Below are 113,708 nucleotides of genomic sequence, written 5' to 3'. Positions count from 1 at the left end.
GCCGGTTCGGCGGGCGCGTCGCCCCGGATCGGGGTGACCACCCCGCCGGCTGCCACGTAGTCCTCGCCGGGTTGGGCCGGCTCCACCGTCACCCCCTCATACGAGGAGACGAACGGCGTCGCCGGGGCGGCCTGGTTGACGCTGACCACCCGGGTGACCGGGCCGGTCAGACCGTCGGCGCGGAAGACCGCGAGCACGGCGCCCACCCCGTCGTCGGTGCAGTACGGGCGTCGGCCGTCGACGCCGTTCAGCTCGCCGATCTCCCTGCTGCGCCCGCAGACCTGGGTGAGCAGGCTCTCGCTGGACTCCTCCGGGTCGGTGGCGAGGGTGTCGACGACGCTCTCCGGGCCGAGGTTGCTGGCCGAGGTGGACGTCGGGTCGTAGCCGTCGCCGGCGGCGGAGGGGCGGGACTGGAAGTAGCGGGCGATCGGGTTGCCGTCCGCGTCGGTGAAGGACTGGCCGATCAGCGCGCTGCCGACGGTCGTTCCGCCCGAGGTGATCAGCGAGCCGTCGGCCCGGTGGTGGAGGCCGGGTAGCTGACCGATGGCGACCAGTGCCAGTGGGTAGACCAGGCCGAGCAGCACCGTGAAGACGAGTACGGCGCGCAGCGCGGCGAGGTGTTGGGCGATCCAGGTGGGTAGGCGCATCACGAAATCCCCGGGATGAACTGGATGAGCAGGTCGATGAGCTTGATCCCGATGAACGGCACGATGATGCCGCCCAGCCCGTAGACCAGCAGGTTGCGGCTGAGCAGCTTCGACGCGGCGGCCGGCCGGTACCGCACGCCGCGCAGGGCGAGCGGGATCAGCGCGATGATCACCAGGGCGTTGAAGATGACCGCGGACAGGATCGCCGACTCCGGGCTGGACAGCCGCATGATGTTCAGCGCGTCCAGGCTCGGGTAGAGGCCGGCGAACATGGCCGGGATGATCGCGAAGTACTTCGCGATGTCGTTGGCGATGCTGAACGTGGTCAGCGCGCCACGGGTGATCAGCAACTGCTTGCCGATCTCCACGATCTCGATCAGCTTGGTCGGGTCGGAGTCGAGGTCGACCATGTTGCCGGCCTCCTTGGCGGCCGACGTACCGGTGTTCATGGCCACCCCGACGTCCGCCTGGGCGAGGGCCGGCGCGTCGTTGGTGCCGTCGCCGGTCATCGCGACCAGCCGGCCACCCTCCTGCTCCCGCCTGATCAGCGCGAGCTTGTCCTCAGGTGTCGCCTCGGCCAGGAAGTCGTCCACCCCGGCCTCGTCGGCGATGGCCTTCGCGGTACGCGGGTTGTCGCCGGTGATCATCACGGTCCGGATGCCCATCCGGCGCATCTCGTCGAACCGCTCGCGCATGCCGGACTTGACCACGTCCTTGAGGTGGATGACGCCCAGGGCGCGGGCGGGTTCACCGTCGACGTGCTCGGCGACGACGAGCGGGGTGCCGCCGGTGCCACTGATCGCGTCCACGATCTCGCCGACCTGCTCGGTCGGGTGGCCGCCGTTCTCGCGTACCCACTTCATCACCGCGGCGGCGGCGCCCTTGCGGACCCGGCGGGCCGTGCCCACCGCGCCAGCGTCCACGCTGGCGTCCGGGGTCAGGTCGACGCCGCTCATCCGGGTCTGGGCGGTGAACGGTACGAAGGTGGCGTGTGGCATCACGCCGGGCTCGCGCTCGCGCAGCCCGAACTCGTTCTTCGCCAGGACGACCACCGAGCGCCCCTCCGGGGTCTCGTCGGCCAGGCTGGACAGCTGCGCGGCGTCGGCCAGTGTCGCGGCGTCGACCCCCTCGACCGGGACGAACTCGGCGGCCTGCCGGTTGCCCAGCGTGATGGTGCCGGTCTTGTCCAGCAGCAGGGTGTTGACGTCACCGGCCGCCTCGACGGCCCGGCCGCTCATGGCCAGGACGTTGCGCTGCACCAGCCGGTCCATGCCGGCGATGCCGATGGCGGAGAGCAGCGCGCCGATGGTGGTGGGGATCAGGCAGACCAGCAGCGAGACCAGCACCACCCCGGTGACGCCGGAGCCGGTGATCGCCCCGCTGTCCGGGGCGGCCGCCTGGTACGCCTTGCTGAAGATCGCCAGCGGCTGGAGGGTGACCACGGCCAGCAGGAAGATGACCGTGAGCGCGGCGAGCAGGATGTTCAGCGCGATCTCGTTCGGTGTCTTCTGCCGGTTGGCCCCCTCGACCAGGGCGATCATCCGGTCGATGAAGCTCTCCCCCGGCTTCTGCGTGATCTTGACGATGATCCGGTCGGAGAGCACCTTCGTGCCCCCGGTCACCGCGCTGCGGTCACCTCCGGACTCCCGGATCACCGGGGCCGACTCGCCGGTGATGGCCGACTCGTCGACGCTGGCGATGCCCTCGACGATGTCGCCGTCACCGGGGATGATGCCGCCGGCCTCGACCAGCACGACGTCGCCCTGGCGCAGCTCCGGCGCGGGCACCGCCTCGTCGCGGTAGGTGTTGGCCCGCGCGCCCGGCTTCCAGTCGACCAGCCGGGTGGCGATGGTGTCCTTCTTCGCCTGGCGCAGCGTGGCGGCCTGGGCCTTGCCCCGGCCCTCGGCGACCGCCTCGGCCAGGTTGGCGAAGACCACTGTCAGCCAGAGCCAGATGGTGATCGCCCAGGCGAACACCGACGGGTCGAGCACCGCCAGGACGGTGGTGAAGGCCGCGCCGACCTCCACGATCAGCATCACCGGGTTGCGCCACAACGTGCTGGGGTTGAGCTTGCGGACCGCGTCGGGCAGGGACCGGATCAGCTGCTGGGGGTCGAGCAGGCCCCCGCCGATCCGGTTGCCCTGGGTGGCCGGCGTGCCGGGGAGTTGCTCTGTTGGAGCGGAGGTGACGGACATTGCTTCGTTCCTCATGGTGGTCAGAGCCCCTCTGCCAGCGGGCCGAGCGCGAGCGCGGGCAGGAAGGTCAGCGCGACGAGGACCACCGTGACGCCGACGATCATGCCGATGAACAGCGGTCGGTGGGTCGGCAGGGTTCCCTCGGACGCGGGGGTGGGTGCCTGGCGGGCCAGCGAACCGGCCAACGCGAGCACGAAGATGAGCGGCAGGAACCGGCCCAGCAGCATGCACAACCCGAGCGCGGTGTCCCACCAGGTGGTGTTGACCGTGATCCCGCCGAAGGCGGAGCCGTTGTTGTTGCTGGCCGAGGTGAACGCGTACAGCACCTCGGAGAGGCCGTGCGGGCCGACGTTGAGCGCCGTGGAGTTGTTGCCGGTGGCGAACGCCGCAGCCGTGCCGACCAACACCAGGATCGGCGTGATCAGGAAGTAGAGCGAGGCGAACTTGATCTCCCGTGAGCCGATCTTCTTGCCCAGGTACTCGGGGGTGCGGCCCACCATCAACCCGGCCACGAACACCGTGATCACCGCGAGGATCAGCAGGCCGTAGAGACCCGAACCGGTGCCGCCCGGCGCAACCTCGCCGAGCATCATGTTGACCATCGTCATCATGCCGCCGAGCGAGGTGAACGAGTCGTGGAACGAGTTCACCGCACCGGTCGAGGTGAGCGTGGTGGCGGCGGCGAAGGTGGCCGAGTTCGACACGTCGAACCGCACCTCCTTGCCCTCCATCGCCGCCCCGACCGCCTGCGGCACCGTGCCGTGGCCGGCCAGCTCGAAGATGTTGGTGATGGCGACGCTGAGGAACGCGAGGATGCCCATCACCGCGGCGATGGCGTAGCCCTGCCGGTTCTGCCCGACCATCCGGCCGAAGACCCGGGGCAGGCTGAACGGGATCAGGAAGATCAGGAAGATCTGTAGCCAGTTGGTCCAGGTGGTGGGGTTCTCGAACGGGTGCGCGCTGTTGACGTTGTAGAAGCCGCCGCCGTTGGTGCCCAGCTCCTTGATCACTTCCTGGCTGGCGACCGGGCCACCGGTGATGGTCTGGGTGCCGCCGGTCAGCGTGCTCACGTCGGTGCCACCGGAGAGGTTCTGCACCACGCCGCCGATCATCAGCGCGATGGCGCCGAGCACGGCGATCGGCAGCAGGATCCGCAGCACGATCCGGGTCAGGTCGACCCAGAAGTTGCCGAGCTGCCCGGTGCGGCTGCGGGCGAAGCCGCGTACCAGGGCCACCGCCACCGCGATGCCGACCGCCGCCGAGACGAAGTTCTGCACGGCCAGGCCGGCCATCTGCACCAGGTGGCCCATCGTCGACTCACCCGAGTACGACTGCCAGTTGGTGTTCGTCACGAACGACACGGCCGTGTTCCAGGCACCGTGCGGCACCACCGGGTCGAAGCCCAGCGACAGCCACAGGTGGTTCTGCACCCGCTGGAACAGGTACAGGAACAGGATCGAGACCGCGGAGAACGCGAGCACGCTGCGGGCGTACACGCCCCAGGTCTGCTCGGCGGCCGGGTTGACCCCGACCAGCCGGAAGATGCCCCGCTCGACCCGCGACTGCTTCGTGCCGGCGACGGCCCGGAACATGTAGTCGCCGAACGGCTTGTAGACGGCGACAAGGGCCGCCACCAGCGTCACGATGAAGATGACGCCCGCTGTTGTCATGGTCATCAGAAGCGCTCCGGAAACAACAGGGCGAACACCAGGAACGCGCCCAGAACGATCGCGAGCACCAGACCGACGGCGTTAACCGCGTTCACAGCTTCTCCACCGCCCGGACCACCAGGGCGAGCACTGCGAACAGCGCCACCGTCAGGACCACGAACACCACGTCAGACACGCTGACTCCTCAGCCGGAAAGGTTCGTCGCGACCGCCTTCCGGTCGCGCCGGGCAAGCAAAGCCCCACCACCCGCCGCACGGCAGGGGTCATAACGCGACCATGACGGCGGCGAACCTTTTCTTGACGTGGTTTTCACACCTGCCCACTGAACAGGTGAAATGCGGCACAGACCCCTCGGTGGTCCGCGAGGTTCAGGACCAGTTACCCGCCCCCTTTGCTCTGCACCCGCGGAGGCGACGCTCACGGTCGGTAGCTGGCGCCTCCGCGGGTGCAGAGCAAAGGTGACCGGCGGTGCAGAACGCTGGCGCCTCCGCGGGTGCAGAGCAAAGGGAACGCACGAGGGCCATGCGACCCGGATGGGGTGGCGCATGGCACGGTGGGGCGGAGGTGCGCGGCCGTTCAGGCCGGGCGGCGGGCCACCAGCACGTCGCGCATGATCGACTGGTCGACCCGGTGCCGCAGCGCGCGGTAGGGCTCCTCGTCGACCACGGTGAGGCCGGCGTCGGCAAGCGCCGCCGCCGCGTCCTCGCGGCTGGCGACGTGGGTGTTCCACGAGATCCCGAGCGCCCCGCCAGGGCGCAACAACCGGGCCCAGACCGGCGCGGCGTCCGCGAGCAACGCCAGCGGGTCGCGAGTCAGGCCATGGTCTGCGGTACGGCTGCCGTGCTGCACGCCGTACGGGGCGTCGGCGACGATCAGGTCCACGGTCTCCGGGCGGAAGAACTCCCCCGAGCGGGCCGTGTCGGCGTTGACCACGTCCAGCAACTGCGTCTGGCCGGCCTTGTGCTCCTCGCGGGTCGGCGCCAGCTCGATCCGCACCCGTCGGCCGACCACCTTGCGTTCGCGCCGCACCGGCCCCGACTCCAGCACCCGGTGCTTGACCCGCTTCTGCTTCAGCCAGGTGGTGATGAACGTCCGGTACGCCTCGACGTCCTTCTGGTCGCGCTCGATGCCGGCGGCGTCGAACCCGTACATCAGGGCCTGGTTGAGAGTGGTGCCCCGACCGCAGAGCGGGTCGAGCACCCGGAACCGTCGGCTGGTCAGCTCGCCGGCCCAGTCCGAGGCGAGCAGGGTGACGTTGAGCAGCAGCTTGGTGAACTGCTCGTTGGTCTTGCCGGGGTACTTCTGGATGGTCAGCAGGTCGTCGTCGTAGCGGTCCAGTCGGCTCCACTCGATCGGCCGCAGCAGCTCACCGACGATCTCGAACAGCGCGTACCCCGCGGAGAGGTTGCCCAGGACGGCCAGGTCACGTTCGGTCAGCCCGTCGCCGGTGAACGTGACGTAGGACGCCCCTCCGACAACCTCGGTGTCCAGCTCACCGACCTGGCCGTCCAGGGCCGAACGGCCGAAGATCTCCAGCTCGGCCCGGGTGAGGTCGACGGCGGAGCGGGCGTACACCCGGTTGGTGGCGGGCAGGATCAGCAGGCCGTAACGCGTCATGATCCGGCGAGTATTCCACAACCCGCCACGGTCGCCGGGAACCGGAGCGGTCGCTGGAGCGACTACCGGTACATGGGGTGTGAGCAGTGGCGGGAGGTCCTGTCCGCGCAGTTGGACGGGGAGGAGACCGCCGCCGAACTGGCGGCGGTGCAGGGGCACCTCGACGGGTGTGCCGAGTGCCGGGCCTGGTTCACGGCCGCGGCCGCGGTGACGCGTCGGGTCCGTACCCGGTTGGTCGCCGATGTGCCCGACCGCACCGCGGCGATCCTGGCCGCCGTCGCGGCCGAGCCGACCCGCCGATCGCGGTGGCGGCGTCTGGCCGGCGCTGGTCGGCTGGTGGCCGGCCTGCGCGCGGCGCTCGGGCATGGTCGGTTGGTCACCGGGCTGCGCGCGGCGCTCGGGCTGCTCGGCGCGGTGCAGTTGGTGCTCGGTCTGGCCCAGGTGGGCCGGGGCGCGACAGCCGACCACCTGCACCCGACCGGCCAGCACCTGTGGCACGAGTCGGCCGCGTGGAACGTGGCGGTGGGCGCCGGCTTCCTCTTCGTCGCGGTACGCCGCAGCCCGCCGGCCGGGCTACTGCCGATGCTCAGCGCGTTCGTCGGCACGTTGCTGCTGCTCTCGGTCAACGACCTGGCCACCGGCTCGGTGGGCGGGGAGCGGTTGGTCAGTCACGGCTTCCTGGTGGTCGGCTACCTGATCACGGTGGTGCTGTCCCGGCCCGGTCTGCGCCCCGGTGGACCCGCGCCGCAGCGGCAACCGGCACCGTCACGCTGGCGGTTCGGGGCCGACGAGGTGGACCGGCCGCTGCGGGTGGTTCGCCCCGAGTCGTACCCGGCGCAGGCCGCCGACCGCTATGCCGCACCGGCGGCGCGTACCGACCAGGCCGCACCGGCGGCGCATGCCGGGCAGGCCGCACCGGCGGCGCGTACCGACCGCTCCGCTGGTGCCGGGCAGGCCGGCGGACGCCGCGCCGCCTGAGCGGGCTCCGTCAGCCCTCCGGTCGCGCCGGATCGCCGCCGGCGATGGCCTGCGGGATGACCTGTTCGACGATTGTCAGCAGGGTGGTGGCGAGCAGCAGGTGCACCTGGGCGCGGGTCAACGCGCCGCGCTGGAGCCACTCCCGGGCGGTCGACGTGGCCAGCCCGCCGTACGCGCGAGCCATGGCCCGCAACTCTTCCCGGTGCCCTGCCTCGCCGGCCAGGCCGACGGCGACGAGCATGCGGTCCGCGGCGACCTCCTCGGCTTCGGCGAGCACCCGCTCCACGTCGGCGTCGCCGCCCATCCCCCGGGCGGTGACCGCCGCCAACCAGGAGGTGCTGTGCCGCGACACCACGTCGAGAAACCAGGAGACGCTCGCGTCGACCCGGGTCCGCAGGTCATCCTTGGGCAACCGTTCGAGGGCGACCTCCGGGATTGTCACCATGACCCGGACGACCTCCAGATAGAGGTCCTTCTTCGCGCCGAAGTAGTGGTTGACCAGACCGCGAGCGACACCCGCCTCGCGGGCGACGTCGGTGGTCGACACGTCCGCGTACGGGCGTTCGCCGAACAGCCGGACCGCGCAGGCCAGGATCTGCCCACGCCGGGCGTCCGGCTCCAGACGGCGGCGGCGCGGAGCCGTCTCGACGTTCATCTGCCCGACCCTATCGAGCGGCCTGCGGTGATCCACCTTCTGCTCTACCCTTGCCACGCATCAGTGACAGTCCGACCAGTGCGGCCGAAACGTCCATGCCATCGGACCGGATCAACTGAGTAAGGGAGCGAAGTCTTGGTTTCTCGACGTCGATTGTTGTCTGGCGCGGCCGGTGCGGCCGTCGGCCTGTCGGCCGCCGGTGCGTTCGGCGGGTCGGCGACAGCGGCCCCGTCCACCTCCACGGTGACGGCGCCGCTCGCGGCCCGCCGTGGTCGACTGATGAGCCGAACGGTGGTGACCGCTCCGGCCATCCCGTTGACTCACCTGTCCGTCGCGCACAGCGGCCCGGCGGCGGCGGTACGCCTGCGTACCGGCAAGGGGTGGAGCGACTGGTTGGAGATCAGCGCGTGCCCGAACGGCCGGGACGGTCGGGCGGTGTCGGCCCGGTCGGACATCGTGGTGGCCAACGGCGCGACCGGATACGAGGTCCAGGTCGGCGACGGCTCGGCGGCCACGGTTGTCGAGCTGAACATGGTCGACGGGGCTCGGCAGACGGTCGCGAACGCGGAGACGAACAGCCTTCCGCTGCCGCCCGGCACCCGGCGGCCGCCGACGTACCTGCCCCGGTCCGGCTGGGGAGCTGACGAGTCGCTGCGGCTCGGCCCGAACGGCAGTGTGCTGTGGCCGGGCGAGTTCTATCCGGTGCAGACGCTGACGGTGCACCACAGTGGGGTGTACGAGCACAACGAGGACCCCGATCCGGCGGCCACGGTTCGCGCCATCTACTACGACCAGTGCGTACTGCAGGAGTTCGGCGACATCGGCTACCACCTGTTGATCGACGAGGGCGGACGGGTCTACGAGGGGCGCTACTCCGACCCGGGGCCGCAGCCGGTCTACGGCCCGGGGGCCGGCAGCGACGGTCGGCCGCTCATGGTCAACGCGGCGCACGTGGGCGGTTTCAACGCGGGCAACATCGGCGTCTGCCTGCTGGGCCGGTACACGTCCCGCCTGCCCAGCCCCGCCGCGCAACGGTCCCTGGCCCTGGTCCTGGCGGGGCTCAGCCTCACGAGTCGACTCAACCCCACCGGTCGGATCGGATACGTCAATCCGGTCAGCGGGGCGGGTGGCAACGTGGCCGTTATCTCGGGCCACCGGGACTGGGCGAGCATCGGAGCCGATCCGACGGAGTGCCCGGGCGACTACCTCTACCCGTACCTTGGCGAGCTGCGCCAGGACGTGGCGACTCTGGCCGCGACGCTCCCGACGCCGCCGCCCCGGCCGCCGAGGCGCTAGTTCACGGCCCTGCCACGCCGCCCTCCTCCAGCGCGCCCACCGCCCTGGTGGGGGGCGGCGCGCCATCCTGCCCGCCGAAGCCCGAGCCACGGCTGCGCCCACCTGGTCAGCGGCCGAACTTCTCGATCGCGTCGGGGGTCACCGGGGTGAAGAAGTTGACCAGGTTGCCGTCGGGGTCGCGGAAGAGCAGGGCTCGGTTACCCCAGGGCATGGTCGTCGGCTCGTTCACGAGGTCCTCCACCACATCCTTCAGCTTCTCGTAGAGCGCGTCCACGTCTGCCACGAGGAACTCGATGATCACGGTGTGGTTGTCGGCCGGGCGGGCCGACCCCGGCGCGAACAGTGCGACGGTGCGGGTACTGCCGATCGCCAGCGTGCCGTGGGCGGTGCGCAACTCGGCGAAGTCCTCGTTACCCCAGGCCGCCTGCACGCCGGTGATCTTCTCGTAGAAGCCGACCAGGCGGTCGATGTCGCCGGTGATGATGCGGATCGATACGAAATCCATGCCTTCTCCCTGCTCAGTACGGTTGGTACTGGTCTGTCGTCCGAACGCTAACTCGAATACTGGACAGATCTGGTCCAGTATTCGAGTTAGGTTCAGAACGTGGCACGACCGACAGCCCAGGTGCTCGCACTGCTGGGGCTCCTGCAGTCCGGCGGCGTCCGGACGATGGCCGAGCTTGCCGAGCGCCTCGGTGTCGAACCGCGCACAGTGCGGCGCTACGTGAGTCACCTGGTGGACCTCGACGTGCCAGTGGAGTCGGTGCGCGGTCGCTACGGCGGGTATCGGCTCGCCGCCGGCTATCGTCTGCCGCCGCTGATGTTCAGCGACGACGAAGCCGTGGCCGTCCTCCTCGGCCTGGTTGCCGGCCGCCGTGCCGGGCTGGCGACGGCCACCGGTACGGCGGGCGAGACCGCCGCCGCGAAGATCCGGCGCGTCCTGCCGTCGCGGATCGCGGACCGGCTGGACGCCGTACTCCAGTCCCTCGCCTTCACCACCGAACCTGGTGACTTCCCTGCGCCGCAGACAGACGTCCTACTCACGGTCGCCGAGGCGGTCCGCCAGCACCGGCCCATTTCACTCCAGTACACCTCGCGCGACGGCAGGCGTAGCGTCCGCGCGCTGCATCCGTTCGGGCTGGTCAACCATGCGGGCCGGTGGTATGTCACCGGGGTCGATCCGGATATCGGTGAGGATCGAACCCTTCGGCTCGACCGCATCGCGGACGCGAGAACGCTGTCCGGCTCGTTCGAGCCGCCGGTTGGGAACGATCCCGCAGGACACCTCCTCACCTCGATGGCACAGGCGCCGTACCAGCATGCGGTGTCGCTGCGGATACAGGGAACACGTGAGCAGATCCGCAGGCAGCTACCGGCCAGCATCGCCGAGGTGCGAGAGGGCGCGGACGAGGGCTGGCAGGACGTGGAGATCCGGGCAGAGAGTCTCGACTGGTTACCCGCTGTGCTCGCCGCGCTCGACCTGCCGTTCGTCATCGAACGCCCCGACGAACTCCGCGACCGTGTCGTCGCGCTCGCTGAGCGGTTGGCGGCCTCCGGACGACGTGGGTCGACCCGCAGCTAAGGCCTGTTTCATAAGAACTGGCCGGCCTGCCAGGACGTGTCGCTGGCGGACTGCTGTTCGAGACTTATTGACATGCTGCCAACAGCGCGCGAGGGTGGTGCACATGCCGACGCCCGACGGTCCCCCCTCGCCCTGGCGCGAACCGGAGCACGACGACCTCGCGGACCTGGCCCGCACCTTCTTCAGCAAGGAGGTGCTGCCGCACACCGACCGCCTGCTGGCGCAGGGCCATCCGGACCGCGAGCACTACCGGCGCGCCGGTGAGCTGGGGCTGCTGGGCCTGTCCGTCCCGGAGGAGTACGGCGGCGGGGGCGGCCGGTTCACCCACGAGGCAGTGCTGCTGCACGAGCAGACGTACACCGGGGAGAGCAGCCTCGGGCTGGCCGTCCACAGTGGCATCGTCACCGGCTATCTGGTGGCGTACGGCAGCGAGGAGCAGAAGCGGCGGTGGCTGCCCGGCCTGTGCAGCGGTGAACTGGTCGGCGCGATCGCGATGACCGAGCCGGACGGCGGCTCCGATCTCCAGGCGATGCGGACCCGGGCGGTCCGCGACGGCGACGACTACCTGGTCACCGGCGCGAAGACGTTCATCACCAACGGCGGCCTGGCCGACCTGATCATCGTGGCCGTGAAGACCGACCCCGAGCAGCGGGCGGCAGGTGTCTCGCTGCTGGTCTGCGAGGTGAGCGGCGACCCGGAGGGCTTCCGTCGGGGCCGCCTGCTGTCCAAGATCGGGCTGCACGCCAACGACACCGCCGAGTTGTTCTTCGACGAGTTCCGGGTGCCGGCGGCCAACCTGCTCGGCGACGCCGAAGGGCTGGGCTTCATCCAACTCATGCGGCAGCTCCCGCAGGAACGGCTGGTCATCGGCGTCGGCGCGGTCGCGGCCATGGAACGGGCCGTCGAGCTGACCGTCGCGTACGCCAAGGAGCGCACCGCCTTCGGCAAGACGCTGATGGGCCACCAGAACACCCGGATGGTGCTCGCCGAGTGCGCCACCCGCACCCGGGTCAGCCGGGTCTTCCTGGACGACTGCATCGTCCGGCACACGCGCGGCGACCTGGACGCGGCGACCGCGGCCATGGCGAAGTCCTGGCTCACCGACGGGCAGTGCGAGGTCATCGACAGGTGTCTGCAGCTGTTCGGCGGCTACGGCTACACGACGGAGTACCCGATCGCCCGGATGTACGCCGACGCCCGGGTCCAGAAGATCTACGGCGGCACCAACGAGATCATGAAGGAGTTGATCGCCCGTGCCCTCTGAGGCGTACGTCTATGACGCGGTCCGGACCCCGCGCGGACGCGGCCGGGACACCGGCGCGCTGCACGGGGTCAAGCCGATCTCGCTGGTGGTCGGCCTGATCGACGCGTTGCGCGAGCGCAACCCCGGCCTGGACGTGGGCCGTCTGGAGGATCTGCTGCTCGGCATCGTGACCCCGGTCGGCGAACAGGGCGGCGACCTGGCACGCGCCGCCGCGCTGCTGGCCGGGCTGCCCGACGAGGTGGGCGGGGTGCAGCTCAACCGGTTCTGCGCCTCCGGACTGGAGGCGGTCAACTCGGCCGCCGCGCGGGTCCGCTCCGGCTGGGAGCACCTGCTGCTCGCCGGCGGGGTCGAGTCGATGTCCCGGGTGCCGATGGGCTCCGACGGCGCGGCCTGGGCCACCGATCCGCAGACCGCGCTTGCCACCTCCTTCGTACCGCAGGGCGTCAGCGCCGACCTGATCGCCACCCTGGAGGGCTTCACCCGCGACGACGTGGACGGCTACGCGCTGCGGTCACAGGAGCGGGCCGCCAAGGCCTGGGCCGGTGGGCACTTCGCGCGCTCGGTGGTGCCGGTCCGTGACGGCAACGGGCTGGACATCCTCGCCGTGGACGAGCACCCGCGCCCGGAGAGCACCCGGGAAGGGCTGGCCCGGCTGACCCCGTCCTTCGCCACCATGGGCGAGGCCGCCGGCTTCGACGCGGTCGCCCTGCAGAAGTTCCACTGGTTGGAGGCCATCGACCACGTCCACCACGCGGGCAACTCGTCCGGCATCGTGGACGGCGCCGCGCTCGTACTGATCGGCTCGGAGCAGGTGGGCCGGGACCTCGGCCTGACCCCGCGGGCCCGGATCGTCAGCGCGGCGGTCACCGGTGCGGACCCGACGCTGATGCTGACCGGCCCGATCCCGGCCACGCACAAGGCGCTCGCCGTCGCCGGGCTGACAGTCGACGACATCGACCTGTTCGAGATCAACGAGGCGTTCGCCGCAGTGGTGCTCAAGTACGTCCGCGACCTGGGCCTCGACCCCGACGCGGTGAACGTCAACGGTGGCGCGATCGCGCTCGGCCACCCACTCGGCGCGACCGGGGCGATGCTGCTCGGCACGGCGTTGGACGAGTTGGAGCGCCGCGACCTGCGCCGCGCCGTGGTGACCCTCTGCATCGGCGGCGGCATGGGCGTCGCCACCGTTCTCGAACGCTGCTGACCCGGGGGACGACCATGACCAACACCATTCGGTACGACCGCGACGCCGACGGCATCGTCACGCTCACCCTGGACGACCCCGACCAGTCCGCCAACACCATGAACCGGGCGTACGCCGCGTCGATGAGAGCCGCACTGGACCGGCTGGAGGCCGAACGCGATCTCGTCGGCGTGATCGTGACAAGCGCCAAGTCCACCTTCTTCGCCGGTGGCGACCTGCCGGAGATGGTCCGGGCCACCCGCGCCGACGCGCCCGAACTGACCGAGCTGCTCCACACCATCAAACGGGACCTGCGTCGGCTGGAGACGCTCGGCCGACCGGTGGTCGCCGCGGTCAACGGCTCCGCGCTCGGCGGTGGCCTGGAGATCGCGCTCGCCTGCCACCACCGGATCGCGCTGGACGTGCCGGACAGCCGGCTCGGGCTGCCCGAGGTGACCCTGGGCCTGCTGCCCGGGGCCGGCGGCGTCACCCGGACGGTACGGATGCTCGGCCTGGCCACGGCGCTGACCACGGTCCTGCTCACCGGCCGACGGATGCGCCCGGCCGACGCGCTGGCCGCCGGGCTGGTCGACGAGGTGGTGGCCACCGAGGCGGAGCTGCTGGACCGGGCCCGCGACTGGATCGCCGCCAACCCGCAGGCCAGCCAGCCGTGGGATCGGCCGGGCTACCGGATGCCCGGCGGCACCCCGGCCAGCCCCTCGTTGGCCGCCCAACTGCCGGCCTTCCCGGCCACGCTGCGCAAGCAGCTCAAGGGTGCCCGGCTACCCGCACCGGAGGCGATCCTGGCGACCGCCGTCGAGGGCGCGCAGGTCGACCTGGAGACGGCGTTCACCGTGGAGACCCGGCACCTGATCGGCCTGCTCACCGGGCAGGTCGCCAAGAACATGATCGGCGCGTTCTTCTTCGACCTGAAGGCCGTCAACGGCGGCGCGGCCCGACCGACAGACGTGCACGCCCCGCCGGTACACCGGGTGGCGGTGCTCGGCGCCGGCATGATGGGCGCGGGCATCGCGTACGCCTGCGCCAGCGCCGGGTTGGACGTGGTGGTCAAGGACGTCACACCGGAGGCCGCCGGTCGGGCGCGGGCGCACGCCGAGCGGTTGCTGGCCCGCACGGTACGCAAGGGCCGCGCGACGGAGACGGACGCCCGAGCCGTGCTGGACCGCATCACCACCACCGCCCAGGTGGACGCGTTGGCCGGCTGCGACGTGGTGATCGAGGCGGTCTTCGAGGACCCGGCGCTGAAGAAGGCGGTCTTCGCCGAGGTGCTGCCGGTGGTGGCACCGGGCGCGCTGCTCGCCTCCAACACCTCCACCCTGCCGATCACCGGGCTGGCCGAGGGAGTGGACCGGCCGGCCGACTTCATCGGCATGCACTTCTTCTCCCCGGTGGACCGGATGCCGCTGCTGGAGATCGTGGTCGGCGCGCGAACCAGCGACGCCGCCCTGGCCAGGGCGTTCGACCTGGGCCGGCGGATCGGCAAGACCCCGATCGTGGTCAACGACGGTCGGGGCTTCTTCACCAGCCGGGTGATCGGTCGGTTCCTGGACGAGGCGGTCGGCATGGTCGCCGAGGGTGTCCCCGCCGCGTCGGTGGAGCAGGCCGCGTTGCAGGCCGGCTACCCGACCGGGCCCCTCGCGCTGGCCGACGAGGTCAGTCTCACCCTGATCCAGCGGATCCGCCGCCAGTTCGAGGCGGCCAGCGAGGAGTACCTGCCGCTGCCCGCGCACCGGCTCGTGGACGAGCTGGTCGACGCGTACGACCGGTCGGGGCGTACCGCCGGTCGGGGCTTCTACTCCTACGACGACGGCACCCGCGGCCGGTTGTGGCCCGGCCTCGCCGACCTGGTCACCGACGCCGGCCGGGCGGTGCCGTTCACCGACCTCCAGGAGCGGATGCTCTTCGCCGAGGCGCTGGACGCGCTGCGCTGCCTCGACGAGGGGGTGCTGCGCACCGAGACCGACGCCAACATCGGCTCGATCTTCGGCATCGGCTTCCCCGCCTGGACCGGCGGGGTCATCCGCTACGTCCGGCAGTACGCGGGCGGTCCCGCCGGTTTCGCGGCCCGCGCCGCCGAGCTGGCCGAACGGTACGGCGACCGGTTCACGCCCCCGGCCGACCTGGTCGACCGACTCGCGGCCCACCCCGTCGAACCGGTGGGCGTCGCGTGACGGCGGCGCGCGGTGGGCCGTTGGCCGGGGTGCGGGTGGTGGAGTTGGCCAGCCTCGCGCCGGCGCCGTTCGGCTGCATGGTGCTCGCCGACCTCGGCGCGGACGTGGTGCGGGTGGACCGGCCGGGAGGCCCGGGTGCGGGGCGGCTGGCCGCGCCGACCGGTGGGCCGTTGCAACGCGGCCGGCGGGTGACCGCACTGGACCTGAAGTCCCCGGCCGGCGTGGCGGACCTGCTGCGCCTCGCCGAGCGCGCGGATGTGCTGGTCGAGGCGTACCGGCCGGGGGTCGCCGAACGGCTCGGCTTCGGCCCGGAGGTCTGCCAGGCCCGCAACCCCCGACTGGTGTACGCGCGGATGACCGGCTGGGGTCAGGACGGCCCGCTGGCGGCCCGCGCCGGGCACGACATCGACTACATCGCGGTGGCGGGGGCGTTGGAGCCGCTGGGTCGGGTCGGCGAGCGCCCGTACCCGCCGATGAACCTCCTCGCCGACTTCGCCGGAGGGGGCATGCTGCTCGCCGTCGGCGTGTTGGCCGCGCTGCTGGAACGGGAACGCTCCGGCGTCGGCCAGGTGATCGACGCGGCCATGGTGGACGGGTCGGCGCTGCTCACGGCGTTCCTGCACGGGCTGCTCGGCAGTGGCCTGTGGTCTGCGCCGCGCGGGCGCAACCTGTTCGACGGCGGCGCGCCGTTCTACGACACGTACGCCACCGCCGACGGTGGATTCATGGCCGTCGGCGCGGTGGAACCGGTCTTCTACGCCGTACTCCTCAGTGGCCTCGACCTCGCCGACGACCCGGACCTGCCCGCCCAGTACGACCCGAGCGGCTGGGACGAGCTGCGCCGGCGCTTCACCGAACGGTTCGCCGAGCGGACCCGGGACGAGTGGACGGCGGTCTTCACCGACCTGGACGCCTGCGTCGCGCCGGTGCTCGCCCCCGGTGCGGCGCACCAACACCCGCACAACGCCGCGCGGGGCACCTTCGTCGAGGTCGGCGGCGAGATCCAACCGGCCCCGGCACCCCGCTTCGACCGTACGCCGGCCGACCGACCAACCCCGGCTCCGGACCCGGAGAGGGACGTCCAGCCGGCGGCGGCGATTCTCGACAGCTGGCCGCGACGGACCTGACGGCTCTACAGGTCCCGGAAAGTGATGGCAGGCTCGGCAGAGCCGGATCCCGGCCGGGACGGCAGCCACCTCTTCCAGGGAGTCGACGAGCATGGCCACGGACCTGTGGAAGGGCCACATCAACGGAATCCTCTACGGAATCCAGTTCGAGCAGGTGCTCGACGACTCGGTGGTGGCCTGGGTCGCCCGTGGCGTGATCGACGGGCGCTACCCGGGCGACCGGACCGCGACGCTGGACGCGCTGGACCAGGCGCTGCGCTCGGAGGTCCCGCTCAACGACGAGATCGAAACCCGGCACAGCGAGGAGAGCATCCGCACGTTCATCCAGCGCCTCTCCGCCGCCCTCCAATCGCGCATCTCCGACCCCCGGCCCCGTTGATCAAGAGCTTCCCGCAAACCTCTTGGCCAACGGACGGAGGCGGTGCGGGTGCTGGTGGTACCAGGTGGCGAAGAGGGCTACCGCCAGGAGCAGCTCAGCCAGGTCACCGCCGTAGTACATGAGCTGGGCGGCGGCCCGCAACGCCTCCGGATCCGGGTTGTCGAGGCCGGGCGGAAGGATGCCGGCCCGCGCGTACAGGTACTTGGCCAGCACGGCATGGCCGGCCGCCGCACCGAGTAACGCGCCGACCCGTACCGCCAGCCCCGGCCGGCGCGGCGCCGGATCCGGCCCGGCCAGGGACCAGGCGAAGAGGTAGCCGGCGGCCAGGTAGTGCAGGTGTACGGCGTGGTGCAGCACGGGCTGCCGCTCGGCCGCCGCGTACAGCGGGGTGAGCAGCACCAGCGCCAGCCCACCCGTGCTGAGCAGCGCTGCGGTCACCGGGTGCGCGATCAGGTGCAGCGGGCGAGCGCGCAGCGACCGGCCCACCGTCCGGCGTACCGGTGTGGGCGCGACCCGCAGCAGCAGGGTGACCGGGGCGCCGAGCACCAGCCCGAGCGGGGCCAGCATGCCGAGCAGCAGATGCTGCGTCACGTGCCCGCGCGGGTCGTCCGGGAGCTGCGCCAACGGCCCGACGGCGACCGCCAGCATTGTGCACCCGACCAGCCAGGCGGCGGTACGCCGGTGGTCCCAACCCCGGGGGTCACGCACGGCGGCCAGCAGGTAGCCGCCGGCCAGCAAGGCGACCGGGAACAGCGGGAGCCAGGCCGGCCCACCCGCCGCGTGCCCGCCGTGCGCGAGCGCGGGCGGCACGGCCACCGTCATCGGCGGCGCTCGCGCCTTCGGGCGCGCCGGACCAGCAGGGCGCCGGCCAGCAACAGCGCCGCGCCGGCCACGTTCCACACCACGTCGTACGGCACGAGGTGCACCCCGTAACGGATCTGGTGCAGCCGCAGGACCTTGTGGTCGATCAGCCCGTCGAAGAGCTGGAACCCGCCGGCGCCGAGCAGGAAGCCACCCCAGGCGAGCCGGGCCGACAGGGCGTGCCGCCGGCGCAGGTCGGCGAACCAGAAGAACCCACCGACCAGGGCGATCACCTCGGCGGCGTGCAGCAGCCCGTCCGAGAGCAGCGCCACCGCGGGGGTCGACCGGTCGTAGAAGTGGTGCCAGGCCAGCAACTGGTGGAAGACGATCTCGTCCACCGCCGCCATGGTCGCGATGCCGAGCAGGACGCCGGCGAGCGCCGAGGCACGTACGTCCGGCACGTCGGCGGTGCGCCCACTCGGCAGGCTCGAACCGACCACCACACACCTCACATCCGCCAGTCAAGGCCCAAAATACCCCAGATGCCACGAAACGTGACCGCCAGAGCCGGCGTGGCGACCCAGCGGCAACATCCCCGTTTCGTGTCTCCGGGGCCTCGCGCGGCATGATCATGGAGCTGGGGCGGGTCGGGCAGCCTCGCCGGCAGCGGAACCCGAGAAGGAGGTGCCCGTGCCGGACGCGGACGAACTCGTCGCCAACGCACTCGCGGCGGTGCGCGGCACCGACGTACGGCAGGCCGAACGGCAGCTGGACCAGCTGATGGTCGGCACCGGCGCGGCGGACGGCACCACGGCGGTGGACGCGGCGCTGGTGCGTCGCCTGGTCCGCGGCCTGGCGCGGCTCTGGCCGCGCGGCTGGCAGCCGGTCGACGTGGACCGGATCACCGCGCGGCGGCTCGACGCCCGCGCGGCGCGGCTGGTCCGCGACGCGATGGCCGTGCAGCGGCGCGCGCAGTCGGATCCGGTCCCGGCCTGGTTCGACGAGCAGTTGCGGGCGTTGGCCGCCGAGGTGCGGGCGGACGACGAAAAGGTGCTGTCCGGCTGGTCCGCCCGCGAGGCGCTGGACCGGGTCGACGCGCTCCGCGCGGCCGTGGACGTCCTCGCGCTCGTGGAGAGCCTGCCGCCGATCGCGGTGCTGCGCCCGCCACCCGGGTCGAGCGGGGCGGCGCTCCCCCGCACGGCCGGTACGGCGCGCAGCGGGTCGCCGATGCTGGACCGGGTACGGGCGCTGCTGGCCAAGGCCGAGTCGACGACCTTCCCGGCCGAGGCGGAGGCGCTGACCGGTAAGGCGCAGGAGCTGATCGCCCGGCACAGCATCGACGAGGCGCTGCTGGCCGCCGGGTCGGAGCGCGGCGACGTGCCCGGCGGGGTACGCCTGAGCACCGACACCCCGTACGCGGGCGCGAAGGCACTGCTGGTGCAGGAGGTGGCGGCGGCGAACAGGTGTGAGGCGGTCTGGTCCGACGATCTCGGCTTCGCCACCGTGCTGGGCTGGCCGGCCGATCTGGTGGCGGTGGAGTTGCTCTACACCTCGCTGCTGGTGCAGGCCACCGCGGCCATGTTGCGGGGTCGGGCCGAGCGGCGGGCGGGGTCGGGGCGGCGGACGAAGGTCTGGGACGAGTCGTTCCTCAACGCGTTCGCGCTGCGGATCGGCGAGCGGTTTCGCGCGGCAACCGAGGCGGCCACCGACGCGGCGGACCGGGCGGCGGCCGAGACGGCCGGGGCGGAGCGGCTGTTGCCGGTGCTCGCCGCCCGGGGCGAGGCGGTCCGGGAGCGGCTGGACACGCTCTTCCCGGGCGTCACCCGGCACCGACTCAGCGTGCGCGACGCCGAGGGCTGGTCGTCGGGCACCTCGGCCGCCGACCGGGCGTCGTTGGACGTCGGCGGCGGGCGCAAGCCCCGCCAGGTGCCCGGCCGACCCGATCGGCGCTGAGCCACCTCGCGCCGAACCGATCGGCGCCGAGCCACCCGGCGTGGGACCGCCACCGGCGGAGATATCTGCGATTTCCTTCGGTACGCCGTAGGGATCGGGTTGTCGGCTCCGACCCTCCGGTGAGTCCCGCCCCGACCGGGGTGCGACCAGAGCCTGAGGAGCGTCGCCGTGAAGTACATGCTGCTGATCTGGAACCGGCCCGGCTTCACCGAGGAGCTTTCCGAGCAGGACCGCACCGCCCTGTTCGGGGAGGTCGACGAGATCATGAAGGAGTTGACCGAGACCGGCGAGTTGATCGGCGGCCAGGCGCTGGCCAATCCGTCGCAGACGTTGACGGTCCGGGCCGTCGACGGCCGGGCCGAGGTCATCGACGGGCCGTTCATGGAGAGCAAGGAGCAGTTCGCCGGTTACCTGGCTGTCGACTGCGACAGCCCGCAGCGGGCCGCCGAGATCGCCGCCCGTTGGCCGGACGTGCGCTTCGGCGGCGCGATGGAGGTCCGCCCGATCATGGACGAGGCCGGAGCAGAGATGTGACAGACGACCGGACGGTCGAGGATCTGCTGCGCACTGTCGCGCCGCAGGTCCTCGGCCTGCTGGTCCGCCGGCACGGCCAGTTCGACAGGTGCGAGGACGCGGTCCAGGAGGCGCTGCTCGCCGCCGCGACACAGTGGCCCGCGCAGGGCGTACCGGACAGTCCGCGCGCGTGGCTGCTCACCGTGGCCACCCGCCGGCTCACCGACGAGTGGCGCAGCGAGAGCGCCCGCCGCGACCGCGAGCTGGCGGTGGCGCTGCGCGAGCCGGCGTACGCCGCGGTGGCGCCACCGGCCGACGCGGAGCCCGCGGCGGCGGACGCCGACGACACCCTCACCCTGCTGTTCCTCTGCTGCCACCCGGCGTTGACCGGGTCGGCGCAGGTGGCGCTCACCCTGCGGGCGGTCGGCGGTCTCAGCACCGCCCAGATCGCCCGGGCGCACCTGCTGCCGGAGGCGACGATGAGTCAACGGATCCGCCGGGCGAAGCAGCGGATCGAGGCCGCGGGGGCCCGGTTCACCATGCCGGGGCCGGCCGAGCGGGACGAGCGGCTGCGCACGGTGCTCCGGGTGCTCTACCTGATCTTCAATGAGGGCTACACCGCGTCCAGCGGCCCGGACCTGCACCGGGCCGAGCTGACCGGCGAGGCGATCCGGCTGACGCGCGTCCTGCACGGGCTGCTGCCCGACGACGGCGAGGTGGCCGGGTTGCTGGCGTTGATGCTGCTCACCGATGCGCACCGGGCGGCTCGGCTGGGCCCGGACGGTGAGTTGGTGCCGCTCGCCGAGCAGGACCGCAGCCGGTGGGACGCCGCCGCCAGCGCGGAGGGGATCGCGTTGATCACCGATGCGTTGACCTGGTCGCCGCCCGGCCCGTACCAACTCCAGGCCGCGATCGCCGCGGTGCACGCCGAGGCGCCGACGGCGGCGGAGACGGACTGGCGGCAGATCGTCGCCCTCTACCGGCTGTTGGCCCGGATCTCGCCGAACCCACTTGTCACCCTCAACCAGGCGGTGGCGGTTGCCATGGTGGACGGGCCCCGGGCCGGGTTGGCCCTGCTCACGTCCCTGGACGCCGACGACCGCACCGCCGGGCACCACCGGCTCGCCGCCGTCCGGGCGCACCTGCTGGAGCTGGCCGGGGAGGCTGGCGCGGCGCGGAACGCGTACCTGGCGGCGGCCCGGGGCACCACGAGTCGGCCCGAGCAGCGGTACCTGGAGCTGAAGGCCGCTCGACTGGCGGGAGTGCGACGGCCGCCGACCGCCGGGCAGCTCTGACCCCGGCGGCCGGCGGCGGCGCGGTCACTCGTCGGGGTCGACGGCCGGGCAGGTGGTGCCCCGGGCCGGCACCTTCTGGTCGATCAGGTAGGCGTCGACGGCCCGCTCGACACACGGGCTGGTGGTGTAGCTGCCGTGCCCCCACCCCTCGTAGGTGAGCAGCACGCCGTGCCGGCCCAACTGCCGCGCCACGTTCGTGGCCCAGTTGTACCCGCTGGCCGGGTCGTGCACGGTGGCGGCGATCAGCAGCGGCACGTCGGTGCGTACCCGCAGGCGGTGCTGCGGGTTGGCGACCGGCGTCGGGGTGCCCAGGCAGGTCGCGAGGGCGAACACCGCCGTCGGATACCGCAGGTCGGGCGCGAGCCGGGCCACCCGGCGCAGGTGTCCGTCGTACTCCCGGTAGTCCCGGACGGGCAGGCTCCAGTCCTGGCAGAAGACCGCGAAGGGGTACGCCGCCACGGCGTCGCCGGTCGACGGTCCGGCGCTTCGCCCGGTGGTTGGGGCTTCCAGGTCTTGCAACCACTCGGCGAGCCCCGGCCACCGCGAGGTGTCGTAGAACTCCCGGTGGGTGAGCCGGCTCAACTCGAACGGGGTCAGCACGACCCCGGACCGTTTCGGGTCGGTGAGCGTGCCTGCCTCGGCGCGGGCGCGCAGTCCCTCCCAGAGCGCCCGGAAGTCCCGGCCGTGCAGGGCGCAGGCGGTGGACCTGTCACACCAGGCGACGAACTCGTCGAACGCGTCCTGCGAGGTGACGGCCTGGGTGTCCAGGAACGCGCGGGTGCCGACGCTGTGGTCCACCGCGGCCTCCAGCACCATGGCCCGGACCCGGTGCGGGAACAGTTCGGCGTACTGCTCACCGAGCAGGGTGCCGTACGAGCTGCCATGGAAGGTCAACTGCCGCTCGCCGAGCGCGGCGCGGATCGCGTCCAGGTCGCGGGCGGCGCTGATGGTGTCCACGTGGTCGTAGAGCGGCCCGGTGCGGGCCCGGCAGTCGGCCCGCAGCAGCGCGTTGCCGGCCAGTGTGGCGTCGAACTGGGCCTGGTCGGCGATCAGTTGCGGCTGCTGGGCGAGCAGGGCCCGGGAGCAGACCACCGGGTTGCTGCCGCCGGTGCCGCGCGGGTCGAAGCCGACGATGTCGAACCGACGGCGCAGGTCGGCGCTGAACCGGGAGCTGCCGTTGACCACCCGGTCGACGCCACTGTCACCCGGGCCGCCGGGGCCGAAGACCAGCGCACCCTCCCGGGTGGCCGGCTTGGCGACCCGGCGGGCCAGCGCCAGGTCGAAGCGCTCTCCCCGGGGCCGGTCCCAGTCGACCGGCAGGGACAGGGTGCCGCACTCGGCGGAGTCGTCGGCGGCACAGGGATGCCAGTCGATCGTGGGGTGGGCGGCGGCCGGGCTCGCCGGGGTCAGCCCGGCGGCCGTGAGGGCCAGGGCGACCGCCCAGCCGACTGCGGATTTGCGTACACGCAGCATGGAGTGCTGTCCTCTCCTCGAAGGAGCGTTGCCGGTGAAACTCGCCCACCGGGCGAGGTGATGCTGCTTCCACCCGGGCCGTCGAGTAGCCGCTCGACGGCCCGGGGCCTTCGGCCGTGGTCAGTCGACCTCGACCAGGACGCGTTCGACACTTGTCATCCGGGTCTCCATCCCGGCGAGCCGGCCGTCCATCGCCGCGAGCAGTCGGGCGTTCTCCGCCTGCGCCTGGGCGGCCGTCTCGGCGAGCTGGCGGTAGTCGTCCGCGCGGGACGCCTCGTACCGGGCCCGCCGGGTCTTGGCTAGCTGCACGATGGTCACCGTGGCCACGCTGACCAGGAAGGCGAAGATGCCGATCGCGCCGACCACCTCGGTCCAGTCGTGCTCGCTCATCGGTCCGCTCCTGGTTGCTCGGCCGAGTCGGGCACGGTCAGCGTCTCGGCCGCCGCCGCGATGATCTCGGGGGTGAGGGTGAGCACGAACGGCTGCACCTCGTAGTAGTTCATGGCCTTCCCGTCCTCCGACAACTCCAGGCTCGCGGTGACCAGCCCGGCCGCCGCCAGCTTCCGTAGGTGGACCTGCAACAGCGCTCGGCTGATGCCCAGTTGCCGGGCCAGCCCGCTGACGTAGGCGCGCTCGCGGGCCAGCGCGGCGACGATTCGCAGCCGGTGCGGGTTGGCCAACGAGGCCAGCACCCGCACCAGGTCGTCGCCGATCGGCGATGGGGCACTGCTCACAACCGGCCCTCGCACATGCAAAGAGAAGCTAGCAGGTATGCCCGCGCGGCGGTACGGGCCGAGGGCGGAATCAGGGGGTTCTCAGGGTCACCGGAAAGGCCGGACACACAGACACGCCGGGCCGGTGAATGATCACCGGCCCGGCGTGCGGGTACGTCGTACGTCAGCTCTTGAAGGCGTCCTTGATCTTCTCGCCGGCCTGCTTGAGCTTGGCCGTGGACTGGTCAGTGCGACCCTCGGCCTCGAGCTGCTCGTTATCGGTGGCGCGACCAGCGCCTTCCTTCAGCTTGCCGGCCGCGTCCTCGGTGGCGTTGTTGATCTTGTCGTCGATACCCATTGCCAACCTCCATTGCAAGCGTCGCTACGACAGGACCAGTACCCCCACCGTCGGCGGTCCAACCATTACCGCCGTCACAGTCCGCCACCGCCCGCCGGGCGGAACCGGCGCAGCCGCAGACTGTTGGCCACCACGAAGACCGAGGACAACGCCATCGTGGCTCCGGCGATCATCGGGTTGAGCAGCCCGGCGGCGGCCAACGGCAGGGCCGCCACGTTGTAACCGAACGCCCAGAACAGGTTGCCGCGGATGATGCCGAGCGTGCGTCGGGACAACCGGATGGCGTCCACGGCGGCGGCCAGGTCGCCCCGGACGAGGGTGAGGTCGGACGCCTCGATCGCCACGTCGGTGCCGGTGCCCATGGCCAACCCCAGGTCGGCCTGGGCCAGCGCCGGGGCGTCGTTGACCCCGTCGCCGACCATCGCCACCGACCGCCCCTGCGCCTGGAGCCGCTTGACCACGTCGACCTTGCCGGCCGGCAGCACCTCGGCGATCACCTCGTCGATGCCCACCTCGGCGGCGATCGCCCGGGCCACCGTGGTGTTGTCTCCGGTCAGCAGGATCGGGGTGAGCCCCAGCGCCCGCAGTCGGGCCACCGCCGCCCGGCTGGTCGGCCGGACCACGTCGGCGACCGCGAGCACGCCCCGGGCCCGCCCGTCCCAGCCCGCGACGATCGCCGTACGGCCGGCGGCCTCCGCGGCAGCGACGGCCGACTCGACCTCCGGCGGCACCTCGATCTCGCGCTCGCGCAGCAGCCGGGCCCGACCGACGAGCACGGCCCGCCCGTCGACGGTGCCGGTCACGCCCAGCCCTTCGAGGTTGCGGAAGCCCGTCACCGGGGGCAGCGACCCCGTCTCGCTCGCACCCGCCGCGACCGCTCGGGCGATCGGGTGCTCGGAGGCGGCCTCCACCGCCCCGGCGAGCCGGAGCAGCTCGGCCCGCTCCGCACCACTCGACGGCACCACGTCCACCAGGGTCATCCGGCCGGTCGTCACGGTGCCGGTCTTGTCCAGCACCACGGTGTCCACCCGGCGGGTGGACTCCAGCGCTTCCGGCCCCTTGATCAGCACACCCAGTTGGGCACCTCGACCGGTGCCGACCAGCAGCGCGGTCGGGGTGGCCAGGCCGAGCGCGCAGGGGCAGGCGATGATCAGCACGGCGACGGCGGCGGTGAACGCGGCGGTCGGGCCGGCCCCGGTGCCGAGCCACCAGCCGAGCGTGCCGACGGCCAGGGTGATGACGATCGGCACGAAGACACCGGAGATCCGGTCCGCCAGCCGCTGCACGGCCGCCTTGCCGCTCTGCGCCTGCTCGACCAGGTCGGCCATCCGGGCGAGCTGGGTGTCCGCGCCGACCCGGGTGGCGCTGACGATGAGCCGTCCGCCCGCGTTGATGGTGGCGCCGACCACGCCGTCCCCCGGGCCGACCTCGACCGGCACCGACTCACCGGTGAGCATGCTGGCGTCGACGGCGGAGGTGCCCTCCTCGACCACCCCGTCGGTGGCGATCTTCTCACCGGGTCGGACCACGAACCGGTCGCCGACGACGAGCCGATCCACCGGGATCAGGGTCTCCACCCCGTCGCGCAGCACCGCCACCTCCCTGGCGCCGAGCGCGAGCAGGGCGCGCAGGGCCGCACCGGCGGTCCGCTTGGATCGGGCCTCGAAGTAGCGACCGGCCAGGATGAAGACCGTCACCCCGGCGGCCGCCTCCAGGTAGATGTTGCCGGCGCCGTCGGTGCGGGTGATGGCGAAGCGGAACGGGTGCGTCATCCCGGGCATGCCGGCGTCACCGAGGAAGAGCGCCCAGAGCGACCAGCCGAACGCGGCAAGCGTGCCGAGCGAGACCAGCGTGTCCATCGTCGCCGCACCGTGCCGCAGGTTGGTCCAGGCGGCCCGGTGGAACGGCAGCCCACCCCAGACCACCACCGGGGCGGCCAGGGTCAGCGACAGCCACTGCCAGTAGTCGAACTGCCAGGCCGGGACCATCGCCAGCAGGACCACCGGCACGCTGAGGGCCACCGAGACCCAGAGCCGGGTACGCGGACCGCGCAGCGGATCCGCCGGCTCCTCGGCCGTCGGCGCGGCCGGCAGCGCCGCCGTGTACCCGGTCTTGCGCACGGTCTCGATCAGGTCGTCCGGGGTGACGCCGTCGGCGTACCGGACGGACGCCTTCTCGGTGGCGTAGTTGACGGCGGCGCTCACCCCGTCCATCCGGTTGAGTTTCTTCTCGATCCGGGCGGCGCAGGCGGCGCAGGTCATCCCGCCGATCGCCAACTCGATCCGGTTGGGTGCCTCGGGCAGCGGTCTGCTGGTGGTGGTCATCGTCTTCGTCCCGTCAGTTGTGCCCGTGCCCGGGCGTGCCGTGGTCGGCACCGCCGCTCGGCGCGGGTCCGCTCGGGTTGCTCCCGGCCGGCGGGGCGTCGGCCGGCGGGGTGCCGGTCACGACTGTGAACTCGGCGGTGTGCACCGCCCCGCCGTGCCGGAAGTCGAGGTAGAGCCGGTAGCTCCCGGTCGAGGGCACGTCGGCGAGGAAGGTGACGGCCGGGCCGGGTTGGGTCCGCCCGTCGCCGGGCGTCCCGTCCGGGTGCACGTGCAGGTACGCGAGGTCACCCCGGCGCAGTGCCACCAGGTGCCCGTACGCGCCCAGGTAGGGCTCCAGGTCGGTGACCGGCCGCCCGTCCCGGCTGACGGTGAGGGTGAGCGGCGAGGTGCGGCCGGGCCGCGGCGCGCCGGTCAGGGTGACCGTGTAGCCGTCAACGGTGGTGCTTGTCGCCGGGGCGGGCAACTGTCGTTCGGTCAGCGCACCGGGCACTGTCACGTCCACGCCGAGCGTCAGCGGCTCACCCCCGGTCGGGGTGAAGTCGGCGAACGCCCGCCACTGCCCGGGGCCGGCCAGCGGTGTGCCGACCCGCCAGGTGCCGTCCGCACCCAGGTCGGGGTGCACGTGCCGGAAACCGGACAGGTCCCGGCGGGCCACGATCAGGTGCATCCGCCTGTCGTGTGCCACGTCGTACCGGGTCACCGGCTGGCCGTCCGGACCGGTGATCCGGAAGGCGAACTGGTCGGCCGGGGCGGCGACCGGGACGAGGGTGTAGCCGCGGTCGGAGACGAGCAGCCCACCGGGAATCCGGTCGGCCGGCTCGCCGCGTTCTTCAGTCGTGTGGACGGCGTCGCCGTCATGCCGGCCCTCGACGACCGGGGTGCGGTCGGCCACCCGGCCGACCGTGTAGGTGGCGCCGAAGATCGCCGCGAGGCCGGCAGCGAATCCGGCGAGTCTCGTCACGGTACGCATGCCGGCCCCCGCGCTCACGCGTCGACGAGGTCGTAGCCGGCCTCGTCGACGGCGGCCCGGACGACCTGCACGTCCAGCGGCTGCTCGCTGCTCACGTTGACCTGGCCGGTCGCGAGGTCGACCTGGACGTCTCGCACGCCCGCGATGGCGCCGACCTCGGCGCTCACCGCGCTGACGCAGTGCCCACAGGTCATGCCCTGCACCTGGAACGTGGTGTTGACCATCGGATCGTCTCCTTTGCCGTTACCGGTACCCGGTGGGGGTATCAGGTCCGGAAGCGACCGTACCATACCCCCCGGGGGTAGGCTATCCTGGTCGGCATGACCGCACCCACCCCGATCCGCGGGTACACCGCCAGCAAGGACCAGCTGCTCGCGCGGCTCCGCCGAGTCGAGGGCCAGGTCCGCGGCATCGAGAAGATGGTCGACGACGACCGCTACTGCATCGACGTGCTCACCCAGATCTCCGCGATCCAGGCCGCCCTCGACAAGGTGGCGCTGGGGCTGCTCGACGGACACGCCCGGCACTGCATGCACGAGGGGGCCGCCGAGGGGCGGGCCGACGAGATGGCCACCGAGATGATGGCGGCCGTCGGCCGGCTGATGAAGCGCGGCTGACCGCCCCGCACCCCGACGCCGGCACGCGGCGGTTCCCCGTCACGACCTGCGCCCCCGGGCCGGGCTGGTTAGCATTCCCCACGATGACCCCCCGCATGCCGCTGCGCGAACGGGCACCGGCGTCGCCACGCCGTGGCGTCGCCGCTGGCCACCCGGGCCGGGCACTGACCATCCGTGATCAGGTGGTCGCCGGTCAGCGATCCACCGCGTCTCCCGCCGCGATTCCACGGTGCGGATGAACCGACCGGCTCACTGACACGTACCCCGCACCGGATCGTTGGGAGTCTCGCCTTGGGTTCCGACCACACCCGCTCTGCTCCGTCCGCCCCGCCCCGGGTGCGGCGGCTCCTCGTCGTGACGGTGGTGCCCCTCTTCGTCGCCACCGTGCTCGCCGCGGCCCTGCTCTGGCCGCGCGGCGGGACACCGCAGACCGACGCCGGGGCGGACGTGCCGCGCTACGGCGGCACGGTGACCCGGGTGGTGACCGAGCCGTGCCCGCCGCTGCCGTCGAGCCCCGAGGGCACGCCCCGGGTCGGCGGCGGGCCGTGCGGCACTGTCGACGTCCGGGTGGACGACGGGCCGACCGCCGGTCAACAGGTCCGGACACCGATCCCCGACGGACCCGGCGCACCACGGGTCGAGGTCGGCGACGAGGTCATCCTCGTCGAGCTGACCGATCCCGTCGATCCCAGCACCAGCAACTGGAACATCGCCGAGCACCAGCGCGGCACCCCGATGCTGTGGCTGGCGGTGATCTTCGCCGCGGCGATCGTCGCGTTCGGTCGGTGGCGGGGTCTGGCCGCACTCGCCGGGTTGGCGGCCAGCTTCGCCATCCTGCTCACGTTCGTGCTGCCGGGCATCGGTGCCGGCAAGTCGCCCCTGCTGGTGGCGGTGGTCGGCGCGGCACTGATCATGTTCGTGGTGCTCTATCTGACGCACGGGGTCACCGCACAGACCTCGGTGGCGGTGCTCGGCACCCTGGGCAGCCTGGTGCTGACCGGGCTGCTCGCCACCATCGCCACGGCCGCGACCCACCTCACCGGCTTCGGCAGCGAGGACGCGACGACACTGTCGATGTTCCAGGCCGACGTGGACCTACACGGCCTGCTGCTCGCCGGGATCATCATCGGATCGCTCGGGGTGCTCGACGACGTGACGGTCACCCAGGCGGCCACCGTCACCGAGCTGGCGCACGCCAACCCCGGGCTGACCCGGTTGCAGCTCTACCGCGCCGCGACCCGGGTCGGCCGCGCGCACATCGCCTCCACTGTCAACACCATCGTGCTGGCGTACGCGGGCGCGTCGCTGCCCCTGCTGCTCCTGCTCACCGCCGACTCGCGGCCGATCGGGCAGATCCTCACCAGCGAGTTCCTCGCGCAGGAAATCGTCCGCAGCGCGGTCGCCACGCTCGGCCTGATCGCCGCCGTGCCACTGACCACCGGGCTGGCCGCGATCGTGACCGCCGCCGGACGCGCCGACGCCACACCGCCCGCCGACGCCGCCCGGCGGCCACCGGAGCCGGACCGGGCGGAGCCGCTGGCCGCCCTCAGCTCACCGCGAACCTCTCGACCCGACGAGCCGGAGCAGACCCGGACCCCACCCCCATCCACGGCCACCGACGGGTGGCCGGAGTCGAACAGGAGCACGGAAACGGCATGGTGACACTCCTCAGCGTGACCAGATCGGATCTCCACCCTGAGAACCGCGTCACTGATCACCCAGCGCTATGGCGAAATGACACTTTTGGTCGGCAGCCAGGCGTAGCTCACGCAGTCGACTCTCGGGTAACCTCGCTGCCGGTTACCGATGAAGGCGCGAAGCGGCGCCTGCGGTGCCACCGCCCAATCGCCAACCGGCGAGCCGGGGACCCAGGTATGTGGGGTGAATCCGCGTCAGCGGTAGGGGCCACTTCCGCCCCGAACCCGTCAGCTAACCCGGTCGGCGGTCGACGGAAGGGAACATTGTGACGGCACCCCTACGCCGCTGGTTGACACCCGTGGTGGCCGTGATCGCCGCACTGACCGTGCTCGCCGGGCCCCTGCCGGCCCACGCCGCCCCGACGACCCCGACACCGTCCGGGCACGAGGAGGACGGCGAGCCGAAGCTGCTCAACGACGTCATCGAGCAGGCCAACCGGGACTACTCCGCCGCCAAGTCCAAACTGGACAAGTCCAAGAAGCGTCAGCTGGAGCTGGCGCTGGAGGTGGACCGGGCCAAGGCCGACCTGGACGCGTTGGCACCACAGGTCGGGCAGATCGCCGCCCAGTCGTACCGGACCGGTCGGATCGGCGCGCTCGCGATGCTGCTCGAAAGCGACGCTCCCGACACCTTCGTGCAGCGCGCCGCGATGCTCGACGAGATCAACATGGTGAACGAGAACAAGCTCGCCGAGGTCAACGCGGTGAAGGCCCGCGCCGAGCAGGCCAAGTTCCTCCTCGACACCGAGGTTCGCGAGCAGCAGAAGCAGACCGCCGTGATGGCCAAGCGGAAGAACGAGGCCGACAAGGCGCTCTCGCTGGTCGGCGGCAAGGGCTTCACCGGCGGCCTGGTGGACGCCACCTCGCCGGTCGCCAAGATCGGGCCGGGCCGCACCGCCGACGGTGACTGGAAGGCGCAGTCGTGCAGCGAGGACGACCCGACCACGTCCGGCTGCATCACGCCTCGCACGCTGCACGCGTACAAGGAGGTCAAGCGGGCCGGCTTCAACCGGTTCGTCGGCTGCTACCGCCCCGGCGGGCCGTGGGAGCACCCGAAGGGCAAGGCCTGCGACTGGTCGCTACAGAAGAGCGGCTTCGCGCCCTGGCACAACGAGGACACCCGGACGTACGGCAACAACGTCGCCGCGTTCCTCATCCGTAACGCCGACCGGCTCGGCATCTACTACGTGATCTGGAACCGGCAGATCTGGTTCCCGGCAAGCGGTTGGAAGTCGTACAGCGGGCCGTCGAACCACACCGACCACGTCCACATGTCGCTGCTCTGACCCACCGGATCCTCCGTCGAGGGCCGCTCCGCCTCGGGCGGGGCGGCCCTCGACGTGTCAGGCGGCCGACCCGGTCGGCACGTCGAGCGTCGCGAAGCCGGCCGGCACCGCCGCCACCGGGCGCACGACGCCGGCGGCGAGCCGGTATGACACGCCCACCACCGCACACCGCCCCTGTGCCACCTCGTCGGCCAGCACGGGCGACTGCCCGAGCAGCGTCTCGACGGTCTGCGCGATGTGGATGTCGACGATGCCGTCGATGTCCTCCACACCCTCGGCACGGGCCCGGGCCAGACTGGGCAGCACGGCGTCGACCACCGCGCCCAGGTGCCCGGGAGGCTGCGTGCCGGTCGCGGCGGACTCCCGCGCCGCCTGCACCGCCCCGCACGAGTCGTGGCCGAGCACCACCACCAGCGGCGTGCCGAGGACTGTCACCGCGTACTCCACGCTGCCGAGCACCTCCGGACCGGCGGTGTGCCCGGCCGTGCGGACCACGAACAGGTCACCAAGCCCTCGGTCGAAGATGATCTCGGCGGCCAGGCGGGAGTCGGAGCAACCGACGATCACCGCGAACGGGTGCTGCCCGTCGGCCACGGCGGCCCGGCGCCCGGCGTCCTGGTTGGGGTGGCGCGGGGTGCCGCTGACGAAGCGCTGGTTTCCGGCGGTCAGCTCGGCGTACGCCTGGACCGGATCGCTGATCGCGGACGCCCGGTCGGTGGTCCGCTGCGGACCCGGCTGTCCGCCGGACGTTCCGGGACGACTCATCCCCGCACCTCGTATTCACGCGTTTTACCTGGTCAACCGGCTTGTCAGCCGGGCCGGCGGTGGGCGCTGGCTCGGGCTCCACCGTCACACGCACCGTAAGATGCGTCAAGGTATGCGTGATTTACATTTCATACGTTGACTCCGGGTCGACCCCTGAGCGACGCACCGCGGGCACGGCGGACGAGACTTCCGGGGGCAGGGCGGACATCCGAAGGAGGCGGTCACACCATGGCGAGCACTGCGACGGGCGAGACCGGCGGCGGGCGGAACTGGACGTTCCTCACCAACCACGGGCACGTTCTGCTGGCCATCGCCCGCGACCCCACCGCCCGGCTACGCGACGTCGCGGCCGAGGTCGGCGTGACCGAACGGGCCGCGCAGGCGATCGTCGCCGACCTGGAGGCGGGCGGATACCTGCACCGCACCCGCGTGGGCCGGCGCAACGAATACACCCTCAACCCGTCCGGCCGGTTCCGGCACCCCGCCGAGGCCGACCGGCAGGTCGGCGACCTGCTCGCGCTGTTCGCCGAGACGCCCACCACCGAGGTCGGCCCGCCGGCCTGACCCTCGGTCGCCGGGCCGCTGCCCGACGGGGCACAGCGGTAATCTCTGCGAGTGCGCGAATGCCCGCCGTTGAGCGCGACCAACCCGTTCCGCCGCAGTGGCCGTGCCGCTCGCGGTGTCCTCAGTGCAGCCCTGGCTGCCCTGCTCGGCACCACCGTTGTGGCACCCGTGCCGGCGCGGGCGGCACTGCCCGCCTGCGGGCCGGTCAGCGAGGAGGGCCTGACGGCGATGCCGTGGGCGCTGCGCCGGCTGGAGCCGTCCGCGGCGTGGCCGCTGTCCCGGGGCGCCGGCGTGACGGTGGCAGTCATCGATTCCGGGGTCTCCGCGGTCCACCCGCTCCTCGCCGGCCAGGTGCTCGAGGGCCGCGACTTCAGCGACCTGGCAGCCAACCAGGGCCAGTGCGACCTGGTCGGGCACGGCACGATGATCGCCGGCATCATCGCTGGCCGGGAGGGCACCGGCGCCCCGTTCAGCGGGGTCGCCCCGGCGGCCCGCATCCTGCCGATCCGGGTCCTGCCGGACCTCAAGGACACCAGGGACGCCCAGCTTCCGGTGCAGATCGCCGCGGCGATCGACTGGGCGGTCGAGCAGGGCGCCGACGTGATCAACCTGTCCCTCACGACAATTCCCGGCCCCGAGCTGACGGCCGCCGTCGACCGTGCGCTGGCCAGGCAGGTGGTGCTTGTCGCCGCCGCCGGCAACCGGGTGGAGAATCAGCAGGACCGGCCGGGATACCCGGCCGCGTACCCCGGGGTCATCGCCGTCGGCGGGGTGGACGAGCTGGGCGGTCACGTGGGCAGCTCGATCAGCGGCGACTACGTCGATATCGCCGCACCGGGGTTGAACATCATCGGGCCAGCACCCCAGGGCTCCGGCTACCGTGCCGAGCCGACCGGCGGCACCAGCTTCGCCGCCGCGTACGTCTCGGGGGTGGCCGCGCTGGTCCGGGCCGCCTACCCCACTCTCACCCCGCGGCAGGTCGCCGAACGACTGGAACGCACGGCGGACAACCCACCGGGGGGCCACAACGCCGACATCGGTTACGGCGTGGTCAACCCGTACCGGGCGGTGTCGAGCCTGCTGGGCACCCGGGAGAACCCGCCCGTCGGCGCGCTCCCGGCGCCCGTCGCGCACGACGACCCCCTGGCCTGGCAGCGCACCGCCGCGATCTGGGCGGCGGCGGTCGGCGGGCTGCTCACCGTGCTGCTGCTGATCGCACGACCGATCGTGGCCCGGGGCCGCAAACGCGACTGGCGCCCGGGCCGACGCCCTGACGCACCGGCGGCCAGCTGACCTGGTGGATGGTGGTGGCCGGCGATCGAGCCGGCCGCACGTCGCCCCGCTGCCGCCGCGCCACGGGCACCACAAACCAATGCGGCTCCGGCCCGGACGAACCGGACCGGAGCCGCACCGGTGAATGCGTCAGCTCCACACCTTGGAGTTGCTCATCTCCGTGGTGAGGTAGTTTTCCCGGGCGATGCCGACGGCACCGCCGATCTCGTTCAGGATCCGGTTGATGTCGCCAACCGCCGCATCCCACTTCGCCTGGTGCTGCTCGTAGGCAACCCGGTCCTCGCCGTCCCAGTGGAGCTTGGTCAGCATCGCCCGAAGCGTGTCGAGCTTTTCCTCGAGCGTCTTCGAGATGGCCTGCATCTGCTGATTGCTGCTCTCGAGGACCGCGTAGTCAACCTTGATCGTCACGATTTCCCCCTCTGCTGCCTGCGGATCACGGGTTGAGAGCAGAGTGGAACTTGTCCAGCATCTGCTGCTGCTCTTCGTCGTTGACCTGATGCGTCGTACCCGACTTGTCGAGCAGGTCAGCGATGTTGTCCATCGCCGTCAGCAGTTTGACGGTGTCCTCGTTCCAGCGCGTCATCAGCGACTGGAAGCCCGTGGACGCCTGACCCTTCCACGCCATGGCCAGGTCGTCGACAACGTTCCACAGCTTCTTGAGCTCGCCGTCGACCTCGCTGCGCGTGGACCGCACGTCACTCGCGGCGGTATGCAGAGTCGCAGCTTCGACCTCGAACGCCATGCTTCACACCCTTCCGTCATGTTGTGGTGGCGGCTTTGCCGCACCCCTCCCCCGCGGCAAGGCAGCAACACCCCACCGACGGACACTCCAGTGAAGACCGTAGCGGAATACGACCAGCCCTCGCAGCCCTGGCCGGCGCCGTCCGATGGATACCGGTGAATCGGCTCAGGCCGACCGGGAATACGAGCGGACATGCAGCACCGCGCCGATCACGAGGATGGCCACCAGCAGCGCCACGGCCAGCCAGAGCGCCGGCACGTCGAGCGCGCGGTGCAGCACCACCGGGACCAGCGCGGCGATGCCCGTGAGCAGCACCAACTCGCCTGCTCGTCGCGCCCGCACCGACCCGCGGACCTGCGCCACCAGCGCCAGGCCGAGGAAGACCGGGACGGTCAGCAGGAAGTACACGAACAGGTAGAACAATGCCTGCGGCATCGCCGCTCCCTCTCGACCATCGCTCAGCGGTAGAACGAGTCGTCCTTGACCCAGTCGATTTTGATGTCCCGAATGTTGGGGTCGGTGCCGGTGGCAGCCCATCCCGGCCGCGAATCCGACACGAAGGCGAACTGGTCGTTGCCTCGGAAGCCGTCGGCAATGGTGGTGAACAACCCACTGATGTCGGCGAAGACCACCGCGAGCACGGCAGCGGCGACGGTCATGCCGGCGACGCCGATCGCCTCCGCGATCGGCGCGGTCGCCGGGAACATCTGGAGCGCGATCGAGGCGATGACCGCCACCAGGATCGGGATCAGCGCGTCGACAAGCGCGTTGACGGCGTCGTTGAAGGCGTCCCGGGCCGCGGTCAGGGTGTCCCGGTTGGCGTTGAACGCCTCGGCCAGCGAATTGATCTCGGCCTTCAGCTTGCGCAGGAACACCTCGAAGGCGTCGCGGTCGTCGAAGTCCCACTCGTCACTGCCGGGGACCACCTCGTCCAGTGCCGCGCCGAACTGGTCACCACCGAGCAGCCGCGCGGCGTCGCCCCACTCCTTGATGGACTTGTTGACCTCTTCGTTGTCGAACGACTCGAGGTAGGCGATCGCGGCCACCAACACCCCGGCGAAGGCGATCCAGGCCCAGTTGCCCCGGGCCACGCCGGCCAGTGTCCGCACCGGCGCGGTGGCCGCGGCGACGCTGTGCGAGCCGACCACGGCACCCGCGGAGTTGGCGATCAGGATCTCCGACATTGCGGGCTCCCTCCGTCTGCGGCGGACCGTCTCACTTGACGACCCACGGTTGGTCGGACCGCTCCCAGTTCTTCGCTGACTGCTCCAGATTTGCCGCGGCCGTCTGCAGGTGGACGATCCCGGACCGGAGATTGGCCAGATGCCCGTCCACCGAGCCGTTGTGCGCCGCCACGGTGGAGCCACCGAACATGGTCAGCGCACCGCCGGGGAGCTTGACGCCCTCCAGCAACTGCTGCGCGTTACGCAGATACTGGATTGGACCGTCGGCCGCCTCCATTTTCCTGGCGGCACCGCGGATGGCGTCGACGTCGACCTTGTTGGCCATCGGGCCCCTTTCTCTCGTCAGCCACGCAGCCGGCGCAGCGGGTCGTTGAGGTCCACCCCGAACTGCTTGAACCACTCCTCCGGGGTGAGCGTGCCCGCCTCGGCACGCCGGACCAGGTCGGGCCCACCGAGCATGTCCGTCAGCAGCTCCCGCGCCCGCTCCGCGTGCAGGGCGTACGCCGCGTCGATCGCGGCCTGCACCGACTCGGCCAGGCTGAAGCTGTCCAGACGCATCGCCCGCGCGTTGACCTCGACCCCGGTGACCTTCTGCTCACCATCGACGGTGACCTGGACCAGCCCGTCGGGGCTCTCGCCGCGCACGCTCAACTCGGCGCGCTGGCGCTGGAACTCGGCGAGCTGGCGCTGCTGCTCCTGCGCCTGCCGCAGCAGCCCGTCGAGGCCAGCGCCCAACCCGGCACCCGGCGTCCACGATGTGCCCACAGGATCCTCCCAACGGATGTGGCGGTACGCCGCACGTTACCGGAGCAGCCCGGCCCTGACCGTCCCGTCAGGACGGCTCGGACCAGGCGGTCTGGATCAGCTGTTGGCCGTCGCGTCGGCGGACCAGGGTGCCCCGGCCCGGCGGTTGCGGGCTCGGACGCAGGGTGCCGAAGACGGCGCCCTCCTCCCGGTTGCCGGACATCAGCAGACCCGGCGAGTCCAGCTCGCGCAGCCGCTGGAGCACCGGCTCGTAGAGCGCCCTGGACACACCACCGACGCGACGCGTGACGATCAGGTGCAGACCGATGTCGCGCGCCTGCGGCAACAACTCCTGCAGGGCGCTCAGCGGGTTGCTGCCACCGGAGGCCACCAGGTCGTAGTCGTCCACCAGGATGTACAGGTCCGGGCCCTTCCACCAGCTACGATCGCGCAGCTGGGCGGTGGTCACGTCCGGGCCGGGCAACCGGTTGGACAACGCGCTGCGGATCGACGCGAGCCCCTGGGCGAACGCCTGGTTGGACGGGGCGTAGTCGAGCAGGTGATCGCCCTCCACCGCGCCCAGCAGGCCACGCCGGTAGTCGGCGATCACCAGCCGCGCCTGGGCGGGCGTGTACCGCTCGGTGATGCCCCGGGCGATCAGCCGCAGCAGGTTGGTCTTGCCGCACTCGGCGTCGCCGAAGACCGTCAGGTGCGGCTCGTTGGCCAGATCCAGGTAGACCGGCGCGAGCGCCGACTCGTTGACACCGATCGGCAGACCGGGCGCCGACCGGTCGATGATCCGGGCCATCTCGGCCACCGGCAGCCGGCGCGGCAGCAGCCGCACCTTCGGCGCCGGACGACCCGGCCAGTTGGCCGCCACGTGCCCGGCCAGGGCCACCGACGCCTCGCCCAGGTCGTCGATGTCCCGACGACCATCGAGCCGCGAGACGGCGGTGAGGAAGTGCAGCTTGTCCCGGGTCAGGCCACGGCCGGGCGCCTTCTCCGGCACGTTCATCGCCGCGCGGCGGTCGATCTCGGACTCGGACGCGTCGCCGAGACGCAGCTCCAACTTGGTGCCGAGCAGATCCCGCATGTTGATCCGGATCTCCGCCCACCGCACCGCGGTGAGCACCACGTGCACGCCGAAACCGAGGCCCCGGTTGGCCAGCGTGGTGATGGTCTGCTCCAGCTCCTCGTACTCCTGGCGCACCGTGTTCCAACCATCCACCACCAGGAACACGTCACCGAACGGGTCGTCGGCGAACTCGCCGGCCGCCCGGCGACGACGGTAGCTGGCCACCGAGTCGATGCCGTGCTGGGCGAAGCGGGTCTCCCGGTCGTCCAGGATCGCGACCACCTCGGCCACCGTCCGGCGGACCGCCTCGACGTCCCGGCGACCGGCCACCCCGGCCAGGTGCGGCAGGCGCTCCAGGCTGCGCAGTGCGCCTCCGCCGAAGTCCAGGCAGAAGAACTGCACCTCTCGCGGTGTGTGGGTGAGCGCCAGCGAGGCGAGCAGCGTACGCAGCATCGTGCTCTTGCCACTCAGCGACCGGCCGACGATGACCACGTTGCCACCGGCCCCGGCCAGCTCGACCATCATCGGGTCACGGCGCTGCTCGTACGGGCGGTCCACCACCCCGACCGGCACGGTCAGCCGCCCACGACCCGGCCAGGACGCGGTGCACAACCCGTAGGTGGGGTCGACGGCCAGCGGGCCGAGCAGCTCACCCAGGCTCGGCGGGTCGGCCAGCGGTGGGAGCCACACCTGGTGTGCCGGGCGGCCTCGACCCTTGAGCTGGTCGATCAGCACGTCGAGCATCGCCACGGCCTTACCGTCGGCCGGCTGTTCGGGCTCCGGCGCGGTGTCCACCGGCATCTGCGGGAGCTGTGCGGCGACGAAGTCCAGGCCGTACGGCACGATCCTGCGCTGCACCAGCGCCTGCGACGCGGCGGCCTGCTGCCCCGGCGGCCGGTACGCCCCGGACACGTACGCGGCCCGGAACCGCAGCATGGTGCTGGTGTCCGTCTTCAGGTAACCGTGCCCCGGCGCGTTCGGCAGCTCGTACGCGTCCGGCACGCCGAGCACGATCCGGCTCTCCACGGCCGAGAAGGTCCGCAGACCGATCCGGTACGACAGGTGGGTGTCCAGGCCACGCAGCTTGCCCTCTTCGAGTCGCTGACTGGCCAGCAGTAGGTGCACGCCCAGCGACCGACCCAACCGGCCGATCATCACGAACAGGTCGATGAAGTCGGGCTTGGCGGCGAGCAACTCGCTGAACTCGTCACAGATGATCAGCAGGCTGGGCATCGGGGCCAGCGGTTCGCCGGCCGCCCGCGCCTTCTCGTACTCGAAGCGGGAGACGTAGTTGCCCGCCGCCCGCAGCAGCTCCTGCCGGCGCACCATCTCGCCGGCGAGCGCGTCGCGCATGCGGTCGACAAGCGGCAGCTCGTCGGCCAGGTTGGTGATCACCGCGCTGGTGTGCGGCAGCGCCTCCAACGAGGCGAACGTCGCGCCACCCTTGAAGTCCACCAGGACGAAGTTGAGCTCCTCCGACGAGTGGGTCACCGCCAGGGCGGCCACCACCGTCCGGAGCAGCTCGCTCTTGCCGGAACCGGTGGCACCGATCACCAGGCCGTGCGGGCCCATGCCCTCGTGCGCCGACTCCTTGAAGTCGAGCTCGACCACGTTGCCGTCCGGGCCGACGCCGAGCGGGATGCGCAGCCGGTCCCGGTGACCGCGCGGGCGCCAGGTGTGCTGCACGTCCACCGTCGCGGCGTCGCCCACACCGAGCAGGTCCGGCAGCTCCGTGCTGCGGGCCAGCGGCTCGTCGCTGCTGGCCTGCTGCTGGGAGAGCCGGTAGGGGGCGATCTGCCGGGCCAGCCCCTCGGCCGCCTCGGCGCTGAGCTGGTCGGGGCGCCCCAGTGGCGACGACGAGCTGCCGCGCACCAGGTCGAGCGACCTGCCGTCGGCCACGTCGAGGCAGAGCAGCCAGCGACCGGCATCGCGGGGCACCGTCCCGGAGAGGTCGATCACCGTGGTGCCGAGCAGCCCCGGGCCCACCAGTTGGCAGGTCGGCGAGACCTCGCCACCGTCGATCACCACGACCAGGTGCGGGGCGGTGGTCAACGGCTTGGCCTCGGGCGCGAACCGGGGCCGTCCAGCCAACTCGGCGGCGAGCGACGCCTCGGCCTCGGCGAGACTGGCGAAGACCAGCCGGCGGGCACCGGCGGCGTCGGTGCGGGCACCGTGGTGCGCGTGCGGCAGCCACTTCACCCAGTTCCAGGAGGGTTGCCGGTCGGGCGCGGCGACCACCGCGACCACCAGGTCGTCCGGGGCGTGGAAGGTGGCCAACTGCCCGAGCGCCGCCCGGGTCAGGTCGAGCACGGGCGCGCGGTCGCCCCGCAGCACCACCCGGCTGAACGCGCGCACCGACAACGCGGTCGGCAACTCGGGAACTGTGGAGTGGGCGCGGACGAACCGGCGCAGCGCGATGGCGCTCATCGGCTCCAGGTCCTCCACCGGCTTTGTCTCCGGCGGGACGATCTCCACCGCCAGGCGCTGCGGGCCGAGCGCGATCCGGGTCTCGCCGAAGTCGTCCTCGGTGGTCCGCCGCTCCCAGAGCCGCCGGGACGCCGCGATCGACCAGAGTGCGTCGGGCTCCGGGTGCCGCCAGGTCATCGCCGCCCGCTGCTGCTCCGCGGCGCGCCGGGTGCGCTTGCGCATCTGGGCCAGGTAGCGCATGTAGTCGCGCCGGTCGGCGTTCAGCTCGGCCTTGTCCTTGCCGCCGTTGTTGGCCAGCGAACCGATCGCCATGCCGAGCATCGAGACGCCGAAGAGGCCACCGGCGACGTACGTCATCATGCCGCCGCCCTTGCCGGCGTAGAGGAACGCCATCGCGCCGACCCCGCAGAACATCGGCAGGATCATGAGCAGCTGCCCCATCCCGCGGGGCGTCGGTTCGGGCAGCTCGGGAGGGGACTCCAGCAGCACCTCACCGCGCGGTAGAGCCGGTCCCGGCTGACGCGGGAGCCGGCGGAACACCACAGTGCTCACGGCTGTCTCCTCCCCAGAAGCGGCCTGATGACGTGCCGCCGCGGGCCGGAGCCCGCGGGTGGGCATCGTACGTGCCCGCCATCGTAGGTAATCTGCCGTGGGCGCGGTGGTCCCGGAGCGCGGCATCGCGGCCTGCCGAGCACCGACGCACACCTGGAGGCCACTGTGGCGACGAAGACGGCGACCGGTGGGCTGAGCCGGATCACCATCGTGGCTCCGCGTACCCGGATGGACCTGGCTCTGCCGTCGGACGTGCCGATGGCCGACCTGCTCCCCACCCTGCTGCTCTACGCCGGCGAGGACATGGCCGACGAGGGCGCGCGGCACGGCGGTTGGGCACTGTCCAGGTTGGGTGGTGCGCCGCTGGACGGTGGTCGTACCGCCGCGCAGCTCAGTGTCCGCGACGGTGAGGTGCTCTACTTCAACCCCCGGTCCGCGGCGGCCCCGGAGATCGTCTTCGACGACGTGGTGGATGCCGTCGCCACCGCGACCAACCAACGCCCCGGTGCCTGGCAGGTCGGCGCGACCCGCTCCTTCGCGGTGGTGTTCGCGGCGTCGGCGCTCGGTGCCGGTGCGCTCGCCGCGCTCTTCGCCGGCCCGCCGCACCTGCCCGGCGCGCTGGCCGCCCTGCTGGTGGCGGTGGCGTTGCTGGTCGGCTCGGCGGTGCTGTCCCGGGCCGCCGGGGACAGCCGCACCGGCGCGGTGCTGGCCATGGTCGCCCTGGGGTACGCCGCCGTCGGCGGCCTGTTGCTGCTCGCCGGCGATCGGCCACTCACCGAGTTGGCCAGCCCGCACGTCCTGCTCGCGGCGACCGCGGCGGTGGTGGCCGGTGCGGTCGCCGTGCTGGCGGTCGGCGACCGTTATCCGCTCTTCTTCGCCGCGATCGGGGTGGGGGCCGCGACCGGCTTTGGCGCGTTGCTCTGCCTGGTCCTCGATCTCGACGCGCCGGCCTCCGCCGCGGTGGTGGCTGCTGTCGCGTTCGCGGTGGTGCCGGCACTGCCGATGGCTGCCTACCGGCTGGCGCGACTGCCGGTGCCCTCGATCCCGACGGGTCCGGAGGATCTGAAGACCGACAGCGAGTCGGTCGACGGTCGGCAGGTGCTCCAGCGCAGCGAACGCGCCGACCAGTTCATGACCGGTCTGTTGTGGACCGTCTCGGTGCTAGTGCTGGGCGCGCAGATCGTGCTCGCCCTGGACGGGCGGGTGTCGGCGGTGCTGCTGTGCCTGGTGCTGGCCCTGCTGTCGCTGCTGCGGGCCCGCCCGTTGCTGGGCCGCGCCCAGCGCACCCCCGTGCTGCTGGCCGGCACCGTGGGGCTGGGTCTGGCCGCCGCGGCCACCTTCGCCGGCGGGTCGCTGCCGGTCCGACTCGGCCTGATCCTCGGCGGGCTGGTGTTGGCCGCCGTGGTCAGCCTGATCTACGGCCTGACCGTCGCCGGCAAGCGCATCTCGCCGGTCTGGGGTCGGCTGCTCGACATCGCCGAGATCATGCTGATCATCTCGCTGGTCCCGCTCGCCTTCTGGGTCTGCGGCCTCTACGGCTGGATCGTCAACCTCCGGCCCTGACCGCCCCCGGTCAGCGCTGTTGCGGACGGGTGGTGGCGCCCAGCGCCGACGCGACCGGCGCGGTGGCGTAGACGCCCGGTCCGTGCTGACCGTCCATGGCCCGGGTGGACGTGCCGGTGCGTTGCGCGATGTCCCGGACGACCTTGACCAGCGCCTCCACGTGGTTGTCCATCGCCGCGACCCGCAGCAGCGGCGACGCCACCCGACCGTCCGCCGACACCGTCGTCGCCACCGTGTGCGACGGCGCCGAGGTCGCGGTGATCGCGTCCACCAGCGGGCCGAGCGGCACGTCCGTTCGGCCACGCAGCACCAGGCAACGGTGGGTCCAGCCGCCGCCGCGCAGCCCCTGCCAGGTCTCCGCCGGCACCTCCGGCCCCAGGTCCAGGCCGGCGGCCGAGACGATGGCCGCGCGCAGCTCGTCCCGGGTGAGCGGCCGATGGGTCAGGCCCGCCGAGGTCAGCGCCTTACCCAGCCGACCGATCCCGGCGGCCACCGTCCGGTGCACGCCGGCAAGTCCGCCGCCCCGGCTCACCGCCTCCGCCCGCGCGTCGGCAACGGTCAGCCGCAGCGCCACCCAGACGGTCCGGTGTGCCGCCGGCGGAGCACCGGGCGCCGGATACCAGACCAGGGTGTGTGCGACCACCTGGGTACGCGAGACCGGGGCACTGAAGTCCGTGAGCACGCGCACCACCTCGTCCACGGTGGACGCACCCACCGAACCGGCGGTCGCACCGCCGGTGGGCTGGAGCGCGACCGCCGCGAACCAGCCCTCGTCGTCGCGCCCGATGCCGAGCCGGGTGCCGCGGTCGGTCAACTCGATCACGCTCAGCTCGGGGGCGAGCGCGGCCAACCGCGGGTCGCCGGCCGTGCCGCCGCCCAGCGCGGCCGACGCGCGCTCGCCGCGCCGCCGCAACCGCCCGCGCAACAGCAGGTCCTCGAACCACCACAGGCCTCCTCGGCGGGCGAAGGTCGCGGCGAGGATCAGCACCGCCACACCGGTCGTCACGCCGAGCAGCCAGCTGGGCCCGGCCGACGCGGCCCACACGCCGACCACGCACAGCTCCAGTACGACGAGCTGCCCGACGAGCACCGGACCGACGCGTCCACGGCCGGGTCGGTCGATCGGCGGCGTCGGTCGCGTCGCCCCGTCGGACGGGGCCGTGGCCGCTCGGGCGGGTCGCGCCTGAACCTGCGTCATCGCTGACTGTCCCTCCTGCACGGTACGGCTGGGCGCCGGGTCGGTCCGGTGCCGGCCACGAGCGGTGGTCCCGACGAACCTCCGCCGGCCCCTTATCGTAGGGAAGCCCGCGACGGCACCCCGACCTGATCGTCGCGGATCCACCCCGCCGGAGGTAAGTCATGCGGACCCGCCGCGATCAGGTGCAGGCGTACCGCTTCGTCACCCGCCGGATCGTCTCCGCGCTGCTGTCGGGCGACCCGGAGACCACCAACCTGCCGATGCGACGGCTCGGCATGGCCGTCTTCGGCAGTGTCATCACCGCGGCCGTCGTGCTGGGTGGGGTTGGTGCCTACGGCCAGTTCACCGGTGGCACCGCGCCACTGAACGACCAGACCCTGGTCATCGAACGGGAGACCGGCGCGACGTACGTGTTCCTGAACGGGCGGCTGCATCCGACGCTCAACTACGCCTCGGCCCGCCTGGTGCTGAACAAGCCGGATACGGCGGCGCGGACGATGTCCCAGGCCGCACTGCGGGACCGGCCGCGCGGGCTCACCCTCGGCATCGTCGGGGCACCGGACGCCCTGCCGGACCGCAAGTCGCTGACCGGCCTGCCCTGGTCGGTCTGCGACGTGCCAGACCCGGTCGACCCCGCGCGCTCCAGCACCAAGGTGGTGATCGACCGTGCGCTGCCCGGCGGCGTGCCGCTGGGTGACCGTTCGGTGCTTGTCGAGGTGGACGGGCAGCGGTACCTGCTCGCCAAAAACACCCGACTCCAGGTGCTCGACGGGGACCCGACGATCACGGCGCTGAAGATGTCCCGCGCCACCCCGCTACGGGTCGGTCAGCAACTGCTCAACGCCGTGCCGGCCGGGCCACCGCTGCGCAAGCCGGCACTGCCCGGCGAGGGTGAGAGCAGCGTACGCAGGGTGGCCGGCCGACCGGCAGTCATCGGTCAGGTGTTCAGCGCCGCCGGGCAGCACTACGTGCTGACCCGGGAGGGTCTCGCCCCGGTCAGTGAGATCACCGCTCTGCTGATGGTCCGGGGCGGTGGCCAGATCACCGACATCACCCCGGACCAGGCCGGCGATCTCTACGTCGAGCAGCGGGTGGACGACGAGGGGCTGCCGACGACGCTGCCCGCGGTCTACCCGTCCAGGCCCGGTCAGACCGCGCTCTGCGCGACGTACCGGGCGGGCAGCGCGGGCGGCCCGCCGACCACGACCCTGGAAGTCTTCGACCGGGCGCCGGCCGAGCTGACCACGAGCGATTCGGGCCCGGTGCCGGTGCCCCAGACCAGGCGGGACGCCGTACGCACCGCCGAGGCGGTGCTGCTGCCCGGCGGCAAGGGCGTCATCGCGCAGGCCTCGCCCGGTGCCGGGACCAGCGGATCCGGTGCCGCCGGGTCGACGATCTACCTGATCAGCCCGCAGGGCATCCGGTACCCGCTCGGCTCGGCGGAGACCCTGGCCGTGCTCGGCTACGGCGGGGTCACCCCGCTCGCGGTGCCCGGCTCGCTGCTCGCACTGATCCCGACCGGGCCCACCCTGACCCAGGAGGACGCGATGGCCGTCTTCTCGCCCGACGCGCCGGCACCGGCCGCACCGCCGGCAGCCGCACCTCCGCCGCCCGCCCCACCGGCCGGCGGGGCGGGCGGTGGGATGCCCGTGGGATCGATCGGTGCCGACGGCTGAGCAGCCGCGACGGGTCGCACCGAATCGCGGCGGTGCACTAACCTGAACGTCGCTGACGGTTGTCAACCAGAACGACGGGGATGTTGCCATGACCGGGCGTACGGAAGTCGACCTGCTGTCCCTTGAGGACTTTCACCAGCACCTCGCGTCGCGGTTGAGTCAGGTCGAGACGGTGCTGCGCAAGCTCAACTCCGAGATGCAGTGCCGCCCGCCGGCATTGGGTGCTTTCTTCGACGCCACCGACAAGGCGCGTCGCTACACCGAGGTCCACCAGTCCTATGTCGACCAGGCCGAGCGGATCCGGCAGGCGGTGCTGGCCGCGCAGCAGGCGACGAGCACGATCCTGACCAACTACCGCACCGCCGAGGCGCGTAACGCCGCCAACGCCACCGACGTGACCGCCGCGCTGTCCGGGGTCGATCGGGCGTTGCAGCCGAAGGAGAACGGCCGTGTCTGAGTACACCCAGCGCTACCAGGGCAGCAGCCACCAGCAGCTGTACGACGGCGTGATGGCCGGCAAGCCGGAGCAGATCGAGGGCGTTGCCGCCCAGTGGGCCGAGCTCAAGGGGGTCCTCGACGGTCTCGGCCGGGAGTTGAGCGGCGACCTGGAGAAGCTCGGCAACACCTGGACGGGCTCGGCGGGCCGGGAGTTCCACCGGCGACTCGGCCTGATCGTCGCCCACTCCGACGCGTTGGGCGAGGGGATGGCGGGCATCAAGCAGGGGCTGACCATGATGGCCGAGCACCTGCGCAGCGCCCACAAGCAGGCCGAGAGCCCCGAGGAGACCGACGACAACGACAAGGCCATCTCCGGCACGGTCAAGGGCGCCGTCACCTTCGGTCTGCCCGGTGCGATGGTCATGGGCGTCCTGGGTCACCAGCAGGACAAGCAGGAGCAGGAGAAGGCTCACCAGCGGATGGTCAACCTGGTGGCCGAGTTGGCCAGCGGCTACGAGATCTCCGCGTACGACCGGGTGGTCGACCCACCGCTGCCCGACCCGGACACCCCGAACCGGATCAACACGGAGTCGACGACGCCGCAGAGCGTCTCGGCCATCGCCAAGGCGAGCGCCGGGCCCGGCAGCAGCAACGTCAGCGCGCACACCGGCGACGCGACAGTTTCGAGGCTTGAGCGCGCCGCCCCACCACCTGGCGTCGGTGACGGCTCGGGCACCGGTGGCAGGCCCGCCGTGGCCACCGGGCCGCTCGGCGCTGTCAGCGACTACGACTCCGGCGGCACTGTCCTCGCCGGTGCGGATCCGCTTGCCGGCGGCGCACTGCTCACCGGGGGTGCCGCCGCCGGGCTGGCCGGCCTGGCCGGGTCGGCCACGGTGCCGGCCAGCGCGAGCGTCGGCCCCGGGCTGCTCTACGGCACGCCGGGCGGGGCACCGGCCGGCGGTGTGCTGCGCACCGCCGCGCTCGCCGGTTCGAGCGGCACGCCCACCACCTCGGCTCGTCCGTCCGGTGGTGCGCCCCCGGCCGAAGCCCGCTCCGCCAACGGCATCGGGCGCAGCATGGACGGCCAACGTGGCGGCAGCGGCGGCCGGGCCGCGACGACCGGTGGCTCGGCCCGCAACGGCTCCGGGGTGCTCGGCGGGCGGGGCCGGTCGGAGGACGACGACTCCGATGAGCGGCTGACCTGGTTGACCGAGGACGAGATGGTGTGGGGCGACGGCGCGGACGCCGCGCCGCCGGTGCTCGGCTCCGGCGGCTGACCACGACCCGCCGCGGGGCGACCACTCGCCAGCGGCGGCACCACCCGAACGACGCGCGGTGCCCCCGACCGGACCCGATCCGGCCGGGGGCACCGCCGTTTCCGGTGTCGATCGTCGTCGTCCACAGTGTGCGGGGTGGTGGCTGTCACGCCGGATCGGGCCGTCGCCGTGCTGCGACACGTCGGGGCAGGCGATAGGTTGGTCGGGTGTCGTCCGCAGTGTTCGTCCGCCCGGCCCGATGGGCTGTGCTGCGGTCACTGCGTGAGCTGACCCGGCTGGCGATCACCGCGCTGGTGCTCGCGGTCGGCCTGGGCGGCGCCCTCGCCGCGACCCCACCGCCCGCCTCGACGCAGCTGCGGCCCAGTGCCGTGAGCAGCCGGGTGGCAAGTGTCCGACCCGATGCCACGCCGGTCACCGAGCGGTCGGCGGCGCAGCCCGCTGCCGCCCGACCGGCTGGCCCGGTCGACACCGCCGCACCGGCCGGGCCGATCGTCCAGGGCCCGGGTCACACGCCGGCCCTCGATCCCGGCCGTGGCGTTCCCGCACGACGCGGCCCACCCACCCGCTGATCCTGGCCCGGCACACTCCGGGGCCCGGTCCGGGTAATCCGTCGCGGCGGCTGAGTCGCCCCCGACGGGTCTGACCCCGTCACCCGGCCGACCGGTGTTCCTCGGGCTCCTCTGCCACCCGTCGATACCCGCCTTCGACCGCGAGGTGCTGATCATGCAATCCATCCTTTCCGCCGCCCTACCCGACCTCTCCCGGGCCGCCGCCATCTGGCTGAGCCTGCTCGGCGTGGTCGGCGTCGCTGTCTCCGCTCTGCTGCTACGGCCCGGCCGACTCCGCTTCGACCCGGGTGCCCGGATCCGCCGCGCGGCCATGCCGAGCCAACTTGAGCAGGCGCAGGAGGAGCGGGAGCAGAGCCGCTACGCGCAGGAGGTCGGGGTGGCCGCCGCCCGGGCGACCACCACCGCCCAGCGCCGTCGCAACGAGTGGGTGGCCGCGCAGGAGGCGGTCGAGGCAGCCTGGGAGGCGTACGAGGCGGCGGAGGCGGCCGTCCGGCGGCTCGGCGCGGCAGCCGCCATGCCACTGCCGCAGACCGCCCGCACCCCCGCCGAGTACGCGGACCGCGAGCGCTACCTACACCGTGCCGCGCTGGACGCGTACTGGCGGCGGGAGCTGTCGGTGGAGCAGCTCAGCGAGGTCTTCGCGCACCGCGACGGCTGGGATCCGCGGCTGCACCCGGTCGCGCAGGAACTGGTGCTCCGGCGGGCGATCCGCGACAATCTGGCGGCCCGGCACGCCGCGGCCCGGGAGCAGGAGCAGGCTGCCTGGCGGGCGGCGGAGTTGGCCGTCGCGGCGGCCCGCAGCCTGCGCGAGGAGGCCCACGCCGCCACCGGGCGCCGGGTGGCGGAGTCGGCGTCGGTGCTGCCGCTCAGCGAGGTTGCCAGGCCGTCGGTCGAGCAGACCCGGGAAAACAAGGTGACCGCCCGCGGCCGCGCTGCGGTCCCCGCCTTCTGAGCCGCGCTGCGGTCCCCGCCTTCTGAGCCGCGCTGCGGCGTGCTGAGCCGCGTGGCGGTGCCCGCGTTCTGAGCCGCCCGACTCCGGGTGGGTTAGCGTGACGGCATGTCCCGACAGGCGTGGGTCCTCGTGGTGATCGCCGGCATCCTCGCGATCGCCACACTTGTCGGCGCCGTGGTGCTGGCGGTGCGGGTGGTGCGTACGCGACGGATGCTGACCGGGCTCGGCGCGGGCGGCAAGGTCGCCTTCTACGGGGCACTGATCTACACGATCTTCCCGGTGGACGTGCTGCCGGACCCGATCTACCTGGACGACATGGGCGTTCTGGCCGCCGCGCTGATCTACCTCACCCGGCTGGTGCACCAGCGCCGGGCGGCCGGCCGCCAACTGCCCGGCCAGCCGGATTCCCCACCGGATCCCGATCGCGTCCGCCGCCGCGTGCCATGATCGGGGTCGCTTCGGTGAACAGGGGACGGGCATGGCGGGCGATCATCGGTTGGACGTGCACGACGAGCGCGTTGTCGCCTTCTGTGCGGAACGGCACCTCGCCACGCTGACCACGATTCGGGCGGACGGCACCCCGCACGTCGTACCGGTCGGGGTGACCCTCGACCCCGCGGCCGGGCTGGCCCGGGTCATCACCTCCGGCGACTCCCGCAAGGCCCGGCAGGTGGCCGCCGCCGGTGCGGCGGGCGCGGCGGTGGCGGTGTGCCACGTGGATGGCCGCCGCTGGCTGACCATCGAGGGCCGGGCGGTGCTGCGGTCGGATCGGGCCGCCGTGGCCGAGGCGGAGCGCCGCTACGCCGAGCGGTATCGGACCCCGCGTCCGAATCCGGACCGGGTCGTCATCGAGATCACCGTCACCGGGCTGCTCGGCAGCCTCTGACTCCGGCTCAGGAGCCGACAACTTCGGGATCTTGCCGGCGCCGGAATGCCGGCCACCGCCGACCCGTTACGCATCCGGTACGCCCGCGGCCGACACCGGCCGCCGGTCGTCGCCCACCGCTGAGCCGAGCGCCATTCCCGGTGCTGCTGCCCTCCGCCGGTCGGAGGCGCACCAACCCCCGAACGGAGACTCGATCATGAACCCGATCGTCCAGAAGAGCGGTTTGTCCGTCGTCGGCATGCTTGTCGCCGGCGGTTGCGCCCTCGGCCCGGCGGTAGCCGCGCAGGCCGCACCGCCGCAGACCGCCCCGACGTCGTCGAGCCAGACTGATCGGTCCGCCGAGCGGATCCTCAGCATCGACTACCAGGCCCAGCCGAACTTCTTCTACTGCGGCCCCGCCGCGACGCGGATCGCGCTGTCCGCCCAGGGCAAGGCGCTCTCCCAGGACGCGGTGGCCAAACTGCTGGGCACCACCGAGGCGGGCACCCCGTCGGCCCTGGACACCACGCGGGTCCTGAACGAACTGACCGGCGGCAAGTACCGGACCACCGAGATCCGTGACGCGGTGGCCCGTCCCGACCAGGTCGAGCAGCTCCGCCGGGACGTGGTGGCCGCCGTGGACGCCGGTCGACCGGTGGTGGCGAACATCATGGGCACCACCGTGGACACCGACGGCAACCCGCACTCGTACGAGGGCGGCCACTACCTGACCCTCGTCGGTTACCGCGACGGCGGCGACACCCTCCGGGTCGCCGACCCGGCCGACCCGGCGCTGGGCGAGTACTGGATGAGCCTGCCGAAGGTCGCCAACTGGATCGCCGAGCGCGGCTACTCCTCCTGACCCCGCCAGCTCACCGGGCCGGTCTCTCCCTCGCGGGGAGGCCGGCCCGGCCGTCGTTGCGCATCCGGGCGGCCAGGTGCGCACGCCGACGAAACCGGGCGGCGCGCGTCGGACGGATCCGCCGCAGTTGTCGATGGACCGGTGGGTGGACCTCGGCCTCGCCGGCACCGGCCGCCCGGCGCACGATCCGATTGGCGTCGTCGGGTTCACAGCCGGCCGCCCGGAGCAGGTCGCTGGCCGAGGTACGCAGCCCGGTGACGATTGCCTCGCCGAACGACTTGACCCCGCTCGCGGAGGCCCGCCCGGCCAACTCGGCGCACTGCTCGACCAACCGGCGGGTGTGTTGGGGGTACTCACCGGCCCGGCACTCCGTCCGCATCGCCGCCACCGCCTGACCCAGTCGGCCCATCGCGTCCGGCAACTCCGGTGGGATCGGCTCGTCGTACTGCAACGCGGTCGTCGACCAGCGGGCCAACCCGCGGCTGTCCAGCAGCAGCCGCTCCAGGTGATCCGCGGTACGGGCGTACTGGTGGTACTGCTGTCGGCGGTGCCAGCGGACCGGCGCGATCGTCACCACCTCCTCGGCGCCGCTGAGCGCGTCGTGCAGCCGGCTCAGGTCGTCGTCGGTGTCCCGCAGCCGCTCCAGGACACCCATCGTCCGCTTGCCGTCACGCGCCCGCATCGCCTGCGCCAGCTCGTCGAGATGCCCGCAGAGAGTCGCGTAGATCGGCGCCGCGGCCCGGTCCAGCACGCGCATCGGGTTGATCGGCAACAGCAGTGCGACCACCACCAGGCCGACACCCCCGCCGACCAGCGCGTCGAAGATCCGGGGCAGCTCCAGGCCTCGCTCCATCGGGGCCAGCGTGGCGATCAGCACCGCGGTACCACCGGCCTGACCGACGAGCGGACCGCCCTTCCCGGCCACCAGCAGCGCGGCGGCGATGGCCAGCGCGACCACCACGCCGGTCTGCCACGGGCCGGAGCCGAGGAGGTACCGCAGCGTGTCGCCGATGATGATGCCCAGGGCCACTCCGGCCAGCAGCGCGAAGGTCCGGCGGGCTCGCTGACCGATGGCGGTGGCGATCGTTCCGACGGCGGCGGCGGGAGCGAAGACGTGCGCGCCGGGGCCGAGCAGATTCTTGGCGAGCAGGGCGGCGATCGCCGCGGCCAACCCGGCCTGCAGCGAGATCACCAGGGTGACCTCCCACTGCCGGGCCCGGATCCGGCCGGCCTGCCCGCCGCGGTGCCGGGCCCGCCGGACCGCCCGGCCGCTCCGCTCGGCCGCGTCGTCGAGCCGCGACTGTTCGCGGTCGGCGGTTGGGCGGTCGTCGGCCATGGCGGCGGTTACCCCGACGACGACACGACAACCGTGCCGATCGGTCACCACCGGCACCAACAACCCCGTGCGACCCATCGTCATCGGTGGGTTTGTGCAGCCCCGTGGGGGTACCAGGGCCACACACCTCCCACCGATCCGCAACCGGTAAGGGGCCGTCAGATGAGTAACCGAGAGACCGCCGACGACCACGACGTCGTCGACATCCTGGTCGCCGACCATCGTGAGGTCGAGACACTCCTGGTCGAGTTGGAGACCCGGCAGGGCACCCCCGAGCACCGCCGCCGTCTCGCCGACGTGGTGATCGCCGAGCTCGTCCGCCACTCGGTGGCCGAGGAGGCATACGTCTATCCGATCGCGCGCAAGGCACTGCCCGACGGTGACGAGATCGCCGACCGGGAGATCTCCGAGCACGCCGACGCCGAGCGGACCATGAAGGAGTGGGAGTCCGTCGACCCGTCCGACCCCCGCTTCGACGAACTCCTCGCCCACCTGACCGACACGATCCGCCAGCACGTACGGGAGGAGGAGAACGAACTCTTCCCCCGACTGCGCGCCGCGACGGCCCGGGAGGAGCTGATCGACGCGGCCGCCAAGGTGCTGACGGTCAAGCGGATCGGCCCCACCCGGCCACATCCGAGCACACCGGACCATCCCCCGGCGAACAGGCTGCTCGCCCCCGGCATCGGGCTGGTCGACCGGATACGCGACGCGTTGAGCGGCCGGCCCAACTCGGTGGACGAGCTCCGCGAGAAGCAACAGCACTAGCGAACGCCCACCCGGGCGGCGGCGGCCGGCGTACGATCCGCGCGGGCAGCGGCAGCGCACCGGTACGGGTGTCAGCACGTCACCGGTTGGGTACCGACCTCGCCGAGATCGAGGAGGACCGACATGGCGACAGAGGGACCCGACGCGACAACCGGCGGCTCCGGGCCACGCCAGACCTGGGCGGCACTGCCCTGGCTGGTCCGGACCGCGGTGTCGTGGAGCGCCTGCCTGGTGGTGGTGATCGCCGGTCTCTATCTGCTGGGCCGGATCGCCGTCCTGCTGGCGCCGCTGGCCATCGCGCTGGCCGCCACCATCTTCCTCACCGCGCTGCTCGACCCGGTGCTGCTCCTGCTGCGTCGGCTGCGTCTGCCGGCGGCGCTGGCCGCGCTGTGCACCGTACTGCTGCTGCTCGGCATCCTGGTCGGTGTCGGCGCCCTGGTGTGGAACCTGACCGCCAGTCAGTTCGACCAGCTCAGCCAGGAGCTGACGCAGGGGGTGGAGCGCAGCCGCGACTTCGTGACGTCCACCCTGCCGGTCAGCGAGGCACAACTGGATCGTCTTGTCGACCAGGCCCGGCAGGGGCTCAGCGGCAGCTCTCCGGACCCGGTCGCCGGTGCCCGGACCGCCACCGAGGTGTTCGGCTCCGCGCTGCTCGCCCTGGTGCTGCTCTTCTTCCTGCTCAAGGACGGCCGGTCGATGTGGCACTGGGTGCTGTCGCGGGTGTCCGGCACGACCCAGCCGGTGCTGGCCGAGGCCGGCCGGGCCGGTTGGCAGACGTTGGGTGCGTACAGCCGGGGCACCATGTTCATCGCCGCCATCGACGCGCTGGGCATCGGGTTGGCTCTGGTGGTGCTGCGGGTGCCGCTCGCCCTGCCGCTGGCGCTGATCACTTTCCTCGGCGGTTTCGTGCCGATCATCGGAGCGACGGTGGCCGGCGCGGTCGCCGTGTTGGTGGCGCTGGCCGCGAAGGGCCCCACCACCGCACTGCTCACCCTGGCCGCCGTGATCGCCGTGCAGCAGATCGAGGGCAACCTGCTGGAGCCGCTGGTCATGAAGCGACAGGTCCGCCTGCACCCGGCGGTGATCCTGGTGGCGGTCACCGCCGGCACGCTGATCGCGGGGATAGCCGGCGCGTTCGTCAGCGTCCCGATCACCGCGGTCCTGTGGCGCGTCATCGACACCGTTCAACAGCGTCGCTCGGCCTCGGCCCTCACGTCCCCGGGGTGATCATCAGCGGAGCTGCGTGGTAAACCAGGCGCCGGCCTGGTCGGCGACCTGCTCCAGGGTGCCGGGCTCCTCGAAGAGGTGGGTGGCACCGGGGATCACCCGCAGCTCGCCGACCTCCCCCAACTCCGCCAGCGCCCGCTCGTTGAGCGTGATCACTTCCTCGTCCAGGCCGCCCACCAGCAGCAACGTCGGGGTACGCACCTGGGCCAGCGCGGCACCGGCCAGGTCCGGCCGGCCGCCCCGGCTGACCACGGCACCCACCCGATCCGCCCGGGACGACGCCGCGACCAGGGCGGCGGCGGCTCCCGTGCTGGCCCCGAACAGGCCGATTGGTACGGCACCGGCGGGACGCTCGCCGGCCAACCAGTCGACGATCCCGGCCAACCGGCTGGCCAGCAGCCCGATGTCGAACCGCAGCTCGGCGGTGCGGGCGTCCACCTCGTCCTCGCTCGGGCTGAGCAGGTCCACCAGCACCGTCGCGAGCCCGCGACCGTTCAGGGTGCGGGCCACCGCCACGTTGCGCGGGCTGTGCCGGGAGCTGCCGCTGCCGTGCGCGAAGAGCACCACACCGACCGGCTGAGCGGGCAGCATCAGGTCGGCGGGGAGTTGGGCGTCCCCGACCGGAATGGTCACCGTGCGGCGTTGCTCGTCCATGCCCACCTCCGGAGTGCTCGGCTGCCGCCGGGTTACCCGACCCACCGCACCGCACGCACCCGGATGACCCTCGCCGCCGGCCGCGTTTGCCGAAAAGACCGTCGGGTACGCGACGAGCGACCGCAGCCCGTGTCGGCGCAACCGCGCCCCGACGGATCGCGAGGATCGCCATGGCCAAGCAGCAGATTTCCCGGCAGCAGCAACTGACCGAGCGGACCCAGCGGGAACAGGACGCCGAGCGCACCCAGGACGTCGGGGATCAGGACTTCGGGGACCAGGCCGCCTCGGCGCGGCTGCCCGACGATCCGAAGGCGGCGGCGCCCCGGGACGCGATCGGACGGCCGTCCACCGGCGAGCCGGTCTGATTGTCGGGACCGGCGAGCCGGTCGTGACGTGACGTAGTCGTGGCGGTCGGGGCGGGACCACATCCCGCCCCGACCGTCACTGCGCGTTGACGCGTTCGGGCAACCGCAGCAGCGGCGACCTGCCCGGTGGCTGCTCGGGCGGAGGGCCGGCCGGTTCGGCCGGCGGCACCGGCACCGTGACCGGTTCGTCGCAGGTCACCCGCAGCACCTGGTCGTGGTGGCGCAGCTCCACCACGTCGTCCGGTCCGCCGTGACGCAGTGAGTACGTGGTCTGGTGCGGCCGGACATCCACCCGCAGCGACAGCCCGCGCCACTGCAGCGAGAACTCCAGCCGGTTGAGTCGACTGGAGAGCCGGGGCGCGAAGGACAGCTCGCCGTCGTGGTCCCGGAGCCCGCCGAGCCCACTGACCAGGGCCAGCCAGGCGCCGGCCAACGACGCCATGTGCACGCCGTCGCGGGTGTTCTCGTTGAGGTCGTGCAGGTCCATCAGCGCGGCCTCGCGCAGGTAGGTGTGGGCCAGCTCGGGGTGCCCCACCTCGGCGGCGAGCACCGCCTGGGTGCAGGCCGACAACGACGAGTCGCGGACGGTCCGGCGCTCGTAGTAGAGGAAGTTGCGGACCTTCTGCTCGGGGGTGAACGCGTCCCCGCGCCAGTGCATGGCGAGGACCAGGTCGGCCTGCTTGACCACCTGCTTGCGGTACAGCTCGAAGTACGGGTAGTGCAGCAGCAGCGGATACTTCTCCGCCGGCGTGTGCGTGAAGTCCCACTCCTGCAGGCGGGTGAAGCCCTCGACCTGCTGGTGGACGTCGAGCTCCTCGTCGTACGGGACGTGCATGGAGGTGGCGGCATCCCGCCAGCTCGCCGCCTCCTCGTCGGTGACCCCGAGGTGGAACGCCTCGTCCCGGTAACGCATCACCACGTCGGCGGCCGCGAGCAGGTTCCGTTGTGCCATCAGGTTGGTGTAGATGTTGTCGTTCTTCACGGCGGTGTACTCGTCCGGGCCGGTGACACCGTCGATGTGGAACTCGCCGTGCCGGTCGTGGTGGCCGATCGAGCGCCACAGCCGGGCGGTCTCCACCAACAGCTCCAGCCCGATCTCCTGCTCGAACTGCGTGTCCCCGGTGACCATCACGTAGCGGCGCGCGGCGTCGGCGATGTCGGCGGCGATGTGGAAGGCCGCCGTGCCCGCCGGCCAGTATCCGGAGGATTCCGGGCCCTCGATGGTCCGCCACGGGAACGCGGCACCCCGGAGGTTGAGCGTCTCGGCACGCTCCCGCGCCGAGTCCAGCGTGCTGTGCCGCCACTGCAACGCGCTGCGCACCGCGCTCGGCTGGGTGTACGTGAGCACCGGCAGGACGAACATCTCGGTGTCCCAGAACGCGTGCCCGTCGTAGCCGGGACCGGTCAGCCCTTTCGCCGAGATTGGCCGCTGCTCGGCCCGCGCACCGGCCTGGAGCACGTGGAAGAGACCGAACCGGACCGCCTGCTGCACCTCCGGGTCACCCTCGACCAGCACGTCGGAAGCGTCCCAGAACGCGTCGAGGTAGTTGCGCTGCTCCCGGTGCAGCCCGTCCCAGCCGTCCAGCCGGGCGCCGGCCAGTGCCGCGCCGACCTGGTCGCGCAGCGCCGGCAGCGACCGCCGACTCGACCAGCTGTACGTCAGATACTTGATCACCCGTAGCTTCTCGCCGGGCTTGAGCACGCAGGCGATCGTGGTGCGGACCCAGTCCTGGTAGCCCTCGGACTCGATGGTGGTGTGGTCCGGGCCGTGCACCTCGTGCTCCATCGCGGCGGCGACCCGCAGCCCGGAGACCTTGGTGCGGTGGATGAGTTGCCCCCCGTCCGGGGTGGTCAGCTCCTCCTCTGCCTGCAGGGGCGACTCCAGCACCGCCGCCACCCGGGGGTCCTTGCTCTGCGCCGGCAGCGACTCGTTGGCCACCAGCTCGGACTGCACGATCAGCCGGAGCGGGCCGTCGACGGCCTCCACCTCGTAGCTGATGGCGGCGACCGACCGCTGGGTGAACGAGACCAGGCGGGTGCTGCGGACCTTGACCTCCCGGCCGGCGGGCGAGCGCCAGTGCAGCTCCCGGTGCAGGGTGCCGGCCCGCATGTCGAGGATCCGTTCGTGGGCCAGCAGCTCCCCGTAGCGCACGTCGAGTGGTTCGTCGTCGACGAGCAGGCGGATCAGCTTGCCGTTCGTGACGTTGACGATCGTCTGCCCGGACTCGGGGAAGCCGTAGCCGGCCTCCGCGTACGGCAGTGGGCGCAACTCGTAGAACGAGTTGAGGTAGGTGCCGGGCAGGCCGTGCGGCTCACCCTCGTCGAGGTTGCCGCGCAGCCCGACGTGCCCGTTGGAGAGCGCGAAGACCGACTCGGACTGGGCCAGCACGTCCATGTCCAGCCGGGTCTCGCGGACGTGCCACGGCTCGACCGGATAGGCCCGCTCCCGGATCATGCGGGGCCCCCTTCGGTGCTCGGGTGCGGCGCGGCGGCGGTGCGTGCCGGTGCCGACGGATCGGCGGTGTCGAGCAGGTCGGCGAGGTCCCGCACCACGATGTCGGCACCGTGCGCGAGCAACTCGTCCGCCTGCCCGACCCGGTCCACGCCGACCACGTACCCGAAGCCGCCGGCACGGCCGGCGGCCACCCCGGAGAGCGCGTCCTCGAAGACGGCGGCCTGTGTCGGGTCTACGCCGAGCAACCGGGCACCGGCGAGGAAGGTGTCCGGCTGTGGCTTTCCGCGTAGCCCCTGCGCCCGGGCGACCAGCCCGTCGACCCGGGCCTCCAGGAGTGGTTCGAGCCCCGCCGCGGCGACCACCTCGCCGCCGTTGGCGCTGGCGGTCACCACCGCCCGGCGCAGACCGGCGATCGCTGCCGCCTTTAGGTACCGCACCGACCCCGGGTAGACCTCGACGCCGGAGTCGCGCAGGCGCTGGAGCAGCAGGACGTTCTTTCGGTTGCCCACGCCGTTGACGGTGTCGGCGTCCGGTGGGTCGTCCGGGGTGCCCTCGGGCAGCACGATGCCGCGGGAGGCGAGGAACGACCGGACGCCGTCGGCGCGGGGGCGGCCGTCGACGTAACGGTTGTAGTCCGGGCCGGGATCGAAGGGTTGGAACGGTTCGCCGGAAGCGGTGGCGCGCTGCCGGAGAAACTCGTCGAACGTCTGCGTCCAGGCGGCGTTGTGCACGCGGGCGGTCTGCGTCAGCACACCGTCCAGATCGAAGAGACAGGCGGTCACGTGAGCAGGTAGGCCCAGCACGGTACGAATCTATCCACCCCGCTGGGCCGGCAAACCCGTTTCGGCCGCCGCGACACGGTTCAGTTCGGCCGCAGTGTCCAGATCACCGTCATGGCCGAGGTCGGCGTGCCGTCTTCGGTCGCGATCTCCACCTCGACGCCGAATTCCGGCCGCCGGCCGGACTCCAGCTCCTCGATCACGTCGAGGGCCGGCCGGCCGAGCCGCGCGGTGGCCAGCACCGGGCCCATGGCGAGCTTGCGGTAGGCGATCTCGGCCCGGACGGCGAGCGGCACGGCCCGGTCGAGCAGTTGCCCGAAGGCCGCCAGCACGACCGCGCCGGAGGCCGTCTCGCCGAGGGTGAAGATGGCGCCCGCGTGCGGGCCGCCGACATGGTTGTGGGTGGCCGGCGAGTCGGGCATCCGGACGACTGCCCGGACCCCGCCCTCCGCCTCGGGCGCCACCTCGACGAATTCGAAGCCGAGCGTACGGGCGAAGGGCACCGCGTCGAGCATGCCGGCCGCCACCTGGCGGGAGTCGATGGTCATGAGCTGACGTTACTAGCCGGTAATCATGCCGGCAACCAGCGGTTTCTCAGGTTCTGGCCGAGGCTCAGAGGTTGCCGATCGTCCGCAGGATCTCCGCGTAGAAGTTGCCGTCGATGCTGCGGAAGAAGGCGAAATCCTGACCCGGGTCGCCGAAGAACGGGCGCAGCGTCCACGCCAGTTGGGTGCCGACGAAGCCGAAGAGCAGGATCCAGATGTAGAGCAGGGTCATGCTGGCCGGCCGCTGCGTCGGCTCGCCGGGTCGGACCGGGCGCTCGTTCCACGAGCGCGGATAGCCCGGCACCGCGCCGACGGGAGGCGCACCGGCCGGCTGGCCGCTCCACTGCGCCGGAACGTGCGCCGGCGCGACGCTGACCGCGCCGTTCGGAGCAGACCCGGCCGGAACGGCCACCGGCTCGGCACTCGTACCGGCGGCCGGCACGGCGGCCGGCGCCGAGCCGGCGGGCACCGCAACCGGCACGGCCGGGGCGGCGGCCGGCACGGCCGGGGAAGCAGCGTTCGCCTGGGCGGCGGCGACCGGCGGAGCAAGCAGGCCGTGGTCGTTGAGCACCTGCATGCCGCCGGTCAGGAAGCGCAGCCCGACAAGTGCCGACAGGGCCAGGATCGCCACGTTGAGCAGCTTGAAGAACCCGTAGTCGGGCGCGGTGATCAGGAAGAAGAGACTGATCGGCGCGAACGCCACCGCGAGCATCGAGGTGACCGTGATCGCCACCATCACCAGCGCCAACGACTGACGCACCGAGAGCCGGGCACCGAAGACCAGGTTGAACAGGTAGAGCGTGGGCAGGCAGATGGCCAACGTGACAAGGAACAGCAGGGGCAGTTTCAGCGCCGAGGTGAGCGCCATCAGTGGGCTGTGAAACGCACCGAGCACCGCCCCGTAGCAGGCCAGCGCGATGGCCGAGCTGGCCAGCATCCGCCCGGTCAGCTTGTTGAGGTCACCCTCGGCCACGATCTGCTGCCAGATGCCCTCGCGATCCCGCAGGATGCGCTCGATGACGAGCGGGCTGGGACGGTCACCCGACACGGGCGCACCTCTTTCGGTGGTCGGTCACATGTGGACTGGGTGGGCAGACGGTAGGGCATCGCGGAGCCGGACCGCCACCCCGCTCCGGTGCGTCGTCAGCGCCAACCCACGTCGATCCGGGCGCCCCGCTCGTCGAAGAAGTGCAGCGCGTCCATCCGAACCGACACGGCGAGCGGGTGACCGGCGCTGACCGCCGGGTACGGCGCCAGCCGCACCGCCAGCTCCGCCGGGCGGCGGTGGTGCCGGCCCGGATCGGGAAGCACGCTGGTCTGGGTGCCGTTACTCGGTGGCTCCTGCGGCTCCACCGGCTTACCGGTGAGTCGCTGCATCACCGAGCCGAACCGACGCAGGCCACGCTGGCCCACCGGCGGCGGGTCGAGCGGAGCGCCCATCTCGTCGACCATGATCGCGGTGGCGCCGATGTCGAGGAACGCCAGCGACTCGTGCCCGTGGTGCTCCAGGTAGCGAATCCGCCCGCGCAGCACGTCGCCCGGGCTGTCCGGTGCGACCGGGGTGAGCGCCTCGGCCCGCATGCCGACGACGATCCGCTCACCGTGGTAGTGCGCCACCGCCCGGCTGCGGATGTCGTTCCAGGGCAGGTAGAGCGACTGGTCACCGAGGTTGAGCGTGACGTACCGGTCGAGGTGGACGTAGACCGAGGCCTCCAGCAGGTTCATCCGCGGGCTGCCCAGGAAGGCGGCCACGTAGAGCGTCGCCGGCCGGCCGTACACCTGGGTGGGTGTGCCCACGTCCTGGAGGACGCCCCGGCGCATGATGGCCACCCGGTCGGCCATGGTGAGCGCCTCGGCCTGGTCGTGGGTGACGTAGACGGTGGTGACGCCCAGCTCCCGGGTCAGGCCCGAGATCTCCGCGCGCAGCTCGGCACGCAGGCCGCTGTCCAGATTCGACAGTGGCTCGTCCATGAGGAACAGGCCGGGCCGGCGGACGATCGCCCGGCCCATCGCCACCCGCTGCCGCTGCCCACCGGAGAGCTGACCAGGCTTGCGGGCCAGCACATCACCGATGCCCAGGGCGCTGGCCACGTCACCGACCCGCTCGCCGCGCGGCTCCGGCTCCACCCCGGCCAGCCGCAGCGGAAAGGCGATGTTGTCGCCGACGGTCATGTGCGGGTAGAGCGCGAAGTCCTGGAAGACCATGGCGATCTTGCGGTCCCGTGGTGGCAGGTCGTTCGCCAGCTCTCCGTCCAGCAGGACGGCGCCGTGAGTCGGATCCTCCAACCCGGCGATCATCCGCAGCACTGTGGACTTGCCGCAGCCGGACGGCCCGAGAAGCACCATGAACTCGCCGTCGTTCACATCAAGGTTGATGCTGTCGACGGCGACCGTGCCATCCCTGAAGACCTTGCTCACATCCTTGAGCGTGACGGTGCTCACCGTCTTCCCCCCCAGCTCGTCGGCCGAACCCCAGAAGACTGTGACCAGGATCATGAGTTTAGGACATCGGGTAAACGTCTTATGTTCGGTCGGTGACGGTGCCATTAAGCGACATAGGTCCGATCAGCAGTTCGCGGATCGCTCGCCCGGCTCACCGAGGAACACCTGGCGTACCACCCGCTCCGCCGCGCGCCCGTCGTCCAAAGTGCAGAACCGGCCCCGAAAATGCTCGCGGGCCTTGGTCGCGGCATCCGATCGCACCCCGTTGGTACGGAACAGGTCGAGCAGATCGTCGAAGGTGGTGGCAACCGCACCCGGCGGCTCGGCCGTCACGTCGAAGTAGACGCCCCGGGCCAGCCGGTACGCCTCCCAGTCGGGAGCGTAGAGCACGATCGGTCGATCCAACACCGCGTAGTCGAACATCGCCGACGAGTAGTCGGTGACCAGCACGTCCGCCACCAGGTAGAGATCCTCCACCCGCTGGTGGCCGCTGACGTCCCGCACCCGTTCCCAGGCCGTCGGGTGGCCCGGACGCCGATCGCGATCGTGGAAGTAGTGGCTGCGCATCAACAGTCGGCCCGAGTCACCAAGCGCCTGGACGAACCGGTCCGGGTCGAACGGCGGCCGATAGCCGGGCAGGTGCTCGCGGTGCGTCGGGGCGTACAGCACGACCTGCTCGTCCGGGCCGAGGCCGAACTCCGCACGGAGTCGGCGGACCTCGTCCGGGCCCGCGGTGACCAGCCGGTCGTTGCGCGGGTAGCCCACCTCCAGGGTCGTGTACGTGGCCGGGTACGCCCGGTCCCACATCTGGGTGGAGAAGCTGTTCGCGCTGACGCTGTAGTCCCAGCGGTCCACCCGACGCAGCAGCCCGGCGAAGTCCATCCGCCCCGCCCCGATCGGGTAACGCTGCTGGTCGAGCCCCATCACCTTGACCGGCGTGCCGTGGTGGGTCTGTAGGTGCACCTGCTCCGGCCGCTTGCGGACGAAGTCCGGGAAGTTGACGTTGTTGACCAACCACCGGGCGCGAGCGAGGACCCGGTAGTACGCCGGGGTGCCGGCCACCACGTACTCCACCCCGGCCGGCACGGTGTCCACCCGGTCCCGGCGCACGATCCACACCCCGCGCACCCCCGGCGCCAACCGGCGGGCGACCTCGTAGATCGCCGCCGGGTTGCAGGAGTAACCCCGGTACCAGTACGCGGCGTAGACGGCGAGCGTCGAGTCGACCGGCCGGCGCAGCTCCGCCCGGTAGTACTCGCGCAGCAACCCGTCGCGGGTCAACCGGGCGCCACGCCGAGCGACCGGGCCGACCCGCCGCCGGGCGGTGCGCGCCTTTCGCTGGGCGGCGTCCCGCGCCCGGCTCGCGGCCCGCAACGCGCTGAAGGTGTGCCAGCGGCCCGAGGCGACGAGCCGGTGCTTGATCCCCTCCACCCCGTCCGGCACCGGATAGCCACCGGGTGGCAGCCAGCGTTCGTAGTCGGCGGTGATCTGCGCGAAGAACGCCGGCCGCAGCTCCGGGGCGATCCGCTGGCCGTTGCCGAGCACGGTCAGGTAGTGCCAGATCATCCGCTCGAAGACCGCCGGTCGCAGGGCCTCCGTCGCCGACCCCCACGAATCCATCAGGTGGAAGACCCGGTGCCACTGCGGAAAGACCTCGAAGTGCCGGTCCCCGCGGGTCCGGGTGATCGCACCGGCGCGGCGTTGCCGGTAGTTGACGCAGACCCGGTCCAGTACGCCGATCCGCTGCGCCGCCATCAGCACCGGGTAGCTGAACGAGACGTCCTCGTACCAGCCGGGCGCGAAGCGCAGCCCCAGGTCGGCCAGGAACTCCCGGCGGACCAGCCGGTTCCACGCGGTGTGCAGCAGCCGCATCGCCTCCGGCCGGTCCCGCAGCCGGAAGGTGCCCGTGCCGGGCGACTCGGGAAACACCTCGGCCATCGCGCTGCGGGTGGCGGTGTCGTTCCAGTGGGTGCGGACGTGGTCGACGAGCAGCACGTCCGGGCGGGTGACCCGCAGCCGCTCGGCGACCTCCGGCAGGCACTCCGGCGTCAGCCAGTCGTCGCCGTCGAGGAACCACACGTACTCGCCGACGGCCCGGTCCAGCCCGATGTTGCGGGCTGGACCCAGGCCGACGTTCTGCGGCAACCGGACCGAGCGGACCCGCTGGTCGCGGGCCGCGTACTCGTCGATGATGTCGCCGCTGGCGTCCGGCGAGCAGTCGTCGACGGCGATCACCTCGATGTCCGTCTCCGGCTGGCCGAGGATCGAGTCCAGGCATTCGCGCAGGTATCCCTGCACCCGGAAGGCCGGCACCACGAAACTGATCAGGGTCACCCGGCCGTCCCTCCGTCAGCGTGGCGCGGCACCTCCGGCGCCCACCGGCGCGACGTGCGCCCGCGCGCTACGGGCCGGTCGGACGAACCAGGCCAGGACGACGCTCACCACGAAAACCACGAGAAGGTACGCACCGAGTGTAGCCAGCCCGATACCCGCCATGCCGGCAATCGCCGCGAGGGCCAGCAGCACCGAACGCCCGTCCCAGCCCAGCGTGGCCGCGTGCAGCGGTGGTGCCGCCTGTCGTTTCTCCAGCCGGGCGGTCAGGTCGTAGTGGTGCACGGTGAGCACGAAGACGTACCCGAAGATCAACCAACCCGGCACGTCGCCGACCACCCCTACCGCGATGGCGAACAGGTACTCGGCGGCCCGCAGCGCCGCCGGCACCAGCCAGTCCAGCGGGCCGTTGTGCGCGGCACCGGCACCCAGCCCGGCGACCAGCAGCACCAGCAGCGCCACCGGCACCGCCCAGCGCAACCCGTCCGGCGCGTCACCCAGCAGCGCCACGACCAGCAGCACCGCCGGGCCGAGCGCGGCGATCACCGCCAGGGTGAGCGGCCCCATCGGGCGCACCACCGGCAGCCGCCGGGCCAACGGCCCGTCGTCGCGGTGCAGGGTGGCGTCGACCGTGTCCAGCACCGGCACCCACATCCAGCGCGCCCGCAGCGTGCGCAGCGCCCCGGTGTACGCGAATGCCAGCACCCCCCAGACCAGCACCGCGACCAGGCTGACCAGCGGGTTGAACAGCGCCACGGTCAGCGCGATCAACGCCCAGCGCTCACCGATCGGAAAGACCACTGTGCGCTTGAGCCAGTACGACACCGAGCCGGTGTCCGCCTGCACCCGGGTCGACGCCGCGTTGAGCCGGTCGCCGATGCCGCCGCTGGCACCCGTCGCCGTACGCGGTCGGCGGGCCGCCTCGTCGTGCAGCACCCCGTACCAGGTGTCGGTCATGTGCCGAACGGTCTGCAACGTCATCGCGGCGATGGCGAGCGCCCAGCCGTTGCCCAACCCGGCGTGGCTCACCCCGAAGCCCAGGCCGGCGTAGACCAGGTACTCCTTGGCCCGGTCCGCCATCGTGTCCAGCCAGCCACCCCAGGCGCTGAAGTGCCGGGTGTAGCGGGCCAACTGGCCGTCCACGCAGTCCAGCACGAAGCCGAGGTAGAGCAGCACCGCGCCGCCGACCAGTGCCGGCCGCCCGCCGACGCCGAACAGCACCGCCGCCGCCAACGCGAACAGCACCGAGATCGCCGTCACCCCGGTCGGGGTGAGCCGGAGCCGGGCCGACAGCCGCACCACGTACGGCGACCAGGTGCTGACGAAGTAGGTGGAGAAGAAGTCGTCCTTCTCCTTGACCGACAGCCGCAGCTCGGCCCGGTCCTCGTCGACGGCGGTCACCGCCGTTTCGGCGGCCGCCAACGCGGGCGCGTCCGCGACCCGGTGCGCGACGAGCAGGCGTACCCGCTGGGCGAAGATCAGCGTGCCGAGCGCCGCGAGACCCGCGACGAGCCGGTCCACGGCGGCCCCCGGGGTGTCGGGCCCGGCTCCCCCGGCGACCGGCAGCGGCGACACGTCGCCGGGCGGGCCGAGCGGGGCGGTGACGGGCCGCGCGCCGACGGCGGCGGCCCGCGCGGCGGCGGCGAGGGCCGGCAGGTCGTCCACGCCGACCCGCAGCGCGCCACCGAACACGCCGGTGGCGTCGCCGTCCAGGGCGTCCAGTGGGCCGGCGTCGACCACCTGCCCGCGTTCCTCGCGCACGGCGGTCCGACCGGGCACCGGCGGGTCGGTCAGCACCAACGCCACAGTCGGCCCGACCGGGCTGGTGGCCAGGTGCCGCAGCACCGCCGTGTGGGCGACCAGGTCGGTGCCGGTGACCAGCAGCGGGCCGTCGGCGGCGTCGGCCAGCGCGGCCAACTCGTCGAGGTCGCCGGCGAAGCGCACCTCGGCGGCCCCGGCCCGGCGCAACTGGGCGGCCAGACGCTCGGCCAGCGGCTCGCCCGTCGACGTGGTCAGGCCCGCCGCGGACGTCCCGGCGGCGAGCACGATCGCGAGCGTCACCGCGGGACCGCGGCGTGGTACGCGTCGAGCGCCTCGGCGATGGTGCCGTCGAGCGTCAACCGGCCCGCGTCGAGGTACAACCCCCGACGGCAGAACCGGGTCAGGTCCTTTTCGTTGTGTGACACCAGCACCAGCGTGCGCCCCTCCCCGAGCAGACGATCAATCGTCGCGTAACACTTCTTGCGGAACTCCGCGTCGCCGACCGCGGTCACCTCGTCCATCAGCAGGATCGGGTGCGGCAGGTGCGAGATGATCGCGAAGCCGAGCCGCACCTTCATCCCCGACGAGTAGTGCCGCACCGACGTGTCGATGGCCCCCTGCACCTGCTCACCGGCGAACTCGACGATCTCGTCGAAGTGCCGCCTCAGATAGCCCGCCGACAACCCGTGCAGACCACCGACCAGGTGCAGGTTCTCCCGCCCGGTCAGGTCGTTGGAGAAACCGGCCGACAACTCCAGCAGCGGTGCCACCGCGCCGTGCACCCGGATGCTGCCCTCGTCCGGGATGAGCACCCCGGCGATCAGCCGCAGCAGGGTGCTCTTGCCGGTGCCGTTGCGGCCGATCACCCCGACGGTCTCGCCCGGCTCGACGGTGAACGACACGTCACGCAGTGGCCAGAACTGACCCGGCAGGGCACCGCGCCCGCCCCGGTGGATGAACAGCTCGCGCAGCCGCAACTGCCGGCGCCGGTTGCGGACGAACCGGATGCCCAGACCGTCAGCCTCGATGATCGGCGCGGCCACGTCACAGTTCCTTGAGCACTGCGGGTTCCAACCGGCGAAACGACCACCAGCCGGCGGCCAGCACCAGCACGCTGCCGACGACGGTGGTGGCGAGCAGCCGGGCGTCCGGGAACTCGTCCGGGTACCAGATCGCGTGGTGCAGCTGGAAGATCCCGACCAGCGGGTTCAGCTCGTAGACCAGCTTCAGCCAGCCGGGCAGGTCGGACTCCCGGACCAGGCTGAGCGGGTAGATGATCGGCGTGGCGTAGAAGAGCACCCGGATGATCAGGCGGAGGAACCGCTCCACGTCGCGCATCAGCACGTTCCACGCGGACAGCAACAGGGCCAGCCCGGTCAGCAGGACGGCCTGCACGGCCACCGCGAGCGGCAGGGCGAGCAGCGACCAGCCGGGGTGGATCCGACCGTGCACCGCGTAGATCACCGCGATGGCGATCAGGATCGGCAGGCCGGCAGCGTACTCGGCGAACCGGCCGGTGACCCGGCCGATCGGGAAGACCTGCCGCGGCACGTTCATCGTGGTGATCAACCGGGACTGGCCGGTCAGCGCGTTCGTCGCCTCGCTCAACGCCGAGCTGGTCCACATCCAGGCGAAGATCCCGGTGATCAGGAACAGCGGGTACGACCCGGCCGCCTCGCCCAGGTGCCGGCCGGTGTCGGAGGAGTAGAGCACCCCGAAGACGAACCAGTAGATGGCGCCCATGCCGAGCGGCTCGATTAACGACCAGAAGTAGCCCAGGACCGACTGCTGGTACTTGACCGCCAGATCCCGGCGGACCAGGATGCGCAGCGAGTTGCGGTGCGACCACAACGCCGCGACGCCAGAGGTCACCGCGAGCCTCCCGCCTCCTGAAACGGACGACAGGCTAGCAGTCGGTGAACGAATGCCCCGAATCGGCCGGACTCAGCACTCGATCACGTTGACGGCCAGACCGCCACGCGCCGTCTCCTTGTATTTGACCTTCATGTCGGCGCCCGTCTCCCGCATGGTCTTGATGACCTTGTCCAGCGACACCTTGTGCACACCGTCGCCGCGCAGCGCCAGCCGGGCGGCCGTGATCGCCTTGATGCTAGCCACCGCGTTGCGCTCGATGCAGGGGATCTGCACCAGGCCACCCACCGGGTCACAGGTCAACCCGAGGTTGTGCTCCATCCCGATCTCGGCCGCGTTCTCCACCTGCTCCGGGGTGCCACCCAGCACCTCGGCCAGGCCCGCCGCCGCCATCGAGCACGCCGAACCGACCTCACCCTGGCAGCCGACCTCCGCGCCGGAGATCGACGCGTTCTCCTTGAACAGCACACCGATCGCGCCCGCCGCCAGCAGGAACCGCACCACACCGTCGTCGTCGGCGTCCGGCACGAAGCGGCTGTAGTAGTGCAGCACCGCCGGGATGATCCCGGCCGCACCGTTCGTCGGCGCGGTGACCACCCGACCGCCGGCCGCGTTCTCCTCGTTGACCGCGAGCGCGAACAGCGTCACCCAGTCCATCGCGTGCAGCGGGTCGGGCGTCCCGGCGTCCGCCTCCAGGCCGCGCCGCAGCTCCGCCGCCCGCCGCCGAACCTTCAACCCCCCAGGGAGTACGCCGTCCCGCTCGCAGCCGCGCTGCACGCACTCCCGCATCACCCGCCAGATCTCCAGCAGACCGGCCCGGATGTCCGCCTCGCTGCGCCACGAGCGCTCGTTGGCCAGCATCACCTCGCTGATCGACAGGCCGGTGCGGCTGGTCACCTCCAACAACTGCGCCCCGGTCAGGAAGGGGTACCGCACCTGGGTGCTGTCCGGCTTGATCCGGTCCGCGCCGGCCGCCGCCTCGTCCACCACGAACCCGCCACCGACGGAGTAGTAGGTACGGCGGCGCAGCTCGGCGCCACTGTCGTCGTACGCCGCGAAGGTCATCCCGTTCGGGTGGTACGGCAGCGACCGGCGGCGGTGCAACGTCAGGTCCCGATCCGGGTCGAAGTCGATCTCGTGCGCGGCCAGGATGCTGATCCGCCGCTCCGCCCGGATCCGCTCGACCCGAGGACCGACGGTGTCCGTGTCGACAGTCTCCGGCGACTCGCCCGCCAACCCGAGCAGCACCGCCGGGCCGCTGCCGTGGCCGTGCCCGGTGGCCCCCAACGAGCCGAACAGCTCGGCCTGCACCCGTGCGACGTCGGTGAGCAGCCCGTCGGCCTTGAGCCCGGCGACGAACGTCCGCGCCGCCCGCATCGGCCCCACCGTGTGCGAGCTGGACGGCCCGATACCGACACTGAAGAGGTCGAAAACACTGATCATGGCTGCGCTTCCTCGCCGTCGTCCCGGCGTACGGGACCCGGCCGGGTCAGGACCGCCGAGCTGACGGCCCTGCTCATGATCGACCAGGGTAGGGGTCCGGCCGCCCGGGGTGTGGGTGGCCGATCTGCCAGCCTACCCGCCCAGCTCAACGCCCACCCGGCCACCGGGACGCGCACACCCACCCACCCCGCTCAGCCACCCACCCCGCCCACCCCGCCCGGCCCGACCGGCTCCGCCCGCCCCGCCCGCCCCGCCCGGCCCGCCCGGCCCCGCCGCAAGATCGCGCTCGATCCAGGATCTCAACACCGTTGCGTTAGAGCTGTAGCCGGCGGGTCATCCCGGGACGGGAAGTGCCCGATCGGGGAGCGGGTTGGGCCCGGCTTGGCGATCATGGAGTTGTGGTGCCAACTTTGGGGGTTTACGGGCGTTCTGTTACCCACCACAACTCCATGATCGGCGAGGCAGTGCTGGTCGACGAACAGCCGTTCCACCTAACGCAACGGCGTTGTCCAGGATCTAGTGGTCTCTCTCGTCCTCGATGCCACTACAGCCAGGATCGAGCACGATCTTCGTCCCGCCCTGACGGATGCCGTGTACGGCGGCTGCGGCGGGCCGCTCGGGGAGGCGTCAGCGAGGGGCTGCCCGGGTAAAGCACCTACGGGTCCACGGGTTGCCGCTCATCCTCAGGACCGAGGGCGAGGTGGCCACCCCCTTCTACCGTGGATTGCAGACGCGGCGCACCGCCGCAGAGTGGGAGTACGACGATGAGTCGCAAACTGGTCCGGCCCCGCGAGGGGCGCATGCTCGCCGGTGTCTGCGCCGGCCTCGGACGGCGGTTCGGCATGTCCGCCGGGATGGTCCGGCTGCTGTTCCTGCTGTCCCTGCTGCTGCCCGGCACCCAGGTGATCGTCTACCTGATCCTGTGGGTGCTCATGCCGAACGAGGACCGCTACCTGGCCTCCACCCAGCACTGACCCGCGCCCCACCAGCGCCCCCGTCGAGGCCAGAACCCCTGACCGTGAGGCAGCAACTTCACCGAAGTTGCTGCCTCACCGGCGTCAGAGGCAGCACCATCCCCGAAGTTGCACAGATCTTGCCCAGTGAGCACCAGGCGACGCCCGAGCGGCGGGGCGGCGCGCGGCGGGGCGCGGCGGGGCGGGGCGGGGCGGGGCATGCTCCTCTAGATCCACTCGGGTTTGCTGAAACCGGGGTGTCCGGAGGCTTGCGATACCCCGGTTTCAAGGAAGCCGAGTGGATCATGGCGTGCGCGTCGTGCCGAGGGATGCGCGAACCGGCGGCGCGGGGGCGTACCGGAGCGGGACTCAGCGGACGGGCGGCGGGAAGTACATAGCCGCGAGAGGGCGAGAAGGGCAGCGCCCGCTCCGACGGACGTCGGGGCGGGCGCTGCGGCGCTGCGGGCGTGACCGGCCTGACGGGTCAGGGGGCCGTGTAGGTGATGGTGATCTGCTGGTAGCCGAGGGAGCGCAGCAACCCTTCCAGCATCTTGCGGGTGTTCTCCTCGGCGCGGGCGGAGAGCCCACTGTCGCGGGCGGCGGCGGTGATCCGATCCTCGGCGAGCTGGTAGACCTGCTGCTGCCGGTTGGGGTCGTTGCCGACCAGGTCGCCGAGCCGGTTGAGCAGACCGCGCTGCTCGGCGAAGACGTAGCTCTTCTCCATGTTGAGGTTGGTCTCGCCGAGCTGCGGGGCGGGCAGCTTGATCTCGACGGACTTGCCGTCGGCGGAGGGGACGACGGCACCCTCACCGATCTTGGTGAAGTCGACGTACGCCTCGACACTGCCGGCCCCGACGAACAGGGTGCGCTCGTTGAGCAGGAAGTCCGGCACGTTGCGCCTGTCGTTCTGGGTGTCGACCACGACCTGGAAATTGCCCTCCGCGGCCACGTAGCGGCTGAGGTCCTGGATCGACTTCAGCAGCGGTGGCTGGCTGCGGTCGGTCTGCTCCTTGGCGAACGGGTTGCGGAACTCCGGCAGGAGGCCGGTCGCCTGGATGCCGAGCAGCACCACCACGGCCAGCGCGGCAGCGCCGAGCAGCAGGAGCAGGCCACGGGCCGCCCCACCACCACCGCCGAAGCCACCTGCGGTCGGGCCGCCGGGGGGCCCGACCGGAGGGTCACCGGGGCCGCCGGGGCCACCAGAACCGCCGAAGCCGCCCGGCGTATCCGTGGTCGGCTCGGGTGTAGCGGTCGACCGCTCCCGGAGGTCGTCGCCGGTCGGGTAACCGGGAAACTCCCTCGTGGGCTCGTTGCTGCCAGCGTCGCGGGCCATCACGCTCACCGTCCTCGTCAGACACGTCGTCTGTCAATGACGGTACGGCCCCACTACGACAGTCGCGCGTCGAGCGCCAGGACCGCACAAACGGGCAGGTCAGGCGAACGCGGAAAGCCCGGTGAGCCGTTGCCCGACGACCAGTTGGTGGATCTCGGAGGTGCCCTCGTACGTCAGCACGCTCTCCAGGTTGTTGGCGTGCCGCATCACCGGGTATTCGCCGGAGACGCCGTTGGCACCGAGGATGGTGCGGCACTGCCGGGCGATGGCCAGGGCCTCCCGGACGTTGTTCAGCTTGCCCACGCTGACCTGCTCGGGCCGGAGCCGGTGGGCGTCGGCGAGTCGACCCAGGTGCAGCGCGAGCAGTTGCCCCTTCACCAGCTCGACGGCCATGTCGGCGAGCTTCGCCTGGGTGAGCTGGAAGCCGGCGAGCGGGCGACCGAACTGGGTGCGGGTGGTGGCGTACGCCAATGTGGTTTCCAAACAATCGCGGGCGGCGCCGACCGCGCCCCAGACGATGCCGTACCGGGCTTCGGTGAGGCAGCTCAGCGGCGCCTTGAGCCCGACCGCCTCGGGCAGTTGGGCGTCCGCCGGAAGCCGGACGTCGTCGAGCGCGATCTCGCCGGTCACCGACGCGCGCAGCGACATCTTGCGGCGGATCTCCCAGGCCGTGACACCGGGTGTGTCCATGGGTACGGCGAAACCGCGCACGCCTTCGTCGGCGCGCGCCCAGATCACCGCGACGTCGGCGATCGGCGCGTTGGTGATCCACATCTTTGCGCCGGTGAGCAGCCAGTCGTCGCCGTCGCGGCGGGCCCGGGTGGTCATCGAGGCGGGGTCGGAGCCGTGGTCCGGTTCGGTCAGGCCGAAGCAGCCGATCGCCGCGCCGGTGGCCATCGACGGCAGCCAGCGTTGCTTCTGCTCCTCGCTGCCGTAGCGCCAGATGGCGTACATGGCGAGCGAACCCTGCACCGAGACCAGGGAACGGAGGCCGGAGTCCCCGGCTTCCAGCTCCTGGCAGGCCAGCCCGTACGCGACGGCGGAGGCGCCAGCGCAGCCGTAGCCGGTCAGGTGCATGCCGAGCAGCCCGAGCTTGCCGAACTCGAGGGCCAACTCCCGGGCCGGCACCCGGCCGTCCTCGTACCAGTCGGCGACGTGCGGTCGCACCCGGTCGTCGACGAGCTGGCGGACGACGTCGCGGATCTGCCGCTCCTCCTCGCCGAGCGACGAGTCCAGGTCGAGCAGATCGAGGGCACTCATGCCGTTACCTTAACGAAGCCTCAGCCGACACCGCAGCCTTCGACAACGAAGCCTCAGCCGACACCGCTCACTCGATCGGCCCGGAGAGCACCAGCACCCGCGCGTGGATCTGGTTGCGCTGTTGCAGGGCGGCGCGCAGGGCGCGATGCAGCCCGTCCTCCAGGTAGAGCCCGCCGTTCCACTGCACGACATGCGGGAAGAGGTCACCGTAGAAGGTGGAATCCTCGGCGAGGAGCTTGTCGAGCGCCAGCTCGCGCTTGGTGGTGATCATCTGATCGAGGCGCAGCGGGCGGGGCGGGATCTCCGCCCACTGCTTCAGGGTCAGGTTGTGCTCCGGGTAGGGACGCCCGTCCCGGACCGCTCTGAAGATCACGACGGCACGCTCCCCTCCCCGTGGCCGGGCCGACCGACAGCGCCGAGCCGGGCCGCGGCGGGCACCGCGCGGCGCGGCACCAATGACCGTGCCAGCCTAGCCGCCCAGCGCACGCTACGTTCTGCTCCCTGATGTCAGTTTCGCTACCGGTCGTCCGATCCGCATCCGGACGAACGGGACGTCGCGCTCAGCTCCACCGGCCGCGGCGGACAACCTCGTCCACTCCACGACGTCCACGGCGCAGCGACGGTGACCGATGGTCGGGTGCCCGGTAACCGATTGTGACGGCACCGATGGGCTGGTACTCCGCCGGCACCCCGAACGCGTCCCGGTAACTGGCCAGCCGCTGCGGGGCGATGCCGAAAAAACACGCCCCCAGCCCCTCGTCCACCGCGGTGAGCAACATCAGCAACGCCGCGAAGCCGGTGTCCACGTGCCAGTACGGCACCGGCCACCGCTCGGTGGACCGGTCCGTCCAGCCCTTGTCCGGCTCGGCGTAGCGCCGCAGGTACGCCGACTCGTTGGCGTGCGGCACCACGATCAGCGGCGCCCGGCGCATCCCCGCCAGCCAACGCTCCCGGCCACCGCCCTCCGGGGTGGTGGCCGCCCAGAACCGCTCCCGGTCGGCCGGCTCCTCCAGCACCAGGAAGCCCCAGCCCTGGGCGAAGCCGGCCGACGGGGCGCGGATCGCGTGGTCGAGCAGCCGATCCACCACGTCGGGCGGGACCGGACGGTCCGGGTCGTAGTTGCGCACCATCCGCCGACGTCGGACGACCTCGGCGAACTCCATCAGGCCCCGGGCCGGATGCCCCAGGCACCCCGCCAGGTCGTACCGGGCTTGAGCGTGAGCAGGTCCTTGCCCGACCGGAACGCGTCCGGCGGGCAGGTCATCGGCTCGATCGCCACCGAACGGCGGTGCCGGGCACCGGTGAGCGCGTCTCCGGTGAACACCTGCCACCAGCCGAACTCGGCATCGGCCCAGATGCTCACCCCGGTCGAGGAGTCCGGCGCGGCCAGGCTCACCGACGAGCCACCGTCGGCGTCGCGGATGACCTCACCGAAGCAGGAGTCCAGCACGGCCGCGCCGATCCGGCGGGGGCTGGTCCAGTCGTACTCGGTGCCGGCCACCGGGGTCACTCCGATCGGCAGCAGCCGACCGTCGACAAGCACCCGGCTCCGGGTGGGCAGCCGCAGGACCAGGTCGTCGACCGCGACGCCCGGCAGTTGCAGGTACGGGTGTACGGAGAAGCCGAACGGCACCGACTCGCCACCGATGTTCGTCACCTCGTGCTCGGCGCGCAGACCGTCCGCGCCGACGCTCCACAGGCTGAGCAGCCGCAACGGCCACGGGTAGCCGGGCTGCGGCGGCAGGTCGTAGCCCAGGGTCACCGCGTCCGCCGACTGCTCCAGCAACTGCCACGACACCCAGTTGACCAGCCCGTGGATCGCCACGTGCCGCTCCGGCTCGGTCAGCGGGAGCTGGTGCGTCCGCTCGCCGAACGAGTAGCGGCCATCGCTGATCCGGTTCGGCCAGGGTGCCAGCACCTGCCCGGCGCAGCCGGGGCAGACCTCGTCGGTCTGGTACCCGTCGACCAGGTCGACACCGTCGTGCCGGTACGTCCGGAGCCCACCACCCACCTCCACGATGACGGCCTCGTGGCCGGCGGCGGAGATGGTCCACTGGGCACCGGAGAACGCGCGCTGCTCGGGGCTTTCCATGTCGGCGACCCTAACCGGTCAGGTCCGGTCCCCGCTCGACGCCGCCGCCCGGTAGCGAAGCAGTGCCGGGAACGCGACCGCGAGCACCACGACGAGCACCGCCGAGGCGAGCCCGCCGGCCACCCAGGCCACCCCGCCACCGAACCCGGCGGCCATCGTGCCGGCCCGCAGGTCGCCCAGCCGCGGGCCACCGGCCACCACCACCGTGTTGACGCCCTGGAGCCGGCCGCGCATCCGGTCCGGTGCGTAGACCAGCAGCATCGACTGCCGCAGCACCGCGCTGACCAGGTCGGCGGCACCGGCCACGGCGAGCAGCAGGACCATCAGCCAGAGTTGGTGGGCCAGCCCGGCCGCGGCGATGGCGAGGCCCCAGGCGACCACCGCGACCACCAGGCCGAGGCCCTGCCGGCGGAGCCGGCCGATCCAGCCGGAGGTCAGCCCACCGATCATCGAGCCGATCGCGATGGCGCTGTAGAGCAGGCCGACCGCTCCGCCGCCACCGAACCTCTCGTGCGCGATCTCCGGAAAGAGCGCCCGTGGCATCGCCAGGATCATCGCGATCAGGTCCACCCCGAAGGAGAGCAGCAGCACCGGCGTGGTGGCCAGGTAGCGGAAACCGTCGACCACGCTGGCCAGGCCGGCGCGGCGGGGCTCACCGTCGGCGGTCGGCTCGGGCGGCAGCGCGGGCAGGCGCAGCGCCGCCCAGAGCATCGCGGTGAACAGCACCGCGTCCAACCCGTACGCGATCGGCAGGACCACCGTGGTGTCCGGCGACGCGGCGAGGATCAGGCCGGCGGCGAGCGGGCCGGCGACCGACGCGGCGGTGAAGGTCGTGTAGTTCAGGGTGGTGGCGGAGGCCACCAGGTCGTCGGGCACCAGCCGGGGCAGCATGGCGCTGCGGGCCGGCGAGCTGATCGCGAACGCCACCGACTGCACCGCCATCAACGCCAGCAGCAACACCGGGCTGCCCACGTTCAGCAACGCCTGGACCAGCAGACCGAGGGTGGATGCCCAGAGCAACAATGAGCCGCCGAGCAGCACCGCACGGCGGTCGCGGGCGTCGGCGACCGCACCACCCCAGAGCCCGAAGACCAGCAACGGTACGAAGGCAGCCACGCCCAGCAGGCCCACCCAGAACGAGTCCCGGGTCAGGGCGTACATCTCCACCGGCACCGCGACGGCGGTGAACTGGAAACCGAACATCGCCACGGTGTTGCCGAGCCAGAGCCGCCGGTACGCGGGCACCCGCAGCGGGCGGACGTCGATCGCCCAGCGGCGCGCTCCGCGCGACCGGGCCTCCCGCACACCCGTCACGGCGCCAGCCGCTCGACGGTCCAACCACCCTCGTCGAGGCGGCGGAAGCGGAGCCGGTCGTGCAGCCGGCCGGCCCGACCCTGCCAGAACTCCACCGACTCGGGTCGCACCCGCAACCCGCCCCAGTGCGGCGGGGTCGGGATCTCGGCCTGGTCGGCGAACCGCTCGGCCGCCTCCTGGTACCGCTCCTCCAACGCCGCCCGGCCGGACACCACCTGTGACTGTGGGCTGGCCCAGGCACCCAGTTGGGAGCCGCGCGGCCGGCTGGCGAAGTAGGCCGCACTCGTCGCGCGGTCGACGGGTGTGACAGGTCCGGCGACCACCACCTGCCGCTGCATGGGAAACCACGGAAAGACCAGGCTGGCGTACGGATTGGCGGACACCTCGACGCCCTTGCGCGACTGGTGGTTGGTGAAGAAGACGAAGCCCTCCGGGTCGTACCCCTTGAGCAGCACCGTCCGGCCGCTCGGCCGGCCGGCCGAGTCGGCGGTGCCCACCACCATGGCGTTCGGTTCGGGTAGCCCGAAGGCCACCGCGTCGGCGAACCAGCTGGCGAACTGGCTGTGCCAGTCAGCGGCCAGGTCAGCCTCGGTCAGGCCCAGGTCCGCGGCGTACTCGTTACGCATCGCGGCCGGGGTGGGTGTGTCGCCCGTCACGTCGCCACTCCTTTTCGGCAGGTCCGCCGGCGCCCTCCCGCGCTGGCCAGCCCGCACCGCCCAGTCTCACCGAGTCCGACGGAGAATGCGCGTCCGGGGATGTCGCGTGCAGCACAGTCGCCCTGGGTCGCGTATCCGGTTACCCAGCAGGCAAGATGTTGCGAACACATCCCTGATGGTCGCCTAGAGGGCGCTCGGCCGACCGGGCCGGATAAGCCGACCGGGCGCACCGACCAGATCCAGGAGAGCGACATGGCCGATTTCAAACCCGGGCTGGAGGGCGTCGTCGCCTTCGAGACCGAGATCGCCGAACCCGACCGCGAGGGTGGCGCGCTGCGCTACCGCGGGGTCGACATCGAGGATCTGATCGGTCAGGTCTCGTTCGGCAACGTGTGGGCGCTGCTGGTCGACGGTCGGTTCGGGCCGGGTCTGCCTCCGGCGGAGCCGTTCCCGGTGCCGGTGCACTCCGGTGACATCCGCGTCGACGTGCAGTCGGCGGTCGCCATGCTCGCCCCGTACTGGGGGCTCAGCCAACTGCTGGACATCTCCGACGAGCAGGCTCGCGAGGACCTCGCCCGGGTCTCGGTGACCGCGCTCTCCTTCGTCGCCCAGTCCGCCCGGGGCCTCGGCCTGCCGGCGGTGCCGCAGAAGGAGATCGACAAGGCGCAGACCATCGTCGAGCGGTTCATGAAGCGGTGGCGCGGCGAGCCCGACCCGCGGCACGTCAAGGCCGTCGACGCGTACTTCATCTCGGCCGCCGAGCACGGCCTGAACGCCTCCACCTTCACCGCTCGCATCGTCGCCTCCACCGGAGCGGACGCGGCGGCCTGCATCTCGTCGGGCATCGGTGCCCTCTCCGGCCCGCTGCACGGTGGCGCGCCCTCCCGGGTGCTCACCATGCTGGAGGCGGTGGAGCGCAGCGGCGACGCGGAGGGTTACGTCAAGGGCGTGCTCGATCGCGGCGAGCGGCTGATGGGCTTCGGCCACCGCGTCTACCGCGCCGAGGACCCGCGGGCCCGAGTGCTCCGGCGCACGGCCAAGGAATTGAGCGCACCGCGCTTCGAGATCGCCGAGGCGCTGGAGAAGGCGGCGCTCGCCGAGCTGCAGGCCCGCCGCCCGGACCGGGTGCTGGCCACCAACGTCGAGTTCTGGTCGGCCGTCGTACTGGACTTCGCCGAAGTGCCGGCGCACATGTTCACCTCGATGTTCACCTGCGCGCGGATGGGCGGCTGGAGCGCGCACATCCTGGAGCAGAAGCGCCTGCAGCGGCTGGTGCGTCCGTCCGCCCGCTACGTCGGCCCGGAGACCCGCAAGCCGTCCGACGTCGAAGGCTGGGTCGCCATCCCGCACGGCGTCTGACCTGTACGGAAGGGCCCCGCTTATCGCCTGGCGATGGGCAGGGCCCTTTTTTGCGTACACCGGGCGGTCCCCCGCCGAGGTGTGGCGAAGGACTCAGCCCAGTCCTCGGGGGCCCGGCTTCCACCGATGGGTCCGAGTGCGAGGATGAGGGCCGGCAGTGTCGCCGGGCCCGCCCTCGCCCTTGCGGAAGGATCTTCAAGACCGTGGCTGACGCACCGACCATCCGGATTCCCGATGACCTCAAGCCCGCCGACGGCCGTTTCGGCTGCGGGCCGTCCAAGGTCCGCCCAGCGGCGGTGTCCGCACTCGCCGAGGTCGCCACCAGCTACCTGGGCACCTCGCACCGGCAGAAGACGGTCCGCGACCAGGTGGCCCGGCTGCGCTCCGGCATCGCCGAGTTCTTCGCGCTGCCCGAGGGTTACGAGGTCGTGATCGGCAACGGCGGCACCACCGCGTTCTGGGAGGTCGCCACCTTCGGCCTGATCCGCGACCGGGCCCAGTTCGCCAGCTTCGGCGAGTTCGGCGCCAAGTTCGCCAAGTCGGTCAAGGACGCGCCGTTCCTCGGTGACCCGACCGTCCGCAAGGCCGACGCGGGCAGCGCCCCGACCCTGGTCGCCGAGTCCGGTGTGGACGCGTACGCGACCCCACAGAACGAGACCTCCACCGGCGTGGCCGTGCCGATCAGCCGGGTGGCCGGGGCGGACGAGGGCTCGTTGCTGCTTGTCGACGCGACCTCCGCGGCGGGTGGCCTGGACGTCAACGTCGGCGAGACCGACGTCTACTACTTCGCTCCGCAGAAGTGCTTCGGCTCCGACGGGGGCCTGTGGCTGGCCCTGATGTCACCGGCAGCGCTGGAGCGCGCCGCCGAGATCAAGGCGTCCGGGCGCTACATCCCCGCCTTCCTCGATCTGGTCACCGCGATCGACAACTCGCGCCTGGAGCAGACCTACAACACCCCGGCGCTGGCCACCATCTTCCTGGCCGCCGAGCAGACCGACTGGATGAACGCGCAGGGTGGCCTGTCCTGGGCGGCCAAGCGCACCGCCGAGAGCGCCGCCACGGTGTATGGCTGGGCGGAGCGGTCCAGCGTGGCCACCCCGTTCGTCACCGACCCGGCGCTGCGTTCCAACGTGGTCGCCACGATCGACTTCGCCGACGGGGTGGACGCCACCGCGATCGCGAAGGCGCTGCGCGCCAACGGCATCGTCGACACCGAGCCGTACCGCAAGCTCGGTCGCAACCAGCTGCGGGTGGCGCTCTTCCCGGCCGTCGAGCCGACGGACGTCGAGGCGCTCACCGCGTCCATCGACTACGTCATCGAACGACTCTGACGTTCGTCACGGTCGGTGTTCGTGGGGGCCTCCACGGACACCGACCGTGATCATCGTTGCAGCTCAGTCGCGACATGCCGGGTGTCGCTTCCCCCACCCCGAGACAGATGCGCGTACGGTGGTCCGAGACGCCTGGGTGGCCGACTCGTGGCGTGCGGCCAGCGAAGCGGGACGGAGGCAACGCTATGCGCCCAGTACGCTTCGTCGCCCTCTCCGAGGACGGCCATGCCCTGGTTCTCGCCGACGAGGTCGGGCGGTTGCTCGCCCTGCCGATCGACGACCGGATCTCGGGGGCGCTGCACGCCGAGCCCGGCGCGCCGCCGCTGCCGGCGGCACCGACCACCGTCGACCCGACTCCCTCACTGTCCCCTCGGGACATCCAGGCCCGCATCCGCTCCGGTGAGTCCGCCGAGGACGTCGCCCGGATCGCCGGGGTGCCGGTCGACCGGGTGCTGCGCTATGCCGGCCCGGTCCTCCAGGAGCGGGCGATGCTCGCCCAGCACGCCCGCCGCACCCGGCTCAAGGGCGCGGAGAAGCCCACCCCGCTCGCCGAGGTGGTCAACGGTCGGTTGAGCCAGCACGGCATCGACACCGAGAAGATCTCCTGGGACGCGTACCGGCGGGACGACGGCACCTGGCGGATCATCGCCACCTGGCCGTCCGGCAAGGCCACCGCGCAGGCCATCTGGGATCTCGACAAGACCCGGCAGTCGGTCGCCCCGCACGACGACATGGCGCAATACCTGTGCGCCGAGCGGCCCACGCCGATCCTCGGCCAGGAGCCGGCACCGGAGCGGGGCGGGCACGGCCTGCCCGGTCCCTCGCGCGGCGAGCCGAGCCGTGGTGGGCACGGGTTGCCGGCGGCGTCCGAGCATCCGCGCCCGGGCCGGGATCCGATCCGGGCCGGCCGGGACGCGCTGCTCGCCTCACTTGACCGCCCGCTGGGCGCCTCGTCGGGTCGTGGCCTTGAGCCGCGTACCCCTGCTGCTCTTGCTGGTTCGGACGCGCCTCGGCAGCGGCCGGTCGGCGGGGGTGCCGCCGCGCTGCTCGGCGGTGGCCAGGGGTCGGCCTTCGACGACGACTCGGACGCGCCCAAGGAGGTGCCGGCCGTGCCGTCGCTGGCGGTGCTGCGGCCCCGCCGCACGGGCGCGGCGGCGGCCGCCGGTGGCGAGTCCACAGATGCCAACGGCAAGCCCCGCAAGCGCCTGCCGAGCTGGGACGACGTGCTCTTCGGCAGCGGGCCGGCGGCACGCGAGTCTTCCTGACGCGTCGCGTCGGCGGGTGGTGAACGGCCACCCGCCGACGCGGAACGCGTGGCCTCACCGAGGGTCTTCAGCGCCCTCGACGGCGTGGCCGGCGACCTCGCGTACGGCCTGGGCGACGGCCGGAAAGTCCTTCTTGAGGATCGCACCGTGGTTGCTGGCGACCTTCGCGGCGATCTGGATGTGCGGGTTGCGGGCGGTCGCCGCGTCGAGGCTGGCACGGATCTTCTCCTGTTCGTCACCGCGGCTGCCGAGCGACGTGCCGGAGGCGACGACGTACCGCACCGGGACGGTGATGCCGTCCAGCACGGGGCCCAACTCGCGCTCACGGGAAAGTCTGCCCAGCTCGATGTTGCTGTCCGCCATCTGGGCGGCATTCATTCGCGGGGTCAGACCGGTGGGGCGCAGCAGCGGCATGAACACGTTCATCCGTCGGAACATCTTCCGGATCCGCTGCTCCATGGCCTCGTCGAGCCAGTCGTGCGGGAACGCGCCGTCGACCAGGACCGCGCCGAGAGCGCGCTCCGGGTTCCGGTTGACCCAGTGCGCCCCGACGACCGCCCCGTAGGACCAGCCGACCACCAGCGCGCGGTCCACACCCCGGGCGGCGAGGACGGCGTCGACGTCGCGGACGGCGGCCTCGAAGGAGTAGTCCGTCGAGCGCTTCGACTTCCTGCCGCGAGCCCGCTCGTCGTAGGTGATGTGCCGCCAACCGGTGCCCAGGTCGGCGATGACCCGACGCCAGTACCCCTGGGTGGCGAACTGACCGTTGAGGTAGACCACGGGGACACCGGGACCGCCGGTGTCGGTGACGGCCAGGGCCGTGTCGTCGACCGGCACCAGGCCGGTCCACGTCGAACTGGTCGCGGACATGCTGTTGTTCGTCATCGTGATCCGTCCTGTTCAGAGGCTGCGGGCGGCGATGTCGCCGCGGGAGGTGGTGGCGCGGATGTCCAGTGCGGTGGTGCCGTCGTTGCGGAGGGCGTTGTTGACCCGACCGTGGCCGGTGCCGGCGTCCAGCGCGGCCGAGACGCCGGCGGCGGCGGCGACCGAGATGTCGCCGGACTGGGTGGTCAGCACGACGGTGCCGTGCGTGGCTTCGGCGATCCGGATGTCGCCCCTGGTGGTGCTGATCTCCGCAGGGCCGGTGAGCCGACCGACCTCGACGTCGCCGTCGATCGCGGTGAGGCGGACGCTCGCCGCCTCGTCGATCTTGATCTGGCGGTACGCGCCGTCGAAGGTCACGTCGCCGAGGCGCCCGACACCCCGCAGCTCGGCGCTGGCGGCCTTGGCGTCGATGCGGGAGCCGGCGGGCAGTCGGACGGTCACCTGCAGGGATCCGGAGGGACCGACGAGCGGGCTGCCGGGGGGTGCGGCAGTGATCCGCAGGACGCCGTCGGCGTACGTGACGGTGGCCTGTTCGGCGGCCCTGGTGTCGCGGCTCCTGGTCGGGTCGGTGGGCAGGATCTCGACAGTGGTGTCGACGCGGTCCGCGGCGATGAGCTGGATGCGCCCGGCGGGGATGGTCAGGATGGCGGAGATCGGGGCGGGGGTGTCGAACGTCTTCATCATGCTCTCCGGTGCTCGTGCGTCGTTTCTCATATCGGAAACGCTACGTTGCTTTCCAATATCAGGCAACAAGCTCGTTGCGTTCCAGGAGGACTTTCCCAGCTCAGATCACGCCAATCATTGCAACAAGGGTGCCGCCTAATGCAACGACCGCAGCCGCGCCTGTTGCAATGGACCAGAAGTGAACGCTATGGTGAAGGGGCCACCAGGCCGCCACGAGGGATCACCAGGGAGATCAGATGCCGGGAGGCCGACTCACCCAGCAGGAACGCCAGCAGATCGCGCTGGGGCTGGTCGACAGCCTTCCCTACGCGGAGATCGCCCGGCGTCTCGACCGTCCCACCTCGACGATCACCCGCGAGGTGATGCGCAACGGCGGCCCCCTGGGCTACCGCGCCGACCTGGCGCACCGCGCCACCGAACGCCGCGCCCACCGGCGCAGACCAGCCGCCGCCCGCCCGACGGCAGCGGTCCTCCCGCAGCACGGGCGCGACGCCGAGGCCGTCGCGGACTACGAGGAGGCCTTCACCACCGTCCTCATGGCGTCGGGCCTGAACAAGATGGGGGCCCGCGTGTTGACCTGCCTGTTCACCACCGACGCGGGCGCCCTCACCGCGTCCGAGCTGGCCCAGCGCCTTCAGGTCAGCCCGGCGTCCATCTCCAAGGCGATCACCTTCCTGGAGGGCCAGAGTCTGGTCCGCCGGGAACGCGACGAACGCCGCCGCGACCGCTATGTCGTCGACAACGAGCTCTTCTACCAGGCCACGATCGCCAGCGCCCGCGCCAACGACCAGCTCGTCGCCACCGCGCGGCAGGGCGTCGCCCTCCTCGGTGCGCACACCCCGGCCGCCGCCCGCCTGGAAAACATCGCCCGTTTCCTCGACTTCATGAGCGAGAGCATCGTCCGCGCCGCCGAACAGGCCCGCGAAGTCCTCCGCAGCGGGCCCGAGACTGCCGCTGCCCCACCGATCTCGGCCCAGGGGCAGGTGCCCGTGCGGGTCGTCGTGCCGACCGCACCGGATCAGAGCGGCCAGGCGGCGAGCCGGTCGTAGCGCGAGCCTCGGGAGTCGAGCTGGCTGCGCATCAGCAGCAGCTCGGTCGCCGGCCACTCCGGGCCCTGGTAGTCGTCCAGTGCGGCCCGGTCGGCCTCGACGTCGGCCGGGTCCATCCGATCGCCGGGCCGGGCCACGGTCAGGTGTGGGCGAAACGGCCTGGCGTCGCACGGCAGCCGAGCCTGCCGCAACCGGGCCCGGACCAGCCCGGCCAGCACGTGCAGCGCCTCGACCTCGCCGCGCAGGCCCACCCAGAGCACCGTCGACCGGCCCTGACCGAACCGGCCACCGCCGCCGAGGCTGAGCCGGGCTAGGGCGTGCCGGCCGGCACCGAATCCCTCGGCGGCCAGCCCGAGCGCACTCCGCACCTCGACCAGCCGGGCCGCCTCGACGTCGCCGAGGTAACCCACTGTGACGTGCAGATGGGCCGGATCGGCGAGCCGGACGTCGACGCCGGCGGCGGACGCCGCGCCAACCCGTAGCCGCGCGACCTGCGCGCCGAGGTGGTCGACCGACTCGGCGGGCGGGTAGACCGCGACGAAGAGCCGCAACCGGGGCTCAGCGGTGCCGTTGCCAGTGCCCGGCTCGGGCCGCGGGCAGGGCCAGCCCGGCCGCGTGCAGCACACCCTCCACCCGGACCCGCTCGATCTCCTGGTCGACGCCCTCCAACTCGGCGAGGTGTTCGGTGATGCCGAGGGCCCGGCAGGCCAACCGGAGTCGATCGTCGTACGCCTGCAGGAGCGCGCCGTGCCAGACCATCGACCGGCCGGTGCCACCGAGTCGCTGACCACCGAGGCGGCGCAGGTCGGCGGCGAGCTGCTCCAGGGGCCGACGGTCGACACTGTCGAAACCGCTCAGGTCGATGTCCCGGGTCAGCGCGTCGGCCTCGACGGCCCGGTCGAGGCGGGCGATGGTGCGCTTCTCCCGGCTGCGCTCACGCCACTCGGACCAGCCGCAGACGACCCGGTCGAGGATCTCGTCGTAGCAGAAGAGCAGGGCGAACGCCGCCGGCAGACTGGCGACGGCAAGGAACGCCAGGGCCAGCATCAGCGCGCGTCCGACTCCCACGTATCGACGCTAAGCCCCATCGTGCCGCCCCGCCAGCGATTTGGCCGCATCCGCACAATCCGTACAACGAGACTGCCGCGGTTGCTTCGCCGAACCTCAGCAGTCGGTAGAGGTCACGTAGAAGCGGGGCATCGGGAGCACCCGGAAACGCAGCCGGGCACCGGAGCGGCGCAACTGCCAGGTGAGGGCGATCAGCGCGGCGGCCAATGAGATCAACGCGCCCATCCAGATGCTGGCCCCGGCACCGAAGTGCTCCGCGACCCAGCCGATCAGCGGCGCGCCGACCGGGTTGGTGCCCAGGAACACCAGCACCCACAGGGACATCACCCGACCCCGGAAGGCCGCGTCCACGCCCAACTGAACCCGCTGGTTGGCGGCCTGGGCGAAGAAGACCATGAAGAAGCCGGTCGGCACCAGCAGCACCACGACCAGCCAGTACGCCGAGGCGAGGCCGACCAGGGTGCCGAAGCTGGCGCAGGCGATCGCCGCACCGAGCACCAGCCAGACCGACGGGCGGCTGCGCCGGCCGGTGCCGCTGAGTGCTCCGCCGAGCGCACCGACGGCCAGCGCCGTGCTGAACAGGCCGAAGGAGGCGGCACCGGTGTGGAAGACCGTCTTCGCCAGCGCGGCCAGGGTGAGCTGGAAGTTGAAGAGCGACATGCCGATCACCGACATGACCGCCATCGGCAACAGCAGGTCGGGCCGACGCCACACGTACCGCAGCCCGTCGATGACCCGTGCGGACGCCCGCTCGTCGCGCGGCAGCAGGGCGTCGCGGTGCAGGTCGGCGGTGCGCATCCGGACGACGTTGACGAGGGGAGCGATCGAGCTGACGGCGGTGAAGAGGAACACCGGGCCGACGTCGAACGCGGCGATGGCCAGGCCGGCGACGGCCGGGCCGACGATCCGGGCCGAGTTGAACACGGCGGCGTTCAGCGACAGCGCGTTGGGCAGCAGGGGCGTGCCGACGAGTTCGGAGACGAACGCCTGCCGGACCGGGGTCTCCACGGCGTTGGCCGTGCCGAGCAGCGCGGCGAAGGCGAACACGTGCCAGAGCTGCACCAGGTCGGTGAGGACCAGCAGGGACATGCCGAGCGCCAGCAGGCTCCAGAAGGCGTTGGCGGCGAACAGCAGCACCCGCTTGTCGTACCGGTCGGCGAGCCGGCCGGAGAGCAGGGTGAGCAGCAGCACCGGGGTGAACTGGCAGGCCGTGACCACGCCCAGCGCGGTGGCCGAGTTGTTGGAGAGGTCGAGGACGAGCCAGTCCTGGGCGATGAACATCATCCAGACGCCGATCAACTTGATCAGCTGCCCGGATGCGAAGAGGCGGTAGTTGCGGACCTGTAGGGACTGGAACATCGTGCTCAGCTTGGCCTGCACTCTTGGTGCGCCTCCTTCAGGACGTACACGTCATCGACAGGTGACGGCACGGCCCGGTGGGGCTGAGTGCGGCTTAGGCGCGAGCGAGCTGCTGGAGAATCTCGGCGGCCCTCTGCAGGGTCTCCCGTTCGTCCTCGTCGAGCGCGGCCAGCCGGTGGGCCAGCCACTCGTCGCGGGCCCGCTCGAACTGGTCGAGCACGGCGTGCCCCCCTTCGGTCGCCGCGAGGATGACCTGCCGACCGTCGGTCGGATGGGGGGTCCGCCGCACGAGGCCGCGGTCCTCCAACTTCCCGACGATCTTGGTCATCGTCGGTGGCTGCACCCGTTCGACATCGGCCAGCTCCCGGGGGGTCATCGCACCCGCCAGCCGCAGGCTGGTGAGCGCGGAGACCTGGGTGACCGTGAGGTCGCCGACCGGTCGGGCCTGGCGGACCCGCCGGTTGAGTCGGGTGATCGCATCACGCAACTGGGGGGCCAGCTGCGCCGGTGGCACGCGTTTCGCCGTCACCGTCCGCTCCGTCACAGTAGTTAGCTTAACTAATGAGCATGGCTAACGACATCGGTTATGACCAGGCTCACGAGGAGGTTAGTGCTGCTCCGGGCGGGGAATCCTGTTCGGCTCCCCGCCCGGACGGGCGTCAGAGCACCAGCGATTCGATCGGCCCACGCAGGAAGTACAGCACGAACAGCGCGGCCACCCCGTACAGCAGCGGATGCACCTCCCGGGCCTTACCCCGGGCCAGCTTGAGCACCACGAAGGTGATCAGGCCGGCACCGATGCCGTTGGAGATGGAGTAGGTGAACGGCATCAGCACGATCGTGAGGAACGCCGGGATGGCGATCTCGTAGTCGGACCAGTCGATGGTCCGGACCGCGGTCATCATCAGGAAACCGACGACCACCAGGGCCGTCGAGGCCGCCTCGAACGGCACGACCACCACCAGCGGCGCGAGGAACATCGCCAGCAGGAAGAGCACGCCGGTGACCAGGCTGGCCACCCCGGTCCGCGCACCCTCCGCGACACCGGCGGCACTCTCGATGTACGACGTGTTGCTGGAGGTGCTGGCCGCACCGCCGGCCGCCGCGGCGATCGAGTCGACGAGCAGGATCTCCTTGGTACGCGGCGGGGTGCCCTGCTCGTCGAGCAGGCCGCCCTCCTGGCCCACCGCCACCATCGTGCCCATGGTGTCGAAGAAGTCCGTGATCAGCAGCGTGAAGACGAACATCAGCACGACCACCCAGCCGGCACGCCCCCACGAGTCGAGCACGTTGAACTTGCCGAGCAGCGACAGGTCCGGCAGGTCCACCACCGTCTTCGGCAGCTCCGGCACGTTCAGCGCCCAGCCCTTCGGGTTGGGCTTCCCGTCCACGAACGACGGGCCGATGTTGCCGACCGCCTCCACGATCACCGCGAGCACGGTGGAGGCGAGGATGCCGATCAGGATCGCACCCTTCACCCGGCGCACCACGAGCACCAGCGTGATCAGCAGACCCACCACGAAGACCAGCAGCGGCCAGCTCACCAGCTTGCCGCCGATGCCCAGGCCGACCGGGACCGTGGTGTTCGCGGCGTCCGGGAGCCGCCGGACGAAACCGGCGTCCACCAGACCGATGATGGTCAGGAACAGACCGATACCGACCCCGATCGCGGTCTTCAGCTGCGTCGGCACCGAACGGAACACCGCGGTCCGCAGACCGGTCAGCACCAACACCGCGATGAGCACACCCTCGATGACCACCAGGCCCATCGCGTCGGCCCAGGTCATCTCGGGAGCGATCTCGTACGCGATGAGCGCGTTGACACCCAGACCGGCGGCCAGCGCCAGCGGGAACCGGCCGACCACACCCATCAGGATGGTCATCAGGCCGGCGACCAACGCGGTCGCGGCGGCCAGCGCGGGAATCGGCAGGGTCTTGCCGTCACCGTCGACGGCGCCACCCAGAATCAGTGGGTTGAGCACCACGATGTACGCCATCGTGAAGAAGGTCGCCAGGCCACCGCGTACCTCACGGCTCATCGTCGAGCCACGGGCGGAGATCTCGAAGAACCTGTCGAAACCGTTACGGGGATGAGCGGGAGTGGGAGGTGTGCCGTTCTCGGGCGGCGCTACTGCCATCGGGTCCTCGCAGGTGATCTTCCGGTTGTCGCGCGCATCGTCCCAGATCACAAGTGGGCAGGGGAAGTGGATCGCGTACGCTTGCCGAATGCCGAACGAGCAACCACCGCGGCCCGCACCACTGGACCCGCCGATGGTGCCGTTCGCTCTCGCCGGGTTGGTCGCGTGGGCGGTGGCCGGGCTGGTCCTGCTGATCTTCTTTCGGGGCTGGCTGACCGACCATGGTCACCAGAACTGGCTCTGGACCTGCCTCGCCGGTTTCCTGTGGGGCTTCCCGGGGCTCGCCGCGATGATGCGCCACGACGCCAACCGCCGCCGGCGACGCGCGAGCTGACCCCACCACCGCACCCGGGTCACCCCGGCGCGAACGGTCAGGAGTGCCCGTACGGCTCCGCCGGCTCGGTCGTCTCCACCGAACCCGGGGCGCGACTGACCGACATGGCCTCCACCGCACTGTCGTCGTACACCGTCGGTAGTTCTTCGACGGCGGTCTCGGCCGCCTCAATCAGCGTCTCGGAGTGGGCGCCGCAACCGTGGTCGGCGCTCACCACCCGGCCGTCGTCGGGGGCGTAGAAGTTGCCGCACGCCCCGAACGCCTGCCGCATCGCACCGGCCAACGGCAGGTAGAAGCCGCAGGTGCCGCAGCGGGCGGAGGCCGGGGCTGCCGTGGAGATGGGCGCCTCGGGGCCGTGGTCGCCGTCATACCAGCGCTGCGCCGCCTCGATGCGACCCTCCCGGGAGAGCACCCGCGCTCGCCCGAGGCCCAACTCCCACGCGGTCTCCTCGACCGCCGGGTCGTCGGAGAGCAGGTAGCCGGGGACCAGCCGATCGTCGTCCGGCGAGGTCGGCAGCAGGTCGCCCGGGCCCAGATCGCCCGGCTTGAGCCGCTCCTGCCAGGGCAGCCAGCCCGGCGCGAGCAGCGCGTCCGGGCCGGGCAGCAGGACCGTCTCGCAGATGGTCACCGTCTTGCTGCGCGACACGCGGGTGACGGTGACCGCCCACCGCCAGCCGCGATAGCCAGCGAGGCGACACTCGAAGTAGTGGGTCACCAGCCGTTCACCCTCGGCCACAACCTGCAGGTGGTCGCCGACGTCGTCGGCGTCCACCTCGGTGATGCCAGCGCGGGCCACCTCGACGGCGGCGGCGCAGACCTGGTCGAGACGGGCGGCGCGGGTGGAGGCGGGCCTGGTCACCTCACCATTGTTCCCCATGCGCCCCGCAGGGGTGACAGTGACTCCCGGGGAACCTTTCCCCGTGGTGGCGCGGCGTACCCGGATCGGATGGGCGAGGATGGTGCACATGCCGTCGTACTCCCGCTCCGGGCGATCCGTCCTCGGTCGGACCGTCGGCACCGGGATCCGTGCTGTTCGTCTGCTGTTGCGTGGTTCGGTGGGCAGCGGCCGTTGGGTGACCCGGCGGGCCGGTCGGGCCCGGGCCCGGGGTGCCGGCGGCGAGGTCGGCATGGTCCGGCTGTTCGACCTGCACGCGGTCTCCTGTGCCGGTGACACGCTGATCGCCATCGGCCTGGCCGGGACGATCTTCTTCAACGTCCCGCTCGGCGAGGCCCGCAGCAAGGTCGCGCTCTACCTGCTGGTGACCATGGTGCCGTTCGCCATGCTCGCCCCCGTGGTGGGCCCACTGTTGGACCACTTCCGGCACGGCCGGCGGTACGCCCTGGCCGCCACGATGCTCGGCCGCGCGTTCCTGGCCTGGTTGATCTCCGACTACATCCACGGTTTCGGGCTCTATCCGGCCGCGTTCGGGGTGCTGGCACTGTCCCGGGCGTACGGCGTGGCCCGGTCCGCGGCGGTGCCCCGGTTGTTGCCGGAGGGGCTCGGCCTCTCCCAGGTGGGTGCCCGGGCCAGCGTCTACGGCACGGTCGCGGGCGCGTTGGTGGCGCCGATCGGGTTGGCCGCGTTCTGGTTCGGCCCACAGTGGCCGCTGCGCGTCGCGTCGGTGATCTTCCTGATCGGCATGGTGATCTCCCTGCGGTTGCCGCCGAAGGCCGACTCGGAGCCACCGGAGCGGGTGCCCCGGCCGCTGCGGGCGCTGGGCCGCCGCGGCGGCGATCGCCCGCTGGGTCGGGGTCGTCCCGCCGGTCGAGTGGTGATCGCCACCCTGATCGGTGCCGGGACGCTACGCGCGGTGTACGGCTTCCTGCTGCTCTTCCTCGCCTTCGCGATCAAGAAGGGTGACCTGACCACCGTGGCGTTCGGCCGGGATCTGGGGGCCGAGTGGGCGTTGGGGGTGGTCGGCGGGTCGCTCGCGGTCGGCACCTTCCTGGCCACCGCCATCGGCACCCGACTACGCATCCACCGACCGACCGCCATCCAGTCCAGCAGCATGATCATCGTGGCGGGGGTGGCGGTGCTCACCGTCATCCACTTCTCGCTGGTGATGGTCGCCCTGCTCTGCCTGGTCGCGGCGTTGGTCAGCGGGATTTCCAAGCTGGCCGTGGACGCCTCCATCCAGGAGCGCATCCCGGAGCGGCTGCGGGCCAGCTCCTTCGCCCACTCCGAGACGGTGCTGATGCTCGCCTTCGTCGCCGGAGGAGGGTTGGGCCTGGTCCCGTTCGACGGCCGGATGGGCATCGCGGTCGCCGCCGGGGTGGGTGTCCTGGCCGCGATCCGGGGTGTGCTGGTCGCCGCCCGGCTACGCGGCGAGAAGCTGGCCGGCCGACCGCTCGGCGACGACGAGCTGACCGAGGACGAGCCGGCGGCCGAGCCCGCTGACTCCACCCCCACCTCGCCGGCACCGGCGCAGAGCAGTTCCCCGCCGTACGAGGATCCGAACCTGGCCCCGCCGGGCTACCACATCTACCGACCGTCCTCCTCCGTCGGCGGCCCCGGTGGCAGCGCCGACGAGGAGACTCGCCGCGAGTCCCCCGGCTCGCTCTCGTGACCGGTCTGCTGGTGGTGACGGCGGTGCCGGCCGAGGCGGACGCGGTCCGCGCCGGGCTGACCGACCCGACCGTGACCGTCGCCCCGATCGGCGTGGGCCCGGCCGTCGCCGGTGCCGCCACCGCACGCCTGCTGGCGCTGGCCGAGGCCGCCGGACGCCCGTACCGCGCGGTGGTCAGCGCCGGCGTGGCCGGCGGCTTCACCGGCCGGGCCGAGGTCGGTGACACGGTGCTCGGCACCGCCAGCATCGCCGCCGACCTGGGTGCCGAGTCGCCTGACGGTTTCATCCCCGTCGACGAGTTGGGCATGCCACTCGCGCTGCTCGGGGTCGGCGGCGTGGTGCGGGCCGATCCGGTCCTGCTGGCGACGCTGCGGGCCGCCCTCCCGGCGGCCACGATCGGCCCGGTGCTCACGGTCAGCACGGTCACCGGCACCGCCGCCAGCACCGAAGAGCTACGCGGCCGGCATCCGGAGGCAGTCGCCGAGGCCATGGAGGGGTACGGCGTGGCGGTCGCCGCGGCGCAGGCCGGGGTGCCCTTCGCCGAGCTACGCACCATCTCCAACCCGATCGGCCCCCGCGATCGTGGCGCCTGGCGCCTACGCGAAGCCCTCACCGCCCTGACCGCGGCGGCCCCGGCGTTCGCGCTGACTGCTACCGAGGAGGACGGACTTCGAGCGTGAGCGCCGACGGCCGACTCGCGCCGTCAACAGCAGTAGCCCCCCTGTGGATAACCCTGTGGACAGTGCCCCTGGTGCTGTGTACATCCCTTCGTCAGCACCTCGCCGGCACGGGCACGGGCACGGCACGGGCGAACGGCCGGGACCACGCTGATGCCGGTGAGTCATCTTGATGACTCACCGGCATCAGGCTCGATGGAGATACGGCACGGGCACGGCCACGGCATGGCCACGGCATGGCATGGCACGGCACGGCACAGATCACAGGCACCAGACCGCGCCGAGGAGAACGCGCGGGGGCGGGGATAACGTGGGGGTGTGGCGCTCTCCCTGGCGATCTCGCCCTGCCCCAACGACACGTTCGTCTTTCACGCCCTGGTGCACGGGCGGGTGCCGGGCGCGCCGCCGGTCGAGGTGACGTACGCCGACGTGGACGTCACCAACACGGCCGCCGAAAAGTGCGCGTTCGACCTGGTGAAGGTGAGCTTCGCGGCGCTGCCCTGGCTGCTCGACGACTACCACCTGCTGCCCTGCGGCGGGGCGCTTGGTCGCGGGTGCGGCCCGCTGGTGCTCACCCGGGGTGACCGCGACGGCGGGCCGGACCGCACCGACCTGACCGGTGCCACGGTGGCGGTGCCGGGCGACCGGACCACCGCGTACCTGCTGTTTCGGCTCTGGTCGGCCGGACGGCCGCCGGCCCGGATCGAAGTGGTGCCGTTCCACGAGATCATGCCGGGCGTCGCGGCTGGCCGCTACGACGCCGGGTTGGTCATCCACGAGGCCCGGTTCACCTACCACCGACACGGGCTGAGTGCCCTGGTCGACCTCGGCGAGTGGTGGGAGGCCGACACCGGCCTGCCCATTCCCCTCGGCGCGATCCTGGCCCGACGCGGCGCGGTCGACCCGGAGGCCGCGGCCGGCTGGGTCCGCGAGTCGGTCCGGCAGGCCTGGGCGGACCCGGCGGCCAGCCGGGAGTACGTGCTGGCGCACGCCCAGGAGATGGAGCTCGACGTGGTGGACCGGCACATCGGCCTCTACGTCAACGAGTTCACCGCAGACCTCGGCGAGGCCGGTTTCGCCGCGGTGGCGGCACTGCTCGACCGAGCCGCCACCGCCGGCCTGGTGCCTCAGACCTCCAGCTCGCGGGCGACCGCGTGGACCAGCTGAGCGATCTTCTGCGCCGTCTTCTTGTCCGGGTACCGACCCCGGCGCAGGTCCGGCTGGACCTTCGCCTCCAGCACCTTGATCATGTCTTCGACCAGGCCGTGCAGCTCCTCGGCCGGCCGACGGCGCAACTCCGCCATCGACGGCGGCGCGTCCAGCAGCTTGACGCCCATGGCCTGTGCGCCCCGACGACTGTCAACCACGCTGAAGTCGACCCGTTGGCCACCCTTGAGGTCGGTGACACCCGCCGGCAGCGCGCCCTTGGGCAGGAACACGTCGCCGCCCTCGTCACTGGTGACGAAGCCATACCCCTTGGCCGTGTCGTACCACTTCACTCGCCCCGTAGGCACCTGAAAACCCCTGCTTCACTTGAGCCGCTACTGCTCCAAGGCTAGCTGGATCATGCCGTCGAGCGCCGCCGGGAATTCACTGAGATCGTCCAACACCACCCTCGCCCCGGCCGCGCGCAGCTCATCGCGGGAGCACGGGCCGGTCGCGACACCGATGCCGGGCACCCCCGCGGTCGCCGCCGCGACCATGTCCGCCACGTGGTCACCGACGTAGTGGGTCGCGTCGTGCTCCCGTAGGGCCGTCGCCTTCTGCTCGGCGAACAGGTCACCGGCCAACTCGTCGACCGTGAGGCCGAGGTGGTCCAGGTGCAGCCGGGCCAGCCGACCCATCTTCGACGTGACGACGAGCACACGGCCGCCCCGAGCCCGGATCGCGTCGATGGCCTCCCGTGCGCCCGGCAACGGGACCGTCGGGGTGATCGCGTACGCCGGATACAGCTCGCGGTACGCCCGTACGGCCGACTCGACCTGCTCCGGCGGGAACCAGTGCGCGATCTCGGTGCGCAGCGGTGGCCCGAGCCGCGACACCGCCAGCTCCGCGTCCACCGGCACGCCGGTCCTCGCCGTCAGCGCCCGATAGGCCGCCGCGATGCCGGGGCGGGAATCCACCAGGGTCATGTCGAGGTCGAATCCGACGGTCAGTGCGGGCATGTCGAGAAACCTACCGGGCGACTCCCAGTCGGCCGGACGTCCGAGGGGCGCGAGGGCCCACTGCCGGGCTAGCGTGGAAAGACGATGACCACCTCACTCGCCGACCACCTGCGGTCGCTGCCCGACGAGTCGCTGGCCGCGCTCCTCCAACTGCGGCCCGACCTCGTCGTGCCCGTGCCGGCCGACGTCTCCGCCCTGGCCATCCGGGCCCAGTCCCGGGTCTCGGTGGCCCGCGCGCTGGACGGGCTGGACCAGTTCACCCTCCAGATCCTCGACGCCGCCCGCCTCACCCGGAACCCGGACGACGGCACCACGGCCACCGACGCCGTGCTCGCCATGGCGACCGCCGGGCCCCACCCGCCCGCTCCGACGGCCATCCGGGCCGCCGTGGGCCGGCTGCGTGCGCTCTTTCTGCTGTACGGCCCGGAGCACGCGCTACAGGTGGTGCCCGCCGTCGACGAAGTCGCCCCGTACCCCGCCGGGCTCGGCCGGCCAGCCGCGGAGCTGGACCCGCGCACGGCCGCGCTCTGCGCGGACCCGGCGAAACTACGACGGACGCTGCTCGCCGCCCCACCCTCGGCCCGGGCGATCCTGGACCGGTTGGCGGCCGGCCCACCGGTGGGCAGCGTGCCGCCGGGCGCTCTGCAGGCACCGCCGCTGGGCGCGGCGGACCCGGTGCTCTCCGACCCGACCAACGGTGGCGCCCCGACCGGCTCCCCGGTGCGCTGGCTCGTCGACAACCGGCTCCTGGTCCCCGTGACGACCGGCTCGTCGACGGCCAGCGGCACGGTGGAGCTGCCCCGCGAGGTCGGCCTGCTGCTCCGCCGCGACAGCGGGCCGCTCGGGCCGCTGCGCACCAGCCCACCGCCGGTCGCCGCCGCGCCACGTGAGGCGAAGGCTGTCGACTCGGCCGGCGCCGGGCAGACGATGGAGGTGGTCCGACACACCGAAGGGCTGCTGGAACAACTCGCCGACGAGCCCGCGCCGGTGCTTCGCTCGGGCGGCATCGGTGTGCGGGACCTGCGTCGACTGGCCCGCACCGGCGGGCTGGACGAGCCGACCGCGGCACTGCTGCTCGAGGTGGCGTACGCGGCGGGGCTCGCGGGTGAGCTGGAGATGCCCGGTGCGACCACCAGCCGGTACGGGGCGGACCAGCAGGTGCTGCCGACCGGCGGGTACGAGGTGTGGCGGGCCGCCTCGCTGGCCCAGCGTTGGGAGCAGCTCGCCCGAGCCTGGCTGACCATGAGCCGGCAGGTGGGCCTGGTCGGCCGGCGCGACGACCGGGATCGGCCCATCACCGCGCTCTCCGCCGAGGCCGAACGGGCCAGCGCGCCGGCCACCCGGCGGGCGGTGCTCGGCGTGCTCGCCGACCTGGAGCCGGCGACCGCACCCACCCCCGAGGAGGTGCAGGAGCTGTTGGACTGGCGGGCGCCGCGGCGCAGCCGGGGCCGGGACGCCGCCCACCGGGAGGTGCTGGCCGAGGCCGCACAGTTGGGCGTGACCGGGCTGGGGGCGCTCACCTCGTACGGTCGGCTGCTGCTCGGTGACCTGACGTCGGCCGACGAGCGGGGCGACGACGACCCGCTGGGCGTACACGCCGACGTGGAGAGCGGTGACCCGTCCAGTGCCGCCCGAGCCCTGGACGCGCTGCTGCCCGCCCCGGTCGACCACTTCCTGGTGCAGGCCGACCTGACCGTGGTGGTGCCCGGCCCACCCGAACCGGCGCTCGCCGCCGAGTTGGAGGCGATGACCGAACTCGAGTCGGCCGGCGGGGCCAGCGTGCACCGGGTCACCACGGCGAGCGTGCGGCGCGCCCTGGATTCCGGCTACACGGCCGACGACCTGCACGACGTGTTCCGGCGCCGGTCGCGTACCCCGGTGCCGCAGGGGCTCACCTACCTGGTGGACGACGTGGCCCGTAAGCACGGCGGGCTGCGGGTCGGGCTGGCCGGGGCGTACCTGCGCAGCGACGACGAGACGCTGATCAGCGAGGTGCTGGCCGACCGCCGGTTGGAGTCGTTGACTCTGCGCCGGCTCGCGCCGACGGTGCTGTGTACGCCGTACCAGGTTGGTCGGTTGTTGGGTGCGTTGCGCGACGCCGGGTTCGCCCCGGTGCAGGAGGACGGCACCGGCAGCACCGTGCTGGCCCGGCCGCGGATCCGGCGGGCACCGGCCCGGGTGTCGGTGACCACCCGGACACTTGATCCGCTGGCCGCCCCGAAGCTGCCCATGCCCCGGTTGCTCGGCGTGGTGGAGCACATCCGGCGGGGTGATGCGGCGGCGCGGGCGGCCCGACGGGCACCGGCGGTGGTGCGCGGCGGTGCGCCGGGGCTGGGCGGCGGCCCGGTGCCGGCACACACTCACAGCGAGGCCCTGGCGGTGCTCCAGCAGGCGGTCCGGGACAAGGCGCTGGTCTGGGTCGGCTACGTCGACGCGCACGGGGCAACCGCGTCGCGCCTGCTCAAGCCGGTCTCGATCGGTGCCGGCTACCTGCGGGCTGAGGACGAACGGACCGAAATGCTGCACACGTTCGCGCTGCACCGGATCACCGCGGCGGTGCTGGCGGACTGAGCGGGGCGATGCCGCCGCTGGCCCGGTCGGTCAGCGGCGGCTGCGGCGGACGGTGCCGACCACCGAGATGACCAGCAGCAGCGCGAAGCCGGCGCCGGCGGACTCCCCGACCGAGTCGACGAAGCCCTGCCGCAGCACCAGCCAGCCGAAGAGGAACCACCCGACGAGGAGCGTCGCGGCGACGGCGTAGGCGATCACCGTCGCGCGGGACACCCCGTCGGGTGGCGTTTGGTCGTGCTCTGGGATCACCTCACGGTCGACCGTCATACCCAGCCTCCCCGCCCGGTCCGGCCCTGGCCTCCCAGCGTGACACTCGTTGGACCGGTCGGACAGGGGGTTATCGCCGTGATTCGCTCCGCGTCGGTCAGGTGCCGGGGCGGCGGCCGATCAGCACCACCCGGGTGCCGACCCTGCCCAGCTCCCACATCCGGACGGCGTCGGCGTGCAGCAGGTTGACGCAGCCGTGCGAACCGATCGACTTGTCGTGCAGGTAGGTGGTGGTCTCGTGGAAGCCCATGCCCTGGGTGAAGTGCTGCCAGTACGGCAGCCACACCTCGTACGGGTCGGACCACTCCTTCGGGTTGCGGAAGTTGACGGTGAACGTGCCGGCCGGGGTGCGGAAGCCGGACATCCCGGTGCGGGTCACCGTCGGCGACATGATCACCTTGCCGCCGCGGACCGCCCAGACGGTCTGCCGGGTCAGGTCCACGCAGAACGTGGTGCCGGTGCCGGCCCCGCACCTGGCTGGGTCGGTGGTGGCGAGGCGCTGGGCCACGTCGTAGGTGGTTGGCCCGGCGCGACCCTCGACGGGGCGAATGCCGTACCTCTTCTGGAACTTCTTGATCGCGGCGCAGTCGGCGGCGGACTGCCGGCCGTCCACGGTCACGGCCCCGAACCCGCCCAGCCGGGCCAGGTAGGTCTCCACCTCGCGCTGGTGTTGCCCCTGGGGGCAGCCGGCAACCGTCGGCGTACCGGTGGCGGTGGTCGGCTTCGGCGTCGCGCTGCGGGTGGGCTTCGGCGCCGGGGGCCTGGTTGCCTTCGGCGTCGGGCTGGGTGCGGCCGGTGTGGGCCGGCCGCGCTGGTCCGGGCCGGGCGCAGCGCTCGCCCCCGTTGCCTGTTCCGCCGCACCGGTTGGCGCGGCTCCCCCGCCACCACTCCCACCGGACTGCGGATCGAACGCGCACGCACCGGCGCCGACCAGCACAACCACCACCAGAGCGACCAGCTGGGAAGAGATCCGGACATGCCTCATGGAACCTCCCCTGGCCGTCGTTCCCTTACTAGACGTTCGTGAGTGCCGTCACGGTTGCGCCCGGTGCGCATCTTTCTTCGCGGATCCCACATCGTGCAACACTGGATGGTCGGCCAGCGGCGGGTATGCGACACGTCCCAGCCTGGCGACCAACCGAGGAGAGGACGCTGGCGTGAGCGGTGGACCACTGATCGTGCAGTCGGACAAGACGCTGCTGCTGGAGATCGACCACCCTGACGCGCAGGCCTGCCGGATGGCGATCGCGCCGTTCGCCGAGCTGGAGCGCTCCCCGGAGCACGTGCACACCTACCGGCTGACCCCGCTGGGCCTGTGGAACGCCCGGGCGGCGGGGCACGACGCGGAGGGTGTGGTCGACTCGCTGCTCAAGTACTCCCGCTACCCGGTGCCGCACGCGCTGCTGGTGGACGTGGCGGACACGATGGACCGGTACGGCCGGCTCCAGCTCGCCAACGACCCGGCGTACGGGTTGGTGCTGCGCGCACTGGACCGGCTGGTGCTGATCGAGGTGGCCAAGAGCAAGAAGCTCGCCGGAATGCTCGGCGACAAGATCGACGACGACACGATCCGGGTGCACCCGTCCGAGCGTGGCCGGCTCAAGCAGGCCCTGCTCAAGCTGGGCTGGCCGGCGGAGGACCTGGCCGGCTACGTGGACGGTGAGGCGCACCCGATCGAGCTGGCCGAGGCCGGCAAGGACGGGCGCAAGCCGTGGACGCTGCGGTCGTACCAGCGGGAGGCCGTCGAGGCGTTCTGGGCTGGCGGGTCGGGTGTGGTGGTGCTGCCCTGCGGCGCCGGCAAGACCCTGGTCGGCGCGGCGGCGATGGCCGAGGCGAAGGCGACCACGCTGATCCTGGTCACCAACACCGTCGCGGGCCGGCAGTGGAAGCGGGAGCTGATCGCCCGCACCTCGCTGACCGAGGAGGAGATCGGCGAATACTCCGGCGAACGCAAGGAGATCCGCCCGGTCACCATCGCGACGTACCAGGTGCTCACCTCTCGGCGCGGCGGCGCGTTCACCCACCTGGACCTGTTCGGGGCCCGCGACTGGGGCCTGGTCGTCTACGACGAGGTGCACCTGCTGCCCGCGCCGATCTTCCGGTTCACCGCGGACCTCCAGGCCCGCCGCCGGCTGGGCCTCACCGCGACACTGGTACGCGAGGACGGCCGCGAGGGTGACGTGTTCAGCCTGATCGGCCCGAAGCGGTACGACGCGCCGTGGAAGGACATCGAGTCGCAGGGCTGGATCGCCCCGGCCGAGTGCACCGAGGTCCGGGTGACCCTGACCGACGCGGAGCGGATGTCGTACGCGACGGCGGAGGCCGAGGAGCGCTACCGGATGGCGGCGACCGCCCGCACCAAGCTGCCAGTGGTCAAGGCCCTCGTCGACCGGCACCCGGACGACCAGGTGTTGGTGATCGGCGCGTACATCGATCAGCTGCACCAACTCGGCGAATACCTCGACGCGCCGATCATCCAGGGCTCGACCACGAACAAGGAGCGGGAGCGGCTGTTCGACGCGTTCCGGTCCGGCTCGTTGCGCACCCTGGTGATCTCCAAGGTGGGCAACTTCTCCATCGACCTACCCGAGGCGGCGGTGGCGATCCAGGTGTCCGGCACGTTCGGGTCACGGCAGGAGGAGGCGCAACGGCTGGGGCGGGTGCTCCGGCCGAAGGCCGACGGCCGGCAGGCGCACTTCTACACGGTCGTCTCCCGGGACACGATCGACACCGAGTACGCGGCCCACCGGCAGCGCTTCCTCGCCGAGCAGGGGTACGCGTACACGATCGTCGACGCCGACGACGTCCTCGGCCCGTCCCTCCCGACCTTCGACTGACCCGCCCGGCGGCCCGGCGCCCAGCGCTCGGCGCTCGGCGCTCGGCGGCCATGATCGACTCGGTTTTCAGGAAGTCGGGGTATCCGGGGCACGTTGATGCCGCGCCTTCCTGAAAGCCGAGTCGATCGAGGCCGTGATGCGGCCGGGCGTGGCGGCGACGGTCAACGGGAGAAGTGACGCACGAGCACGGCCAGCCGCTGCTCGTGGCCGGCGCGGCGGAGCCGGCCGCTGCGCATCAGCGTGACCAGGCCGTGCAAGCCGCTCCAGAACGTCTCGGTGAACGTCTCCAGGTCGTCGTTCCCGGCGGCTGGGCGCACCGTCTCGGCCAGCTCGGCGAAGCCTCGGGCCAGGTCGGTCGGGACGCCCTGGCTGGCGAACGGCAGGTCCACAGCGAGGGTGAACATCGCGTCGTAGAGCGCGGGACGCTGCTCGGCGAACGCGACGTACGCCGCCGCGACGTCGGCGACCGCCTGGCGGGGATCGGCGGCCGAGGCGCGGGCCGAGGCGAGCGCGGTGGCCAGCTCGGCAAAGCCCTCGACGGCGACCGCCGCCATGATGGCGTCCTTGCCCCTGAAGTGGCTGTAGAGGACGGGCTGGCTGTATTCGATCTCGGCGGCGAGCCGCCGGGTGGTGACCGCGTCCCAGCCTTCCGCCAAGGCCAGGTCGCGCGCTGCGGCGACGATGGCCCGTTCCCGTTCCGCCCGCTCGCGCTCCCGGCGCGTCTGAGTCGACATGACCGAACTCTAGCACCGCTAGATATCCTGCCGACGCTCTGCTAGCGTCGCTCTTACATCTAGCAGCGCTAGCAATTGGAGCGGACCATGTTGACCCCCCTCGCCTACGGGCTCGCCGTCGTGCTCAGTCTCTTCGTCGTCTTCATCGGTGCGCGGTTCCTGCTGGTGCCGCAGGCCGCAGCCGCCGGGTACGGCGTACCGGCCCGCCCGGACGGCGATCCCGCCTACCTGACGGTCAAGGGCCTGAAGGACCTCACCTTCGGGCTGCTCGGCCTCGCCCTGATCGCCTTCACCACCGCCGACGCGGTCGCGTGGTTCATGCTGATCGTCGCGCTCGTCCCGCTGGGCGACACCGTCATCGTGCTCCGCAACGGCGGAACGAAGGCCGTAGCCTTCGGCATCCACTTCGCCACCGCCGTCGTCGTCCTCCTCGACGCCGCCCTGCTGTTCGCCCTGTAACCACCGACCTTGCCGCACCGCACAGCCTTGATCGACTCGGCTTTCAGAAAGACGCGGTATCCGAGGCCCGTCGACACCCCGTCTTTCTGAAAACCGAGTCGATCAAGGCGGGCGGGCCCGAACGGCGCCGGGCCCGGCGCGGCGCGGGGGGCCCGCACGGCAGGAGGGTCCGCACGCGCACCGGCCCGGGACCAGCAGCGGTCCCGGGCCGGCACTACGCGAAACTGACTACTTGATCAGCTTCCAGGGGCCGTTCTTGTCACCCGGTTCCTGGCCGCGGGTCCACCACTTCGCCTCGTAGACGTGGCCCTTGAAGGAGACCCGGTCACCGGCGTTGTAGACCTTGGTGAGCGTCCAGGCCGCCGGGCTGTTGTCCGGCGGGGTCGGGGCGATCTCCTCCCAGGAGCCGTTGCGGTCGCCCGGCTTCTGGTTGCGGGTGTACCACTGGGCCCGCCACTTCCTGCCGTCGTACATCGCGAAGTCGCCCGAGTTGAAGATCCGCGACGCGGTCCAGATCGCCGTACCGTCCTCGGTCATGGCGATTTCCTGCCACGCGCCGTTGGGGTCGGCACCGGGCTTCTGGTTCTTGCTGTACCAGGAGGCCCGGAAGACCCGGCCCTGGTAGGTGACCCGGTCCCCGTCGTTGTAGACGGTCGACGAACTCCACTCCGCGGGCAGGTTCACCGTCAGGGTGGTGGTGGCCTGCACCGCCGTGAGGTGGTCGTCGCCCGAGTACGACGCGGTCAGCGTGTGCTGGCCGCCGGCGAGGCCCACCGGGAGGGTGAACGTCGCGACGCCATTGGTCACCGTGGTCGAGCCGCGGACGGTCGTACCCTCGCGCAACTCCACCGCACCGGTGACCGGCGTGCTGCCGGCCGCGACCTTGACGGTCACCGTCGCCGCGGTGCCCCAGTTGGTCGGGGCGGCGGTGACTGTCATCGTCGGGACCTGCTTGGCGGTCGCGAACACCGCCGGCTGGGCCACCGCCTCGCCGCCGTCGGCGCTCCGCGCGGAGACGATCCAGCCGTACGCGGTGCCCGGCAGGAGCTTGTCCCAGGTTGCCGTGGCGACACCGTTCGAGGTGACCTCGTCGGTGCCGATCGTGCCGGACGGCACGTACGCGGCCAGCGAGTCGGTGCGGAACGAGGTCTTGCGGGTGGTGAGGTCCACCGGCAGCGTCAGGTTGTCCTCCGAGCCGTTGTAGCGCGGCTTGGGCTGGCTGCCGTCCTGGCGGATGTCGTACTCGGTCGCGCCGAAGTTCTTCAGGAACGGCGAGTACGTGTCGATGTGCATCTCGGCCCGGTCCACGTCGAACTGGAGCAAACGCAGGAAGCTCGCCCCGAACTGCAACCGGTCGGTGGCCTTGTGGTCCGGCTTGCCGTCCCCGTTGACGTCGATGGTGCCGTCGGCGGCGACCTGCTTCGGCCACAGCTCGGCGGCGGTCACCGTGTAGAACTGGTAGTCCGCCAGCAGTTCGACGACGTCGTGGCTGACGGTCACGCCGATCTTCGACTTCAGGTTGGTGCCGACGCCGTGCTCGTGGCCGGCGAGGACCAGGAACACGTTCGGGTTGGTCTCGACGACCTGCTTGAAGAGCGGCGAGCCGTCCGGCGCGGAGAAGTCCGCCCCGCGACCGTCGGGGTTGGCCGAGGGCTTCAGGTAGTCGTGGGAGAGCAGGATCCCGTTGCGGTCCTGGTACCGCTTGAAGATCGAGTCGGCCCACTTGGCCTCGGCCGGCGTCACCCCGTACGACAGGCCGACCGCGACGAAGTCCAGCCCACCGGCGGAGAAGAGCAGGTAGTTGTTCTGGTTGTCCCTGCCCGGCGTGACCGTACCGTCGGCCTTGGTCACCTCGTCCCACGCGTGGTATTCGGTGCCCTTCGGCCAGGACTTCGCCGTCCCGTAGTACCGGTCGGCGCTGAAGGTCCGGCTGAACCGGGACGTGGGGCCCGTCTCGGCACCCAACTGGTCGTCGTGGTTGCCCGCGATGACCTGGTTGACCACGCCGTTGTCGTCCAGGATCTTCTGGAAACCGGAGGCGGTGGCGAGTTCCTTCTCCACCTGCTCGTGCAGGCCGGGCCGCTTCAGCGTGCCGTCCGGGTTCTTGGCGAGTGGGTCGTAGTAGTCGTTCTCGATGACGTCGCCGGTGTGCGCCGCGTACGCGATCTTTCGGCTCGCCGAGTTGTCGGCGATCCACTGCATCTGGTCGCGGTACGCGGCCGACCAGATCGCCTGCTCCTCGGCCGTCTCGACGTCGGAGGGTTCGGCGTTGCCGTCGAAGTCGTCGTACGTGCCGCCGGCCGCACCCTCGGTGACGTACTGGGTGTCGGTGAAGTGGGCCAGCGAGAAGTCGTACGACGCCGGATCCTCGAAGCGGTCCTTGTCGTTCTGCGCGGTGGCGTCGTGTGGCGACAGGTCGTCCGCGAACGGGTCCTCGCCGGTGACCAGCACGTGCACCACACCGCCGTCGCGGTAGCCGGCCTCGATCTGTGCGGTCAGGACGGTGTCCTGCCCGGCCTGCCCCCGCGAACTGGTGAGCACGACCCACTTCTTGGTGACCGGGTGCCACGCCCGCAGTGCCACGATCCGCGCCGGATCGATGGTGCCCGACCAGCGCAGCGTCGGCACCTGCTTGGTCGCGCCGAGCGGCAGGTCGTACCGCTGGAAGACCACCCCACGGCTGGACGCGGTGTCGATCGTCGCGCCGTCGAGCGGGCGCAGCGAGGTGAGGTCCACGCTCTTGTCGTGCTGGACGTCGAGCGTGGTCGGCACGTCGGCCGCCTCGCCCTGGTAGCCGCCCGTCGGCAGGACCACGTCCGCCTTGGTGAACGTGGCGGTCAGCCCGACACCCTCCGCGCCGGGGATCCGGGCGGACAGCTCCGCCGAGAGCGGGTCGGTGCCCCTGACTGTCGAGTTCAGCTCGGTCGGAACGTCCGGGATGCTGGCGCTGCTGAATCGCACCTCGCGGGTGGCGGTGTTGCCGAGTGCGTCGGTCGCCGTCAGCGCGATGGTGTGCGTACCGGCCGGCAGGCCGTGGCCGATCTGGTCACCCTGCTTGACGGGCGCGCCGTCCAGCGTGAGGACGGGCGTACCGGCCACGCCTGTGGCGTCCTTGACCTTGACGTTGAGCGCGACGGTCGAGGTCAGCCGCTGCCCGGCGGCCGGGACACTGCTCTCGATCTCCGGTGCGGTGTTGTCGGTGGTGAAGCGCCGCGTCGAGGTCTTGTCCCCGACGACAGCCCTGATGGTGTGGGCGCCGTCCGCGATCGTCGTCGTGTCCACGTCGGCGCGCTTGCCCAGCGCCGGCAGTGCCGAGCCGTCGGGCGCGGTGACGTCGAACAGGACCATCTTGGTCAGCACCGCGTTGTAGCTGCTGCCACAGGTGCCGTCACCGAGGTACGTGGTCACCTGGGATCCGGGCGGGTAGGTCCCCGAGCCGATGGTGACGGTCGTCTGCGCGATCGAGCGGGTCAGCTGGGTCGCCTTCGCACCTGTCGGCAGCAGCTCGAAATCCCGCAGGGTGAAGTCGTCGAAGTTGTCGCAGCCGCCCGGCTTGGCACTGCCGTGGTCGTTGCCGGCGACGAACTCGACGGCGTTGACACCGGGCACCAGCCACTCGTTCGGGAAGGTGAGGTCGGCGGTCTCCTTCTCCCACAGGCCGATCTCCAGCGGGATGCCGTTGACCAGCACCTTGTTGTCGTACCCGTTGTCGCTGCCGTTGCCACCGACGAACACCTTCAGGTGCGCGTCGCCCCCACTGCCGAGGGTGTCGACCGTACGCGTCGTCGGCGCGCCGTCGATGGCGAAGTGGAACTCGGCGTCCCTGTTGGCCGCGCAGTTCCCGTCGCCCAAGGCCAACGACGCGGCGGTTGTCTCCGCCTTCGTCACGGTCGTGCCGCTGGTGGTGACGAGGTACGTGGTGCCGGCCGTCACCGTGCCCGCCGTGCTCAACGCGAGGCTCGTCGCCTCCCGGGTAAGCGTGAAGTCGTCGTGGTTGGCGCAGTTCGCACCGTTGAGGGTGCCGTTGTAGTCACCGGTCCGGATCTCGACGACGTTGTCACCGAGGTGCAGAAACCGGGTCGGGAACGCCAGCCTGACGTCCTCCGCGCCGGTCGCGCCGTAGTCGCCGCCGAGGTCGACCCGGTGGCCGTTGACCACCGCGTAGTTCTGGTAGCGGGCCTCGACCGAGTTGCCCGCCTCGACCCGGAGGCCGAGGGTGGCGGTGCCGGTGGCCAGCGCCTCCGCGTTCTCGGCGGGCTTGTCGTCGATGGCCAGCGACTCGACGTGGTCCTTGCCGCCGGTGGGCAGCGCGGCGATGACCGGTCGGGTGCCACGGATACGGGCACCGTCACCGGGGGTGACCACCGCCGCGCCGGCCGGCGAGTTGTTGACGTCGACAGTCACCGACGTCTTCGCGCCCGACAGGGTGGTCGCGCTGACGGTGTGCGTACCGTTGCCGAGCTTGGTGGTGTCGAGGTCGGTGCGCAGCCCGGACGTGCTGCCCGGCTCGCCGGAGACGACGAACGTCAGGTCCTGGTTGAGCAGCTTCGCCGAGCTGCCGCAGGTGCCGTCACCGAAGCTGTAGCTGAACAGGTTCTGCTCACCGTCGGCGACCACGCCGAGCAGGCTGAGGCTGATGCTGCTCAACGCGTAGTCGTCGTAGTTGGGGCAGCGGCCACCCTCGCCGTTGGGCAGCTCCTCGTAGCCCACGGCGGTCTTGGTGGTCGAGTCGACCCAGTTCGCTCCGGTGTGGACGGTGACCGTGTTGGCCCCCGGCCGCAACCAGTCGCCCGGGAAGTCGAGCGTGCCGACCTGCCCGCCGGGGATGTCCGGGAGGTAGATCCGGTCCGCCTCGGCCGTGTGACCGTTGACGGTGACGTAGTTGCGGTAGCGGGCCTCGGTGCCGTTGCCACCCATCTCGAACGCGAAGTGGGCGGTGCCGGCGGTCTTCTCGGCGCCGACCTTGTCGCCGTCGACCGCGAGGGTGGTCACCGAGTCGTTCTCGGTGACCGGCTCGACGACGACGGGGACCTTGCCTTCGAGGTTCTGCCCGTCGGCCAGGTTGATCAGCGGCGTAATACCGCTGGTCGGGACCGTCTCTGCTCCGGCGAGTGTGGGGTTGAGGGCCGTTGCCGGTCCGGCGATGAGGATGAGCGCGACCGCGGGCAGGATCCCGCGTGTTCGCTTCCTACGCGCACGTGTCTCGTGCGTCATGGCGAGGGTTCTCCTTTGTTGGGTGCGAGAAACCGCCGACGCCGAGCACTGGAATGCCGACCGCGGCGGGCACGGGGCCAGAGCGGATGGCCGGTATCAGGACGACTGTCGGTTGCGGGCGGCCCGCCGACGACGTACCTGGCGTCGCAGCAGCGAGACGACGGTCGCGAGGAGCAGCAGGGGGCCAACGCTCGCGGCGACCTTCCAGGCGGTGGCGCGGTCGTGGTCGGCAACGCTCGCCGCTGGCACGTCGCCGAGCGCCCGGTCGTGGGCGTACCGGCCGGGGCCGTCGACCGCGTTCCACGTCAGGCGCACCAGCTCGGGGCGGTTCGCGTCCGCTGCGATGGTCACGGTCTGCGGGTGGGCTGCGGCAGGATCGACGGCGGCGACCAACGTCAGGGTGAACGCCACAGATGCGAGGAGACTCGCCGCGACGCGGCGGGGCCACCGTGCGGTTGAGGGCATGCCAACGCTCCGGTCTACAGGTGCTGTGGCACGCCGGTGGGCGCGGCCGTTCAGTGACCCTGCCGGCCGTCGGCGAACTCGCCAGGCGAGCTTGATGAGAAACGAGCGCAGCGGGGATGAACAGTTAGTTGATCAACTGGGCTCTCCGGCACGCCACGGGCTGCCCGATCGCTCAGGCGGCGCTGAGCTTCCGTAGGACGTACTGGTTGAGTCCTTGGCATCTCGCACCCTTGATCGACTCCATATCGGCGATGCCACGGCACTTCGACACCGCGCCGTCGCCGATATGGAGTCGACCCGCACTCAGGCCGAGTTGACCAGGAATTGATAGTTCGTCGTGTCGGTCCACACGCCGTCGGCCGTACGTCCGCGCACCCTCATGGTCTGGAAGCTCGTCGCGATCGGCGTGTAGCTCGCGGTGGCGACTCCGGCAGCATTCGCCGCCACCAGCACCGCCGGCCCGTCGTCAACCGTGTACTCGAATTCGACGACGCCCGGAGAGCCCTGGGTGAAGGTGAAGTCACCCGGCACGCCGACGCCGCCGCCCCACTCGTTTGTCGGGTAGGCAACCGAGGACACCTGCGGCGCCGTGCCGACCAGGAACGGGTAGTCCGTCTGCGGTGAGTACTCCCCCGCCTCGGTGCGGCCCCGCACCGAGAAGACGTTCGCGCCGTTGCGATCCATTGTTACCGAGATGTCGGTGACCGACGAGTCTGGAGTCTTCGGCACGCTCTGCCAGGCGCCGCCGTTGAGCTGGTACTCGAAGGTCGTCACCTCGGCCAGTTCGGTGCGGACGCTGAACCTGCCGGTCGCGCCGATCCCGCCGATCACGGTGTACTCGTCGTAGGCGCTGTAGACGCTCACGCGGGGATCGCGTACCCGGAAGTAGTACCGTCGCTCGGCGCTGACGGTGCCGTCGGCCGTCCGGCTGGAGACGGTCAACAGCGTGTACCCGGGGTGCGGCGGCGTGACCTCGATCGTGGCCCGGCCGTCGGGCCCGGCGGCCACGACCTGCTCTTCGCTGCTGTAGTCCAGCAGATAGCGGTACTCCACCACGTCGGAGCGGCCCGGGTTGAAGGTGAACTGACCCGGCTGACCTGGCTGACCGGCGGAACCGTTCTCCGGGTACGCGCTGGACGTCACCACCGGCGCGTCACTGACCTCGAACGTGTAGGTCCGCGTCGGCGAGAAGGACCCGTCCAGGAAGCGCGTCCGCACCGCAAGCGTGTTGCTGCCGGAGCGATCCGGCGCGAGGGTCAACCGAACCTCGTTGTCCACCTGGTCGAGGGCCTGCTCCGGCCCGTCGTTGTAGCGGTAGAGGAAGACATCCACGTCCGGCAACGCCGTGCTGATGTGGAAGTCACCGGGAACGCCCACGCCGCCCCACGCGCCGTACTCGTAGTAGGTCTGGGAGTAGACGCTCGGCTTCGTGTCGATGACGTTGAACTCGTACTGGACGACTTCCGAGACGGTGCCGTCGGCGCTGATGCTGCGCACCATGAACGTGTGCCAGCCCGGCTCGGTCGGCGTCCAGCTCAGCACCGCGGTGCCGTCCGCTGCCGCGTCGACGCGTCGCATCTCGCCGCGGAGCAACCCGTACTCGTACGCCACCACCCCGGCCCGGCCGGGCCGGAACGTGAAGCTGCCCGGACGACCCACCACACCGTCGTGGTCGGGGAAGGCGAAGTCGGCCGACTCCACGAGCGGGGTGTCACGGACGAACACCTGCCCGGTGTACGCGCCGACAAACTCGCCGCCGACGTAACTGCGCACCTCAAGCCGGATGTTGCCGGCCTGCGGGAACGTCACCGACACTTCGGTGGCGCCGTCGGCGCTCGCCGGGACCCTGGTCTCGGCGCCGCCATCGATCCGGTAGCCGAACTCGGTGACCCCCTCGACGTTCGTCGAGATCGCCAGTTGACTCGGCAAGCCGACACCCCCGACCGTCACCTGCACCTGCGGTCCGGTGGATCGCACGAAGAACCGGTAGTTGGTCACCTCGGAGGAGTTCGACGCGCTGTCCACACTGCGTACGCTCAGCAGCTCAGTGAAGGAGGTGGGCGTGTATTCGAGCGTGACGTTCGCGCCGGGTGCGGGCGCGGGGACGTAGTTGTAGGTCTCGCCGTAGCGTCCCCAGTAGTAGCCGACCACGTCCGGCGACCCGTTCGCCGTGAAGACGAACGTGCCCGGCACCCCGGAGCCGCCGTGGGGTTCGCCGTCATCCGGGTATTTCGTCGAGGTGATCACGGGCGGGGCCGGCCGCTGCCCGTCCACCTTCACGTAGCACGGTGGAGCCCACTTCGAGTAGTCCTGACCGTCGTAGGCACGGGCGGTCCACGCCACTACTGTCCCGTGCGGGTACTGCGACATCTCCCACGGGACCTTGGCGAGGGTGTTGCCGTAACTCGAGCCAAGCTGCTCGGACCGCTGGTCCTCGTGGCCGACCGGCCAGGCGGCGAACTGCCCGTTGAGTAGCGGGTCACCGCTGTCCGCATCCGCGCCCCGGAGCATGAACGTGTAGCTGCGTGCCCCGACCGGCTGCGGGTTCTTCTTGGTGCCGCAGGCCCAGGACGGCCATTCGAGCCCGATCTGCGCGACCGTCGGGGCATGGTTGACATCACTGCGGATCGCCGGGAACGGATAGAGCTTGCGGCCGTGCGAGAGCTTGCCCTCGTCGCCGTGCGGCACGGAGATCTCGACGGTCAGCGTCTGCTTGTCCTGATCCGCCAGCCTCTGCAGGGTCGGCATGAGGTCCCAGACCAGGTAGCCGGGACAGGCCGCCGAGCCGCCGGCCAGGGTGGTGCCGATGAGTTCACGCCGGCGCGGCTCGGACTCCCAACTCGTGGTCGCCTTGATCGGATCGGTGCGCCAGAGCTGGACGGGCTGAGCCGTCGCGCAGTCGGCAGCCGATCGCTCCTTGATGATCAGGTCGGCCCGGTGGACGATGGCCTTGCGGAAGCGCGAGACGTCGAAGGTGAAATAGGACCGCGACCTGTGCTTGTTGCCGCGCGCATCTGCCCAGGCGCCGATCGGCGCGTCTCCGGCAGGGTTGACGAACGACTTTTTCGGTAGATATGAGTCGGTGTAGGCCCAGCCGGACTTTTGCAGGTCCAACTGCTGGTCGGCCTGTGCAGGACTGGCGGTGACGGTGACCAGGACCGCACCGAGCATGACCCCGATTGATGCGGCAAGCATTCTTCGTACGCGCTCGACCATCGTGTCCCCCCGGACGAGAATGGCGTGCCTCGCCATCCCATTCGCGAGAGTATCGATACGCGCCAAGCGCTCACGTCCCGAAATCCTGCTCTGTCATCGACCGGACGGTCCGCGTTGATCGACTCGACTTCCCGCAAGTCGGACCATCCGGGGCACTTCAATGCCGCGGTTTCACGGATTCCGACTCGATCATCCGTTGGGCGCGGGCATCCGCTCAGCGCCGTAGGGACTCGGCGACGAAGACCCCGCGACCTGGACGACCCACCAGCACACCCTCGCCACGCAGCCTCGCCACCGCCCGACTGATCGTGGACTGGGAGACGTCGTATTCATCTGCCAGCACCCGCCCGGACGGAAGTTGCGACCCAGGCGCGTAGGTACCGTCCTTGATCTTTTTCAGGAGATCGTCGAGCAGTTCGTCCATCGTGGGCGGGATAGGCACGTGGAGCCCCTTGCAGTCGGTTGGCCCGCCCAGTATTGATCAGCTACTTCGACGCAGGCAACGCATGTAGCACGGATGACATAAGTGGGTAGATGACTCGGCGGCATGCTTGACATAGGTGACTCAGTGGCAATAGCGTCGCTCTCGGTGATGCGGTGCTGCTGCGGTCGGTTGGCGCCTCTCGTGCCGGTCTCGCATCGCCGCCGGGACCCTCACCCGCCGCGCTCCCCCAGCGCGGCCTGCTGTCGCACCTCCGGAACGGCAGCGGGGCGGGGCGGTCTCCGCCGAGCGCAACCGGCGGAGGCCGCCCCCGCACGTCGCTCCATCCGACGAAGGGCAGTCACCGTGCGCAACCTCAGCCATGAGCCGGCGGGCCTACGCGACGAAAGATGTCCGACACGAGAGCGCACCCCGGGGCGGACGGTCCGGTCGGCGAACCGCCGCCTCCGATGAGCGACCGTTGGGTGATCCACCTGCCGATCACCGCGCCGGACCTGCTGCGCGCGCGGATCTTCGCGCGTACCGCGGTTCGGGTGTTGGTCCGGCTCACCGCGCGTGTCGAAGCGGGCGGGGTGACCGTCTCCGCTGAGGACCAGCAGGACGTACATCATTGGGTGTTCTGTGATCGACCACTGCCCGGCGGCGGGCGGTGTGGGTTGTCCACCGACCACACCGCGCACTGTCGCGACGCCCGCGCTGACGCGAAGCCAGCGGCCGGCCGGGGCGTGGCGGCAACGTTCAGCGGGAGAAGCCACGCACGAGCACGGCCAGGCGCTGCTCGTGGCCGCACGACCTTGATCGACTCGGCCTTCTGAAAATCGGGGCATCCACGACAGGTTGATGCCCCGATTTCACGAAAGCCGAGTCGATCAAGGTGCGAGGCCGCGTGTAGGTGAGCGCTAGTTGATCGACTACACCGGACGGCTCAGAGGACCCGGGTCACTCCTTCGGCGGCGACGATCGCGTCCCGTCGCGCCGGGTCGAGGTTGGCGCTGATCACCACGGACGCACCAGCCGAGAGCGGCGCGAGCAGCCACTTCAGGGGCTCCTCGTGCTCGCCGGCGTCGACAAGCAGCCGGTCGCCGGCGCGCAGGTCCAGCATCTTCGCGTACTCCTGGGCGATCGCGCCCCATTGGCCGTAGGTGGTGCCGTCCGCGGTAGCCGGGTCCGACGGGCGGATGGCGGCGTGGTCGGGCGTGGCCTCGCCGTGGCGAAGCACCTCGGCGGACCAGTCCAACCAGCCCAGCGGCACGTCGGCCAACCGTCCCGGGCCGGTGCCGACGAGGTAGCGGTGCGGGGCGTCCGGCACGTCCTCCAGCCAGTCGTCCTGCCGCTGCGGGGTCACCAGGACCGCGTCGAACGGCCGGTCGCCGCCGGGTTCGAGCACCGCCAGGCCCGCGGTGGCGCGCGGTCGGAACGACACCGCCAGGCCCGAGGCCCACGCGCCCAACAACACCGCGGCGGTACGCCAGTGCGGCGGCAACAGCACCGCTACGCGGCTGCCGGGGCCGAGACCGCAGCCGTCCCGCAGCAGGCTGGCGCTGCGTGCCGCCCAGGAACCGACCTGCTGTGCGGTGAGGTCGACGCGCTCGCCGGTCGCCTCGTCGCGGTAGCTGAGCAGGGGCTGCTCGGCATCGGCGGGCTGGGTGACCAGGTCGGCCGTCACGGTTGGCTGCATCTCCACGCTCCCCGGGTGCGACGTCGGCACCACCCTACTGAACGACTTTGGTCGCGTCGGTCGTCGCCCGATGGCCGTATCGGGTGGCCGGACGGCCGGCGCACGGTGTGGGTGACCCCCGAAACGCCGAGGAGAGCCCGTGCCCACCGGACCCGATCCCGCCGACGGCCCCGTCACCACCGACCGCCCCGCCACCACGGACCGCCCCGCCACCGACCGCTCTGTCGACACCGGCCGTCCCGCCGCCACCGACCGCCCTGCCGGCACCGACCGGCTGCCGATGCGTCGGCGGCTCCTGCCCGTCGTCGCGTTGCTGCTGCTCGCGCCGTGGGCGGCGGAGTGCTCGTGGGGCGGCTTCGCCATCGACGACTTCCTGCCGGTGCTGATCTTCCTGGGCCCGATGTACGGCGGCGCGGCGATCCTGATCCGGGAGACCGCCCGGCACCTCGGCGCGAGCTGGCCGACGATCGTGCTGCTCGCCGCCGCGTTCGGCGTACTCCAGGCCGGGCTGGTCGACCAGTCGCTGTTCAACCCCGACTTCCTGGACGACACCCAGTACGCCGACACCCGGGCCGCCGCCGAGGCGACGCTGGTGCCGGGGCTCGGCTTCAGCCTCCGGCAGGCGTTCGACTACGTGGGCAACCACATCGTGCTGACGATCTGCGCGCCGATCGTGCTCATCGAGTCGTTCCTCGGGGCGGACCGCCGGCATCGGCCCTGGCTGGGCCGACCCGGTCTCCTCGTCGTCGGTCTGATCTACCTACTCGGCAGCCTGTTCATCTTCGCCAACATCAACAACGACAAGGGCTTCCTGGCCAGCCCACTCCAGCTGGCCTTCGCGGCCGCACTGGTCCTCGCGCTCGTCGGAACGGCGCTGCTGCCCCGCTGGCGCCGCCCCCGCCCGCGCCGGGCCCGTCGGGTGCCGCACCCGCTCTGGGTGGGTCTGCCTGTCGTCCTGGTCCGCCTCGGCTCCGACCTGGCGCCCGGCTGGCCGGGGGTGATCGTCGCGCTTGCCCTCGCCGCCGTCGCCGCAGGGCTGATCGCGTACCTGTCGACGCGCGGCGGCTGGGGGCAGCGGCACGTGCTTGTCGCCGGCAGTGCGGGCCTGGTCATGGCCGCCGCGTTCGCGTACGTGGTGCCGCCGTACTCCCCGGCCAGCCCGGCGGCGGCCCTGGCCGGCGACGTCGCGGTCACCGTCGTCACGGTCGCGCTGGTCGTGGGTGCCTGGTGGCGGCTGCGCGGTGCTTCGCCGACTGTTCATGTCGGCGCAAGCTGACGCTCCCCGACAACTGTCAGCCTCCGTGCGGGTACGACCTAACGGAGGAAGTCCTTGACTCTCAGAAGAGCATTCACCGCGCTCACCGCAGCCGGTGTCGCCGCCGCCAGCCTGACCGGGGCCACCCCCGCGTCGGCGGGCGGACACCACCACCCGCCGCTCGCCTTCGACCGGGTCGCCACGTATCCGGTGTTCCAGAACCGTCCGACCGGGGAGGACCCGGCGACCGCGACTGTCGCCGAGATCTCGGCGGTCAGCGAGGACGGCCGCACCCTCATCCACACCGACGCGCTGGCCCGGCGCATCGGCTTCTTGGACATCTCCCGTGCCGACCGGCCGCGCGGCCTCGGCACACTCTCCCTGGGGCAGCTCGGCAACGCCGAGGACGAGCCGACCTCGGTCGCCGTGGTGGGTCGGTACGTGCTCGTGGTGGTGAACACCAGCGGCAGCTACACCGCGCCGTCGGGTCGGCTCGACGTGATCGAGTTGGCCAGCCGCAGGCGGGTGGCCAGCTTCGACCTCGGTGGTCAGCCCGACTCGATCGCGATCAGCAAGGACAAGCGGTACGCCGCGATCGCCATCGAGAACGAGCGCGACGAGGAGGCCACCCCGCCCGGCGGTGCGGAGGGCGACCTGCCCCAGGCGCCCGCCGGCTTCGTGCAGATCGTCGACCTGACCGGGAGGTCCCCGGCCGGTTGGCGGCTGCGTCCGGTCGCGCTGACCGGCGCGAACGGGAGCGCGCTGCCCGCCCTGGTCCAGGCCGGTCTCGCCGCGCCGACCGATCCGGAGCCGGAGTACGTCTCGATCAACAACCGCAACCAGTTGGCCGTGACGCTCCAGGAGAACAACGGCGTCGCCCTCATCGACCTGCCCACCGGCCGAATCACCACGGTGTTCAGCGCCGGCACCGCCACGATCAGTGGGATCGACACCGCAAAGGACGGTGTCATCGACCTGACCGGCGGCATCACCGACGTGCCCCGCGAGCCGGACGCGGTGGCCTGGGTCGACGACAGTTACCTGGCCACGGCCAACGAGGGCGACTGGCACGGTGGCACCCGTGGCTGGTCGGTCTTCGACAGCCGCACCGGGCGCGTCGCCTGGGACGCCGGCAACACCTTCGAACGGCTCGCCGTCACCTACGGGCTGCACAACGAGGACCGGGCCGCCAAGAAGGGCACCGAGCCGGAGGGCGTGGCCGTCGCCGAGTACGGCGGGGTGCGGTACGCGTTCGTCGGATCGGAGCGCAGCAACTTCGTCGCCGTCTACGACCTGGGCAACCCCACGAAGCCCGTCTTCCGGCAGGTGCTGCCGACCACCAACGGGCCGGAAGGGCTGCTGCCCATCCCGTCACGCGGGCTGCTCGCGGTCTCCAGTGAGGAGGACGACGCCTCGCTCAACGTCCGTGCCTCGGTGTCGCTCTTCCAACTCGGCAGGGGCACCCCGGAGTTCCCGAGCATCGTCTCCGGCGCGGACCGCACCGGCACCCCGATCGGGTGGGGCGCGCTCGGCGCGTTGAGCGCGGTGCCGGGCAAGCGGGACCAGCTCTACAGCGTCACCGACGCGGCGTACGGCCAGACCCGGATCCTCACCATCGACGCGAAGCGGTCACCGGCTCTGATCACCGGCGCGCTGCCGGTGCGGGACGCGGCCGGCGCACCTGTCGGGTACGACGCGGAGGGCATCGTCGCCCGCCCGCAGGGCGGCTTCTGGCTCGCCGTCGAGGGTGCCAAGGGTGCGGAGAACAAGCTGGTCCGGCTCGACGCCGCCGGGGTGACCCGGCAGACCGTCGCGCTGCCCGCCGAGGTCGCCGCCGGCCTGGGCAAGCAGGGCTTGGAGGGCGTCACGGCGGCCACCGACCGGCAGGGCCGGGAGATCGTCTGGGTGGCCGTGCAGCGGGAGCTGAGCACCGACCCGGCCGGGATCGTCCGACTCGGCCGCTATGACGTCACCGCGGGCACCTGGAGCTGGTACGGCTACCAGTTGGGCGCCACCACCGTGCCGGGTGACTGGATGGGCCTCTCCGAGATCACAGTGGTCGGCGACCGGCTCGCGGTCATCGAGCGGGACAAGCTGAACGGCCCGGCCGCCACGGTCAAGCGGATCTACACGGTGCCGCTGCCCGCCGCGGCGGCGACCGGCCCGCTGACCGTGCTGCCGAAGACGCTCGCCGTCGACGTGCTGCCCGCGCTGCGCGCCACCAACGGCTGGACCCAGGAGAAGCTGGAGGGCCTGACCGTGGCCGGCAACGGCGAGGTGTACGCGATCACCGACAACGACGGGGTGCAGGACGCCACCGGCGAGACGGTCCTCCTGCGCCTCGGCTCCAGCCGCAAGGTCTTCGGCCGCAACTGAGCCACCGCCACTTCCCCTCCGGCCGGCGTCCACCCTCGCGGTGGGCGCCGGCCGATCACGTCAGGTGACCCCCGGCACGGGCCCACCGCCCCCACCGCAGAGCCTAATGAGTTCTGGGAGTTGGCTGGTGGGTGCGGCAGACTCCTGGTGGGTAGCCGCTGGCGGATGAGCACTCGCGCAGCCTGGACGTGGTGAG

The 113,708-nt window shown here is 71.7% G+C and carries 104 protein-coding genes, 1 pseudogene and 1 riboswitch (1 of these 106 running past the window's edge); of the genes and pseudogenes, 43 read left to right on the top strand and 62 right to left on the bottom strand.

Features of this window, described 5'->3' with window-relative positions:
• The 5 genes from AB0B14_RS03265 to AB0B14_RS03245 all read right to left on the bottom strand — a co-directional run.
• Positions 1–647 carry the 5' portion of a potassium-transporting ATPase subunit C gene (locus AB0B14_RS03265; RefSeq protein WP_357520994.1) on the bottom strand. Its footprint begins 235 nt before the window's first position, so 647 of the gene's 882 nt are visible here — the first part of the coding sequence; it begins with the start codon at positions 645–647; its stop codon lies beyond the left edge, outside the window.
• On the bottom strand, positions 647–2,842 hold the full coding sequence (gene kdpB, locus AB0B14_RS03260; protein ID WP_357072448.1) for a potassium-transporting ATPase subunit KdpB: 2,196 nt from the start codon (positions 2,840–2,842) through the stop codon (positions 647–649). Before kdpB ends, AB0B14_RS03265 begins: the two co-directional genes overlap by 1 nt.
• 20 nt (positions 2,843–2,862) lie before the next feature.
• Positions 2,863–4,518: a potassium-transporting ATPase subunit KdpA gene (gene kdpA, locus AB0B14_RS03255; protein WP_357520992.1), complete on the bottom strand. Its 1,656-nt coding sequence runs from the start codon at positions 4,516–4,518 to the stop codon at positions 2,863–2,865.
• Positions 4,518–4,607, bottom strand: a complete 90-nt coding sequence (kdpF, locus tag AB0B14_RS03250) for a K(+)-transporting ATPase subunit F (protein ID WP_036390805.1) — start codon at positions 4,605–4,607, stop codon at positions 4,518–4,520. Before kdpF ends, kdpA begins: the two co-directional genes overlap by 1 nt.
• Before the next feature lie 481 nt (positions 4,608–5,088).
• Positions 5,089–6,129, bottom strand: coding sequence for an SAM-dependent methyltransferase (locus AB0B14_RS03245; RefSeq protein WP_357072456.1), 1,041 nt, complete (start codon positions 6,127–6,129; stop codon positions 5,089–5,091).
• A 72-nt stretch (positions 6,130–6,201) separates the two neighbouring features.
• Between AB0B14_RS03245 and AB0B14_RS03240 the strand changes: the two genes are divergently transcribed.
• On the top strand, positions 6,202–7,107 hold the full coding sequence (locus AB0B14_RS03240; RefSeq protein ID WP_357520990.1) for a zf-HC2 domain-containing protein: 906 nt from the start codon (positions 6,202–6,204) through the stop codon (positions 7,105–7,107).
• Positions 7,108–7,117: 10 nt separating this feature from the next.
• On the opposite strand, the gene AB0B14_RS03235 is transcribed toward AB0B14_RS03240, so the two are convergent.
• Positions 7,118–7,762: a TetR/AcrR family transcriptional regulator gene (locus tag AB0B14_RS03235; protein WP_357520988.1), complete on the bottom strand. Its 645-nt coding sequence runs from the start codon at positions 7,760–7,762 to the stop codon at positions 7,118–7,120.
• 135 nt (positions 7,763–7,897) lie between these two features.
• Between AB0B14_RS03235 and AB0B14_RS03230 the strand changes: the two genes are divergently transcribed.
• Positions 7,898–9,058 (top strand): peptidoglycan recognition family protein, encoded by a 1,161-nt coding sequence (locus AB0B14_RS03230; protein WP_357520986.1) that lies wholly within the window; start codon positions 7,898–7,900, stop codon positions 9,056–9,058.
• A gap of 106 nt (positions 9,059–9,164) precedes the next feature.
• Here AB0B14_RS03230 and AB0B14_RS03225 read toward each other — a convergent pair whose 3' ends face one another.
• Positions 9,165–9,563: a VOC family protein gene (locus AB0B14_RS03225; RefSeq protein ID WP_357520984.1), complete on the bottom strand. Its 399-nt coding sequence runs from the start codon at positions 9,561–9,563 to the stop codon at positions 9,165–9,167.
• Between the two features lie 99 nt (positions 9,564–9,662).
• Here AB0B14_RS03225 and AB0B14_RS03220 point away from each other — a divergent pair, with 99 nt between their 5' ends.
• From AB0B14_RS03220 to AB0B14_RS03195, 6 genes are all read left to right on the top strand, one after another.
• Positions 9,663–10,640, top strand: coding sequence for a YafY family protein (locus AB0B14_RS03220; RefSeq protein ID WP_357520982.1), 978 nt, complete (start codon positions 9,663–9,665; stop codon positions 10,638–10,640).
• Positions 10,641–10,743: 103 nt separating this feature from the next.
• Positions 10,744–11,904 (top strand): acyl-CoA dehydrogenase family protein, encoded by a 1,161-nt coding sequence (locus tag AB0B14_RS03215; RefSeq protein WP_357520980.1) that lies wholly within the window; start codon positions 10,744–10,746, stop codon positions 11,902–11,904.
• The gene (locus AB0B14_RS03210) at positions 11,894–13,108 is read left to right on the top strand and encodes an acetyl-CoA C-acetyltransferase (protein WP_357072478.1); all 1,215 of its coding nucleotides are present in this window, start codon (positions 11,894–11,896) and stop codon (positions 13,106–13,108) included. The genes AB0B14_RS03215 and AB0B14_RS03210 overlap by 11 nt, the downstream gene beginning before the upstream one ends.
• A gap of 14 nt (positions 13,109–13,122) precedes the next feature.
• Positions 13,123–15,279 (top strand): 3-hydroxyacyl-CoA dehydrogenase NAD-binding domain-containing protein, encoded by a 2,157-nt coding sequence (locus tag AB0B14_RS03205; RefSeq protein WP_357520978.1) that lies wholly within the window; start codon positions 13,123–13,125, stop codon positions 15,277–15,279.
• Entirely contained in the window at positions 15,276–16,406 is a 1,131-nt protein-coding gene (locus AB0B14_RS03200) for a CaiB/BaiF CoA-transferase family protein (RefSeq protein ID WP_357520976.1), read from the top strand. Before AB0B14_RS03205 ends, AB0B14_RS03200 begins: the two co-directional genes overlap by 4 nt.
• A 91-nt stretch (positions 16,407–16,497) precedes the next feature.
• Positions 16,498–16,785: a hypothetical protein gene (locus AB0B14_RS03195; RefSeq protein WP_357072488.1), complete on the top strand. Its 288-nt coding sequence runs from the start codon at positions 16,498–16,500 to the stop codon at positions 16,783–16,785.
• Here the strand turns inward: AB0B14_RS03195 and AB0B14_RS03190 are convergent, their stop codons facing one another.
• Together AB0B14_RS03190 and AB0B14_RS03185 are read right to left on the bottom strand one after the other, a co-directional pair.
• The gene (locus AB0B14_RS03190; RefSeq protein ID WP_357072491.1) at positions 16,786–17,607 is read right to left on the bottom strand and encodes a cytochrome c oxidase assembly protein; all 822 of its coding nucleotides are present in this window, start codon (positions 17,605–17,607) and stop codon (positions 16,786–16,788) included.
• A complete protein-coding gene (locus AB0B14_RS03185) occupies positions 17,604–18,086 on the bottom strand; it encodes a DUF2243 domain-containing protein (protein ID WP_357072494.1) in 483 nt (160 codons plus the stop codon). Before AB0B14_RS03185 ends, AB0B14_RS03190 begins: the two co-directional genes overlap by 4 nt.
• A 190-nt stretch (positions 18,087–18,276) precedes the next feature.
• Between AB0B14_RS03185 and AB0B14_RS03180 the strand changes: the two genes are divergently transcribed.
• From AB0B14_RS03180 to AB0B14_RS03170, 3 genes are all read left to right on the top strand, one after another.
• Complete coding sequence (locus AB0B14_RS03180) at positions 18,277–19,539, top strand: DUF2786 domain-containing protein (RefSeq protein WP_357072497.1); 1,263 nt, start codon at positions 18,277–18,279, stop codon at positions 19,537–19,539.
• Positions 19,540–19,716: 177 nt separating this feature from the next.
• Positions 19,717–20,073 (top strand): YciI family protein, encoded by a 357-nt coding sequence (locus AB0B14_RS03175; protein WP_355027449.1) that lies wholly within the window; start codon positions 19,717–19,719, stop codon positions 20,071–20,073.
• Positions 20,070–21,347: a DUF6596 domain-containing protein gene (locus tag AB0B14_RS03170; RefSeq protein WP_357520974.1), complete on the top strand. Its 1,278-nt coding sequence runs from the start codon at positions 20,070–20,072 to the stop codon at positions 21,345–21,347. The genes AB0B14_RS03175 and AB0B14_RS03170 overlap by 4 nt, the downstream gene beginning before the upstream one ends.
• Before the next feature lie 24 nt (positions 21,348–21,371).
• Here AB0B14_RS03170 and AB0B14_RS03165 read toward each other — a convergent pair whose 3' ends face one another.
• The 7 genes from AB0B14_RS03165 to AB0B14_RS03135 all read right to left on the bottom strand — a co-directional run bounded on the left by AB0B14_RS03165 (position 21,372) and on the right by AB0B14_RS03135 (position 27,409).
• Positions 21,372–22,820, bottom strand: a complete 1,449-nt coding sequence (locus AB0B14_RS03165) for an alpha/beta hydrolase (RefSeq protein WP_357520972.1) — start codon at positions 22,818–22,820, stop codon at positions 21,372–21,374.
• A gap of 120 nt (positions 22,821–22,940) precedes the next feature.
• On the bottom strand, positions 22,941–23,210 hold the full coding sequence (locus tag AB0B14_RS03160) for a hypothetical protein (RefSeq protein WP_357072506.1): 270 nt from the start codon (positions 23,208–23,210) through the stop codon (positions 22,941–22,943).
• Positions 23,207–23,554, bottom strand: a complete 348-nt coding sequence (locus AB0B14_RS03155; protein ID WP_357072509.1) for a helix-turn-helix domain-containing protein — start codon at positions 23,552–23,554, stop codon at positions 23,207–23,209. Before AB0B14_RS03155 ends, AB0B14_RS03160 begins: the two co-directional genes overlap by 4 nt.
• A gap of 163 nt (positions 23,555–23,717) precedes the next feature.
• Positions 23,718–23,891, bottom strand: coding sequence for a CsbD family protein (locus AB0B14_RS03150; RefSeq protein ID WP_357072512.1), 174 nt, complete (start codon positions 23,889–23,891; stop codon positions 23,718–23,720).
• A 74-nt stretch (positions 23,892–23,965) separates the two neighbouring features.
• Positions 23,966–26,215, bottom strand: coding sequence for a heavy metal translocating P-type ATPase (locus tag AB0B14_RS03145; RefSeq protein WP_357520970.1), 2,250 nt, complete (start codon positions 26,213–26,215; stop codon positions 23,966–23,968).
• Between the two features lie 13 nt (positions 26,216–26,228).
• The gene (locus tag AB0B14_RS03140; RefSeq protein WP_357520968.1) at positions 26,229–27,185 is read right to left on the bottom strand and encodes a hypothetical protein; all 957 of its coding nucleotides are present in this window, start codon (positions 27,183–27,185) and stop codon (positions 26,229–26,231) included.
• Positions 27,186–27,199: 14 nt separating this feature from the next.
• Entirely contained in the window at positions 27,200–27,409 is a 210-nt protein-coding gene (locus AB0B14_RS03135) for a copper ion binding protein (RefSeq protein WP_357072518.1), read from the bottom strand.
• Positions 27,410–27,505: 96 nt separating this feature from the next.
• On the opposite strand from AB0B14_RS03135, the gene AB0B14_RS03130 reads away from it, so the two are divergent.
• From AB0B14_RS03130 to AB0B14_RS03120, 3 genes are all read left to right on the top strand, one after another.
• A complete protein-coding gene (locus AB0B14_RS03130; protein ID WP_030329541.1) occupies positions 27,506–27,802 on the top strand; it encodes a metal-sensitive transcriptional regulator in 297 nt (98 codons plus the stop codon).
• A gap of 291 nt (positions 27,803–28,093) precedes the next feature.
• Positions 28,094–29,464 carry a YibE/F family protein gene (locus tag AB0B14_RS03125; protein WP_357072521.1) on the top strand — a complete coding sequence of 457 codons (1,371 nt, stop codon included), beginning with the start codon at positions 28,094–28,096 and terminating at the stop codon, positions 29,462–29,464.
• Positions 29,465–29,630: 166 nt separating this feature from the next.
• Positions 29,631–29,761, top strand: a riboswitch (cyclic di-AMP (ydaO/yuaA leader).
• Positions 29,762–29,765: 4 nt separating this feature from the next.
• On the top strand, positions 29,766–30,785 hold the full coding sequence (locus AB0B14_RS03120) for a hypothetical protein (protein ID WP_357072524.1): 1,020 nt from the start codon (positions 29,766–29,768) through the stop codon (positions 30,783–30,785).
• A gap of 57 nt (positions 30,786–30,842) precedes the next feature.
• Here AB0B14_RS03120 and AB0B14_RS03115 read toward each other — a convergent pair whose 3' ends face one another.
• Positions 30,843–31,550, bottom strand: a complete 708-nt coding sequence (locus tag AB0B14_RS03115; protein ID WP_357072528.1) for a carbonic anhydrase — start codon at positions 31,548–31,550, stop codon at positions 30,843–30,845.
• Between the two features lie 228 nt (positions 31,551–31,778).
• Here AB0B14_RS03115 and AB0B14_RS03110 point away from each other — a divergent pair, with 228 nt between their 5' ends.
• Together AB0B14_RS03110 and mycP are read left to right on the top strand one after the other, a co-directional pair.
• Complete coding sequence (locus tag AB0B14_RS03110) at positions 31,779–32,114, top strand: MarR family winged helix-turn-helix transcriptional regulator (protein ID WP_357072531.1); 336 nt, start codon at positions 31,779–31,781, stop codon at positions 32,112–32,114.
• A 51-nt stretch (positions 32,115–32,165) separates the two neighbouring features.
• The gene (gene mycP, locus AB0B14_RS03105; protein ID WP_357520966.1) at positions 32,166–33,407 is read left to right on the top strand and encodes a type VII secretion-associated serine protease mycosin; all 1,242 of its coding nucleotides are present in this window, start codon (positions 32,166–32,168) and stop codon (positions 33,405–33,407) included.
• A gap of 129 nt (positions 33,408–33,536) precedes the next feature.
• Here the strand turns inward: mycP and AB0B14_RS03100 are convergent, their stop codons facing one another.
• The 7 genes from AB0B14_RS03100 to eccCa form a co-directional block, all read right to left on the bottom strand.
• Complete coding sequence (locus AB0B14_RS03100; RefSeq protein WP_357072537.1) at positions 33,537–33,815, bottom strand: WXG100 family type VII secretion target; 279 nt, start codon at positions 33,813–33,815, stop codon at positions 33,537–33,539.
• 25 nt (positions 33,816–33,840) lie between these two features.
• A complete protein-coding gene (locus tag AB0B14_RS03095) occupies positions 33,841–34,149 on the bottom strand; it encodes a WXG100 family type VII secretion target (protein WP_088986628.1) in 309 nt (102 codons plus the stop codon).
• A 165-nt stretch (positions 34,150–34,314) separates the two neighbouring features.
• Positions 34,315–34,584 (bottom strand): hypothetical protein, encoded by a 270-nt coding sequence (locus tag AB0B14_RS03090; RefSeq protein ID WP_357520964.1) that lies wholly within the window; start codon positions 34,582–34,584, stop codon positions 34,315–34,317.
• Between the two features lie 23 nt (positions 34,585–34,607).
• On the bottom strand, positions 34,608–35,333 hold the full coding sequence (locus AB0B14_RS03085) for a hypothetical protein (RefSeq protein WP_357520962.1): 726 nt from the start codon (positions 35,331–35,333) through the stop codon (positions 34,608–34,610).
• 31 nt (positions 35,334–35,364) lie between these two features.
• Positions 35,365–35,658, bottom strand: coding sequence for a hypothetical protein (locus tag AB0B14_RS03080; RefSeq protein WP_357520960.1), 294 nt, complete (start codon positions 35,656–35,658; stop codon positions 35,365–35,367).
• Between the two features lie 17 nt (positions 35,659–35,675).
• Entirely contained in the window at positions 35,676–36,098 is a 423-nt protein-coding gene (locus AB0B14_RS03075) for a YbaB/EbfC family nucleoid-associated protein (RefSeq protein ID WP_357072549.1), read from the bottom strand.
• A gap of 67 nt (positions 36,099–36,165) precedes the next feature.
• A complete protein-coding gene (gene eccCa / locus AB0B14_RS03070) occupies positions 36,166–40,131 on the bottom strand; it encodes a type VII secretion protein EccCa (protein ID WP_357520958.1) in 3,966 nt (1,321 codons plus the stop codon).
• 165 nt (positions 40,132–40,296) lie between these two features.
• Here eccCa and eccD point away from each other — a divergent pair, with 165 nt between their 5' ends.
• A complete protein-coding gene (gene eccD / locus AB0B14_RS03065; RefSeq protein ID WP_357520957.1) occupies positions 40,297–41,694 on the top strand; it encodes a type VII secretion integral membrane protein EccD in 1,398 nt (465 codons plus the stop codon).
• 10 nt (positions 41,695–41,704) lie between these two features.
• Here the strand turns inward: eccD and AB0B14_RS03060 are convergent, their stop codons facing one another.
• Complete coding sequence (locus AB0B14_RS03060) at positions 41,705–42,892, bottom strand: type VII secretion protein EccE (RefSeq protein WP_357520955.1); 1,188 nt, start codon at positions 42,890–42,892, stop codon at positions 41,705–41,707.
• A 161-nt stretch (positions 42,893–43,053) separates the two neighbouring features.
• Between AB0B14_RS03060 and eccB the strand changes: the two genes are divergently transcribed.
• The 8 genes from eccB (at position 43,054) to AB0B14_RS03020 (ending at position 49,531) form a co-directional block, all read left to right on the top strand.
• Entirely contained in the window at positions 43,054–44,568 is a 1,515-nt protein-coding gene (gene eccB / locus AB0B14_RS03055) for a type VII secretion protein EccB (protein ID WP_357520953.1), read from the top strand.
• 88 nt (positions 44,569–44,656) lie between these two features.
• Positions 44,657–45,025 (top strand): hypothetical protein, encoded by a 369-nt coding sequence (locus tag AB0B14_RS03050; RefSeq protein ID WP_357072564.1) that lies wholly within the window; start codon positions 44,657–44,659, stop codon positions 45,023–45,025.
• Positions 45,018–46,283, top strand: a complete 1,266-nt coding sequence (locus AB0B14_RS03045) for a WXG100 family type VII secretion target (protein ID WP_357520951.1) — start codon at positions 45,018–45,020, stop codon at positions 46,281–46,283. Before AB0B14_RS03050 ends, AB0B14_RS03045 begins: the two co-directional genes overlap by 8 nt.
• A gap of 206 nt (positions 46,284–46,489) precedes the next feature.
• A complete protein-coding gene (locus tag AB0B14_RS03040; RefSeq protein WP_357520949.1) occupies positions 46,490–46,852 on the top strand; it encodes a hypothetical protein in 363 nt (120 codons plus the stop codon).
• Positions 46,853–47,006: 154 nt separating this feature from the next.
• Complete coding sequence (locus tag AB0B14_RS03035; protein ID WP_357520947.1) at positions 47,007–47,804, top strand: hypothetical protein; 798 nt, start codon at positions 47,007–47,009, stop codon at positions 47,802–47,804.
• 105 nt (positions 47,805–47,909) lie between these two features.
• Complete coding sequence (locus AB0B14_RS03030; RefSeq protein WP_357520945.1) at positions 47,910–48,251, top strand: YkvA family protein; 342 nt, start codon at positions 47,910–47,912, stop codon at positions 48,249–48,251.
• Positions 48,252–48,282: 31 nt separating this feature from the next.
• Positions 48,283–48,690, top strand: a complete 408-nt coding sequence (locus AB0B14_RS03025; RefSeq protein ID WP_357072578.1) for a TIGR03618 family F420-dependent PPOX class oxidoreductase — start codon at positions 48,283–48,285, stop codon at positions 48,688–48,690.
• Positions 48,691–48,886: 196 nt separating this feature from the next.
• On the top strand, positions 48,887–49,531 hold the full coding sequence (locus tag AB0B14_RS03020; protein WP_357520943.1) for a C39 family peptidase: 645 nt from the start codon (positions 48,887–48,889) through the stop codon (positions 49,529–49,531).
• A gap of 10 nt (positions 49,532–49,541) precedes the next feature.
• Here AB0B14_RS03020 and AB0B14_RS03015 read toward each other — a convergent pair whose 3' ends face one another.
• Positions 49,542–50,951, bottom strand: coding sequence for an FUSC family protein (locus AB0B14_RS03015; RefSeq protein ID WP_357520941.1), 1,410 nt, complete (start codon positions 50,949–50,951; stop codon positions 49,542–49,544).
• Positions 50,952–51,029: 78 nt separating this feature from the next.
• Between AB0B14_RS03015 and AB0B14_RS03010 the strand changes: the two genes are divergently transcribed.
• Positions 51,030–51,635, top strand: coding sequence for a hemerythrin domain-containing protein (locus AB0B14_RS03010; RefSeq protein ID WP_357520939.1), 606 nt, complete (start codon positions 51,030–51,032; stop codon positions 51,633–51,635).
• Between the two features lie 123 nt (positions 51,636–51,758).
• Positions 51,759–52,862: an AI-2E family transporter gene (locus tag AB0B14_RS03005; protein WP_357072590.1), complete on the top strand. Its 1,104-nt coding sequence runs from the start codon at positions 51,759–51,761 to the stop codon at positions 52,860–52,862.
• 3 nt (positions 52,863–52,865) lie between these two features.
• Here the strand turns inward: AB0B14_RS03005 and AB0B14_RS03000 are convergent, their stop codons facing one another.
• Positions 52,866–53,516 carry a dienelactone hydrolase family protein gene (locus tag AB0B14_RS03000; RefSeq protein ID WP_357520938.1) on the bottom strand — a complete coding sequence of 217 codons (651 nt, stop codon included), beginning with the start codon at positions 53,514–53,516 and terminating at the stop codon, positions 52,866–52,868.
• Between the two features lie 170 nt (positions 53,517–53,686).
• Here AB0B14_RS03000 and AB0B14_RS02995 point away from each other — a divergent pair, with 170 nt between their 5' ends.
• On the top strand, positions 53,687–53,881 hold the full coding sequence (locus AB0B14_RS02995) for a hypothetical protein (protein ID WP_357072596.1): 195 nt from the start codon (positions 53,687–53,689) through the stop codon (positions 53,879–53,881).
• 76 nt (positions 53,882–53,957) lie between these two features.
• Here AB0B14_RS02995 and AB0B14_RS02990 read toward each other — a convergent pair whose 3' ends face one another.
• The 10 genes from AB0B14_RS02990 to AB0B14_RS02945 all read right to left on the bottom strand — a co-directional run bounded on the left by AB0B14_RS02990 (position 53,958) and on the right by AB0B14_RS02945 (position 67,509).
• Positions 53,958–56,336, bottom strand: coding sequence for a glycosyl hydrolase family 65 protein (locus tag AB0B14_RS02990; protein ID WP_357520936.1), 2,379 nt, complete (start codon positions 56,334–56,336; stop codon positions 53,958–53,960).
• The gene (locus tag AB0B14_RS02985) at positions 56,333–57,139 is read right to left on the bottom strand and encodes a beta-phosphoglucomutase family hydrolase (RefSeq protein ID WP_357520934.1); all 807 of its coding nucleotides are present in this window, start codon (positions 57,137–57,139) and stop codon (positions 56,333–56,335) included. The genes AB0B14_RS02990 and AB0B14_RS02985 overlap by 4 nt, the downstream gene beginning before the upstream one ends.
• 59 nt (positions 57,140–57,198) lie before the next feature.
• Entirely contained in the window at positions 57,199–57,663 is a 465-nt protein-coding gene (locus AB0B14_RS02980; RefSeq protein WP_357072605.1) for a DUF4442 domain-containing protein, read from the bottom strand.
• Positions 57,664–57,727: 64 nt separating this feature from the next.
• Entirely contained in the window at positions 57,728–58,708 is a 981-nt protein-coding gene (locus tag AB0B14_RS02975; RefSeq protein ID WP_357520932.1) for a hypothetical protein, read from the bottom strand.
• Between the two features lie 95 nt (positions 58,709–58,803).
• Entirely contained in the window at positions 58,804–60,102 is a 1,299-nt protein-coding gene (locus tag AB0B14_RS02970; RefSeq protein ID WP_357072750.1) for an ABC transporter ATP-binding protein, read from the bottom strand.
• Positions 60,103–60,225: 123 nt separating this feature from the next.
• Entirely contained in the window at positions 60,226–62,436 is a 2,211-nt protein-coding gene (locus AB0B14_RS02965; RefSeq protein ID WP_357072611.1) for a bifunctional glycosyltransferase family 2 protein/CDP-glycerol:glycerophosphate glycerophosphotransferase, read from the bottom strand.
• A 15-nt stretch (positions 62,437–62,451) separates the two neighbouring features.
• A complete protein-coding gene (locus AB0B14_RS02960) occupies positions 62,452–64,449 on the bottom strand; it encodes a DUF5941 domain-containing protein (RefSeq protein WP_357072753.1) in 1,998 nt (665 codons plus the stop codon).
• A gap of 41 nt (positions 64,450–64,490) precedes the next feature.
• Positions 64,491–65,237 (bottom strand): ABC transporter ATP-binding protein, encoded by a 747-nt coding sequence (locus AB0B14_RS02955; protein ID WP_357072614.1) that lies wholly within the window; start codon positions 65,235–65,237, stop codon positions 64,491–64,493.
• Position 65,238: 1 nt separating this feature from the next.
• On the bottom strand, positions 65,239–66,066 hold the full coding sequence (locus AB0B14_RS02950) for an ABC transporter permease (protein ID WP_357072617.1): 828 nt from the start codon (positions 66,064–66,066) through the stop codon (positions 65,239–65,241).
• Positions 66,067–66,138: 72 nt separating this feature from the next.
• On the bottom strand, positions 66,139–67,509 hold the full coding sequence (locus AB0B14_RS02945; RefSeq protein WP_357072620.1) for an L-serine ammonia-lyase: 1,371 nt from the start codon (positions 67,507–67,509) through the stop codon (positions 66,139–66,141).
• A gap of 764 nt (positions 67,510–68,273) precedes the next feature.
• Between AB0B14_RS02945 and AB0B14_RS02940 the strand changes: the two genes are divergently transcribed.
• Positions 68,274–68,483, top strand: coding sequence for a PspC domain-containing protein (locus AB0B14_RS02940; protein ID WP_357072623.1), 210 nt, complete (start codon positions 68,274–68,276; stop codon positions 68,481–68,483).
• 463 nt (positions 68,484–68,946) lie between these two features.
• Here the strand turns inward: AB0B14_RS02940 and AB0B14_RS02935 are convergent, their stop codons facing one another.
• The 7 genes from AB0B14_RS02935 to pdxH all read right to left on the bottom strand — a co-directional run bounded on the left by AB0B14_RS02935 (position 68,947) and on the right by pdxH (position 75,087).
• On the bottom strand, positions 68,947–69,795 hold the full coding sequence (locus AB0B14_RS02935; protein WP_357072625.1) for a DUF4230 domain-containing protein: 849 nt from the start codon (positions 69,793–69,795) through the stop codon (positions 68,947–68,949).
• 99 nt (positions 69,796–69,894) lie between these two features.
• Positions 69,895–71,055: an acyl-CoA dehydrogenase family protein gene (locus tag AB0B14_RS02930; protein WP_357520930.1), complete on the bottom strand. Its 1,161-nt coding sequence runs from the start codon at positions 71,053–71,055 to the stop codon at positions 69,895–69,897.
• A 67-nt stretch (positions 71,056–71,122) separates the two neighbouring features.
• Entirely contained in the window at positions 71,123–71,428 is a 306-nt protein-coding gene (locus AB0B14_RS02925) for a type II toxin-antitoxin system VapB family antitoxin (protein ID WP_091395231.1), read from the bottom strand.
• A 187-nt stretch (positions 71,429–71,615) separates the two neighbouring features.
• Positions 71,616–72,218, bottom strand: a complete 603-nt coding sequence (locus AB0B14_RS02920) for a nitroreductase family protein (RefSeq protein ID WP_357072632.1) — start codon at positions 72,216–72,218, stop codon at positions 71,616–71,618.
• On the bottom strand, positions 72,218–73,147 hold the full coding sequence (locus AB0B14_RS02915; RefSeq protein WP_357520928.1) for an aldose 1-epimerase family protein: 930 nt from the start codon (positions 73,145–73,147) through the stop codon (positions 72,218–72,220). Before AB0B14_RS02915 ends, AB0B14_RS02920 begins: the two co-directional genes overlap by 1 nt.
• An 18-nt stretch (positions 73,148–73,165) precedes the next feature.
• Positions 73,166–74,461: an MFS transporter gene (locus tag AB0B14_RS02910; RefSeq protein ID WP_357072638.1), complete on the bottom strand. Its 1,296-nt coding sequence runs from the start codon at positions 74,459–74,461 to the stop codon at positions 73,166–73,168.
• Positions 74,458–75,087: a pyridoxamine 5'-phosphate oxidase gene (gene pdxH / locus AB0B14_RS02905; RefSeq protein WP_357072756.1), complete on the bottom strand. Its 630-nt coding sequence runs from the start codon at positions 75,085–75,087 to the stop codon at positions 74,458–74,460. The genes AB0B14_RS02910 and pdxH overlap by 4 nt, the downstream gene beginning before the upstream one ends.
• Before the next feature lie 282 nt (positions 75,088–75,369).
• Between pdxH and AB0B14_RS02900 the strand changes: the two genes are divergently transcribed.
• From AB0B14_RS02900 to sepH, 3 genes are all read left to right on the top strand, one after another.
• Entirely contained in the window at positions 75,370–76,476 is a 1,107-nt protein-coding gene (locus tag AB0B14_RS02900; RefSeq protein WP_357072641.1) for a citrate synthase 2, read from the top strand.
• Between the two features lie 203 nt (positions 76,477–76,679).
• Positions 76,680–77,807, top strand: coding sequence for a phosphoserine transaminase (serC, locus tag AB0B14_RS02895; RefSeq protein ID WP_357520926.1), 1,128 nt, complete (start codon positions 76,680–76,682; stop codon positions 77,805–77,807).
• Between the two features lie 185 nt (positions 77,808–77,992).
• Complete coding sequence (gene sepH, locus AB0B14_RS02890; protein ID WP_357072647.1) at positions 77,993–79,072, top strand: septation protein SepH; 1,080 nt, start codon at positions 77,993–77,995, stop codon at positions 79,070–79,072.
• Positions 79,073–79,126: 54 nt separating this feature from the next.
• On the opposite strand, the gene AB0B14_RS02885 is transcribed toward sepH, so the two are convergent.
• The gene (locus tag AB0B14_RS02885; RefSeq protein WP_357520924.1) at positions 79,127–79,957 is read right to left on the bottom strand and encodes an alpha/beta hydrolase; all 831 of its coding nucleotides are present in this window, start codon (positions 79,955–79,957) and stop codon (positions 79,127–79,129) included.
• A gap of 15 nt (positions 79,958–79,972) precedes the next feature.
• Positions 79,973–80,671, bottom strand: coding sequence for a DUF4097 family beta strand repeat-containing protein (locus tag AB0B14_RS02880; RefSeq protein ID WP_357520922.1), 699 nt, complete (start codon positions 80,669–80,671; stop codon positions 79,973–79,975).
• Between the two features lie 206 nt (positions 80,672–80,877).
• Here AB0B14_RS02880 and AB0B14_RS02875 point away from each other — a divergent pair, with 206 nt between their 5' ends.
• Positions 80,878–81,690 carry a helix-turn-helix domain-containing protein gene (locus tag AB0B14_RS02875; protein WP_357072655.1) on the top strand — a complete coding sequence of 271 codons (813 nt, stop codon included), beginning with the start codon at positions 80,878–80,880 and terminating at the stop codon, positions 81,688–81,690.
• On the opposite strand, the gene thpR is transcribed toward AB0B14_RS02875, so the two are convergent.
• The 5 genes from thpR to AB0B14_RS02850 all read right to left on the bottom strand — a co-directional run bounded on the left by thpR (position 81,660) and on the right by AB0B14_RS02850 (position 86,255).
• The gene (gene thpR / locus AB0B14_RS02870; RefSeq protein ID WP_357520920.1) at positions 81,660–82,241 is read right to left on the bottom strand and encodes an RNA 2',3'-cyclic phosphodiesterase; all 582 of its coding nucleotides are present in this window, start codon (positions 82,239–82,241) and stop codon (positions 81,660–81,662) included. The two genes, AB0B14_RS02875 and thpR, sit on opposite strands and share 31 nt — an antisense overlap.
• A gap of 7 nt (positions 82,242–82,248) precedes the next feature.
• On the bottom strand, positions 82,249–82,758 hold the full coding sequence (locus AB0B14_RS02865) for a hypothetical protein (protein ID WP_357072661.1): 510 nt from the start codon (positions 82,756–82,758) through the stop codon (positions 82,249–82,251).
• Positions 82,759–82,854: 96 nt separating this feature from the next.
• Positions 82,855–84,138: an MFS transporter gene (locus AB0B14_RS02860; RefSeq protein WP_357072664.1), complete on the bottom strand. Its 1,284-nt coding sequence runs from the start codon at positions 84,136–84,138 to the stop codon at positions 82,855–82,857.
• A 73-nt stretch (positions 84,139–84,211) separates the two neighbouring features.
• Positions 84,212–84,661: a MarR family transcriptional regulator gene (locus tag AB0B14_RS02855; RefSeq protein ID WP_357251878.1), complete on the bottom strand. Its 450-nt coding sequence runs from the start codon at positions 84,659–84,661 to the stop codon at positions 84,212–84,214.
• 115 nt (positions 84,662–84,776) lie between these two features.
• Entirely contained in the window at positions 84,777–86,255 is a 1,479-nt protein-coding gene (locus tag AB0B14_RS02850; RefSeq protein ID WP_357072670.1) for an NCS2 family permease, read from the bottom strand.
• A gap of 88 nt (positions 86,256–86,343) precedes the next feature.
• Here AB0B14_RS02850 and AB0B14_RS02845 point away from each other — a divergent pair, with 88 nt between their 5' ends.
• Entirely contained in the window at positions 86,344–86,589 is a 246-nt protein-coding gene (locus AB0B14_RS02845; RefSeq protein WP_357072674.1) for a DUF2530 domain-containing protein, read from the top strand.
• 37 nt (positions 86,590–86,626) lie between these two features.
• Here the strand turns inward: AB0B14_RS02845 and AB0B14_RS02840 are convergent, their stop codons facing one another.
• A complete protein-coding gene (locus AB0B14_RS02840) occupies positions 86,627–87,556 on the bottom strand; it encodes a DUF3027 domain-containing protein (RefSeq protein ID WP_357072676.1) in 930 nt (309 codons plus the stop codon).
• Between AB0B14_RS02840 and AB0B14_RS02835 the strand changes: the two genes are divergently transcribed.
• The 3 genes from AB0B14_RS02835 (at position 87,555) to AB0B14_RS02825 (ending at position 91,000) form a co-directional block, all read left to right on the top strand.
• The gene (locus tag AB0B14_RS02835; protein WP_357520918.1) at positions 87,555–89,156 is read left to right on the top strand and encodes an MFS transporter; all 1,602 of its coding nucleotides are present in this window, start codon (positions 87,555–87,557) and stop codon (positions 89,154–89,156) included. The genes AB0B14_RS02840 and AB0B14_RS02835 overlap by 2 nt on opposite strands.
• On the top strand, positions 89,153–89,836 hold the full coding sequence (locus AB0B14_RS02830) for a futalosine hydrolase (protein WP_357520916.1): 684 nt from the start codon (positions 89,153–89,155) through the stop codon (positions 89,834–89,836). Before AB0B14_RS02835 ends, AB0B14_RS02830 begins: the two co-directional genes overlap by 4 nt.
• Before the next feature lie 315 nt (positions 89,837–90,151).
• Positions 90,152–91,000, top strand: coding sequence for a 1,4-dihydroxy-6-naphthoate synthase (locus AB0B14_RS02825; RefSeq protein WP_357072685.1), 849 nt, complete (start codon positions 90,152–90,154; stop codon positions 90,998–91,000).
• Here the strand turns inward: AB0B14_RS02825 and AB0B14_RS02820 are convergent.
• Complete coding sequence (locus AB0B14_RS02820) at positions 90,961–91,347, bottom strand: cold shock domain-containing protein (protein WP_088986676.1); 387 nt, start codon at positions 91,345–91,347, stop codon at positions 90,961–90,963. The two genes, AB0B14_RS02825 and AB0B14_RS02820, sit on opposite strands and share 40 nt — an antisense overlap.
• Positions 91,348–91,374: 27 nt before the next feature.
• Positions 91,375–91,998: an HAD family hydrolase gene (locus tag AB0B14_RS02815; protein ID WP_357072689.1), complete on the bottom strand. Its 624-nt coding sequence runs from the start codon at positions 91,996–91,998 to the stop codon at positions 91,375–91,377.
• A gap of 84 nt (positions 91,999–92,082) precedes the next feature.
• On the opposite strand from AB0B14_RS02815, the gene AB0B14_RS02810 reads away from it, so the two are divergent.
• Complete coding sequence (locus AB0B14_RS02810; RefSeq protein WP_357072692.1) at positions 92,083–94,569, top strand: helicase-associated domain-containing protein; 2,487 nt, start codon at positions 92,083–92,085, stop codon at positions 94,567–94,569.
• A 30-nt stretch (positions 94,570–94,599) separates the two neighbouring features.
• On the opposite strand, the gene AB0B14_RS02805 is transcribed toward AB0B14_RS02810, so the two are convergent.
• Both AB0B14_RS02805 and AB0B14_RS02800 read right to left on the bottom strand, forming a co-directional pair.
• Positions 94,600–94,836, bottom strand: coding sequence for a hypothetical protein (locus AB0B14_RS02805; protein WP_357072695.1), 237 nt, complete (start codon positions 94,834–94,836; stop codon positions 94,600–94,602).
• 97 nt (positions 94,837–94,933) lie between these two features.
• Positions 94,934–95,821, bottom strand: coding sequence for a L,D-transpeptidase family protein (locus AB0B14_RS02800; RefSeq protein WP_357520914.1), 888 nt, complete (start codon positions 95,819–95,821; stop codon positions 94,934–94,936).
• A gap of 172 nt (positions 95,822–95,993) precedes the next feature.
• Here AB0B14_RS02800 and AB0B14_RS02795 point away from each other — a divergent pair, with 172 nt between their 5' ends.
• A complete protein-coding gene (locus AB0B14_RS02795; protein WP_357072701.1) occupies positions 95,994–97,673 on the top strand; it encodes a DNA repair helicase XPB in 1,680 nt (559 codons plus the stop codon).
• A gap of 161 nt (positions 97,674–97,834) precedes the next feature.
• On the opposite strand, the gene AB0B14_RS02790 is transcribed toward AB0B14_RS02795, so the two are convergent.
• Positions 97,835–98,407: a TetR/AcrR family transcriptional regulator gene (locus tag AB0B14_RS02790; protein ID WP_357520912.1), complete on the bottom strand. Its 573-nt coding sequence runs from the start codon at positions 98,405–98,407 to the stop codon at positions 97,835–97,837.
• Between the two features lie 87 nt (positions 98,408–98,494).
• Here AB0B14_RS02790 and AB0B14_RS02785 point away from each other — a divergent pair, with 87 nt between their 5' ends.
• Complete coding sequence (locus tag AB0B14_RS02785) at positions 98,495–98,866, top strand: DUF4267 domain-containing protein (protein ID WP_357072707.1); 372 nt, start codon at positions 98,495–98,497, stop codon at positions 98,864–98,866.
• A gap of 228 nt (positions 98,867–99,094) precedes the next feature.
• Here the strand turns inward: AB0B14_RS02785 and AB0B14_RS02780 are convergent, their stop codons facing one another.
• From AB0B14_RS02780 to AB0B14_RS02765, 4 genes are all read right to left on the bottom strand, one after another.
• Complete coding sequence (locus AB0B14_RS02780; RefSeq protein WP_357520910.1) at positions 99,095–104,080, bottom strand: carbohydrate-binding protein; 4,986 nt, start codon at positions 104,078–104,080, stop codon at positions 99,095–99,097.
• 96 nt (positions 104,081–104,176) lie between these two features.
• The gene (locus AB0B14_RS02775; protein WP_357072713.1) at positions 104,177–104,491 is read right to left on the bottom strand and encodes a hypothetical protein; all 315 of its coding nucleotides are present in this window, start codon (positions 104,489–104,491) and stop codon (positions 104,177–104,179) included.
• 357 nt (positions 104,492–104,848) lie between these two features.
• Entirely contained in the window at positions 104,849–107,716 is a 2,868-nt protein-coding gene (locus AB0B14_RS02770) for a hypothetical protein (protein ID WP_357520908.1), read from the bottom strand.
• A 259-nt stretch (positions 107,717–107,975) separates the two neighbouring features.
• Entirely contained in the window at positions 107,976–108,185 is a 210-nt protein-coding gene (locus AB0B14_RS02765) for a winged helix-turn-helix domain-containing protein (RefSeq protein WP_357072719.1), read from the bottom strand.
• A 467-nt stretch (positions 108,186–108,652) separates the two neighbouring features.
• On the opposite strand from AB0B14_RS02765, the pseudogene AB0B14_RS02760 reads away from it, so the two are divergent.
• Positions 108,653–108,886: pseudogene (locus tag AB0B14_RS02760) on the top strand (hypothetical protein); the annotation flags it as partial.
• A gap of 242 nt (positions 108,887–109,128) precedes the next feature.
• On the opposite strand, the gene AB0B14_RS02755 reads toward AB0B14_RS02760, so the two are convergent.
• Positions 109,129–109,881, bottom strand: coding sequence for a TIGR03089 family protein (locus tag AB0B14_RS02755; protein ID WP_357072722.1), 753 nt, complete (start codon positions 109,879–109,881; stop codon positions 109,129–109,131).
• 139 nt (positions 109,882–110,020) lie between these two features.
• Between AB0B14_RS02755 and AB0B14_RS02750 the strand changes: the two genes are divergently transcribed.
• Positions 110,021–111,157, top strand: coding sequence for a hypothetical protein (locus AB0B14_RS02750; protein ID WP_357520906.1), 1,137 nt, complete (start codon positions 110,021–110,023; stop codon positions 111,155–111,157).
• Positions 111,158–111,211: 54 nt separating this feature from the next.
• Positions 111,212–113,512, top strand: coding sequence for an esterase-like activity of phytase family protein (locus AB0B14_RS02745; protein ID WP_357520904.1), 2,301 nt, complete (start codon positions 111,212–111,214; stop codon positions 113,510–113,512).
• The last annotated feature ends 196 nt before the right edge of the window (positions 113,513–113,708 follow it).

Source organism: Micromonospora sp. NPDC049171, assembly GCF_040648275.1.
In the GTDB taxonomy this organism is placed as follows: Bacteria; Actinomycetota; Actinomycetes; order Mycobacteriales; family Micromonosporaceae; genus Micromonospora.
This window is presented reverse-complemented; position numbering and strand designations above follow the sequence as displayed.

Bases quoted from the DNA above. Each gene is read 5' to 3' on its own strand.
- kdpB (WP_357072448.1), bottom strand. From the start codon at position 2,842: ATGTCCGTCACCTCCGCTCCAACAGAGCAACTCCCCGGCACGCCGGCC.
- kdpA (WP_357520992.1), bottom strand. From the start codon at position 4,518: ATGACCATGACAACAGCGGGCGTCATCTTCATCGTGACGCTGGTGGCG.
- AB0B14_RS03245 (WP_357072456.1), bottom strand. From the start codon at position 6,129: ATGACGCGTTACGGCCTGCTGATCCTGCCCGCCACCAACCGGGTGTAC.
- AB0B14_RS03240 (WP_357520990.1), top strand. From the start codon at position 6,202: ATGGGGTGTGAGCAGTGGCGGGAGGTCCTGTCCGCGCAGTTGGACGGG.
- AB0B14_RS03235 (WP_357520988.1), bottom strand. From the start codon at position 7,762: ATGAACGTCGAGACGGCTCCGCGCCGCCGCCGTCTGGAGCCGGACGCC.
- AB0B14_RS03225 (WP_357520984.1), bottom strand. From the start codon at position 9,563: ATGGATTTCGTATCGATCCGCATCATCACCGGCGACATCGACCGCCTG.
- AB0B14_RS03215 (WP_357520980.1), top strand. From the start codon at position 10,744: ATGCCGACGCCCGACGGTCCCCCCTCGCCCTGGCGCGAACCGGAGCAC.
- AB0B14_RS03205 (WP_357520978.1), top strand. From the start codon at position 13,123: ATGACCAACACCATTCGGTACGACCGCGACGCCGACGGCATCGTCACG.
- AB0B14_RS03195 (WP_357072488.1), top strand. From the start codon at position 16,498: ATGGCCACGGACCTGTGGAAGGGCCACATCAACGGAATCCTCTACGGA.
- AB0B14_RS03190 (WP_357072491.1), bottom strand. From the start codon at position 17,607: ATGACGGTGGCCGTGCCGCCCGCGCTCGCGCACGGCGGGCACGCGGCG.
- AB0B14_RS03175 (WP_355027449.1), top strand. From the start codon at position 19,717: ATGCTGCTGATCTGGAACCGGCCCGGCTTCACCGAGGAGCTTTCCGAG.
- AB0B14_RS03165 (WP_357520972.1), bottom strand. From the start codon at position 22,820: ATGCTGCGTGTACGCAAATCCGCAGTCGGCTGGGCGGTCGCCCTGGCC.
- AB0B14_RS03160 (WP_357072506.1), bottom strand. From the start codon at position 23,210: ATGAGCGAGCACGACTGGACCGAGGTGGTCGGCGCGATCGGCATCTTC.
- AB0B14_RS03150 (WP_357072512.1), bottom strand. From the start codon at position 23,891: ATGGGTATCGACGACAAGATCAACAACGCCACCGAGGACGCGGCCGGC.
- AB0B14_RS03145 (WP_357520970.1), bottom strand. From the start codon at position 26,215: ATGACCACCACCAGCAGACCGCTGCCCGAGGCACCCAACCGGATCGAG.
- AB0B14_RS03140 (WP_357520968.1), bottom strand. From the start codon at position 27,185: ATGCGTACCGTGACGAGACTCGCCGGATTCGCTGCCGGCCTCGCGGCG.
- AB0B14_RS03135 (WP_357072518.1), bottom strand. From the start codon at position 27,409: ATGGTCAACACCACGTTCCAGGTGCAGGGCATGACCTGTGGGCACTGC.
- AB0B14_RS03130 (WP_030329541.1), top strand. From the start codon at position 27,506: ATGACCGCACCCACCCCGATCCGCGGGTACACCGCCAGCAAGGACCAG.
- AB0B14_RS03115 (WP_357072528.1), bottom strand. From the start codon at position 31,550: ATGAGTCGTCCCGGAACGTCCGGCGGACAGCCGGGTCCGCAGCGGACC.
- AB0B14_RS03110 (WP_357072531.1), top strand. From the start codon at position 31,779: ATGGCGAGCACTGCGACGGGCGAGACCGGCGGCGGGCGGAACTGGACG.
- AB0B14_RS03095 (WP_088986628.1), bottom strand. From the start codon at position 34,149: ATGGCGTTCGAGGTCGAAGCTGCGACTCTGCATACCGCCGCGAGTGAC.
- AB0B14_RS03090 (WP_357520964.1), bottom strand. From the start codon at position 34,584: ATGCCGCAGGCATTGTTCTACCTGTTCGTGTACTTCCTGCTGACCGTC.
- AB0B14_RS03085 (WP_357520962.1), bottom strand. From the start codon at position 35,333: ATGTCGGAGATCCTGATCGCCAACTCCGCGGGTGCCGTGGTCGGCTCG.
- AB0B14_RS03080 (WP_357520960.1), bottom strand. From the start codon at position 35,658: ATGGCCAACAAGGTCGACGTCGACGCCATCCGCGGTGCCGCCAGGAAA.
- AB0B14_RS03060 (WP_357520955.1), bottom strand. From the start codon at position 42,892: ATGACGCAGGTTCAGGCGCGACCCGCCCGAGCGGCCACGGCCCCGTCC.
- eccB (WP_357520953.1), top strand. From the start codon at position 43,054: ATGCGGACCCGCCGCGATCAGGTGCAGGCGTACCGCTTCGTCACCCGC.
- AB0B14_RS03050 (WP_357072564.1), top strand. From the start codon at position 44,657: ATGACCGGGCGTACGGAAGTCGACCTGCTGTCCCTTGAGGACTTTCAC.
- AB0B14_RS03035 (WP_357520947.1), top strand. From the start codon at position 47,007: ATGCAATCCATCCTTTCCGCCGCCCTACCCGACCTCTCCCGGGCCGCC.
- AB0B14_RS03030 (WP_357520945.1), top strand. From the start codon at position 47,910: ATGTCCCGACAGGCGTGGGTCCTCGTGGTGATCGCCGGCATCCTCGCG.
- AB0B14_RS03025 (WP_357072578.1), top strand. From the start codon at position 48,283: ATGGCGGGCGATCATCGGTTGGACGTGCACGACGAGCGCGTTGTCGCC.
- AB0B14_RS03020 (WP_357520943.1), top strand. From the start codon at position 48,887: ATGAACCCGATCGTCCAGAAGAGCGGTTTGTCCGTCGTCGGCATGCTT.
- AB0B14_RS03015 (WP_357520941.1), bottom strand. From the start codon at position 50,951: ATGACGATGGGTCGCACGGGGTTGTTGGTGCCGGTGGTGACCGATCGG.
- AB0B14_RS03010 (WP_357520939.1), top strand. From the start codon at position 51,030: ATGAGTAACCGAGAGACCGCCGACGACCACGACGTCGTCGACATCCTG.
- AB0B14_RS03005 (WP_357072590.1), top strand. From the start codon at position 51,759: ATGGCGACAGAGGGACCCGACGCGACAACCGGCGGCTCCGGGCCACGC.
- AB0B14_RS03000 (WP_357520938.1), bottom strand. From the start codon at position 53,516: ATGGACGAGCAACGCCGCACGGTGACCATTCCGGTCGGGGACGCCCAA.
- AB0B14_RS02995 (WP_357072596.1), top strand. From the start codon at position 53,687: ATGGCCAAGCAGCAGATTTCCCGGCAGCAGCAACTGACCGAGCGGACC.
- AB0B14_RS02990 (WP_357520936.1), bottom strand. From the start codon at position 56,336: ATGATCCGGGAGCGGGCCTATCCGGTCGAGCCGTGGCACGTCCGCGAG.
- AB0B14_RS02980 (WP_357072605.1), bottom strand. From the start codon at position 57,663: ATGACCATCGACTCCCGCCAGGTGGCGGCCGGCATGCTCGACGCGGTG.
- AB0B14_RS02945 (WP_357072620.1), bottom strand. From the start codon at position 67,509: ATGATCAGTGTTTTCGACCTCTTCAGTGTCGGTATCGGGCCGTCCAGC.
- AB0B14_RS02940 (WP_357072623.1), top strand. From the start codon at position 68,274: ATGAGTCGCAAACTGGTCCGGCCCCGCGAGGGGCGCATGCTCGCCGGT.
- AB0B14_RS02935 (WP_357072625.1), bottom strand. From the start codon at position 69,795: ATGGCCCGCGACGCTGGCAGCAACGAGCCCACGAGGGAGTTTCCCGGT.
- AB0B14_RS02930 (WP_357520930.1), bottom strand. From the start codon at position 71,055: ATGAGTGCCCTCGATCTGCTCGACCTGGACTCGTCGCTCGGCGAGGAG.
- AB0B14_RS02920 (WP_357072632.1), bottom strand. From the start codon at position 72,218: ATGGAGTTCGCCGAGGTCGTCCGACGTCGGCGGATGGTGCGCAACTAC.
- AB0B14_RS02915 (WP_357520928.1), bottom strand. From the start codon at position 73,147: ATGGAAAGCCCCGAGCAGCGCGCGTTCTCCGGTGCCCAGTGGACCATC.
- pdxH (WP_357072756.1), bottom strand. From the start codon at position 75,087: ATGCGTAACGAGTACGCCGCGGACCTGGGCCTGACCGAGGCTGACCTG.
- AB0B14_RS02900 (WP_357072641.1), top strand. From the start codon at position 75,370: ATGGCCGATTTCAAACCCGGGCTGGAGGGCGTCGTCGCCTTCGAGACC.
- sepH (WP_357072647.1), top strand. From the start codon at position 77,993: ATGCGCCCAGTACGCTTCGTCGCCCTCTCCGAGGACGGCCATGCCCTG.
- AB0B14_RS02885 (WP_357520924.1), bottom strand. From the start codon at position 79,957: ATGACGAACAACAGCATGTCCGCGACCAGTTCGACGTGGACCGGCCTG.
- AB0B14_RS02880 (WP_357520922.1), bottom strand. From the start codon at position 80,671: ATGAGAAACGACGCACGAGCACCGGAGAGCATGATGAAGACGTTCGAC.
- AB0B14_RS02875 (WP_357072655.1), top strand. From the start codon at position 80,878: ATGCCGGGAGGCCGACTCACCCAGCAGGAACGCCAGCAGATCGCGCTG.
- AB0B14_RS02850 (WP_357072670.1), bottom strand. From the start codon at position 86,255: ATGGCAGTAGCGCCGCCCGAGAACGGCACACCTCCCACTCCCGCTCAT.
- AB0B14_RS02845 (WP_357072674.1), top strand. From the start codon at position 86,344: ATGCCGAACGAGCAACCACCGCGGCCCGCACCACTGGACCCGCCGATG.
- AB0B14_RS02835 (WP_357520918.1), top strand. From the start codon at position 87,555: ATGCCGTCGTACTCCCGCTCCGGGCGATCCGTCCTCGGTCGGACCGTC.
- AB0B14_RS02840 (WP_357072676.1), bottom strand. From the start codon at position 87,556: ATGTGCACCATCCTCGCCCATCCGATCCGGGTACGCCGCGCCACCACG.
- AB0B14_RS02815 (WP_357072689.1), bottom strand. From the start codon at position 91,998: ATGCCCGCACTGACCGTCGGATTCGACCTCGACATGACCCTGGTGGAT.
- AB0B14_RS02810 (WP_357072692.1), top strand. From the start codon at position 92,083: ATGACCACCTCACTCGCCGACCACCTGCGGTCGCTGCCCGACGAGTCG.
- AB0B14_RS02805 (WP_357072695.1), bottom strand. From the start codon at position 94,836: ATGACGGTCGACCGTGAGGTGATCCCAGAGCACGACCAAACGCCACCC.
- AB0B14_RS02800 (WP_357520914.1), bottom strand. From the start codon at position 95,821: ATGAGGCATGTCCGGATCTCTTCCCAGCTGGTCGCTCTGGTGGTGGTT.
- AB0B14_RS02790 (WP_357520912.1), bottom strand. From the start codon at position 98,407: ATGTCGACTCAGACGCGCCGGGAGCGCGAGCGGGCGGAACGGGAACGG.
- AB0B14_RS02785 (WP_357072707.1), top strand. From the start codon at position 98,495: ATGTTGACCCCCCTCGCCTACGGGCTCGCCGTCGTGCTCAGTCTCTTC.
- AB0B14_RS02780 (WP_357520910.1), bottom strand. From the start codon at position 104,080: ATGACGCACGAGACACGTGCGCGTAGGAAGCGAACACGCGGGATCCTG.
- AB0B14_RS02770 (WP_357520908.1), bottom strand. From the start codon at position 107,716: ATGCTCGGTGCGGTCCTGGTCACCGTCACCGCCAGTCCTGCACAGGCC.
- AB0B14_RS02765 (WP_357072719.1), bottom strand. From the start codon at position 108,185: ATGGACGAACTGCTCGACGATCTCCTGAAAAAGATCAAGGACGGTACC.
- AB0B14_RS02755 (WP_357072722.1), bottom strand. From the start codon at position 109,881: ATGCAGCCAACCGTGACGGCCGACCTGGTCACCCAGCCCGCCGATGCC.